Below are 110,504 nucleotides of genomic sequence, written 5' to 3'. Positions count from 1 at the left end.
GCAAGAGCCGCGCGGTGGCGTAGGTGTAGTCGGGGTCTTTTTCGATGAGCGTGCGCGCGGCCAGGATGGAGGCCTTGTAGACCTCGTCCATCGGCACGCCGTCATAGAGGTTGCGCATGGTCTCGGCCACGATGGGGTCGGGCCGGATGTCGGCGTCCAGGCCCGCGCAGGCCGACTCGATGAGCGCCTTGAGCTGGTCCAGGTCCAGCGCCACGCGCTGGCCGCCGTCAAGCACATGCAGGGCCGGCGCCTTGGGCGCGTCCTGCACGGTTTGCCGGGCGCGCTCCTGGGTGCGGCGCTCGCGGTACAGCACATAGGCGCGGGCGATTTCATGGTGGCCGCCGCGCATCAGGCCCAGTTCGACCTGGTCCTGCACGTCTTCAATGTGGAAGGTGCCGCCGCCCGGACGCGAGCGCACCATGGCGCGGATCACCTGCTGGGTCAGGCTGTCCACTGTCTCGCGCACGCTGGCCGAGGCCGCGCCCTGGGTGCCATGCACGGCCAGGAAGGCCTTCATCATCGCAATGGCGATCTTGTTGGGCTCGAACGGGACCACCGCGCCGTTGCGGCGGATGATCTGGTAATTGGCAAGCGGGTTGGCGGCAGTCGAGCCGGTCTGGCCGGACTTCTGGGCGACAGGGGCGTTGGTGCTTGTTGTGGACGGGGTACTCAAGGCAACTTGCATTGTTTCCTCTTCTTTCGCAGTTATTGTGTGGATGGTCGGGGCGGGCTCGGCGGGCGAAGCCCCGGGGGTGTCCCGGCTGAAGTGACAGCGCAACGGGACACACTATATCTAGGGTCTGATGTGAATTCAAGCCACTACGGGTAGTGTACTGCGACCGATACAGACGCTTACGTCTGCCTGTGAAAAACACTGCACGAACAGGTGCATTCCGGCGTCCCGGCGAGCCTCATGCACCGCGAAGTGGCAGGGTCTCCAAGGGAAAGTACTGAGCGGGCCAGGCCAAGGCGCGTTGCAGGCGCGGCCAGTCGAAGCCGCGCCCGGGATCGTGCTTGCGTCCGGGGGCAATGTGTTCATGGCCGGCGACATGGGCCACGGGGTAATGCTGGGCCAGCGCGGCGCACAGGCCGGCCAGGCTTTCGTATTGCGGGTCCTCGAACGGGCCGCCCTCCAGCCCTTCCAGCTCGATGCCGACCGAGTCATCGTTGCAGTTGCCGCGCCCGCGGTAGCTTGATGCACCGGCATGCCAGGCACGGTCGTCGCAACTCACAAACTGCCAGAGCTCGCCGTTGCGGCGGATGTAGAAATGCGCGGAGACCTCGGCCCCGCGGATCTGCCCGAAATACGGGTGCGCATCCCAGTTAAGCGTGTTGGTGAACAACTGCTGCACCTCGGGGCCGCCATACTGGCCCGGCGGCAGGCTGATGGAATGCAGCACGATCAGGTCCACCTGCGCCGGAGTGGGGCGCGCCCCGAAGTTCGGCGACCGCAGCTGGCGTGCATGGGCATACCAGCCGGCGCGCCACAGCGCGCTGGCGCCATGGGGTTCAGGCGGCATCTTCACCCGGCTCGTCGCCACCCGGCGTGGCAATGCTCAGCCGGGCGATGCGGTAGCGGATCTGGCGCAGGCTCAGGCCCAGCCGGTTGGCGGCGGCGGTGCGGTTGAAGCCGCTTTCATGCAGCGCGCGCACCAGGATCTCGCGCTCCTGCTGGTCCAGCCAGGCCTGCAGGTCGGCCGGCACGGCCAGTGGCGCGGGCGCGGCGGCTTCGGCGACCTTGGTGGGGGCCGCCTCGCCCGCGGGGGCCGCCATGTCGGTGGGTGCGAAGTCCACCTGCAGTTCGTCACCATCGCTCAGGGCCACCGCGCGATGCAGCAGGTTTTCGAGTTCGCGGACATTGCCCGGCAGTGGATGCGCCTGCAGCTGGGCCAGCACCGTGGCCGACAGCGCCGGCACCGGCATGCCGGACTCCTGCGCAATGCGCGCCAGCAGCGCGTCGCACAGCGCGGGCAGGTCCTCGCGGCGGTCGCGCAGCGGCGGCACCAGGATCTCGATCACATTCAGCCGGTAGTACAGGTCCTGGCGAAAGCGGCCCGCCTGCACGTCGGCGGCGAGGTCCTTGTGCGTGGCGCTGACCACGCGCACATCCACCGCGTCTTCCTGGGTCGAGCCGAGCGAGCGCACCAGCCGCTCCTGGATGGCGCGCAGCAGTTTGGACTGCATGGTCAGCGGCAGGTCGCCGATCTCGTCCAGGAACAGGGTGCCACCCCGGGCCGCCTGAAAGTAGCCGTCGCGGTCCTGGGTTGACCCGGTGTAGGAGCCCTTGCGCGCGCCGAAGAACTCGGCTTCCAGCAGGTTCTCGGGAATGGCGCTGCAGTTCACGGCCACAAAGGGCCCGTCGGCGCGGTGGCTGCAGGCATGCAACGCGCGCGCGGCCAGCTCCTTGCCGGTGCCGGACTCGCCGCGCACCAGCACCGGGGCCATGCTGCGCGCGACCCGGGCGATGCGCTCCTTGACGGTTTTCATGGCGTCGGACTCACCGACCAGCCGCTGCAGCGCGGCGGCCGCATCGGCGGGCCGCTCCACCGCGGCACGGCCGGAGGTGGCGGCGCGCGGGCCGCGCCCGGGGGCCGTGCCCTGGATGGCCGACGCCACCACGGCGCGGAACTGCTTGAGATCGACCGGCTTGGTCAGGTAGTCGAAGGCACCGGCCTTCAGGGCCTCCACGGCATTCTCGGCGGAGCCGTACGCGGTCATGACCAGGCAGCGCTCGGGGCGTTGCTGGGCCTGAAGCTCACGCAGCAACTCCAGGCCCAGGCCGTCGGGCAGTCGCATGTCGGTGATCACCGCGTCAAACCGGCGCGCCTCGAGCAGCTGGCGGGCTTCGGCCAGGTCGGCGGCGGCCTCCACGCGGTAGCCCTCGCGCAGCAGCGTGAGCTCATACAGCGTGCGCAGGTCGGGCTCGTCATCGACGACGAGCACCTTGGGCGGAGTGGGAGTGGCTGCCATCAGGCGGGTATTGTGTCAAACCTCGCGGATGAGGAAGCCGAAGGCGGCCGCTGCCGGAAGGTCACGAAGAATTCATTGCCCTCGGCGCCCGGACCGGCGGTGCCCCGCCCGGCGCGCCGGTAGCCAATCTGCGCCCCATGGCGCTCGCACAGCTCGCGGCAGATGTACAGGCCCAGCCCGCTGGAGCGGCTTTCCGACGAGAAGAAGGGTTCGAACAGGTGGCGCTGCACGGTTTGCTCCAGCGGGGCCCCATCGCTCCAGACCCGCAGGCCGGCCTGGCCGGTCGCGGTGGTCTCGGTCGAGACCCGAATTGATCCGGCTTGCGCGCTGGCGTAGCGCAGTGCGTTGTCCAGCAGGTTGACCAGAACCCGGCGCAGGTGATCGGACTCGAAGGCGACCTGCTGGCCGCCGCCTTGCAGGTCAACCTGCAGCCGCCCACCGCAGCCGGTCTGCGAGCCCCAGTCGGTGCAGGTCGCATGGACGGCGGTATCGAGATCCAGCAGCGGAGAACTGCGGACCATGCCTTCGTGCTGAACCCGCGAGAGGTTCAATATCTCCTCGACGATCTGGGCCAGGCGCTGGGCATTCTGCCGCACCATCAGCGTCAGCTGCTTGTGGCCCGGCTGGCTCAGGTCTTCATCCAGCAGTGCATTGGCCTGGGTGATGGCGGCCAGCGGGTTGCGGATCTCGTGGGCCACGGCTGCCGACATGCGGCCCATGGCCGCGAGCTTCTCGGTCCGCAGCCGGGCCTCCATCTCGCGCAGGTCCTCAAGGAACATCACGCACAGGCTCTCGGCGGCGGCATCGTGGGTGGCGGTGAGGCGGGTGCGCACATGGATGCGGCGGGCCCCCAACGCCGCCTCGCTGATGTCGACGTCGCGGATCTGGGTGGTGCGTTGCAGGAAGGTGAGCCGCGCGAGTTCCACCAGCGGATGCCAGGCAGGCTCGGCCGCCAGCACGAACGGCGTGGTGCGCCGCGTCGCGCCGGGGCCCAGCAACCCGTGCGCCGCCGGGTTGGCCGCGCGCACGATGCCGTTGTCATCCACCACCAGCACGCCGTCTGCCAGCGCCTCGATCACCAGTTCATTGACCTCGATCTGCACGCGCGCCGCCTGCTGGCTCTGGCGCGCGCGCTGTTCCTCGCGCACCAGCCGGGTCGCCAGCTGGTTGGCCAGCAAGGCCACGATGAAGAAGCCCGTGCCCGTCAGGCCGGCCTGGAAAAACCGCGAAGCGGCCTCGCCATGCAGCGAGGCCAGCCAGGCATCGACCAGCAGCAGCAGCGTGATGCCGGCCGCCGTGCCCAGCGCCAGCAGCAGCGAGCCCAGCACCGATGCCAGCAGCAGGGGCAGGGCGAACAGGGGGTTGTAGCTGATGCCGCCGGCCTGCAGGAACTGCAGGGTGGCAAACACCAGCAGGTCCACGCCGATGGTGGACACCCACTGGGCGTCGAAGGCATGACCCTGGATGCGCGGGCTGGCCAGGGCGCGCACCGCCAGCGCCGCGGCGAGGTAGCTGCCGCACATCACGATGAGCCAGCCCTCGACCGGCGCCGAGGCGATGGCATACAGGGCGCCCAGCAGGGTCAGCAGCACCAGGGCGATCATGACGCGGGCCGTCATGAAGCCGCGCCACAGGCGCACGAAGGCCGAGTCCTCGAGGGTCAGTTCCCGCAGGCCGAACCACGAGGCAAGAGGGCTGGTGTCTTCTGCCATGGAAGGCGTGGCCTCAGCCCTCGGCTTGCCGGCGGTGGTCGTCGCCGCAATACAGGCCGCGCCTGCCGGGGCTGGCTTCGGCGCGTGGCAGGTGCACGGCGCAGACCGGGCAGCTCACCATGTCCTGCGGTGGCGCCAGTGCCGAGCCGCGGCGGCCGCGCGCGGCGCCGCGCTCGCGCGCGTCGTCGCGGCGGTTGCCGCGCCAGACGAAGACCGCCACCACGATCACCAACAAGACGAGAACGAATTTCATGCGACGCGGCCCAGGATCACTTCCAGCACAAAGCGCGAACCCACATAGGCCAGCAGCAGCAGCAGGGCGCCGGCGTACAGCACCCGCACCGCCTTGCGCCCACGCCAGCCAAAACGTGCCCTGCCCAGCAGCAGCACCGCAAACGCGAACCACGACAGCAGGGAAAAGATGGTCTTGTGGTCCCATTTCCAGGCCCGGCCGGCGCCATAGAGCTGTTCACTGAACAGCAGGCCGGCCAGCAGCGTGGCCGACAGCAGCACAAAGCCGGCCTTGACGAAGCGGAAGGTCAGCCGCTCCAGCGTCAGCAGCGGCATGCCGCTGTGCGGGTCGGCGGCCTGCCGGATGTCCTTCTCGGCGCGGGTCATGAGCCAGGCATGGACCACGGCCGCCGCGAACAGGCCGTAAGAGGCAATGCCCAGGGCCCAGTGCAGCGGCAGCCAGGGCGACGCGCTCACATGCAGCGGTGCCCCGGGAAAGGCAATGGCCAGCAGCACGGCCGCCGCGCCCAGCCCGGCCAGCGCCCAGCGTGCCTGCAGCTGGGGGAACAGCCGGCTTTCAACCGCGTACACCGTGAGCACCAGCCAGGCGGTGACCGACAGGGCCGGCGCAAAGCCGAAGCGCGGTACCTCGCCCAGCAGGCCCAGCGCCAGCACCGTGCCGTGCAGCAGCCAAGCCACCCAGAGCGTGGCGCGGGCCGCGCGTTCGCTCAGGCGCGAGGCCGCGGCGGCCGGCACGGCGTAGGCGGCGGCGGCCGCGAACGCCAGCACCGTGCTGGCGGGGGACGCACTGGCTAGAATCATGCTCTGTAGTTTAGCCCCTTGCTCCGGCGTGTCGGAGCACATCCCACCCCCTCTCATGGCCTCCGCACTCTCCGACAAACTCTCCCGGCTCGTCAAGGAAATCCGCGGCCAGGCCCGCATCACCGAGGCCAATGTCCAGGACATGCTGCGCGAGGTGCGCATGGCCCTGCTGGAGGCCGACGTGGCCCTGCCCGTGGTGCGCGACTTCATCGCGCGCGTCAAGGACAAGGCGCTGGGCCAGGAGGTGCTGGGCTCGCTCTCGCCGGGACAGGCGCTGGTGGGCATTGTCAGCCGCGAGCTGGCGGCGACCATGGGCGAGGGCGTCAGCGACATCAACCTCGCGGCCCAGCCGCCCGCGGTGCTCCTCATGGCCGGCCTGCAGGGCGCCGGCAAGACCACCACCACGGCCAAGCTGGCCAGGCACCTGATTGAAAAGCGCAAGAAGAAGGTGCTGACGGTCTCGGGCGACGTCTACCGGCCCGCGGCCATCGAGCAGCTCAAGACCGTGACGGCGCAGGCCGGCGCCGAATGGTTTGCCAGCACGGCCGACCAGAAGCCGGTGGACATCGCGCGCGCCGCGCTGGACTACGCGCGCAAGCACTTTTTTGATGTGCTGCTGGTGGACACCGCCGGCCGCCTTGCGATTGACGAAGCGCTGATGCGCGAGATCAAGGACCTGCACGCCGCGCTCAATCCCGTGGAAACGCTGTTCGTGGTGGACGCCATGCAGGGCCAGGACGCGGTCAACACGGCCAAGGCCTTCAAGGAAGCATTGCCGCTGACCGGCATCATCCTGACCAAGACCGACGGCGACTCGCGCGGCGGCGCGGCGCTGTCGGTGCGGCAGATCACGGGCGCGCCGATCAAGTTTGCCGGCGTGAGCGAAAAGATCGACGGGCTGGAGGTGTTCGATGCCGAGCGCCATGCCGGGCGCATCCTGGGCATGGGCGACATCGTGGCGCTGGTCGAGCAGGTCACCGCAGGCGTGGACGTGGAGGCCGCCCAGAAGCTGGCGGCCAAGGTCAAGAGCGGCGCGGGCTTTGACCTGAATGACTTTCTCTCGCAAATCCAGCAAATGAAAAGCATGGGCGGCCTCAGCAGCCTGATGGACAAGCTGCCCGCGCAGATGGCGGCCAAGGCCGGCCAGGTGGACATGGACCGCGCCGAGCGCGACGTGCGGCGCAAGGAAGGCATCATCCAGAGCATGACCCCGCTGGAGCGGCGCAAGCCCGAGCTGATCAAGGCCACCCGCAAGCGGCGCATCGCCGCCGGCGCGGGCGTTCAGGTTCAGGAGGTCAACCGCCTGCTCAACGAGTTTGACCAGATGCAGGGGATGATGAAGAAGATGAAGGGCGGCGGCCTCATGAAGATGATGAAGCGCATGGGCGGCGGCAAGGGCATGCCCAAGCTGCCCTTCTGACTCAGGCCGCCAGGGCTTCTTCCACCGTCTTGACCTCGCCGCGCAGCGAGTGTGAATAGGCCTCGGTGATGGTCACGTCGATCATCTGGCCGACCAGCCGCTGGGGCCCCTTGAAGTTGACCATGCGGTTGCACTCGGTGCGGCCCGACAGCTCCGACGGGTCCTTGCGCGACGGGCCTTCGACCAGGATGCGCTGGACCGTGCCGACGCGCTCGCCACTGAAGCGGCGGATGTTGGCCTCGATCACCGCCTGCAGCTGCTGCAGCCGGGCCAGCTTGACTGCATGCGGCGTCTCGTCGTGCAGGTTGGCGGCCGGCGTGCCGGGGCGCGGGCTGAAGATGAAGCTGAACGAGTTGTCGAAGTCCACGTCGTCGATCAGCTTCATCATCCGGTTGAAGTCGTCGTCGGTCTCGCCCGGAAAACCCACGATGAAGTCGCTGCTCATGGCCATGCCGGGGCGGATGGCGCGCAGCTTGCGCACCGTGCTCTTGTATTCCATCGCCGTGTAGCCGCGCTTCATCGCCATCAGGATGCGGTCGCTGCCATGCTGCACCGGCAGGTGCAGGTGGCTCACCAGCTTGGGCACCCGTGCGTAGACGTCAATCAGCCGCTGCGTGAACTCGTTGGGGTGGCTGGTGGTGTAGCGGATGCGCTCGATGCCGGGGATGTCGGCCACGTATTCGATCAGCAGCGCGAAGTCCGCGATGTCGGCCGTGCCACCCATGGCGCCGCGGTAGGCGTTGACGTTCTGGCCCAGCAGCGTCACTTCCTTCACGCCCTGTTCGGCCAGGCCGGCGATCTCCACCAGCACGTCGTCGAACGGGCGCGAGACTTCCTCGCCGCGGGTGTAGGGCACCACGCAGTAGCTGCAGTACTTGCTGCAGCCTTCCATGATGCTCACGAAAGCCGTGGCGCCCTCCACGCGGGCGGGGGGCAGGTGGTCGAATTTCTCGATCTCGGGGAAACTGATGTCCACCTGCGGGCGCTGCAGTTGTGCCCGCGCGGCCAGCAGGTCGGGCAGGCGGTGCAGGGTCTGCGGGCCGAACACCACGTCCACATAGGGCGCGCGCTTGATGATCTCGGCGCCCTCCTGGCTGGCCACGCAGCCGCCCACGCCAATCAGCACGCCCTTCTTCTTGAGGTGCTGCACGCGGCCCAGGTCGCTGAAGACTTTCTCCTGTGCCTTTTCGCGCACCGAGCAGGTGTTGAACAGGATCAGGTCGGCCTCGTCCACATCCTGCGTGGGCTCGTAGCCCTGCGCGGCGTTCATCACGTCGGCCATCTTGTCCGAGTCGTACTCGTTCATCTGGCAGCCAAAGGTCTTGATGAAGACTTTCTTGCTCATGGGGTCCGCCTATTTACGTGCGCCGAAGATCAGCGCGAGCAGCTCGACCAGCCGCTTGTGGCCCTCGGCGCTGCCCGCGTCGATGCCGCCCAGGCGGCGGTACTCGTCGGGCGTGAGCACCCAGACTTCATGCACCAGCCGCGCGGCGTCGCGGCGGTAGACCACGGGGATGGTCTGGCCGGTGAGGCTCGCCGACATGACCAGCATGTTGTTCAGGTCGCGGATGCGCGCGCCGGGCGACAGGCGGTCGGGTTTGTCATCCAGCGTGATGTCGGGCGCGGCGGTCACGACCATGCGGGCCGGCACCACGTCCTTGGGCGCCTCGCGGATGATCCCCTGGGCCGCCGCTTCAGGGCCAAACAGGGCGCTGGTCCAGACCAGCAGGGCAAAGAGTGCTACCGAAAATGTAGCAATCTGGTTCCTTGTGCAGCGTTTCATGGTGTGTGTCCAGAGGCTGTGGAAGTGAAAAAAGGCACTGTGCGGGACAGTGCCTTTTCTGTCAACGCCGGGGCGCTGGGTGTCTGGTGGCGCTTCACGGATTCGAACCGCGGACCTGTGGATTATGATTCCATCGCTCTAACCGACTGAGCTAAAGCGCCAAGTTTGCCGGGCCGATATCTTGCAAGGGCCCCTGCTTCTGGCGCTTTTTTATTTTCGCCAGAGCCCTAAATTATAGCCTGCCCAGTTCGTCACCCACAAGACGCACGATCAGGCGGTCCAGCGTGTCCACCGAATAGTTGCTCACATCGTGAACCGTTTCACGCCCCCGGCCACTGGACGGGCGGTGCGCGTCGGCGTAGGTCAGGAACACGAACCGCCCGCCGGTGTACTGGGCGATCTGCCGCTGGATGTACTCGCCCTGCTTGTCCAGCCCGCTGGCGCCCACGCTGAACACCTTGATGCCCTTGCCCAGCGCGGCCAGCATGTCGTCGTCGTAGTACGGGCCGCCGTAGTCCAGGTGCGGCGGCGCGTCGGCCAGCAGCACCACCAGGCGGGTCGCGCCCTCGCCGCGCCAGCTCAGCGCGTGCACGGTCTCGTGCAGCGCCTCGTTCATGGCCTCGGGGTAGTCGCCGCCGCCACCGGCCTGCAGCGCGTTGAGCACGCCCTGGAACGCGCCCAGGTCGTTGGTGAAGTCGTGGCTGCGCAGCAGGAAGGCATCGCCCTTGTCGCGGTAGGCCACCAGGCCAAAGCACAGGTCGGGCTGGCTGGGCAGGCGGGCCACCTCGTCGGCAATGCTGCGCAGGCTGGTCTTGAGCTTGTGGATCTCGTCGGCCATGGAGCCCGTGGCGTCGATCAGAAACACCAGGTCCAGCCGCGCGCGCTGCGCCACGCCCGGCTGCTGGGGCAGCACCACTTCCACCGCGCTTTTCTGGCCGCGCCGCAGCACGCCGTGGGCCAGCCGGCCCTGCTTGCGCACGGTCACGTCATAGACGGGGGCCTGGCCCGGGTCGAAGGCCCGGGGATGCAGCCAGACGCGGCCCGCCGTGTCGGTGCGCGCCCACATCGCGGCACCGTCGGCCGATTGAACGGCCACCTCGGCATCGGCCACCGCATGGCCGCTGCGGTCCCTGACCTCGAGCAGGTAGCGCTCGCTGACGTCGCGCGGCCGGTGGACCACCGGCGTGCGGTTGCGAAAGGCCAGGTACTCGCTGAACGCGGCGTTGTCGTCCACCATGCCTGCGGTCACCACCTCGGCGCGGCGAGGGGCCGGTCGCGGTGGCGCGGACTGGGCGACGAGTGGCGCCGCGGCCGCGCTGTCGGCCGCGCTGAGGCGGCCGGCAGCCTTGGCCAGGGCTTCACTGGCCGGGGCGGGCGGGGCGGCCACCGCGCCCGCAGGGGCTGCGGGGGCGACGGAACCGGTCACGGCGGCCTCGGCTTTCTCGCGGTGCGAATGCGCGGGGGCCGGGCCGTAGGGCAGATAGGGCGGGGTGTCCTGGCCCTCGTGGCCAGGCACTTCCCGGGTCTGGATCGGCCGGGCGCAGTGGCTGGCCGACGGCGCCTGGAACTGCGGCCGCGCGGGCATGACCTGGGGCCAGGACCCTGCCTGCGGCTGCGGGTCGGGCCACTGGGCCGAGGGCGGGTGGGGGGGCTGCGCGGTGGCCGTGCAGGCCGACAGCAGCAGCTGGGCGGCCAGCAGCGCGGCCAGGGGGCGGGGAGACAGGTTGCGGTTCATCGAATCCTCCAGAAGTGGTCAGACTCACACGCCGCGCGGCGCGCAACGGGGTGAAAAAAAGCGCCCCGGTTTAACCCCATGCCGCGGGCTGGCCCGTACAACGTGGTGTGAAAATCTGCTCATGCCCTCGCTGCACACCATGCCGGACGACCAGTTGATGCTTGCCTACGCCGGGGGTGACGCCGCCGCGTTCGACGTGCTCTATGCGCGCCACGAGGGCGCGCTGTTCCGCTTTGTGCGCCGGCTGCTGGGCAGCGCGCTGGCGGCGCAGGCCGACGAGGTGTTCCAGGACACCTGGGTGCGCATCATTGGCGCGCGCGCCAGCTATCAGGCTCAAGGCGCAGACGCCGGCCGGCCCGGCGCGCGCTGGACCACCTGGGCCTTTGCCATTGCGCACAACGCGGCCATGGACCGGCTGCGCGTGAGCGGCCGCGAAGTGTCCCTGCCCGAGGCGGGCGAAGACGGCGGTGACCCCATGGAATGGCTGCAGGCCTCGCTGGACCTGGCCCATCCGTCGAGCGAAGACACGGCCTTCTGGCGCGCCGCCGGGCGCCAGCTGCTGCATTGCCTGGACGAGTTGCCACCGGCGCAGCGCGCGGCCTTCTTGCTGCACCACGAGGACGGCGCCACAGTGGAGCAGCTGGCACAGAGCCTCTCGCTGAGCTTTGAAACGGCCAAGAGCCGGCTGCGCTATGCGCTGCAGAAGCTGCGCGGCTGCATGCGCAGCTACCTGGTCGCGCTGGAGCCCGGGTCATGACGATGCTGCGCGATGCGCGCCTGGCTCGGGCCCTGGACTATGCACCCGATCAGGCGGAAGTCCCCGACGCACGGGCACGTACTGCTATCAGAAAAGTAGCACTTGAGGCCTTGGCGGTTTCACGGCCAGTGCCTGTGCCGCGGCCCTGGTGGCGCCGCCTCTGGGCGCCGGCGCCGGGCGCGGCGCGCATGCCCTGGAACGCCGCGCTCGCCACCGTCCTGCTGGCAAGCCTGGTGACACTGCTGTGGCACGACCGCGAGCCGCCGGGCGCCCGGCTTGACGGGCCGGCCGATGCGGCCACGCAGCCCGCCGGGCCAGCCCTGAAACGCGAAGACAACGCCGCGCTGGCGGGGGCGCCTGCGGGCGACAGTGCCGATGCCCCTGCGGCGCGGCGTGAAGCGGCCGCGCCACCCGCCGCGCCACCTCCCGCGCCGCCCCCCGGGCCAACGGCCCGCGCCAGCAAGCCTGGGTCTTCGTCCATGGCGAAAGCGCTGCCGGCACCGCGCCCGTCCCAACCGATCGCGCCCGAGCGCGGTGCCGTTGCATCGCGGTCAGCACCAGCATCCCCCAGCGCAGCGCCTGCACCCGCGCCAGCGCCAGAGGTGGCCAGCCCCTCCGCGCCTGCGCCCTTCGCGGAACAGGCCGGCGCGTCACAGGCTGCTGCGCCTTTGGCGCAAGCACCGGCAGCCTCTCCCCCTGCGCCGGCCGCCATGGCGCGCTCGGCGCCAGCCGCCAAAGCCTTGGGCGGTCTTGCGGCCGATCGTGCGGTGGCCGCGCCTGCCGCCATGGGCTGGGCCGACGTGCTCATCCGGGAGGGTGGCCGCGAGCTGCGGCTGCCGCGCGCGCAGGCCGCGCGGCTGGCGGCCTTGCTGCAACCGTTGTGGCCGTCAGCGCAGGCCTGGGCCGGCGCGCCGCTCGCGCCGCCACTCGCCACGGCTGACATCCAGCTGGAGCTGCAGCCGCCCGGCGAAGCCGTGGTGACGCTGGCGCTGTCCGCGCAGGAAGCCCAATGGAGCCAGCGCGACGCCGCGGGCCTGCGCCGCATCACGCAGCGGCCTGGCACCGAGGTGCTGGCGGCCCTGCGCGAGGAGATCAAGCGCCTGTTGCCGGCGCGCTGAGCGGCGCGCCGCGCGCCGCGGCCCGGCGGTGCTTCAGCTGTGGGTGAACGCCGCCTTGCGCTTGTTCACGAAGGCGTCCATGCCTTCCTTCTGGTCGCTGGTGGCAAACAGGGCGTGGAACATGCGGCGCTCGAACATCACGCCGTCGGACAGGCCCGACTCGAAGGCGCGGTTGACCGACTCCTTGGCCGCCATCACCGCGATCTGCGAGTAGTCGCAAATGATGAGCGCGGCGCCCAGGGCCTCGTCCATCATCTTGTCCAGCGGCACCACGCGGCTGACCAGGCCCGAACGCTCGGCCTCGGTGGCGTCCATCATGCGGGCGGTCAGGGCCATGTCCATGGCCTTGGACTTGCCCACAGCGCGCGGCAGGCGCTGCGTGCCGCCCGCGCCGGGGATGATGCCCAGCTTGATCTCGGGCTGGCCGAACTTCGCGTTGTCGGCCGCGATGATGAAGTCGCACATCATGGCCAGCTCGCAGCCGCCGCCCAGCGCAAAGCCGCTGACCGCCGCGATCACGGGCTTGCGGATGCCGCGGATGGTTTCCCAGTTGCGCGTGATGTAGTCGCCCTTGTAGACGTCGGCAAAGCTGTAGCTGGCCATGGCGCCAATGTCGGCGCCCGCGGCAAAGGCCTTCTCGCTGCCGGTGACGATCATGCAGCCGATGGCCGGGTCGGCATCAAAGGCCTTGAGCGCCGCGCCCAGTTCGTCCATCAGTTCGTTGTTCAGCGCATTCAGCTGCTTGGGCCGGTTCAGCGTGACCACCCCCACCTTGCCGCCTTCGGTGCGGACTTCAATCAGTTCGTAGGCCATGGTGATTTCCTCGTTTTCTGTTGCAATGGGAGTTGACTATACCCAAGGGAAAACATTAGCCGACCGATTGGTCGGCTAATGGTAGAGTCCCAACCCAGGAGACCGACATGACTGCAGAAACCACCGCCGCCGACCCCACGGTGCTGTACGCCGCGCACGGCGCCGTGGCGCTGATCACGCTGAACCGGCCACAGGCCCTCAACAGCTTCACGCGCCAGATGCACAAGGACCTGTGGGCCGCGCTGGACCGCGCCGAGACCGATGCCGCGATCCGCGCGGTGGTGCTCACCGGGGCCGGCCGCGGCTTTTGCGCGGGTGCCGACCTGTCCGAGTTCGACTTCGAGCCCGGTGCCGACCTGGTCCAGCGCGCCGACCCCGGGCCGGTGATCGAACAGGCCTTCAACCCCACGGCGCGGCGCCTGGTCAATCTGCGCATGCCCGTGGTGGCCGCGGTCAACGGCGTGGCGGCCGGCGCGGGCGCTTCAGTCGCCATGTGCTGTGACATGGCCATTGCGTCCAGCGGCGCCAGCTTCATCCAGGCCTTCAGCAAGATCGGCCTGATTCCCGACGCCGGCAGCAGCTGGCTGCTGCCGCAGCGCGTGGGCATGGCGCGTGCACTTGGGCTGGCCATCACCGGCGACAAGCTGCCCGCGGCGCAGGCGAAAGAGTGGGGCCTGATCTGGGATGTGGTGGACGGCGGCGCTGACGAATGCGTGGCCGCGGCCATGGCCCTGGCGCAAAAGCTCGCGGCCATGCCCACCCAGGCGCTGGTCGCCACCCGGCACCTGCTGCGCGAGGGCGCACTGCGCGACTTCCCGAGCCAGCTCGACATGGAGCGCGACACCCAGTCGGCCATGGGCAAGACCCACGACTACATCGAGGGCGTCACGGCCTTCCTGCAAAAGCGCCCCGCGCAATTCAGGGGCGAGTGAACATGGACGCGAACGCGCTGGCCCGCCAGGTGGGCGAAACCATGTTTGCCGTGGACACGGCCTCCAAAGACACCATGGGCATGGAACTGCTCAGCTGCACGCCGGGCCGCGCCACGCTGCGCATGACCGTGCGCGAGCTGCACCTGAACGGCCACCGGATCTGCCACGGCGGCTTCATCTTCACGCTGGCCGATTCCACCTTTGCCTTTGCCTGCAACAGCCACAACAAGGTCACGGTGGCGGCGGGCTGCAGCATCGAATTCCTGCGGCCCGGGCAACTCGGTGACGTGCTCACCTGCGAGGGCGTGGAGCAGACCCTTTCTGGCCGCCACGGCATCTACGACATGAAGGTCAGCAACCAGCGCGGCGAAGTGGTGGCGATGTTCCGCGGCAAGAGCGCGAGCATCCAGGGCACGGTGATTCCCGAAGGGGCGGCAGCATGAAGCGTTTTGCACTGGAACCGATTGAAAAGGCCAGCATCGACGAGCTGCGCGGCCTGCAGCTCAAGCGCCTGCGCGCCACGCTGCGCCATGCCTACGCGAACTCGCCCGTGTACCGGGCCAAGTTCGACGCGGCCGGCGTGCACCCCGACGACTGCCGCACGCTGGCCGATCTGGCGAAGTTCCCCTTCACGACCAAGAAGGACCTGCGCGACAGCTACCCCTTTGGCATGTTTGCGGTGCCGCGCGAGCAGTGCGCGCGCATCCACGCGTCCAGCGGCACCACGGGCAAGCCCACGGTGGTGGGCTACACCCTCAAGGACATCGACACCTGGTCGCAGGTGATGGCGCGCAGCATCCGCGCCAGCGGCGCCCGGCCGGGCGACCTGGTGCACGTGAGCTATGGCTACGGCCTGTTCACGGGCGGGCTGGGCGCGCATTACGGCGCCGAAAAGCTCGGCCTCACGGTGGTGCCCTTTGGCGGTGGCCAGACCGAACGGCAGGTGCAGCTGATCGCCGACTTCAAGCCCGACATCATCATGGTCACGCCCAGCTACATGCTGGCCATTGCCGACGAGTTCGAGCGCCAGGGCCTGAATCCGGCCGAATCCAGCCTGCGCCTGGGCATCTTCGGCGCCGAGCCCTGGACCAACGACATGCGCGTGGCCATCGAGCAGCGCATGGGCATGGACGCGGTGGACATCTACGGCCTGAGCGAGGTCATGGGCCCGGGCGTGGCCAACGAGTGCGTGGAGACCAAGGACGGCCCCACCATCTGGGAAGACCATTTCTACCCCGAGATCATCAACTCCGAGACCGGCGAGCCCGTGGCCGATGGCGAACTGGGCGAGCTGGTGTTCACCAGCCTGACCAAGGAGGCGCTGCCCATCATCCGCTACCGCACGCGCGATCTCACGCGCCTGCTGCCGGGCACGGCCCGCACCATGCGCCGCATGGAAAAAATCACCGGCCGCAGCGACGACATGATGATCGTGCGCGGCGTCAACGTGTTCCCCACGCAGATCGAGGAGCTGATCCTCAAGCGCCCCGAACTCGCGCCGCACTACCAGTGCGTGCTGACCCGCGAAGGACCGATGGACGAGCTCACCGTGGTGGTCGAAACACGCCATGGCACGCTGCCCGACTCATCGGCCGCGCGCATGGCGGCGCAGGCCCTGCAGCACGAGATCAAGACCTACATCGGCACCAGCGCAAAGATCGAGCTGCGCGCCGAGGGCGGCGTCGAGCGCAGCCTGGGCAAGGCCAAGCGCGTGGTCGACCAGCGCAAGAAGTGACCTCGCTCGCCCGGGCTACCTCTGCTCGATCTTCTCGACCAACAGGTCCAGCCAGATCTCGCTGCCCTGGTTGATGCGGATGCGCACCGGCAGGTACTGCAGGCTGGGCGCAAACCACATCTCGGCCGTGATGTTGCCGCGCGGCTGCGCCGTGGGTCGCGGCACCAGGTGCAGGGCCTCAACCGGCCCCAGCTTGGGTGTTTGCAGCGTGACGCGCTCGGTGATGTCGTAGGTCCACAGGTCCAGCCCGCCGGGGCGGGCCATCCAGAAGCTGATGGCGCGGCCAACTTCCAGCGGCTCCAGGCCGCTGGCAAAGCGGTGGCTCAAATCGACGAACTGGCTGGCCGTGTCCTGCACACCGGCCGGGCGCGGCACGCGGCGCCCGCCTTCCAGCGTCAGCTCGCGCTCGCCCAGCCGCACCACGCGCGACTTGCCGCGGCGCTGTTCCTCGTAGGCCCCGGGGCGCAGCCCGTCGGCCAGGACCACGCCCTGGCTGGTCATGGCCAGGCTGGCGAACGGGCCGATGTCGATCTCCACGCGCACCTGGTAGCGGTCGGCCTCGCGCTGCCACTGCACGCGGGCGTCGCCATACAGCTCGCCGCGGAACCAGCCGCGCAGCTGGTAGCTCAGCCGCGTGTCGGCGGGCCAGCTGGCCAGCGGATCAGCGGGCGGCGATGCCGGCATGGGCGGGGCGCCGGGGGGCTGGGCGGCGGGCCCGGCTTTTGCGGCAAGCGCCGTGGTGGCCGACACGGAGGGCGCGGCGGCCATGGGGGGCTCGGGCAATGCAAGGGGAGGGGGTGGCGGCGCGGGCGGCTCAGGCGCCGCGGGCGTTTGGGCCTGCACCTGCGCGGGAGCAGGCGCAGTGGCGGGTGGAGCCGCAGGTGCAGAGGGCGGCAAAGGCGGTGGTTCGGCCTCGGCCACCTGCGTGGGGGTGGCCTGTTTTGCTACTGAAGTCATAGCAGACAGTGGCCGCCCCGTCTGGACTCCAGGCCCTTTTGGCTTCAAAACCCGGGCGGGCACCGGTGCCGCGGGCGCGGTGGGGGTGATCAGGCGTGTGAGCAGCGGTGCGGTCATGGGCCGCAGCACCGCGCTTTGCCGCCAGTGGCGGGCCAGCCAGTCCAGCGCGATGCCGTGGCCTGCCAGCACCGCCAGCAGCAGGGCGATCAGCCTTGCGCGCCGAGCCACGGGCGAACCTGCGCGGCATCGCGCAGGGCGAGCCGCCAGGTGGTGCTGGAGGCGGGCGCGGTGAGCCGCAGGCGCAGCAGGCGTTTGTCGCGGGCGATCAGCGCGGTCACGGCCTTGTGGGCCCCTGCGTACAGCGGCAGCTCGTCGAGCCGGCCCAGGCGCCAGGCCTGGCCGCCGGCCTCCACGCCCAGCCACTCGTCGCCGGCGGCCAGGCCGGCCTGCTCAGCCGCGCCGCCGCGCAGCACGGTCTTGACCTGCACGTTGCCACTGGTTTCGGTGGCGCGCAGGCCCAGCCGCTGGGCCAGCTGCGCGGGGTCGTCATGCACCGCCACGCCACAGCCCTCGAGCAGTTCGCGCAGCGGCAGCTCGCGCGTGCCGTGCACCCACTGCGCCAGCTCGCGGGTGTAGGGGCGCCCGCCCAGTTCCTGCAGCACGGCGGCCAGGTCGGCCTCGGCCATGGGCCCGGCCTGGCAGCGCCGCCACAGCGCGCGCATCACGTCATCGAGCGTGGCCTGGCCCTCGCGGCGCAGCGTGAGGTCCAGGCACAGCGCCACCAGCGCGCCCTTGGTGTAGTAGCTCACGGTGGCGTTGGCGGTGTTTTCGTCCTGGCGGTAGTACTTGACCCAGGCGTCGAAGCTGGCCTGCGCCACCGACTGCACCTCGCGCCCCGGCGTCTGCGCCACCTGGTTGAGCGTCTTGTTGAGCAGCTTGAGGTAGGCGGCGTCGTCGATCAGGCCCGCGCGGCGCAGCAGCAGGTCGTCGTAGTAGCTGGTGAAGCCCTCGAAGAACCACAGCAGCCGGGTGTAGTTCTCCTGCGTGTAGTCGTAGCGCGCGAACTCGGCGGGGCGCAGCCGCTTGACGTTCCAGGTGTGGAAGTACTCGTGGCTGATCAGGCCCAGCAGCGTGGTGTAGCCGTCGGTCTGGCGCGGCTCGCCCACGCGGGGCAGGTCCTTGCGCGAGGCGATCAGGGCCGTGCTGTTGCGGTGTTCAAGCCCGCCGTAGTTGTCGTCCACCACGTTGAGCATGAACAGGTAGCTGCGCATGGGCGGGCGCGTTGCCAGCCGGTTGCTGCCGGGCCGCGCATGCCACAAGCGCAGCGCCGTCTCGCAGATCTTCTGCGTGTCGGCAAGCAGGCGGTCGCTGTCAAACGAGGCAGCGGCCCCGGCCACCACGAACTGGTGCAGCACGCCGCCGGCCATGAACTCGCCGCGCCAGAAGCGGCCCATCTCGACCGGGCAGTCGGCCAGCTCGTCGTAGTCGGCCGCCAGCCAGGTGCCGAAGCCGCTGGCATTGACCTTGTGCGGTGTGAGGCCCGTGGCCACCTGCCAGCCGCGCTGCGCGGTGGTGCTGGCAAGCTCCAGCGCATGGGGGCGGTCGCACTGGCCTTCCACGCGCAGGCACAGGCTGGTGCTGTTGAAAAACCCGCGCTGGCTGTCCAGCCAGGCGGTGCGCACCGAGGGGTCGAAGGCATAGACCTCGTAGCTCAGCGTCAGCGGCTCGCCGGGCGTGGCCTCGATCTGCCAGCTGCATTTGTCCAGTTGCTGCACGGGCCGGCTGCGCCCGCCCTGGTGGGCCTGCAGCTTCTGCAGGTTCTTGGAGAACTCGCGCACCAGGTAGCTGCCGGGAATCCAGACTGGCAGGGACACGCGCTGCTGCGGCGCGGGCTGCGCGATGCTCAGGGTGACGCGAAAGAGGTGGGCATGCAGGTCGGCGGCTTCCACCCGGTAGTGGACGCCAGCGGGCGGGGAGAGGGGTTTGCGGGAGGCCATGCGGGGACTATACGCAAGGCTTCCCGGCACGGCCGCCGCAGGGCCGTTTCAGCGCCCGATCACTTGGCGTCGGCGAGGAATTTTTCGACCTGCTGTGAATTGATGGCACCGGGCACGCGCGAGCCGTCGGCAAAGATCAGCGTGGGCGTGCCCGTGATCTTGTACTTCTTGCCAAACTCGATGTTGCGGGCCACGGCGCTGGCATCGCAGGCGGCGGCCGGCGTCACGGCGGCGTCGCGCACCATGTGGTCCTGCCAGGCCTTGGCGCGGTCCTTGGTGCACCAGATGTGGCGCGACTTCTCGGCCGAGTCCTGGCTCAGGATCGGGTACAGGAACATGTGGATGGTCACGTTGTTGACCTTCTGCAGGTCGCGCTCGAAGCGCTTGCAGTAGCCGCAGTTGGGGTCTTCGAACACGGCCAGCTTGCGCTTGCCGTCGCCACGCACGATGGTGAACGCGTCCTTCAGCGGCAGGCTGTCGAAACTGATGGCGGTGAGCTTCTCGACGCGCTCCTCGGTCAGGTTGCGGCGCTGCTTGGTGTCGATCAGGCTGCCCTGGATCAGGAAGTTGCCCTCCACGTCGGTGTAGAGGATCTCGGTGCCCACGCGCACTTCATAGAGGCCGGGCATGGGGCTCTTGATGACTTCGTCAATCGCCTGCAGTTGCGGCACGCGCTCGCCCAGGTTCTTGCGGATGGTGGCTTCCTGCGCGAAAGCGCCCGCACAGGTGGCCAGCACGGCGGCGCACAGCCCGGTCTTGATCATGTTCATGGTTTTTCCGTTTTGCATTGCTGCGTTCATTTCAATTCAACCCCATCGCGCGGCGCGCCACCCATTGTTTCAGGGGCCCGCTGCGTTCAAAACCCTTCATGCCCCAGTTGCGCAGCGCCTGCCGCACACCATCGTCATGGGCAAACAGCTGCTGCAGTCCGTCGGTCGTGGCGCCCATCAGCCGCACATCGGCCTGGCGCGCCCTTTCGTAGCGCCGCAGCAGCCGGGCGTCGCCCACGCCGCGCCAGTATTCGCGTTCGTGCAGCACCCCGGCCAGCGCCTGCGCATCGCCCAGCCCCAGATTCAGCCCCTGGCCGGCCAGCGGGTGCACCAGGTGCGCCGCGTCGCCCGCCAGGGCCCAGCCGGCGCCGCTCCAGCGGTCAGCCCGCGCCAGTTGCAGTGGCCAGGCGGCGCGTTCGCTGAGCAGCGAGAGCTTTCCGAGCGCACCGCCGCTGGCGGCCTCCAGTTCACGGGCAAATGCCTCGGGGTCCAGGGCGAGCAACCCGGCCGCACGATCCTCCTGCACTGACCAGACAACGGCCACGGAGTTCCCGGACGGTTGTGACAAAGGCAGGAAAGCGAGGATTTCCCCCCCCGAAAACCACTGCCGGGCGATCTGCCCGTGCGGTTTGTCACATTCCACGCGGGCCGCGATGCCGCGCTGGCCATAGGGCGTGACGCTGAAACCGACGCCAAATTCGGCCCGCGTGGCACTGGCGCGGCCCTCGCACACCACCGTGAGCGCGGCGCGGCGTGGTTCGGTGAGCACCTCCACCAGCGGCTGGTAGCGCACGGCCTCGGCCAGCCGCTCCTGCAGCGCCGGCACGTCCACCACCCAGGCCAGCGCGGGCACGGCCTGGGCCGCGGCGCTGAAGGTGACCAGGCCGCCGTCGTCGCCCTGCACCTGCATGCCCTGCACCGGGGTCGCGTGGGCCGCGTCGGGCCAGGCGCGCAGCGACTCCAGCAGGTTCCTGGAGGCGGCGTTCAGCGCATAGGCCCGGACGTCGCCGCCCGCGCTTTCGGGCGCGGGCGCCCGCACCAGGCCCACGCGCAGGCGTTCGCGGGCCAGCAGCAGCGCCAGCGTGCTGCCGACGATGCCGGCGCCGCGGATGCAGACGTCAATGGGAGGTGCCATGCAGGGGATTGTAGGAGGCGGGCACAATCGCGTCCTGCCCGTTCAAGGAAGCCCCGTGAGTGCCGAAACCGCCGATATCACCGCCCGCATTGCCCGCCTGTTTGTTTACCCGGTCAAGTCCTGCGCGGGCATTGAATTGCGTGAGGCGGTGCTGACCGAGACCGGCCTGGAATTTGACCGGACCTGGATGGTGGTGGACGAGGCCGGTGAATTCGTCACCCAGCGCGAGCTGCCGCGCATGGCCCTGGTCCAGCCCAAGTTGCGCTCGGACGACATGGTGTTGCGCGCGCCCGGCATGCTGGCCCTGCATGTGGCGCTGGACGCCGTCGAGAAGCCGGCCCGGGTGCGGGTCTGGAACGACGTGGTGGACGCCTGGGACATGGGCGATGTGGCGGCCCAATGGTTTTCGGACTTTCTGGGGCAAAAGCTGCGGCTGGTGCGGTTTGACCCCGACTTTCGCCGCGTGTCCAGCCTGGACTGGACCGCGGGCGTGCAGGCGCTCAACCAGTTCTCGGACGGCTACCCGGTGCTGGTGACCAGCGAGGCCTCGCTGGCCGGGCTGAACCAACGCCTGGAGGCGGGCGGGCATGCGCCGGTGGGCATGGAGCGGTTCCGGCCCAATGTGGTGCTGGCCGATCTCGAGGCCCACGACGAGGACCGCGTGCAGACCCTGCTCATCGAGGCCGGGGAGGGGCTGGTGGAGCTGAAGCCGGTCAAGCCCTGCGCGCGCTGCCCGATCCCCAACATCGACCCGGCCACGGCCCTGAGCAGCCCCGAGGTCAGCGACACGCTGCAGGCCTACCGGCAGGAGCCGCGCCTGAAAGGGGCCGTGACTTTTGGCATGAATGCCATCGCGTTGCAGGGGGTGGGGCAGGTGCTGCGCGTCGGGCAGACGGTGCGCGCCGACTACGCGTTCGACTGAGCCGGGTGCGGGTCGGTGCCGGGGCGCGGCAGCTGGCTGTCGTCATCGCCCTCGCCGTCGTACAGCGACGACATGGCCAGCGGCATGCGCTGCGTGGCTTCGGGTTCGAGGAAGCGGATGGGCCGCCGGGTGCGTGACGACATGCTGCCCAGCAGGTCCGACAGCGCGCTGGCCAGCGCGGGCGCATCCATCAGGCGCTCGCTCAGCAGCGCGGAGCCGATATGAAACTGCAGCGTCACTTCAGGCTTGAGGCCCTTCAGCGGCATCAGGCCGGCCGCGATCAGGCGGGCGGCCCGGTCGGTCACCGCGGCGCGTGAGTTGACGCCTTCCAGGATCAGGCCGAACCGGGCTTCGCCGACGCGGCTCACGGTGTCCACATCGCGCAGCAGCCGGCGCAGCTTGATCACGCTGCGCAGCAGGCTCTGCTCGGCCACGGCGCTGCCGTGGAAGCTCTTGATGCGCTGGTAGTTCACCAGGTCGATGAAGATCACGGCCGCGTTCTGCTGGTCGCGCCGGTAGCGGGCAACCACCTGGCGCAGCCGGTCATGGAACAGGTGGGCGGCCAGCAGCCCGGTCAGCGCATCCTGGCTGGACAGCGCAAGCTCGCGGATGTGGGCGCCATGGCGTTCGCGCGAGCGGATGCTCAGGGCCACCAGCAGCAGCGGCACCTCCAGCGCGCTGCCCAGCACCACCGCGTACTGCGTGCCGAAGGAGATCGGCAGCAGGCCAAACAGCCGCAGCACGGCCAGCAGCACCGACAGGGTCAGCGGCACATAGGCGGCCAGCACCCACAGCCCGACCACGTCGCCGCGGCGCCAGGCGAGCCAGGCGATCCAGGTGTTGGTGATGGCGGCCAGCGCCACGTAGCCGCCCACCATCATCAGGCCGACGGGCTTGCTGACGACCAGGAACAGCGCCGCCAGAACCAGGCCGGCCCAGCCGGCCCAGCGCACCGCGCGGTCCAGCCAGCGGAAGCGGGCCGAGATGCCCGTGAGGTGCCGCACAAACAGCAGGGCCGCGCCGCCGGCCAGCAGCGCCAGGAAGCCCTGCGAGGCATCGGTCCAGTAGCCGTAGCCGCTCCACAGCAGGTGCCCGCCCACCCCGGTGTAGGCCGCCACCGCCAGCGTCATGATGGCCGCGTAGGCCGAATACCAGGCATAGACCCGGTCCCGGTAGACCCGGGCCTGGGCGATGCAGGCCGCAATCAGCAGGGTCAGCGCGCCAAAGGCCATGCCCAGCCCCATGTACTCGATCTGGATGCGCTGGTCATGCGCGGACTGGGCGCTGAGCACCACCGGCAGGCTGATCGGCGTGGTATGGCGAATGCGCACAAACACGTCGCGCGGCTGGCCCGGCGGCAGGTCCAGCCGGAAGAAGGGGTAGCGCCCGGGTTCGGGCCAGGCGTCCACGGCCAGCGTGTCGCCCGCGGTCTGCGACTGCCACTGGCCGCGCGCGTCCTTCTGGTAGACCGTGGCGAGGTCCAGCACCGGAATGGGGAACTCGATCAGCCAGTTCTGGCGCTGCGTGCGCTCGCGCTCGAGCCGGTAGTACAGCCACAGGGCACCGGTCTCTCCGGGCGTGTAGATCACGTCGGCGCGCATCGGCTGGAAACGCGCCGGGGCCGTCAGGGCCACCTGGTCGATGGTGGCGCTGCCCTGGCTGTCCAGCCAGAACAGGCCCCGGGTTTCAGCGTCGATGCTGGCTGCGCCGGCGGCGTCCAGCATCACCACCGGCACCTGCTGCACCGGCGCGGCGGCGCGGGCCGGTGCCATGCACGCCACGGCGAGCGCGAACAGCAGTGCCATGGCCCGCCAAGCCGCCGCTGCGACGCATCGCATACACTTTCGGGCTTGATTTTCGGGAACTGTCATGAGCTTGAAGTGCGGCATTGTAGGCCTGCCCAATGTAGGGAAATCCACCTTGTTCAACGCCTTGACCAAGGCGGGGATTGCCGCGGAAAACTACCCCTTCTGCACCATTGAACCCAACGTGGGCATTGTGGAACTGCCCGACCCGAGGCTGGGCCAGCTGGCGCAGATCGTGCAGCCCGAGCGCATCGTGCCGGCCATCGTGGAGTTTGTCGACATCGCCGGCCTGGTGGCGGGCGCGAGCAAGGGCGAGGGCCTGGGCAACCAGTTTCTGGCGCACATCCGCGAGACCGATGCCACCGTCAACGTGGTGCGCTGCTTCGACGACGAGAACGTGATCCACGTGGCCGGCAAGGTCGATCCGATCTCCGACATCGAGGTGATCCAGACCGAACTCTGCCTGGCCGACCTGACCACGGTGGAGAAGGCGCTGCACCGCCACACCAAGACCGCGCGCTCGGGCGACAAGGAGGCGGCCAAGATCGTCGCCATCCTCGAGAAATGCCAGGCGGCGCTGAACCAGGGCACGCCGGTGCGCGCGCTGGAATTCAGCAAGGAAGACCTGCCCCTGGTCAAGCCGCTGTGCCTGATCACGGCCAAGCCCGCGATGTTTGTCGGCAACGTGGCCGAGGACGGCTTTGACAACAACCCCTACCTGGACCGCCTGCGCGAGTACGCCGCGGCGCAGAACGCGCCCGTGGTGGCGATCTGCGCCAAGATGGAAGCCGAGATGGCCGACATGAGCGACGAGGACAAGCAGATGTTCCTGGCCGAGATCGGCCAGGACGAGCCGGGCCTGAACCGCCTGATCCGCGCGGCCTTCAAGCTGCTGGGCCTGCAGACCTACTTCACGGCCGGCGTCAAGGAAGTGCGTGCCTGGACCGTGGCCATTGGCGCCACCGGCCCGCAGGCCGCGGGGGTGATCCACACCGACTTCGAGCGCGGCTACATCCGCGCCCAGACCATTGCCTTTGACGACTTCATCACCTTCAAGGGCGAGCAGGGCGCCAAGGACGCGGGCAAGATGCGCAGCGAAGGCAAGGAGTACATCGTCAAGGATGGCGATGTGATGAATTTCCTGTTCAATGTTTGACACCCCCCGAAGCGCGCTGTGCGCGCCTCCCCCACTGGGGGGCAATGCGGCGGACCGGCGTAGCCGGATCCACGCATTCCCGGTTTGAATCACTGGCTCAAACCGGCCACATGGTCAGCAGCGCCACCGTCATCACCAGGTAGCGCAGGAACTTGCCGATCAGCATGTAGCCCACGCAGGGCCAGAACGGCAGCTTGAGCCAGCCGGCCACCGCGCACAGCGGGTCGCCGACCACGGGCAGCCAGGCCAGCAGGCAGGCCCGGGGGCCGAGCCGCTCCAGCCAGCCCAGCGCGCGCACGTGGCTGGCGGAATGACCCCACCGGTCCACCGCCCGGTGCGTGCCATAGCCCAGCCACCAGTCCACCGCGCCCCCCAGGGTGTTGCCCGCCGTGGCCACGGCAATGGCCGGCCAGAACAGGTCCGGGTTCAGGCGCACCAGCCCGTACAGCGCGGGCTCGGAGCCCAGCGGCAGCAGGGTGGCGGAGACGAAGGACACCACGAACAGCGTGCTCAGCCCGTAGCGGGGAAGCGCGAGCAGCGTGAGCAGTGATTCGAGCCAGGCTTCCATGGGTGGGGCAGTATAGGCAGGTGCCTGGCGGGTGCCGCGCGCATTTCAATTGCTGAAATTTTGGGCAGCTACAATCGTGCCTCATTTTTCAGCAGCTGCATCCCGTCTCCATGAACATCGGTCCCCACACCCTCGCGAACAATCTGTTCGTGGCGCCCATGGCAGGCGTGACCGACCGGCCGTTCCGCCAGCTGTGCAAGGCGCTGGGTGCGGGCTATGCGGTCAGCGAGATGGTGACGTCGCGGCGCGAGCTGTGGAACAGCCTCAAGACCTCGCGCCGGGCCGACCACGCGGGCGAGCCCGGGCCGATCGCCGTGCAGATCGCGGGCACCGACGCGCCCATGATGGCCGAGGCGGCGCTGTACAACATCGACCGCGGCGCGCAGATCATCGACATCAACATGGGCTGCCCGGCCAAGAAGGTCTGCAACAAGTGGGCCGGCTCGGCCCTGATGCAGGACGAAACGCTGGCGCTGGGCATCGTGCAGGCCGTGGTGGACGCGTGCGCGCCGCGCGGCGTGCCGGTCACGCTCAAGATGCGCACCGGCTGGTGCCAGGCGCACCGCAACGCCGTGGCGCTGGCGCGCCTGTTCGAGGACGCGGGCGTGCAGATGCTCACGGTGCATGGCCGCACGCGCGAGCAGGGCTACAGCGGCCAGGCCGAATATGAAACGATTGCCGCGGTCAAGGCCGCGGTGCGCATCCCCGTGGTGGCCAACGGCGACATCACCACGCCGCAAAAGGCGCGCGAGGTGCTGGCGCTGACCGGCGCCGACGCCGTGATGATCGGCCGCGCGGCCCAGGGGCGGCCGTGGATTTTTCGCGAGATCGCGCACTTTCTGGCCACGGGCACCGAGCTCGCGCCGCCGCTGGTGGCCGAGGTGCGGCGCGTCCTGCTGGATCACCTGCTGGACCATTACGCGCTGTATGGCGATTTCACCGGCGTGCGCAGCGCGCGCAAGCACATTGGCTGGTACGTGCGCGAGCTGCCCGGCGGCGCCGCGTTCCGCGCCCGCATGAACCTGCTGGAAGACCGTGACGCCCAATGGCAGGCCGTGGCCGATTACCTGGACGGCCTGGGCCAGGCGATGGACCGCATGCCGGCCGGCACAGGCGGTGCCGGCCTGGGCACCGAGCAAGAGGTGGAAGCAACCGCATGAGCAAGAAACAGATCGAGGAATGCGTTCGCATCAGCCTGGAGGGCTATTTCAAGGACCTGCGCGGCACGGAGCCCGACGGCCTGTACGACATGATGGTCAAGGTGGTCGAGAAGCCGCTGCTGGAGGTGGTGATGATCAAGGCCGACAACAACCAGTCCAAAGCCGCCGAATGGCTGGGCCTGAACCGCAACACGCTGCGCAAGAAACTCGTTGAACACAAGCTTTTGAAATAACCCATGAACGCACTCATTTCCGTTTCCGACAAGACCGGCATCATTGAACTCGCCCAGGCGCTGCATGGCCTGGGGGTCAAGCTCATCTCCACCGGCGGCACGGCCAAATTGCTGGCCGAGCAGGGCCTGCCCGTGACCGAGGTGGCCGAGGTCACCGGCTTCCCCGAAATGCTGGACGGCCGCGTCAAGACGCTGCACCCCAAGGTGCATGGCGGCCTGCTGGCCCGGCGTGATGTGCCGGCCCACATGGCGGCGCTGCGCGAGCATGGCATCGACACCATCGACCTGCTGGTGGTCAACCTCTACCCGTTCGAGGCCACGGTGGCCCGGGCCGGCTGCACGCTGGAGGACGCGATCGAGAACATCGACATCGGCGGCCCGGCCATGGTGCGCAGCGCGGCCAAGAACTGGAAGGACGTGGCGGTGCTGACCGACGCCTCGCAGTACGCGGGCGTGGTCGACGAGCTCAAGGCGGGCGGCCGGATCGGCGAGAAGACGAAATTTGCGCTGGCCGTGGCCGCCTTCAACCGCATCAGCAACTACGACGGCGCCATCAGCGACTACCTCTCGCGCATCCAGGACGATGGCAGCCACTCGCTGTTCCCGGGCCAGGCCAATGGCCGCTTCATCAAGCTGCAGGACCTGCGCTACGGCGAGAACCCGCACCAGCAGGCGGCCTTCTACCGCGACCTGTACCCGGCGCCCGGTTCGCTGGTCACGGCCAAACAGCTGCAGGGCAAGGAGCTGAGCTACAACAACATCGCCGATGCCGACGCGGCCTGGGAATGCGTGAAGAGCTTCACCGACTCGGCTGCCTGCGTCATCGTCAAGCACGCCAACCCCTGCGGCGTGGCCGTGGGCGCCGATGCGCTGGAGGCCTACAGCAAGGCCTTCAAGACCGACCCGACCTCGGCGTTTGGCGGCATCATCGCGCTGAACCGCACGCTGGACGGCCCGGCCGCGCAGGCCATCAGCAAGCAGTTTGTCGAGGTGCTGATGGCGCCGGCCTTCACATCGGAGGCGCTGGAGGTGTTCAAGGCCAAGGCCAATGTGCGCATCCTGCAGATCGACCTGCCGCCGGGCGGCGCGACCGACTGGGACAACGGCCGCAACCTCATGGACGTCAAGCGCGTGGGCTCGGGCCTGCTGATGCAGACCGCCGACAACCACGAGCTCACGCTGGCCGACCTCAAGGTGGTCACGCAGAAGGCGCCGACGCCGCAGCAATTGCAGGACCTGCTGTTTGCCTGGAAGGTGGCCAAGTACGTGAAGTCCAATGCCATCGTGTTCTGCCAGGGCGGCATGACCATGGGCGTGGGCGCGGGCCAGATGAGCCGGCTCGACTCCGCGCGCATCGCCAGCATCAAGGCCGGTCACGCCGGCTTGTCATTGCAGGGCACGGTGGTGGCCAGCGACGCGTTCTTCCCGTTCCGCGACGGGCTCGATGTGGTGGTCGATGCGGGCGCGACCTGCGTGATCCAGCCCGGTGGCAGCATGCGCGATTCTGAGGTCATTGACGCGGCCAACGAGCGCGGCGTGGCCATGGTGTTTTCAGGCGTGCGCCACTTCCGGCACTGATTTTTTCCCGGGTTTCAAGCGAAAAAGGCCTGGAGTCCAGGACTGGCGGCCTTGGTGCGCTATGAAATTCAGAGCAACTTGAAAACCTCGCGGGCCGCTGCGACGGTCTGCGCAATGTCGGCGTCGCTGTGGGCGGCGCTGATAAAGCCGGCTTCGTAGAGCGCGGGCGCGATGTAGACGCCCCGCTCCAGCAGGCCATGGAACAGGGTGTTGAAGCGGGCGCCATCGCTCTTCATCACGGCCGGGTAGTTCTGCGGCAGCGCGTCCAGCAGGAAGAAGCCGAACATGCCGCCCTCGCAATCGGCGCTGAAGGCCACGCCTTCGGCCTGGGCGGCCTCGCTCAGGCCGGCCACCAGGGAGCGCGTTTGCGCCGACAGCTCTTCAAAGAAGCCCGGCTTGCGGATTTCGCGCAGCGTGGCCAGGCCGCAGGCCGTGGCCACCGGGTTGCCCGACAGCGTGCCGGCCTGGTAGACCGGCCCGAGCGGGGCCAGTTGCTCCATGACCGCGCGGGGCCCGCCAAACGCGGCCAGCGGCATGCCGCCGCCGATCACCTTGCCCATCACCGTGAGGTCGGGCCTGAAGCCCGGCAGCGCCGCGGCGTAGACCGCCTGGGCGCCGCCCAGCGCGACGCGAAAGCCGGTCATGACTTCGTCAAACACCAGCAGCGCGCCGTGCTGGGTGCACAGCTCGCGGCAGCGCTGCATGAACGGCAGGCTGGCGCGCACGAAATTCATGTTGCCCGCAATCGGCTCGATCATCAGGCAGGCCAGGTCGGCGCCGTGCACCGCAAAGGCCTCCTCGAGCTGCGCGACGTTGTTGTACTCGAGCACCAGGGTGTGCTGCACCACCTCGGGTGGCACGCCCGCGCTGGTGGGGTTGCCGAAGGTGGCCAGGCCCGAGCCGGCCTTGACCAGCAGGGCGTCGGCGTGGCCGTGGTAGCAGCCCTCGAACTTGATCAGCTTGCTGCGCCGGGTCGCGCCGCGCGCGAGCCGGATCGCGCTCATGGCCGCCTCGGTGCCCGAGCTGACCAGCCGCACCATCTCCATGGACGGCACCAGGGCGAGGATCTCCTCGGCCAGCTCGATCTCGCGCTCGGTCGGCGCGCCATAGGAAAAGCCCTCGAGCACGGCCTTTTGCACGGCGTCAACCACGGCGGGGTGGCCGTGGCCCAGGATCATCGGGCCCCAGGAGCCGATGTAGTCGATATAACGCCGGTCGTTGGCGTCCCAGAAATATGCACCCTGGGCGCGCTGCACGAAACGGGGGGTGCCGCCGACCGCGCGGAAGGCGCGCACCGGGGAATTGACGCCGCCGGGAATGTACTGGCGGGCGCGCTCAAACAGGGCCAGGTTGCGGTCAGTGCTTGGTGTCATGGGGTGGGAGGGCAAAGCCCTGCAGGGCGTCGACGGGGTCGTCCGAGGCGTCTTCGTCCCCGGTCTCGGGTTGGGCCCAGAACAGGCGGTCGGGCAGCACATTGCCCATGCCGGGCCGGAAACCGCCGTCCAGGCAGCGGTCCAGGTAGCTGAGGGCCTCGGTGGTGGCGGCCTCCAGGTCGCTGCCGCTGGCCAGCAGGGCCGCCAGCGCGGCCGACAGCGTGTCGCCAGCACCCGAGAACACCGCCTCGAAACGCTCGAATTTTTCGCTGCCCAGCACGGTCTGTGGCGTGGCCAGCACGTTGTCCACGAACTGGTCGGGCAGGGGAATGCCGGTCACCAACGTGTACGGAACACCTACTTCAGACGCAGCCTTGGCGATGTCGCGCGCACCCGGCGGGCGGTCGCTGCCCCAGTCCGGCAGCAGCCAGCGCCACAGGGTGCTGTGGTTTCCTACCAACACGGTGGTTTGCGGCAGCAACAGCTCGCGAAACGCGTCCAGGTAGCCGTCGATCTGGTCTTCGTTCCACCAGGAAAGATTGGGCATGTAGGCCACCAGTGGTACGTCGGCGTAGTCGGCGGCGATCTCGGCGATGGCCGAAATCACTTCGGGCGTGCCCACGAACCCGACCTTGATCACCTGCACCGGAACGTCTTCAAGAATGGTGCGGGCCTGCTCGGTCACGGCCTCTTCGTCAAAGGAGAAATGGTCGAATATCTCGGCCGTGTCACGGGCGTAGGCGCCGGTCACCACGGGCAGGGCGTGGGCGCCGACCGAGGCCACGGCGGACACGTCGCCGGCCAGGCCGCCCGCGCCGCTCGGGTCGCTGGCATTGAAGACCATCACACAGGCCGGATTGACCTGGTCGTCATCGTCTTCCCCGGGGGGGCTGGACGGCGGAAGCGGGGAATTGGGGTTTGTCATAGGCCTGAATCCAGCAGGGGGCGGCGGCTTGTGCGCGGCTCGGTCACAGTGCCTCGATACAATCGTTGCATTCTATGCGAAGGCCCTTTAAGCTGTGACCGAAACTAAAACTTGGATGTGTCTGATCTGCGGGTGGATTTACGATGAAGCCACCGGAGCTCCCGATCATGGACTGGCACCCGGAACCCTGTGGGCCGATGTGCCGATGAACTGGACCTGCCCTGAATGCGGCGCCCGCAAGGAAGATTTTGAAATGGTTCAGATTTAGGGGCCGCACGGCCAATAACGTGCGCCCCGGCGTCGTTGAAAGAATGAGGAGCAGCGCCAAGTGAGCACGAATGGATCAGGCTTCAAGGTCCTGGTGATTGACGACAGCAACACCATCCGCCGCAGCGCCGAGATTTTCCTCAAGCAGGGCGGCCACGAGGTCATGCTTGCCGAGGATGGCTTTGACGCGCTCGCCAAGGTCAACGATTACCTGCCCAATCTGATCTTCTGCGATATCCTCATGCCCCGTCTCGATGGCTACCAGACCTGCGCCATCATCAAGCGCAACGCGAAATTCGCCTCGGTGCCGGTTGTGATGCTCTCGTCCAAGGACGGTGTTTTTGACAAGGCGCGCGGCCGCATGGTCGGCTCGCAGGACTATTTGACCAAACCGTTCACCAAGGACCAGTTGCTGCAGACCGTTCAGCAATTTGGTGCCATTCAACAAGGAGTAGCGTGATGCCGATACACAAGGTATTGGTCGTGGATGATTCCAAGACCGAATTGATGTTCATGACCGACCTGCTGCAGAAGAACGGCTTTGCCGTCAAGACAGCAGAAAACGCCGAAGACGCCTTCCGCCGCCTGGGCGAGGAAAAGCCGGACCTGATCCTCATGGACGTGGTGATGCCCGGCCAGAACGGCTTCCAGCTGACCCGCGCGATCACCCGCGATCCGCTGTACGCCGATGTGCCCATCATCATGTGCACCAGCAAGAACCAGGAAACTGACCGGGTCTGGGGCATGCGCCAGGGCGCCCGCGACTACATCACCAAGCCGGTGGACGCCGACGAGCTGATGGCCAAGATCAAAGCCCTCAGCTGATTGACGCTCACAACGCATGGCCAACCGAGAAGCACTCCGCGAACTTCAAAGCCGCCTGGCCACCCGTTTGCAGGCGGCCCGAACCGAAGGTGTGGCCGCCTCCTGGCTGGCCGTGGAAGCGGCCGGGGCGAAGTACCTGTTTCCGTTGTCGCAGTCGGGGGAGATTTTCCCGTGGACCAGCGCCCAGCCCGTGCCCTACACCCACAACTGGTTTCTGGGCGTGGCGAATCTGCGGGGCGGGCTGTTTGGCGTGGTCGATCTGGCCAGCTTCGTGAGCGGTGGCGCTCCCGCGGCCCGCACCGAGCTGGCGCGCTCCGAGTCGCGTCTGGTCGCGCTGAACGCCCTGCTTGAGATCAACTGCGCGCTGCTGATTGACCGGCTGGCGGGCCTGCGCAACATGGAAGCCTTCACGGCATCGAATGCCCCCCCAGAAGGGGCTCCCGGCTTTTTTGGCAACGGGTACACCGACGCCCAAGGCGCGCACTGGCAGGAAATCAATCTGCAGGCGCTGTCGCAACAACCTCAATTCCTGAGCATTAGCGCCTCGTAGCGCTCCAGTTTTCCCGGAAGGCTGCATCATGTCCGTCGTTGATCAACTCAAAAAACTTTTCTCCAAGAAGCCCGCGGAATCCGAGGCCAACCTGAGTCTGGCCATGCCCGAAGGCTCGATGGACCCCCTGGCCACCGGCGCCCTGAGCGCCACGGTGTCCATGGCCTCCGCGGACGACAAGCCCGATGAATCGGGGCAGAGCCGCATCGCGGACGAGCAGCCGTTCGAGCCCACGCCGGTCGACGACACCGAGCTGGTGTCGGTCCCCATCCTGGGCCGCCGCACCATTGTCCAGCACCAGCGCATCCTGTTCATTTTGCTGGCCCTGGCGCTTGGCGTGCTGGGCGCGGTGACGGTGGTCGCGCTGAACCAGGCCGACCGCGTCGCCCAGCAGGTGGCCGGTACCGGCCAGTCGCTGATGCAGTCGCAGCGCCTTGCCAAGTCCGTGTCGCAGGCGCTGGTGGGCAGCGCGCAGGCCTTCCCCGACGTGAAGGAGAGCGCGGACGTGCTCGCCAGGACGGTGCGGGGCCTCGCTGCCGGTGACGAGCAGCTTCGCCTGCAGCCGGTGTCGGCCGAGCTGCAGGAGGACGTCACCAAGATCACCCCCCTGATGGAGCGCGCCGAGAAAAATGCCGGCACCGTGATGGGCCAGCAGAAAATTCTGACGCAGGTGGGCAACGCCCTGCGCACCATCAACCGCCAGTCGTCCGACCTGCTGGAAATTGCCGAGACGGTGTCGTCGCTGAAACTCCAGCAGAACGCGCCGCCGGCCGAGATTTCAGCCGCCGGCCAGCTGGTGATGTTGACGCAGCGTATTGGTAAATCCGCCAACGAATTCCTGACGATGGAAGGCGTGTCGCCCGAGGCCGTGTTCCTGCTGGGCAAGGACTTGAACTCCTTCAAGGAAATTGCCCAGGGCCTGCTCGACGGCAGCCCCGAGTTGCGCCTTGCCGGCTCCAAGGATGAGCAGACGCGCGAGCGTCTTGATGCGCTGATGAAGCTGTATGAACAGACCCGCAGCCAGGCTGGCGCCATTCTGGGCAACCTGCAGGGCCTGGTGTCTGCGCGCGAAGCGCAGTCGGCCATTATTGCGGACAGCGAGCCGCTGCGCCGCTCGCTGGAAGACCTGCAGGGCAAGCTGTCGGCCCAGACCGGCCTGGGTGCCGGGGCCCTGGCCGCGTTGGCTATTTCCGCCGTGTTCGCCATTCTTTGCGCGGTGGGTCTCGCTTACGTGCAGCTGCAGGACAGCCGCAAGCGCCAGGTGGTTGCCGAGCAGCAGCGGCTGGAAGCCGAGGGCCAGGAGCAGGAAGCCAAGCGCGTGAATGACGCCAACCAGGCGGCCATTTTGCGGTTGATGAACGAATTGCAGACAGTGGCCGAAGGCGACTTGACCCAGGAAGCCACGGTGACCGAGGACATCACGGGCGCCATCGCCGACTCGGTGAACTACACGGTGGAAGAGTTGCGGCAGCTGGTGGGCAACGTGCAGAACACGGTCACCAAGGTGGCGCAGACGACGGCCCAGGTGGAAAGCACGTCCACCGAGCTGCTGGCGGCCTCGACCGAGCAGCTGCGTGAAATTCGCGAAACCGGCCAGTCGGTGCTCGACATGGCAGGGCGAATCAACCAGGTGTCCGGGCAGGCGCAGGAATCAGCCCAGGTGGCCCGTCAGTCACTGGTGGCCGCAGAGTCCGGCCTGCAGGCTGTGCAGAACGCCATCGGCGGTATGAACTCCATCCGCGACCAGATTCAGGAAACTTCCAAGCGGATCAAGCGGCTGGGTGAATCGTCCCAGGAGATTGGTGAAATTACCGAGCTGATCTCGGACATTACCGAACAGACGAACGTGCTGGCCCTGAACGCCGCCATCCAGGCGGCGTCAGCCGGTGAAGCCGGGCGAGGCTTCTCGGTGGTGGCCGAAGAAGTGCAGCGGCTGGCTGAACGTTCCGCAGACGCCACGCGCCAGATTTCGGCGCTGGTGAAAGCCATTCAGACCGACACCCAGGATGCGGTGGCCGCCATGGAGCGCTCCACGCAGGGTGTGGTGGAAGGGGCCAAGCTGTCCGACAACGCGGGTACCGCGCTGACCGAGATTGACCAGGTGTCACGCAAACTGGCCGACCTGATTGAGCAGATTTCCAACTCTGCCTCCAAGGAAGCCGAGTCCGCCAACGTGGTGGCCGGCAACATCCAGCACATTTTCGCGGTGACGGAGCAGACGGGTGAAGGCACGCGGTCCACCGCACAGCAGGTGCGCGAACTGTCCCGGATGGCCGAGGAACTTCGCCAGTCGGTGTCCCGATTCAAGATCGCCTGATTTCGGGCCTGACCCACCGCTTCCAGTCAGAGTGTGTCCATGCAATCCACTGAAACCGATATTGACCTGGCGGTGAATGACCTTGGGCCACTGGCCTGGGTGCTTGATGAGTTGCGCAAGTCGCTCGACACCGCCGCCAGCGCGCTGCGCCGATTTGTGCGCGATGCCGATCAGGCGCGTGGCTCTGACCTCGCCTCGGTCGATGGTGGGCAACTGCGCATTGCGCGGCAGCAGCTGCACCAGGCCGTGGGCGCCCTGGAAATGGTGGGCCTGGGTGCGCCCGCCCACATGCTGCGCGCCATGGAGTCGGCCGCCCAGAAATTTGTGGAGCGTCCCGAGCTGTGCAGCGAAGCGTCCGCGGCCAAAATCGAACGCGCCGGGTTCGCGCTGACCGAATACCTCGAAGGTGTGCTGCATGGCAAGCCGGTGGCTGCCGTCGCGTTGTTTCCTCAATACCGCGATGTGCAGGAGCTGGCCGGCGCGGACCGCATTCATCCGGCCGATCTCTGGACCCTGGATTGGCGCTGGATCGATCCGGAAATGCATATTTCGCAGGAGCCGCTGTCCTACGACGCTGCCGTGCGCACACGGATGGATCACGGTGTGCTCAAGATCGTCAAGAGCGCGGATGCGCAGGCCGCGCATGGCCTGACCAATATCTGCCTGGGTCTTGCGGCGACGCAGACCGCCAAGCAGCCCAAGATTTTCTGGAAGATTTCAGCCGCCTATTTTGAGGCCGTCTCGCTGGGGCTGTTGCCCTCGGAGCTGTACGTCAAGCGCGCTGCCTCCCGGATCCTCCAGCAGTATGCGGCGCTGGCCAAGGGCGAGCAGGGCGTGTCCGACCGGCTGGCGCAGGACCTGCTGTTCTTCTGTGCCCAGGCCGTTCCCCTGCGCACGACCGACGCGCCTTCGCTGTCGGCCGTGCGCCTGGCCTGGGGCCTTGCCCGCTTCAAGCCGGTGGACTACCTCAAGCCGCAGTTTGGCCGCTTTGACCCCGTCCTGCTGGCGCAGGCACGCAAGCGCATCACCTCGGCCAAGGAAACCTGGTCGGCGTTGTCGGGGGGCGATGCCAACAAGCTCAAGGCCGTGGCCGACCAGTTCAACCTGGTGACGGACTCACTGGTCAAGCTGCATCCAGCCAGCAGCAGCCTGGCGCAGGCCCTGACCAACGCCATGGATGCCACCGTGCGATCCGGCAAGCCGCCTTCCACCGAATTGGCCATGGAAGTGGCCACCGCCGTCCTTTACCTGGAGGCCGCCTTCGAGGATCTCGACCCTTCCGACTCCCAGCTGGTCGTGCGCACCACCCGGCTCGCCGAAAGGCTGGAGGGGGTCCGTAGCGGGGGGCAGCCCGAGCCGCTGGAGTCCTGGATGGAGGAGCTCTACCGCCGCGTGAGTGACCGCCAGACCATGGGCAGCGTGGTGGGCGAGCTTCGCTCCACGCTGTCGGAGCTTGAAAAACTGCTTGACCAGTTTTTCCGTGATCCCAGTCAAAAAGGCCCGTTGCGCGATGCGCCCTCGCACCTGTCGCAGATGCGTGGCGTTTTGTCCGTTCTGGGGCTGGACCAGGCCGCTCAGGCCGTGCTGCGCATGCGCGAGAGCGTCGAGGAGATTCTGGTCACCGAGGTCGACGAGGAAAAGGCACGGGCCGCGGGCACCTTCGACAAGCTGGGCAACAACCTGGGCGCGCTCGGCTTCCTGATCGACATGCTCAACTACCAGCCGGCGCTGGCCAAGAAACTGTTCGTGTATGACGACGCGCTGGGGGAGCTCAAGCCCCTCATGGGCCGCGCCTCCCACACGGCGGCCGATGCGGCCGCCACGGTCAGCGTGGGCGCGGACATCCTGTCCCAGGAAGTGCGTTCCGTGGTCCAGCAGGCGGGCGCCGGGGACACTGAAAACACGCTGTCGATCAAGCTCGACACCATCGCGACCCAGGCGGTGCTCAATGAGCGGCCGGGACTGGCCCACTCGGCCAGGGAGGCCGCCGCGGCCGTGACCGCGCATGGCGCCGGTGCCGCGCTGGTCGCGCTGGACCAGCTGGCCGCCGCCGTCACGCCGGCTCCGGTGGCACAGGAATCCAGCGAATCGGACATCGAAGAAGACGATCTGCGCGACATCTTCCTCGAGGAGGCGCGCGAAGTGGTGCAAAACGGACTTCAGGCGCTGGGTGCACTGGAGTCCGATCCGGGCAACATGGCTGACATGACGACACTGCGCCGGGCGTTCCACACGCTCAAGGGCAGTTCGCGCATGGTGGGCTTGACCGAGTTTGGCGAAGCCGCCTGGTCCATGGAGCAACTGCTCAATGCCTGGCTCGCGGACCAGAAGCCGTCGAACGACGAGTTGCGGACCCTCGCGAGTGATGCCATGCACGGCTTCGGCCGCTGGGTCGAAGACATTGCCGCAGGGACCGATGCAGCCTGGAAATCAGGGATGTTCCGCACGTCGGCCGATGCGCTGCGAACCGAGCATCGTCTGCAACCCCTGGCGTTGCCCGCAGCGGTCGCTGCCGCGGCGGCGCCGCTGGTCACGCCCAGCGCTGATGTGACCGCAGAGGTCGAGTTGCCGGCCGGGCCCGCCGAGGATCTGCCAGTGGAGGTGCCGCCAACCCAGCCCGAGGCCTCGCCCGAAGATCCTTTCGGATTTGACCTGGGCCCGGTCGAGCTGGAGGTGGCCGAGGCAGCGCCGGTTCCCACCGATGATCTGGAGGCCGCCTTCGATTTTGATCTGGGCGTCACGGCGTCTGACGCCGCGCAAGGCCCGGCGGGCGAGCTGGCCGTGCCCGGCGACATCGACGGCATTGATTTCGAGAGCCTGTCCGCGCTGTCGGCGCAAGCTCCCGCGCCCGTGGTGGAGGCCCCTGAGCCCGTCGCGGTGCCCGAGGTCCCGGTCGAACCCGTGGCTTCGCAGGCTCCGGACGCCGCGCCCGACGAGCTTGTGTTGCCGGAGGCACTTGGTGACCTTGCCGCAACAGACGGGCCTCATGCCGCCGAGTTGACGGAGCCTGAGCCTGAATCACAGGCAACGCCGGTGGAGGAGCAGGTCAAGGTCATTGGCTCGTTGCGCATTGGCATCCCGTTGTACAACGTGTACCTGAATGAGGCCGATGAGTGGTCCAGGCGCCTGGGAACCGAGTTGACCGAGTGGTCACTTGAACTCAATCAACCGGTGTCGGATGCGGCCGTGGGCCTGGCCCATGCACTGGCGGGGAGTTCGGCAACCGTGGGCTTCCATGCGCTGTCCGAGATGGCGCGCGCGCTTGAATACGCCTTGATGCATGCCCAGCCGCAATCCAGGGGGCTGCCGGAACAGGCGAGCGCATTTGTGGCCGCGGCCGAAGACATCCGGCGCCTGTTGCACCAGTTCGCGGCCGGTTTCCTCAAGGAACCCGACGCCCAGGTGCTGGCCTCATTGCAGGCCCTGAAGGACCTTGAAATTCCCGCGGCATTGCTCGAAACCCCCGAGCCCGAGTCGGTCTTGCCAGCGCAGGACGATGACGCCTTTGATGTCCCCGATTTTTCGATGACGGCAGCGCTTGCAGGCGCCGCCGTCACCGACAAGCCCGCGCCGGCCGGGATTCCCGTGCCGCAGCCTGAGCCCGAAGCCGCGCCTGTGGCCATGCCGGTCGCGCCGGTGCTCGCGACGCCTGCGGTGCCCGCTCCCGCCATGATGCCGCTGTCCACGCCGCCGGTAGTGGATCGTCGGCCAGAGCCGGCACCGACCCGCGTGACGCTGGGCGGTGGCCGGGAGCAGGAAGATGACATCGATGCCGTTGACGCGGTCGATCCCGACCTTTTCCCGATCTTCGAGGAAGAGGCCAATGAGCTGATGCCACAGCTGGGTGGCGCCTTGCGGCAATGGGCTGCCGCCCCGGGCAATCGTTCCGCTCGCGATGAAGTTCTGCGGGCCCTGCATACGCTCAAGGGCAGCGCCCGTCTGGCGGGCGCCCTGCGGCTGGGTGAACTGGCCCACCGCATGGAGTCCGAAATCGAGGAGTTGGGCTCGGATGCCGCGTTGCTGCCGTCCCAGCTGGAACCCCTGCTGCACCGCTTCGACGGGGTCCAGGCGAACTTCGACGCGCTGTGCGCCACCGGCGGGTTGCCTCCGGCGCCCGTGGTGGAAGAAGCGCCGGCCCCTGTGGCCGCGGTCGCCGCCGAGCAGGCTCCGGTCAGGAAGGCTGCTGATTTGCCGCCGCTGGAGGCCGCGCCCGTCATCCAGACGCGCCCTGCCGTGGCCCTGCCCGCCACGTCGGTGCTGGCGCCGCTGCGGGCGGCCTCGAATCAGGCCGTGCGCGTTCGTTCACAGCTGCTGGATCGTCTGGTGAATCAGGCCGGCGAAGTCATGATCACCCGTTCTCGCCTGGAGGCCGAGCTCAGCCAGCTGCGCGGGTCGCTGGGCGACCTGAGCGGCAACCTGGACCGCTTGCGCGCGCAACTTCGCGACATCGAGCTGCAGGCAGAGTCGCAAATGCAGTCGCGGCTGGCGCAGGCCAAGGATTCGGCGGCCGGCTTCGACCCCCTGGAATTTGACCGGTTCACCCGGGTCCAGGAGTTGACCCGCATGATGGCGGAATCCGTCAACGACGTGGCCACGGTGCAGCGCAATCTGCAGCGCACCGTCGAGGCGACGGAAGACGACCTGATTGCCCAGGCCCGCCAGACCCGCGAACTGCAACGCGACCTGTTGCGCACGCGCATGGTCGAGTTCGAAAGCATCTCGGACCGCCTCTACCGTGTGGTGCGGCAGGCGGGCAAGGACACCGGCAAGCAGGTCAAGCTGGACTTGACCGGGGGCTCGATCGAAATGGACCGCGGCGTGCTGGACCGCATGACGCCCGCCTTCGAGCACCTGCTTCGCAATTGCGTGGCCCATGGCATCGAGGCTGCCGCCGAGCGCGTGCAGGCGGGCAAAGACGCCAACGGCACCATCCTGATCAACCTTCATCAGGAAGGCAATGACGTTTCGGTGGAGTTCCGCGATGATGGTGCCGGGCTCAACTTGCCGCGCATTCGCGAAAAAGCGCTGCAACAGGGGCTGATCACCGCCGACCAGCAGATCAGCGACGCCGATGCGGCCAACCTGATCTTCATGCCAGGCTTCTCCACGGCGGCCCAGGTGACCGAGCTCGCCGGGCGCGGCATTGGCATGGACGTGGTGCGGTCGGAGGTCAACGCCCTGGGCGGACGCATCGAAACCTCGACCGAGACCGGCAAGGGGACCAATTTCAAGCTGGTGCTGCCACTGACCACGGCGGTGACGCAGGTGGTGATGCTGCGCTCGGGCAACCTGTCGATCGGCGTGCCCGCCAACATTGTGGAACTGGTGCGCCGCGCAACGGCCGCGGAACTTGAACAGGCCTACAAGACCGGGACCTTCGAATTCGGCGGCGAGGCGCTGCCTTTCTTCTGGTCGGGGGCGCTGCTGCAGTCCTCATCGCGAAGCGTGGAGGCCCAGGCCCGGACGCTGCCCGTGATGGTGTTCCGAAGCGCCGCCCAGCGTGTCGCCGTGCACGTGGATGAAGTGCTGGGCAACCAGGAAGTGGTGGTGAAGAACCTGGGGCCGCAGCTCGCGCGTCTGCCGGGCCTGGCCGGCATGACGGTGCTGGCGTCCGGCGCGGTGGTCCTGATCTACAACCCCGTGGCGTTGAGTTCCGTTTACGGTGAGCAGGCCCGCCTGATCAGTGCGAGCCAGAACCAGCCTGAGGCCAAGGCGGAAGATGCCGGCGTCAAGCCCGCCGCCAGTTCGCCCTCTGCCGCCGTCATGCAGGCCCCGCCCCAGATTCCGCTGGTCATGGTGGTGGACGATTCCATCACCGTGCGCCGCGTGACCCAGCGCCTGCTGCAACGCGAAGGCTACCGGGTGTCGCTGGCCGCGGACGGCTTGCAGGCCTTGGAGCGGCTGGCCGAGGAACTGCCCACCGTGGTGCTGTCCGACATCGAGATGCCGCGCATGGACGGCTTCGATCTGGCCCGCAACATCCGGGGTGACGACCGCCTCAAGCACCTGCCCATCATCATGATCACCTCACGCATTGCCGAGAAGCACCGCGAGCATGCGATGGAGCTGGGGGTGAACAACTACCTGGGCAAGCCCTACTCCGAAGAGGAGCTGCTGAGCCTGGTGCGCCATTACTGCGGCCTGGAAGTCATGGCCTGATGGCCTTATGGCCCGCTGGTCCTTGACTGGCGGGCATGAGGTGCTATTTTTTTGGTAGCGGCTCGCGCACCACGGCGTACCGCTTCAAGGTCCGCTCCCGGGCTTCCTCGTGCATGACCACGGGGTGCGGGTAGGTTTTTCCAAGCTCAACACCGGCTGCCAGCAGTTCCATCGGCGAGGCTTTCCAGGGCTGGTGCAGGGCTGCGTCGGGCAGGCCCGCGAGTTGCGGCAGGTACCGGCGGATGAATTTTCCGTCGGCGTCAAAGCGCTGGCTTTGCGTGACCGGGTTGAAGATGCGGAACCAGGGCTGGGCGTCGCACCCGCTGGAACTGGCCCATTGCCAGCCCCCGTTGTTGGCCGCGAGGTCGAAGTCGTTCAGTTTCATGGCGAAGTACTGCTCGCCACGGCGCCAGTCCAGACCGAGGTCCTTGCACAGGAAGCTGGCCACCACCATGCGCAGCCGGTTGTGCATGTAGCCGGTCTGGTTGAGTTGCGTCATGGCCGCATCGACCAGCGGATACCCGGTGCGGCCTTCGCACCAGGCCTGGTACAACGTGTCGGCATTGCGCCCGTGCTCCCACTTGATGGCGTCGAATTCGGGCTTGAAGGACCGGCTCAAGCCATCGCTGGCGTTGGCCACATGCGGGAAGTTGACCAGGATCTGGAAGTAGAAGTCGCGCCAGATCAACTCACCCAGCCAGGTGGCGGCGCCCGCGCTGCCCTGCTGTGCCCGGGCGTGGGCCAGGCCAGCGAGCTCGCGGATGGACAGGGTGCCAAAGCGCAGGTGCACGCTGAGGTAACTGGGGCCCTTGAGCGCGGGGAAGTCCCGGGTGTCGCCATAGCGGTCCATGCGCTGGACAAAGTCCGTCAGCAACTGGCGGCCGCCCGTGGCACCCGTGGGGATCTTGAGTTGCGCAAGATTGGTTTGTGTGAAGCCGATGGCCTGCAACGAAGGAACCGGCGCGTCCAGCCCCACCGGGCGGGGTGCCAGCGCCGACTGGTAGTCATCCACCGGGTAGGGCTTGAGATAAAAGGCGGTGAGCTTGCGCAGCCAGGCATTCTTGTAAGGCGTGAACACCACATAGGGCTTGCCGCCTTGAGTGAGCAGTTCCTCGCGTTCGAACACCACCTGGTCCTTGGCGGTGTGCAGCCCGATGCCGGCATCGGCCAGTGCGCCGCGGACCTGGGCATCGCGCGTGATGGTCTGGGGTTCGTAGTCGTGGTTGGCGAAAACGGCCTGAACGCCCAGCTGACGGGCCAGGCGCACGACCTCCTGGGCTGCGGCGGCGTGCCGGACGATCAGGCCTCCCGTTTCATGGCCCGACCGCGCGCGCAGATCCTGGTCCAGTTCCACCAGCGATTCGCGGATGAAGTCCACCCGCCGGTCTTCGCGCGGCAGCGGATCCAGGATCGCCCGGTCAAAAATGAAGACGCAGTGAACCTGCCGGCAAGCCTTGAGGGCGTGATACAGCGCGGCATTGTCCGCCGCGCGCAAATCGCGGCGAAACCACATCAATCCGACGCCATAGGCTTTGTTCATGGGCTCACCCCGGCGCGCGGCTGCCCGGCGGGCAGGGGTAAAATTCGCGCCATGCCTGCGGATTCTGCCCCCATCAACCTGACGCATCACTTCCTGATCGCGATGCCCGGGCTGGAGGATGAGGCTTTCGCGCGCAGCGTGGTGTATCTGTGCGAGCACAGCGAACGCGGCGCGCTCGGCTTGGTCATCAACAAGCCCAGCGACATCAATCTCAAGGGCCTGTTCGACAAGGTGGAGCTTCCGCTGCGCCGCGACGACCTGTCCGACACGCCCGTGTTCCAGGGTGGGCCGGTGCAGACCGAACGTGGCTTCGTGCTGCACGAACCGATTTTTTCCGATGGCGCGCCCTCCGACGAATCGGTCTATGCCTCCACCATGACGATCCCGGGCGGGCTGGAGATGACCACCTCCAAGGACGTTCTGGAAGCGCTGTCCACCGGCGCCGGTCCCCGCAAGGTGCTGGTGTCACTGGGCTATTCGGCCTGGGGCGAGGGCCAGCTCGAATCGGAGCTTGCCGAGAACAGCTGGCTGACCGTGGGCGCGGACCTGGCGGTCATTTTCGACACGCCCGTTGACCAGCGCTATGCGCGGGCGCTCAAGCTCCTGGGCCTGGAGGCCTGGATGCTGTCGCCTGACGCGGGGCATGCGTGATGGGCGCGTGCGCCGTGGCCGACGTTTCCCTTCAACACCAGACTTTTCTCGCTTTTGACTTCGGCCTCAAACGCACCGGCGTTGCCACGGGCACGCGGCTGCTGAAGACCGCGCAGCCCCGTGGCACGCTGCGCGCCGAAGGCGATGCCCGCTGGCCCCTGGTCGAGCAGCAGATCCGGGAGTGGCAGCCCGACGCGCTGGTGGTGGGGGTCCCCTTCCACCCCGATGGCGCAAGCCACGACAATACGCTGCGCGCGCGCAAATTCGCGCGCCAGCTGCAGGGGCGTTTCCATTTGCCGGTCTACGAAGTGGACGAGCGCTACAGCACCACCGAGGCCCTGGAGGCCGGCGCCAAGGACGCTGACGCCGCGGCGGCCTGCATCATCCTGGAACAGTTTTTGAGGAGTTTGCCGTGAACCACCGCGTCTGCACGGCCGTGCGGCATGTCCGCGATGGCCGCAAGGAGTGTCACCCATGAGTACGCTGGTCCTGAATGCGGAGGCCTTGTACGGCGAGTTGTTGCGCGGCGTGCGGCGCCTGAAGACCGGCGAGGCGCAGCTGGTCGGCATCGCCTCGGGCGGCGCCTGGCTGGCCGAGCGCCTGCAGCGTGATCTGGGGCTGCCCGGCGAGGCTGGCGTGATCTCCTCCGCCATGCACCGCGACGACTTTGCCCAGCGCGGCCTGACCGCGGCGGCGCAGCAGACGCAGCTGGGGTTCGACGTCAATGGCGCCCACATCATCCTGATGGACGATGTGCTCTACACGGGGCGGACCATCCGCGCCGCCCTCAACGAACTGTTTGACTACGGCCGGCCCGCCAGCGTTGTGCTGGCCGTGCTGGTGGACCGGGGCGGCCGTGAGTTGCCGGTGCAGGCTGACTTTGCCGCGGCGCGGGTGGCGCTGCCCGACACCCAATCGCTCGAACTGGCCCGCAATGACGACGGGCAGTTCAGCTTCCGCGTCGAGGAAGGCCCGTAAAGATGCTCTACAAACGCAATCCCCAGCTGAACAAGAACGGCGAGCTGATCCATCTGCTGTCCATTGAAGGGCTGCCGAAAGACATCGTCACCCACATCCTTGACACGGCGGCCAATTTCGTCAGCGTCAGCGACCGCGAAGTCAAGAAGGTGCCCTTGCTGCGCGGCAAGAGCGTGTTCAACCTGTTCTTTGAGAACTCCACCCGGACCCGCACCACCTTCGAGATCGCCGCCACGAGGCTGAGCGCCGATGTGATCAACCTGGACATCGCGCGCTCCTCGGCCAGCAAGGGGGAGTCGCTGCTGGACACCATTGCCAACCTCAGCGCCATGGCGGCCGACCTGTTCGTGGTGCGCCACAGCGAAAGCGGCGCGCCCTACCTGATTGCGCAACACGTGGCGCCCCATGTGCACGTGATCAACGCGGGCGATGGCCGCCATGCCCACCCGACCCAGGGCCTGCTGGACATGTACACCATCCGGCACTACAAGAAGGACTTCAGCAATCTCACGGTGGCCATCGTGGGCGACGTGCTCCATTCGCGGGTCGCGCGCTCCGACATCCACGGGCTCACCACCCTGGGGTGCGCCGAAGTCCGCGTGGTCGGCCCCAAGACCCTGGTGCCAGGTGACATGGCCCAGATGGGCGTGCGTGTCTGCCATACCCTGGAAGAGGGCATCCGGGGCTGCGACGTGATCATCATGCTGCGCCTGCAGAACGAGCGCATGAGCGGCGCCCTGCTGCCCAGCAGCCAGGAGTTTTTCAAGAGTTTCGGCCTCACGCCCGAGAAGCTGCAGCTGGCCAGGCCCGACGCCATCGTGATGCATCCGGGGCCCATCAACCGCGGCGTGGAGATTGACTCCGCCGTGGTGGACGGCAAGCAGAGCGTGATCCTGCCCCAGGTGACGTTTGGCATCGCCGTGCGCATGGCGGTGATGGGGATCGTTGCGGGGAATGAAGCATGAAGATACTCATCAGGAACGGCCGGGTGATCGACCCCGCCGCCAACTTCGACGAGATCGCCGATCTGGCGCTGGCCGCAGGCCGCATCATCGCGATAGGCAAGGTCAACCCCGACTTCCAGCCCAACAAGACCATTGACGCGACCGGCTGCATCGTGGCCCCGGGCCTGGTCGATCTGGCGGCCCGCCTGCGCGAGCCCGGCCATGAACACGAAGGCATGCTGGAGAGTGAAATGGCGGCCGCGGTCGCCGGTGGCATCAGCAGCCTGGTGTGCCCCCCTGACACGGATCCGGTGCTGGACGAGCCGGGGCTGGTTGAAATGCTCAAGATGCGGGCCGAGAAGCTGCACCAGTCGCGCGTTTTCCCGCTGGGGGCGCTGACGCGGGGGCTGGGGGGCGAGGTGCTCACCGAGATGGCCGAACTGACCGAAGCCGGGTGCGTGGGTTTCAGCCAGGCCGAAGTGCCGCTGGCCAACACCCAGGTCATGCAGCGTGCCCTGCAATACGCCAGCACCTACGGCTACACCGTCTGGCTGAGGCCCCAGGAGCTTTACCTGGGCAAGGGCGTGGCGGCCAGCGGCCCCCTGGCCACCCGGCTGGGCCTGAGCGGCGTCCCCGTGGCGGCCGAGACCATCGCGCTGCACACCATCTTTGAGCTGATGCGCATCACCGGCGCGCGGGTGCACCTGTGCCGCATCAGCAGCGCCGCGGGGGTGGAACTGGTTCGCCGTGCCAAGGAGGATGGGCTGCCCGTGACCTGCGATGCAAGCATCAACTCACTGCACCTCACGGACACCGACATCGGCTACTTCGACAGCCGCATGCGGCTCAACCCGCCCCTGCGCCAGCAACGCGACCGCGATGCCCTGCGCGAGGCCCTGGCCGATGGAACGGTGGATGCGCTGGTCTCCGACCACACGCCGGTGGACGAAGACGCCAAGACCCTGCCTTTCGCGGAAGCCGAAGCGGGCGCCACCGGCCTGGAATTGCTGCTGGGCCTGGCGCTCAAATGGGGTCAGGAAAGTGGTGTCGGCCTGACCCGCGCCCTGGCCGTGGTAACCAGCGAACCGGCGCGCGTGCTCGGCGCTGCGCTGGGAACGCTGCAGGCCAGTGTCGGCCAACTGGTGGAGGGCGGCGTGGCCGATGTCTGCATTTTTGATCCGCAGGCCGAATGGACCGTGACGTCCGATGCCTTGCGCAGCCAGGGCAAGCACACCCCCTTCTCCGGTTACGAGCTGCCCTGCCGCGTGCGCTGCACGCTGGTGGGCGGGCAGGTCGCCTTCGAGGGCTGGGACCCCGCCTGAATGAAGGCCGTCGCCGCGAGCTGGAAGCTGTTGCGCGCGCTGGTTCACATGCTGGCGGGCTGGATCACGATCCGGCTGGTCTTCCCAAGGCTTGGCCAGGCCGAACGCGACCTGCGCGTGCAGGCCTGGGCGCAGCGGATGCTGCATCTGCTGGGGCTGGACATCGAGGTGACGGGCGCCGCGCCCGTGGCCGGCCCCTTGCTGCTGGTGGCCAACCATATTTCGTGGCTGGACATCGTCCTCATGCACGCCGGGCGTCACTGCCGGTTTGTCTCCAAATCCGACGTCAGGCACTGGCCGCTCATTGGCACGCTGGCGACCGGTGCGGGCACGCTGTACATCGAGCGCGAGTCACGGCGCGACGCCATGCGCGTCGTGCACCACATGGCCGGGAGCCTGAGTGCCGGCGACATCCTGGCCGTCTTCCCCGAAGGCACCACCAGCGACGGTGTCAGCCTGCTGCCGTTCCATGCCAACCTTCTCCAGGCGGCGATCTCGGCTGACGCGCCCGTGCAGCCGGTGGCGCTGAGTTTCCTGGACGCGCGCAGCCGCCTGCCCAGCCGGGCGCCCTGCTACATCGACGATGACACCTTGCTGGGTTCGATCTGGCGCACGCTTGCCACACCGGGTATCGTCGCCGTTGTGCGCTACGGCGAGCCGCAGCGTGCCCAAGGGCGCGACCGCCGGACCTGGGCCGCGGCGCTGCGTGACGAAGTCCTGCAACTGCGGGCATGAGGCACTGCTATGGTTTTAATAGCTGAAAGTGGCCGTGGAGCATGGACTCCAGCCCTGTTTGATTGAAAATGCAGGCTCAATTGACGCAAACTGACCTCATGAGCACCACTTTCTGCTGGTGGTTGACGGGCTTGCCCGGTGCCGGCAAGACCACGCTGGCGCAGGCGCTGGCGCAGGCCTTGCGGATGGAGGGGCTGCCCGCATGCGTGCTGGATGGTGACGAGGTGCGCCAGGGCCTGTGCAAGGACCTGGACTTCAGCCCCGCGGCGCGCCATGAAAACATGCGCCGCGTGGCTGAAATGGCCTGCATCCTCAACCGCAACGGCATTCATGCCATCGTGGCCATGGTGTCACCGACACTGGCAGGGCGTGCCGCGGCCCGGGCCATTGTCGGGGCCGACCGCTTTCTGGAGGTCCACGTGGCCACGCCTTTGAGTGTGTGCCAGGCGCGGGACCCCAAGGGCCTGTATGCCCGGGCAAAGGGCGGTCAGGCCTTTGGCTTGACCGGGGTTCAGTCCAGCTACGAGGCGCCCGCCAGCCCGCAGCTGGTGCTGGACACCAGCCAGATCGACATCGCGCAATCCCTGCGGTTGCTGCGTGCCCTGGAGCCGCGCGCCCATGCGTGAGCCTGACGTTCCTTTGCCGGGTCTGCCGGAACCGTTGGCCCTGCGCGCCGTCGAAGCCGCTGATCAGGACTTTCTGGACGAGCTGTACTTCCACAGCCGGCAAGACCTGCACCAGGCGGTTTCCGATCCCGCCACATTGCGCCAGTTCATCGTGATGCAGCAGCGCATCCAGGAAGCGGGTTTCCGCGAACACTATCCGCAGGCCACGCAATGGGTCTTGCTCTCGCGTGGCGAGCGGGCGGGCCGGCTGGTGGTGGATGCGTCGGGCTCAGACCTGCGCGTGGTGGATATTGCCATTGCGCCCGCAGCGCGGCGCGGCGGCGTGGCCCGGGCGGTGCTTCGGGCACTGCAGGCCCGGGCGCAAGCCGGCGGCCTCACGGTGAGCCTGGCCGTGGCCAGGACCAACGAGGCCGCACGGGCCCTGTATCAGGGGCTGGGGTTCACGGTGCGCTCGGACGACGGCGTGATGGAGCAGAGGGTGTGGAGGAGTGCTGCCGGTGAATAAGGTCACGCCTTATCTACGGCTTCCTTTCAGCTTCGATGTCTCGCGGCTGAAGGCCGATCTGGCGGTCGTGGCCGGTGCTGACTGGCTCGGCCATTTCAACACCGGGGCCTATGAGAAAGGCTGGTCCTGCCTCGCGCTGCGCTCGGTCAATGGCAGCCTGGACCACATCATGCCGCTGGAAGATGCCCGCTTCGCCGACACGCCCCTCCTGGCCCAATGCCCGTATTTTCAGGAGGTCATCAATGGCTTGGAGTGCGAAAAGACCTCGATCCGCCTGATGGCGCTCCAGGCCGGTGGCGTCATCCTGGAGCATCGCGACAGCAAGGCGTCGCTGGAAGATGGCGTGACCCGCCTGCACATTCCCGTGCAGACCGCGCCAGAGGTGCTGTTCCGCATTGAAGGGGAGACGGTCCATTTTTCCGCTGGACACGCCTGGTATCTCAACGCCAGTTGCCTGCATGGCGTTGAAAACCGCAGCCCCCAGGCCCGCGTGCACCTCATGATCGACTGCGTCACCAATCCCTGGCTGGAGCGGGTCTTCCAGGCTGCGGGCGGCGTGCTGCGCGAGGCATCGCCATATGGCGACGACGCGATTCACGACGGCAATGTGCAGGAGGTCATCGCCTCCTTGCTCTCGTCGGGCCATCACGCGGGGATGCGGCTGGCCGGGCAACTCAGGGACATTCATGCACGCCGACAAGCTGCTGGTCCGCGGCACTGAGGTCCGCCGCGAGGACCTGCCCTCGCTAGAGCAGTGGTTCCCGGTGACGATCGACGCGCAGACCCTGTCTGTCTGGTGGCGCCACGTCGGGGTGCGCCCGTTCACCGAGCCTTTTTTTCACGACACCCTGACCTCGCAGCCGTCGGCGGACCGCCGCATCTGCCAGACCCCCCTGGCTGAACTTGGCGACGGATTCGACTGCGTGGCACCCACGGCCTTCGTCTTCCATGTCTCCCGCTGCGGCTCGACCCTGCTGATGCAGATGCTGGCCGCCCGGACCGACGCCATCGTGATGTCCGAGCCTCCCGTGCTCGACGCCTTTTTCCGCTTGCATCACCACCAGCCGGAGCAAAGCGGTGGGCTCGTCACCTTGCGCAGGCTGGTCGCGGCCCTGGGGCAGCGCCGCACCGGGCGGGAGCGGCATTTGTTCGTGAAGCTGGACAGCTGGCATGCGCCCTGGATGCCCCTGCTGCGCGAAGCCTACCCCGAAACACCATTTGTCTTCCTGTACCGCGAGCCCGATGAAGTGCTGGCCTCGCATGGGCGCAGCAGGGGGCCGCAAATGGTCCCGGGGTTCGTGGACATGTCCCGTCTGAAGGTGGACGCCGGTGGCTTGGCGCCGGGGGATCTGGACGCCTACAGCGCCCGGGTGCTGTCGGCCATTTTCGCGGCCGCTCTTGAGGCGGTGCCCGTGGCTCGCCCGATTCTGCTGAACTACCGCCAGTTGCCTCAAGTCGTCTGGTCAGAACTGCTGCCCGGTTTGTCGGTGCACCTCGCGCCCGAAGAACTGGGCGCGCTGAAGGCCCGCTCAGCGTTTCACGCCAAGCATTCGACGGCAGTTTTCACGGGGGATGGTGCGCCGACCAGCGCCGGGCGCGCGGGTGCGCCCGACGTTGCGCTGGCAGTCCGTGGCTATGAAAAAGTTGAAGCCTTGCGTACAAGCACTGCAGCACGAGTCACATGACGAATCCCGTCACTGTTCAGGAAAACAGCACTTCGTAGCGCAACAGCATTCCCGTCGCGGGCGCTGTGGCCGCAATGTGAACGGGCGTCGTGGTCCACACCTGGCGCCCGAGCGCGGGGTGATCGAAGGTGTAGTTGTCCTGCACCAGCTGGGGCGTTTCGGGGCCGGAAAACAGCAGGGACAGCGGGGTCCGGAATCCTTCGGGCAGCGAGCGGCGGGGCAGTTCGCGCACGTCCACCATCTGCAGCTTGATCATGCCCGCGTGGGTATGGACGACAAAGATGCTTCCCAGATGAGGAGCCAGTTGGGCCAGAGTAAAAGTCATTGAAGATCTCCGCGGGTTGAACATCCGTTGGGTGGCGACGCGGATCGCCAGGCCATTCAGCGGCGAATTATGGCCGTTGCGGACAAAAAAAGGCCGCCAAAATGGCGGCCCCTTGCCAGGCAAGGCCTGGCGTTTGCATCAGTTGCGTGAAGGGAAGATGCCTTCCATGGCAATGATGTAGTTCAGGCCGAGGTAGGGCTGCATGATCGAGGTCAGGGCCTGGGTCTGCACCGGCGCGGCCAGGGGCTGCCCGCCACCGGTGTTGGCACCCACGGCGACTGTGCCTGTTCCGCTGAGGCTGGTGCCGCCGAGCGCCAGGGGGTTGACGGACGTGGGCGTGAAGATGTTGGCTTGGCCAGGGCCGCCGCCAGACTGTGCCAGGCTGCTGCCTGCGGCCATGGCTTGAACGCCGCCGCCCGCTGGCACGCTCACTTCGATGTTGGGGGTGACGCCGGCCAAATCCAGTGATGCAGGATGGGTATGCGCCGGCAGGTTGGCGCTGGTCAGCGAGATGGACACGGCGCCGTTGCCAATAATGGTCACGTTGTTGGTGCCGGCTTTTTCTCCTTGCGATATCGGTGCGAGGCCAGGCCCATTGCCTTGGGAACCCACCGCTACCCGACCGCGCAAATCCGGGAGCGCGAAGGTGTTCTGGCCGTCACCACCGTACATCGTGCCCAGCAGGGCGAACAGGGCCGAATTTTGCGCAATTGGAATCACTTGCCCGTTACAGAACGCCCAGCCGCGCGGCGCGAAGTTAAACCCGACCGGCATGATCGTGCCCATGAAAGCTTCCATTGCTGACTCCCCTAGAAAAGTTGTGGAACCGGCATGCTAGGTGGCAAGAACGGGCAAGTCAAACAAAATGTGACGACTTCTGGAGCCTGCATTGATGGAAATGCAATGGCGTCGGAGGGAGTTGATTTGCGCGGCCATTTTCTTGTGACATATTCACATTGCGTTGCGCCGCCAACTCTATGGCGGTCGCCTAGCGGTTTCACTTAGGTGTTCGCACATCCTTGGCGGTAGACTCAACACCTTGTTCATTGCCGTCGTGCCGTTTCCCGGCCACGCTTCATGCCGAAGTACCACTTCATCTCGGGGCTTCCACGGTCTGGTTCGACCTTGCTTGCCGCCATCTTGCGGCAAAACCCGAGCTTCCACGCGGGCATGACAAGTCCTGTGGGCACCCTCTTTGCGGGCATGCTCAAGCAATTTGCGGCGGGCACGGAATTCGGCTCCACCATCACCCATGACCAGCGGCGCCGATTGGTGCGTGGCCTGTTTGATTCTTACTATGCCGACCAGGCGGACAAGTCCGTCATCTTCGATACCAACCGCATGTGGTCGGCCAAGATGCCGGCCCTGATGGACCAGTTTCCGGGCGCCAAAGTGGTGGCTTGCGTGCGCAATGTGGCCTGGATCATGGACAGCCTGGAGCGGCGGTACCGCGCCAACCCCTATGAGCTGACGCGCCTGTTCAACGATGACGTGGAGCGCAACACCGTTTACAGCCGGGTGGATACGCTGGCCCAGCGTAACCGGCTGGTGGGCTACCCGTGGGCGGCGCTGAAAGAGGCTTTCTATGGCGAGCATGCGCAGGCGTTGCTGATTGTGGACTACGACCTGCTCGCCCAGGCGCCGCATCGTGTGCTGCCACTGATCTACCAGTTTCTGGGTGAAGAGCCGTACGCTCACAACTACAGCAACGTACAGTACGACGCCCCCGAGTTTGATGTGCCGTTGGGCGTCCATGGCCTGCACAAGGTCCGGCCCAGGGTTGGGCTGGAAGAACGTGCCACCATCCTCCCTCCCGACCTGTTCAAGCAATACGCAGAGTTGTCTTTCTGGAAAGACAACCGGGCCAGCCGCAGCAATGTGATCGCCGCGCTGCCGGCCGCGCCCACGCCCGATAGCGCTGTTTTGAAGGAAGCAACATGACCACCAGCAATGATTTCAGCCTCTTGAACGGACCCATGCCGGGTGAGGTTGCTGTGAGCAAGGTATTGTTTGTTGACAGCCGTGTGCCTGATGTTCAGGCCATCATCAACGCCGCAGAGCCTGGCGTGAAGGTGGTGGTGCTCGACGCCGGCCAGGATGGCGTTCAGCAAATGGCCCGGGCACTCGATGGCATGCAGGGGCTGGAGTCCATTGGCGTCGTGTCGCACGGTGATCAAGGCGTGCTGCTGTTGGGCAATGGGCCCTTGTTTTCCGGCAATCTTGCGCAGCATCAGGCTGATCTTGAGGCGATTGGCCGGGCGCTGGGGCCTGATGGTGACATCCTGCTGTACGGTTGCGACGTGGGCGCGGGTGCGCAGGGCGCCAGCTTTGTGCAGGCGCTGGCCGATCTGACGGGCGCCGACGTGGCGGCCTCCGACAACAGCACGGGGGCGGCCGCGCGTGGTGGCGACTGGAACCTCGAGATCTCGACCGGCACCATTGAATCGGCCCCTCTGCTGCATGTGCAGGACCTGTCGGGTTACAGCTATGTCCTGCATACCGCCAGTGTCAGCACGGTGGCCCAGCTCAAGGCCGCCATTGCCGCGGGCATCAACGACGGCGTGGCGGACACCATCACGCTGACGGGCAACATCACGTTTGCTTCCGCCGCCGACGCCATCACCATCGGCGTTCTGGATGGTCAGACCATGACCATCGTGGGCGGCGGATTTACCTTGAGCGGCAACAACCTGGCCCGGGTGTTGAATGTCACCGGAGGCAGTGTCGCCATTGACAACCTCACCATCACCAAAGGTTTTGTCACGGGGGCTGGAGGCGCATCTCCCGGCAATACTGCCGGGGCCGCCGGCGGGGACGCGTTGGGCGGCGGCATTTCCAATGCGGGGACGCTGACCATATCGAACAGCACCATCACCGCCAACAGAGCGGCCGGTGGTGGTGGTGGTGGCGGCGGCGCTGGGGGTGGCGGTGGAGCCGGCGGCGGCGGCGGCGGTGTGGCCGGTTCTTCTGCCGGCGGGTTGGGTGGCACCAATCCTCCTGCGTCTCCGGGTTCGACGTCGGTTGTCACCGGCTCAGGCGGCGATGGCGCCGGGTTTTCGGGCGGCGGCGGGTCCATGGGCGGCAAAGGAGGCTCGACGACTGGCGGAGCGGGTGGTTCGTACTCTTCCTACATGTCGGGTGGCAGTGGCGCGACGGCCAATAACGGGACCATTTCGATTGGCGGCGGCGGCGGTGGGGCTGGCTACACCTACGGCGGCGGGCGCGGCGGTAACGCCGTGGGCGGCATTTACAACACCGGCACGCTCACCATCACCGGCAGCTCCATCACCAACAACATTGGTGCCGGGGGTGGGGGTGGCGGCGGCGCCGCCCCGGGCAGCTCAAAGTCCGGCAATGGCGGGGATGGTGGTTCCGGGTCGGGAGGCATCTGGAACGTGGGCGGTACGGCCTTGCTCGATGCAAGCACCAACACCACGCTGTCAACAGGCAACGTGGGTAGCGCCGGTTCTGGGGGCACTGCCACCAAAGGAGGCAGTTCAAACGGAAGCCCAGGCACCGCCACCTCGACCATTGCAACCACCGGCGGCGGGACGACCACGGTGGCGCCCTCGGTGACCTCGGTCACGTCCAGCACGGCCAACGGCACGTACAAGGTGGGTGACGTGGTCAGCGTGCAGGTGACCTTCAGTTCGGCGGTCACCGTTACCGGTACGCCGCAGCTGACGCTGGAGACCGGCGCGGTGGACAGGGTGGTCAACTACGCCAGCGGCAGTGGCACCAGCACCCTGACCTTCACCTACACGGTGCAGGCGGGGGACACGAGTGCTGACCTGGACTACCAGAGCACCACGGCGCTGGCGCTGAACGGTGGCACCATCAAGAATGGGGGGGTGGATGCCATATTGACCCTGGCAACCCCGGGCGCGGCCAACTCGCTGGGCGCCAACAAGGCCATCGTCATCGATGGCGTGGCCCCCACCGTCACCAGCGTCAACGCCAGCACGGCCAACGGCACGTACAAGGCGGGTGACGTGGTCAGCGTGCAGGTCAACTTCAGCGAAGCCGTGACGGTGACCGGCACGCCGCAGCTGACGCTGGAGACCGGCACCACCGACCAGGTGGTCAACTACGCCAGCGGATCGGGCACCAGCACCCTGACCTTCACCTACACGGTGCAGGCGGGGGACACCAGTGCTGACCTGGACTACCAGAGCACCACGGCGCTGGCGCTGAACGGCACCCATCAAGGATGCGGCCGGCAACGCTGGCGTGCTCACGCTGGCCGCGCCCGGCGCTGCCAACTCACTAGCCAACAAGGTCATCGATGACACCGTCGCCGATTTGCGACCTCGGTCACGTCCAGCACGGCCAACGGCACGTACATGGGTGACGGTCAGCGTGCAGGTCACCAGCGAAGCCGTGACGCGACTGGCACGCCGCAGCTGACGCTGGAGACCGGCACCACCGACCAGTGGTCAACTACGCCAGCGGATCGGGCACCAGCACCTGACCTTCACCATGGTGCAGGTGTACACCATGCTGACCTCGATCACCACAGAGCACCACGGCGCTGGCGCTGAACGGCACCATCAAGGATGCGGCCGGCAACGCTGGCACCTTGACCCTGGCAACCCCGGGCGCTGCCAACTCGCTGGGCGCCAACAAGGCCATCGTCATCGATGGCGTGGCCCCCACCGTCACCAGCGTCAACGCCAGCACGGCCAACGGCACGTACAAGGCGGGTGACGTGGTCAGCGTGCAGGTCAACTTCAGTGAAGCCGTGACGGTGACCGGCACGCCGCAGCTGACGCTGGAGACCGGCACCACCGATCAGGTGGTCAACTACGCCAGCGGATCGGGCACCAGCACCCTGACCTTCACCTACACGGTGCAGGCGGGGGACACGAGTGCTGACCTGGACTACCAGAGCACCACGGCGCTGGCGCTGAACGGCGGCACCATCAAGGATGCGGCCGGCAACGCTGGCACCTTGACCCTGGCAACCCCGGGCGCTGCCAACTCGCTGGGCGCCAACAAGGCCATCGTCATCGATGGCGTGGCCCCCACCGTCACCAGCGTCAACGCCAGCACGGCCAACGGCACGTACAAGGCGGGTGACGTGGTCAGCGTGCAGGTCAACTTCAGCGAAGCCGTGACGGTGACCGGCACGCCGCAGCTGACGCTGGAGACCGGCACCACCGACCAGGTGGTCAACTACGCCAGCGGATCGGGCACCAGCACCCTGACCTTCACCTACACGGTGCAGGCGGGGGATACGTCAGCGCTGACCTGGACTACCAGAGCACCACGGCGCTGGCGCTGAACGGTGGCACCATCAAGGATGCGGCCGGCAACGCTGGCGTGCTCACGCTGGCCACGCCCGGCGCTGCCAACTCACTGGGGGCCAACAAGGCCATCGTGATTGACACCACCGCGCCGACGGTGACCTCGGTCACGTCCAGCACGGCCAACGGCACGTACAAGGTGGGTGACGTGGTCAGCGTGCAGGTCAACTTCAGCGAAGCCGTGACGGTGACCGGCACGCCGCAGCTGACGCTGGAGACCGGCACCACCGACCAGGTGGTCAACTACGCCAGCGGATCGGGCACCAGCACCCTGACCTTCACCTACACGGTGCAGGCGGGGGACACGAGTGCTGACCTGGACTACCAGAGCACCACGGCGCTGGCGCTGAACGGTGGCACCATCAAGGATGCGGCCGGCAACGCTGGCACCTTGACCCTGGCAACCCCGGGCGCGGCCAACTCGCTGGGCGCCAACAAGGCTATCGTCATCGATGCCGTGGGCCCCGTGGTGACTTCTGCCGCGGTCAATGGTGGCACCCTCGTCCTCTCGTATACGGACGCCAGCGCCCTGGATGCAGCCAACGTGGCGGCCCCAGGTGCTTTTGCCGTGGTCTCAGCGGGGGCGAGCAATGCTGTCACCGGCGTGGTGGTCGATGGAGCCGCCAAGACCGTGACGCTGACCCTTGCAACGGCGGTGACGGTCGGGCAGGCGGTCTCGGTGGCCTACACCGACCCCACGGGTGGAAACGACCTGAACGCCATCCAGGACGTCCTGGGAAATGATGCCGCCAGCTTTGGTGCCATGACGGTGGTCAACAATACACCGGCGCCCGCTCCGGTCCCCAATGTTCCCGGCGGCGGGCTGCGGATTGCCTTTGGAGGTGCTGCCGGTGAGGCGCCCATGATGGGAGACACCCTGAGCGCGGATACGCAGCAGATGACGGACCCCGATGGCCTGGGCACGTTCAGCTTCCAGTGGCTGCGCGATGGCACGCCACTCGCCGGCGCCACCGGCTCGAGTCACGTGCTGGGCGTTGATGACGTGGGCGCCCATATCTCGCTGATGGTCAGCTACACCGATGGCCGGGGGACGGTCGAACATGTCGTTTCATCCGCGTCGCCGATCATCGCTGACAACGACGGCGTGCCAGGTGCCGTGGAGTCGCGGGCGCCCGCCGTGCACCCCGGAGGTCTGGTCGGTGATGGCAATGGCGATGGCATCCTGGACGAGTACCAGTTCGGCGTGACCTCGGCGCTGGTGCCCGGAGCGGGGGGCAACGGCGCGAGCTACGTCACGCTGGTGGCTGACTCGCTCAGGGGCATGATCGACACCACGGACGCAAACCGTGCCGTGATTTCCGGTTTTCAGGTGGGCACGGTGCCAGCCAATACATCCGTCAGCCTCGCGTTGAACGGGACCCTGAAGTTCAGCGCCGATGTCGGTGGCCCCGGCACCGTGGAGACCTTCAGTGTGTTCGTGGACAGTGGCATCCAGGCCAATGGGTACTGGCTGCAGGATGCTGCGGGCAACTGGACCAATGTGGCCACGGCCGTGGAGACCGTGGGATCGAAGACAAGAATCGATTTCTCCATCACCGACGGTGGACAATTCGATACCGACGGCATTGCCAATGGCGTCATCGCGAGCACGGGACTTGTGGGACACGTTCCGGTCAGCCTTGTGGGCCATGCGCCCGACCCCGTGGGTCAGGGTGGCGGCTTCTGGTTCTGAGTGATTTGAATGATTGGAATGAAAATGAACCCCTTGGTCTCGATCCGTGCGTTGATGGTTTGGCTGGTCCTGTCGGTCCTGGCCGCGTGCGGCGGTGGCGGCGGCAGTGGCGGGACCACGCCTCCTCCGGGTTCCTCGACACCTGCGGAGGCCACCCAGGGCTTCTGGTCGGGCAAGCCTGATGCGCAGACCACCGTGTCCGCCGTCTTTCTGGCCCAGGGACCAGTCTGGACCGTGGTGCAAACCGGGACCGCCACCACCGCGCTGGTGGTGGGGACCGCGACGGTGACCACGCCCACCTTCGCGGTGACGGGCCGCAGCTTTGCCCTGGCCACCGGCGCGACCAGCAGCTACAGCATCACGGGAACCGTGGTGCCCAAGGGCACCCTGTCGGTGGCCGCGTCTGGCGCGGCGCCGGCCTACACGCTGGTCTACAACAAGGCGTACGAGACGGCGGCCAACCTGGCGGATATCAGCGGCGCCTGGCGCGCGAGCTTCAGCGGCGGCGCGGTGGTGCTGTCCCTGAATGTGGCCGCCACCGGGGCGATCACGGGCAGCACCAACACGGGTTGCACCTACACCGGCAGCGTGTTGCCGCACACGGGCGGCGTGGCCGTTTTTGACCTGACCCTGAACGAGAGCTGCACCGGTTCCTCGGCCGTGCAGTTCTCGGGTATTGCGACCCTGAACGAGGCGCGGACTGTCCTGTCGGCGGCCTTTGCGACCGGGAACCTGTCAGGCGCCAGCGCCTTTCAGGCGACCCGCTAGCGCCTGAGGCTGCGGATGCGCCCGTCTGCCATGGGCCGCGCTGCGAGCGGCGGCCGACCCCAGCCCGCCGACGGCGACTCGCGCACCGAACTGGGCCGGGTGCTGGCCACCTACCGGTCCGTGTTTGTGGTGGCGGGCGTGTTCTCGCTGGTCATCAATCTGCTGGGACTGGTGCCCTCGCTGTACATGCTGCAGATTTATGACCGGGTACTGGTGAGCCGCAACCTCGGAACGCTGTGGGCCATCAGCGGGATTGCACTGGGGTTGATCGCGCTGCTCGCGGCGCTGGAATGGGTGCGCGGGCATGTGCTGATCCGGCTGGGCAACCGGCTGGACCAAGAATCCCAGGCCCGGGTCTTCGATGCGAATTTTGGCCAGCTGCTCAGCCAGGGCCGCGGCAATCCCGTGCAGGCACTGGCGGACTTTGCCAACGTGCGCCAGTTTCTCACCGGTCCGGCCATCGGGTACTTCGACCTGCCCTGGGTGCCCATCTACCTGTTCGCCTGCTTTCTGTTGCACCCCCTGCTGGGCCTGGTGTCCGTGGCCGGTCTGGTGGTGTCGGTGGCGCTGGCGTTCATCACGTCGCGGCTCACGGAGCCGCTGCTGTCCCAGGCCCAGCTGTCCTCCATGCAGGCCAACGGTTTTGCCGGCAACCAGCTGCGCAATGCCGAGGTGATGGAGGCCATGGGCATGCTGGCGGGCATCCGCCAGCGCTGGCTGGCCCGGCACAACCGCATGCTGGCCGAGCAGTCGCGGGCCTCCGACCGCGCCACCGTGCTGTCGGCAACCAGCAAGAACTTCCGGGTGGCCATGCAGTCGGTCATTCTGGGCACCGGCGCCTATCTGGTCATTCAGGGAACGGCGACGCCGGGCACGATGATCGCGGCCTCGATTCTCATGGGCAAGGCGCTGGGTCCGGTGGACCAGGTGATTGGCTCGTGGAAGCTGGTGGTGTCGGCGCGCGGTGCCTGGGATCGCCTGGGCGACCTGCTGGCCGCCCAGCCTGTCGCCGCGCAAGCCTTGTCGCTGCCTGCGCCCAAGGGCCTGCTGCAGGCCGAAGGCGTGCTGGCGGCACCGCCGGGCCATCCGGGTCTGGTCTTGCGCGGCGTGGGCTTCGTGGCGCGGCCGGGCGAAATCCTGGGCATCGTCGGCCCGAGCGCCTCGGGCAAATCCACGCTGGCCCGGGTCATGGTGGGCGTCTGGCCTGCCGCGGGCGGGAGCATCCGGCTGGATGGCGCCGATGTTTTCACCTGGGACAAGGCTGAACTGGGCCCCCACATCGGCTACCTGCCCCAGGACGTGGCGCTGATGGAAGGCACGGTGGCCGAGAATATCGCCCGGTTCGGGCCCCCTGATGCGCAAAAGATCGTGCAAGCGGCCCAGGCGGCCGGTGTGCACGAGATGGTGCTGCGCCTGCCCTCGGGCTATGAGACCGAGCTGGGCGCGGGAGGCAGCACCCTGTCGGGCGGCCAGCGCCAGCGCATTGCCCTGGCCCGCGCGCTGTACGGCGACCCTGCACTGGTGGTGCTCGATGAACCCAATGCGAATCTGGACGATGCCGGTGAGGCCGCCTTGCTGCAGGCCGTGCAGGCGCTCAAGCAGAAGGGGCGCACGGTGGTGCTGATCACGCACCGGCTGGCCGTGCTCACCGTGGCCGACAACCTGCTGGTGCTCAACGAAGGGGTGGTCGCGGCCTATGGGCCGCGCCAGCAGATTCTCAAGCTCGGGGGCGAAGCTGCCCGCCAGCCGATCGCCACCGCGGCGCAGGAAGGGGCCGCGGCATGAGCGAAGGTCGCATCGACGCACTGGCCACCGCGCTGCCCGGCTGGAGGGAACCCGACCCCGCGCCCACGGACGTGGCGCGCGCAATCCGCGTGGGCTGGTGGATCCTGCTGCTGGGCTTTGGCGGGTTCCTGCTGTTTGCCACCCTGGTGCCGCTGGACGAAGGGGTTCCGGCGCCGGCCACCATCGTGGTGGAGAACCGCAGCACCCAGATCCAGCACCCGACCGGCGGCGTGGTGACGGAACTCACCGTTCACGAGGGCCAGAGGGTGGCCCGTGGGGACGTGCTGCTTCGGCTGGCCGATGTGGCCACGCGCGCGGGGCTGGACGAGGTCAAGGTCCACTGGGTGTCGCTCAAGGCCCTCGAGGCGCGCCTCGTGGCGGAGCAGGGCGATGCCTCGCGCGTGAAATTCCCGGCCGAACTGCTGGCCCTCAAGGACCAGCCGCTGGCGCGCCAGCAGATGGCGTTGCAGGAAGAGCTGTTTGCCACGCGGCGGCGGGCCCTGTCCAGTGAACTGGCGGCGCTGGGGCACCAGCGCGGCGCCCTGCAGGCCAGTGTCGCGGGGGTCCAGCAGTCCCTGGTCGCGCGTCGCCGCCAGCAGGCGCTGATCGAGCGCGAGCTCAACGGCGTGCGCCAGATGGTGGCAGACGGGTACAGCCCGATGACGCGGCAAAGCGAGCTGGAGCGCCAGGCGGCCGATGTGCAGTCCGGCGTGGCCGAGCTGGTGGGCAACCAGGCGCGGCTGCAGGAGTCGCTGTCGGAGGTGAGCCAGCGCCAGCAGCAGCGCCGCCAGGAATACCGCCGCGAGGTCGAGTCGCTGCTGGCCGATGCCCGGCGCGACATTGGCAGCCAGGCGGAGCGCATGAAGAGCGCCACCGAAGGCCAGGACCGCACCGTGATCCGCGCGCCCGTCGACGGCGCGGTGGTCGGGCTGGCTGGCGTCAATGTGGGCAGCGTGGTGACGCCCGGCGTGCGGCTCATGGAGATCGTGCCCGACTCGGCCCGGCTCGTGCTGGACGCCGAGATCGCCCCCCAGCTGATTGACCGCATCCGTCCCGGCAGCGAGGCCGACATCCACCTGCAGGCCTTTGTCAATCTGCCGCAGCTGGTGCTCAAGGGCCGGGTCGTGACCGTCTCGGCCAGCAGCCTGGTGGACCCGAACACCCGCATGTCCTACTACCTCGCGCGGGTCGAGGTCACGCCTGAGGGCCTGGCCAAGCTGGCCGGGCGTTCGCTGCAACCGGGCATGCCGGCCGAGGTGGTGGTCAAGACCGGCGAGCGCAGCGTGCTCAACTACCTGTTGCGGCCGTTGCTCAAGCGTTTCGCTGAATCCCTCAAGGAGGCCTGACCGATGCTGCTTCGCTGTGCGTTTGCCGTAGCCTGTTCCATGGTGTTGTGCTCGGCGCGCGCCCAGCAGGCGCCGGCCGGCGCCGGCGATGCGCTTTCACCGGCCGCGGCGCTGGAACTGGCCATGCGCCATGAGGCCCGCTTTCGTTCCGCCGAAGCCGCTTTCCGCGCCGAAAGCGAAGGGGTGGCGCTGGCGCGTTCGCGGCTGCTGCCCGAGCTGGGCCTGAACGTGGCGCGCACCCGCAATTCACTGGACTCCAGTTTCAACGGTCGAGGCCAGCCCCACCTGGACTATTACTCGGGGGGCGCCAGCGTTACCGTGCGCCAGCCGCTGTACCGGCCTGAAAGCCGGGCCCGCCTGCGCCAGGCCGACGCCGAGAACACGCGCCAGGCCGCCTTGCTGGACGGAGAGCGCGGGCGCCTGGCGATGGACCTGGCGGTGGCCTACCTGGAGGTGCTTCGGGCCCAGGCCGACGTGGTGGCCGAACGGGCCCAGCACGAGGCGCTGCTGGGCCTGGTTGCCGCCGCCCGCCGTGCCGAACCGCTGGGCCTGGGCAGCGCGGCTGACCGCGATGCCCGCCAGGCCAAGGCCGAGCTGGCCAGCCTGCGCGTGCTGCAGGCCGAGGCCCACCGCGCCGAAGCCGTGCGCCGGCTGGAGCGCATGGTGGGGCAGCCGGTGCAGCGCCTGCTGGGGCCCGCGGAACAGGACTTCGTGTGGCTGCCCGGGGGGCCGGGTCCGCTGGCGACCTGGCAGGCGCAGGCCCGTGAACGCTCGCCGGACGTGCTGGCGGCGCAGGCCGCCGTGCGTGTCGCGCGCGAGGGCATTGAACGCGCCCGGGCCGAGGCCCTGCCCACCCTGGACCTCGTGGCGGGCCGCTCCAAGAGCACCAGCGACAGCTACTCATCGGTCAACAACACCTATTTCAATACCTCGCTCGGCCTGCAGTTGTCGGTGCAGCTGTATGCGGGCGGCCGCCATGACGCCGGCATCCGTCAGGCGGTGGCCCAGCACGAACGCGCCCAGGCGCTGCTGGAGGGCGCGCAGCGCGAGCTCGACGAGGCGGTGGCGCATGAATACGAACTGGTGGCGCAGGCCGACCGGCGGCTGAAGGCCCATCAGGTGGTGGTGCGCAATGCCCGCCAGACACTGGAGGCGGCGCGCCTGGGCACGGCCCGCGGAACCCTGAGCGCGCTGGACATCGCGGACGCGCAGGCCCAGCTGGAAACCGCCCGCGCCGAGCAGACCACGGCGCGGCTGCAGATGCTGGCGGCCCAGCTGAAGCTGCACACGCTGTCGGGCGACGCCCCCTGGCTGAGCCTGGCCCCGCTGGACCGCTGGCTGGTCGAGCCGGTGGCCGTGGTTCGGGCATCGAGCCCGCCTGCTGGCGTGCTGTCTGGCGGCCTGAACCTCAGGCCCACGCCGCTGATGGCACAGCAGGCGAGCCGGGTGCAGTCAGCCGCCCGGTGAAGGCCGGCCTGGCCGGGCTTTGCTCCTGTTTCAATAGCAAGGAGTGGCCGCCCGTCCTGGACTCCAGGCCTTTTCAGTCCTGAACGCGGGGGAAAGTGACCACGTGGTCCACTTCGGCGCGGATGCCGATCCATTCGCCGATGCGGTGGTCATGGTGGCTGGGCACATGGGCCAGCACGGTCTCGCCGGTTTTCAGGCGCAGCGTGTAGAGGAACTCCGAGCCGCGAAACGCCTTGCGCAGGATCTCGGCCTTCACGGGCGCGCCGTCGTCGTGCACGATGTCGTCGGCGCGCAGCAGCACATCGCATTCGCCGCCCGCAAAAGCCCCAGGCAGCGGGCATTCGGCCACGTCGCTCAGGTCGCCCAGCGCGGTGTGCACCACCACCTGCTGGTTGGCCTCGCGCAGGGTCGCGGGCGTGAACACGCCATGGCCAATGAAGTCAGCCACGAAGCGCGTGGCCGGCCGGTGGTACAGGGTGTAGGCATCGTCCCACTGGTGCAGCAGGCCTTCATGCATGACGCCGATCACATCGCCGATGGCGAAGGCCTCGAGCTGGTCGTGGGTGACGAACAGGGCCGTGGCCTGCGCGGCCTTGAGGATGCCGCGCACCTCGTGCGCAAGCCGCTCGCGCAGGTCCACATCGAGATTGGAGAACGGCTCATCCAGCAGCAGCAGTTGCGGGCGCGGGGCCAGCGCCCGGGCCAGCGCCACGCGCTGTTGCTGGCCGCCCGAAAGCTCATGGGCAAAGTGGCGCTGGCTGCCGTCCAGCCCGACCAGGGCCAGCACCTCGGCCACGCGCGCGGCGCGCTCGGCGCGGGACAGGTGCTCAATGCCAAAGCCCACGTTGTGCCCCACATCCAGGTGCGGGAACAGGGCGTAGTCCTGGAACACCATGCCGATGCGGCGGTGCTCCGGTGGCAGGCTGCGGGCCGCGCTGCCCACCACCTCGCCGGACAGCCGGATTTCGCCGCCCACCACGGGCTCCAGTCCGGCCACCGCGCGCAGCAGCGTGGTCTTGCCGCAGCCCGAGGGACCGATCAGCACGCCGATGTCGCCCGCCTGCAGGCCGAACGAGACGCCGTCCACCGCGGGGCGGGGCCGGCCCGCGTAGTGGACGCGCAGATGGGAGAGCTCCAGGTACATTGAAGGATTGTAGATGCTTACAATTCTCATTTGCATCAACCCGGCTTCAACGCCGCCTCCCGCCCGCCATGTTTGCCAACCGGCTTCAATCCCTGCTGCTGCTGGCCCTGGCCGCCGTGCTCACCTTGCCGGTGCTCGCGGTCTTCGCCTCATGGCTGCAGTGGGACGCGCAGAGCGTGCAGATCCTGCGCGAGATGTCCCGCACCGTGCTGCCCGACTACACCTGGACCTCGCTGCGCCTGTGCCTGATGGTGGCGCTGGGCGTGGCGCTGGTGGGGGCGGGCACGGCGGCGGCCGTGACGCTGTTCGAGTTTCCGGGCCGGCGCACCTTTGAGTGGGCGCTGCTGTTGCCGCTGGCCATGCCGGCCTACGTGGTGGCCTATGGCTACACCGACTTCCTGCAGTTCAGCGGGCCGTTGCAAAGCTGGCTGCGGGCCGGCTTTGGCCTGCAGGGTCGGGTGCTGCCCGAGATCCGCAGCGTGGGCGGCGCGGCCTGGGTCTTCATCTTTGCGCTGTACCCCTATGTCTACCTGCTGACCCGCGCCGCGCTGGGCGAGCGCGCCGCCCACCTGATGGAGGCCGCTCGGCTGCTGGGTGCCCCGCTGTCGCGGCGCATCCGCCGGGTGGCGCTGCCGCTGGCGCGCCCGGCCATCGCCGCCGGCGTGGCCCTGGCCCTGATGGAAACGCTGGCCGACTTTGGCGTGGCCAGCTACTTCGGCATCCAGACCTTCACCGCCGGCATCTACAAGGCCTGGCTGTCCATGGACAACCGCATCGCGGCGGCGCAGCTGGCCACGGTGCTGCTGCTGGTGGTGGCGGCGCTGCTGCAGCTGGAGCAGCGGGCGCAGCGGCGCATGCGCTTCACCACCGGGCGCGGGGCCCGCGCGGGCTCGGCCGAAGCCCAGCCCGTGCCCCTGCGCGGGCGCGGCCTGGCACTGGCCTGGGGGGTCTGCACGCTGCCGGTGCTCATGGGCTTTGTGCTGCCGGTGCTGTTCATGCTGCGTCCGCTGGTGGCCGACTGGTCGGTGCTGCCCTGGGACCGCTTTGTGCAGTGGACCTTCAACAGCCTGCGGCTTGGCGCCATCAGCGCGGCGCTGGCCGTGGCGCTGGCGCTGGCGCTGGCCTTTGGCCTGCGCCGTTCGCCCGACGCCCTGACGCGCGGCGTGGTGCACCTGGCCGGGCTGGGCTACGCGGTGCCCGGCGCCGTGATCGTGGTGGGCCTGCTGCTGCCCGTGGGCTGGCTGCAGCAGGCCGTGCCAGGGGCCGGCGTGGGCTACTGGGTTACCGCCACCGTGCTGGGCATCGTCTGGGCCTACCTGGTTCGCTTTTGCGCGGTGGCGCTGCAGTCGGTGCAAAGCGGCTATGCGCGCATTCCCGGGAGCTTTGACGATTCGGCGCGCCTGCTGGGCGCCTCGGGCTGGGGCCTGCTGGCGCGGGTGCACTGGCCGCTGCTGCGGCGCTCCACCGCGGCGGCGGCGCTGCTGGTGTTTGTGGATGTGATGAAGGAGCTGCCCGCGACCATGGTGCTGCGGCCCTTCAACACTGACACGCTGGCGGTGGTGGCCTACCAGCTGGCGCGCGACGAGCGGCTGGGCGAGGCCGCGCTGCCGTCGCTGGCGCTGGTGCTGGTGGGACTGGTGCCCGTGATCTTCCTGAGCCGCACGCTGCGCGCCGGGAACATTGATTCGCTATCGAATTCATAGCGAACAGTGGCCGCCCGCTCTGGACTCCAGCCTCTTTTTGCTTGAAACGGGTGGCATTGAAGGGTCGGGGCCGGCCATGGCCCGCGCAGCCCGTGGTGGGGCCGCCGCACGCCCCTGTATCCTTGCCCCATGTCCGCGGCCTGCTCCCTGATGCGCATGCTGGCGTGCCTGGTGGCCACGCTGGGTCTGCTCTTCGCGGCGGGCTGTGGCAGCGCGCGCGAGGCGCCGCGCGCGGTGGGCGGCGTCATGGACTTGCGCGGCTGGGACATCGCGCGCGATGGCCGGGTGGCGCTGGACGGTGAGTGGAGCCTGCGGTGGCAGGCCTTTGACGCGCCGGGCGCGGCCGCCCAGACGCCCGACCCGCGCGCCGTGCCGGTGGACGTGCCGGGGCCGTGGAATGACACCCCCGTGGGCGATGCGCCGGCCGGCGCGACCGGGCATGGCAGCTACCGGCTGCGGGTGCTCTGCGAGCCGGCCAGCGACCTGGCGCTGTCGCTGCCGCTGCAGCACAGCGCCGCGCGCTACTTTGTGAACGGCCGCGCCGTGGCGCACCAAGGCCAGCCCGGCGCCACCGCGGCGCAGGCCCAGCCCGAGCCGCTGCAGCAGATCGCGGCGCTGGACGGTGCGGCCTGCCCGCTGGACATCGTGGTCCAGGTCTCCAACTTCGACCTGCGCCGCGGCGGGCTGATCCGCAGCATCGCGCTCGGCACCCGCCAGCAGATGCACGCGCTGCGCGAGCGGGGCCTGGCGCGCGACCTGTTTGCGCTCGGCTGCCTGGCGGTCATGAGCCTGCTGCCGCTGCTGTTCTTCCTGAAGCGGCGCAACGACAGCAGCCCGCTGTATTTCGGCCTGTTCTGCCTGTCGTTCGCGCTGTATGTCGGGATGACGGGTGAGCGCGTCCTGCAGCCGCTGATGGCGCCGCTGGGCTGGTCGCTGTATTTCAAGCTGGTGTTCCTGAGCCTGTACATGAACGTCACGCTGCTCATGCTGTTCCTGCAGACGGTGTATCCGCACCGCTTCAGCGCCATCGGGGTCCGCGCCGTGGCCCTCTGGGGACTGGGGTCGGTCGCAGTGCTGCTGCTGGTGCCGCTGCCGCTGTTCGCGCTGTCGGTACCACTGCTGCAGCTGGGCTCGGCGGTGGCCGGAACGTACATGATCTACGTGCTGGGGCGGGCCGCGTACGCGGGCGACCGCGGCGCCGTGCTGCTGCTGGGCGGGCTGCTGGCGCTGGCCGGCGCCATTGCGCACGACACGCTGAACCTCGCGCACCTGCGGTCCCAGGGCCTGGCGCCGTGGGGCATGGTGGTGTTCGTGCTGGCGCCGGGCGTGCTGCTGGCGCGGCGTTTTGCCCAGGCCCTGTCCTCCGAAGAGCTGCGCGCGATCGAGCAACGCGAGCGCGCCGACCTGCTGGTCCGGTCGACGCGTGCCGGGCTGCTCGACTGGAATGCGGTCACGGGCGTGGTGGCGTACTCAGAGCGCTTCCGGGAAATGCTGGGCTACCCGCCGCACGCGCAGCAGGAGGCGATGCCGCCGTTTGACCAGATGCTGCATGCCGAAGACCGCAAGCTGGTGCAGGACCTGTTTGCCGCGCAGCTGCGCGACCGGTCGGTGCGTGACGCGGTGCGGTCGCACCAGGCGCTGGAGTACCGCCTGCGCCGCAAGGACGGCGAGCTGGTGTGGGTTCATGCCGAGGGCATTGCGCTGTGTGGCTCCGACGGCAGGACGCTGCGCTTCATCTGCTCGTTCATCGACATTTCCGAGCGCAAGCGCCAGGAGATCGACCTGTCCAACCGGGTCAAGTTCATCAACGACCTGTTTGACTCGGTCCCGATCGGCCTGGCGCTGCGCGACGCCGAAGGGCGCCACCTGCTGGTGAACCGCACCTGGGAGAAATACGTGGGGGCCCGGCGCGAGGAGGTGGTGGGAACCTCGCTGCGCGACATGGCCGGCCGCGCCGCCGAGTCCACGCTGGCGCTGGACCAGCAGGCCCTGCTGCGCGGCCCGGGCCACGTGAGCGAGCCGCAGGAGTACGACTTCCGCGGGCGCCGCTACATGCAGACGCGAACGGTGATGGTCGATGCCGAGGGCCTGCAGATCGGGGTGCTGGTGGCCAGCCTCGACATCACCGAGAAATACGCCACCGAGCAGGCGCTGGCCGTGGAACGCGAACGCCTGCGCCTGCTGGTGCGCTCCACGCGCGCGGGCTTTGGCGACTGGGATACGGCGCGCGATGTGGTCACCTACTCGGACCGGTTCAAGACCATGCTGGGTTACCCGGCCGATGCCGACACATCGCGCTGGCCCAGCATCTTCGAAATGATGCATCCCGATGACAAGGACCGTGCGCGCGACGAGTTCCGCGCCATGATCCGGCGCAAGAACCAGCCGGGCGAACAGGAGCCGGGCCGGCCGATGTCCTACCGGTTGCGCCGCACGGATGGCAGCTACATCTGGATCCATGCCGAGGGCATCTCGCTGGTCGATGAGCAGGGGCGCACGCTGCGCTTCATCACCTCGTACTACGACGTCACGCAGTTCCGTGAACAGGAGGAAGCGCTCAAGGAGAACGTGCGGCTGCGCGAAGAGGTGGAGCGCATCAGCCGCCACGACCTCAAGACGCCGCTGAACAGCATCATCGCGGTGCCCCGCCTGCTGCGCGAGGAGCGTGAGCTGAGCGCCGACGAGGACGCCTTGCTGGGCGTGGTCGAGCGCGCCGGCTACCGCATCCTGAGCATGGTGAACCTGTCGCTGGACCTGTACAAGATGGAGAACGGCAGCTACATCTTCCGGCCCGACGCGGTGGACCTGCCGGGCCTGCTCGACAAGGTGCTGGCGGACCTGCGCAGCCACGCCGCGTCCAAGGGCGTGAGCCTGCGGGTCCAGGCCGATCCCCGGACACCACCGGCCTGGGCCGAAGAGCTGCTGTGCTATTCACTGCTGGCCAACCTCGTCAAGAACGCGCTGGAGGCCTCGCCCGAAGGCGGCGAGGTCGTCATCACGATCGCGCCGGCCGACGCGCCGGCGCAGGTGACGCTGCAGATCCACAACCAGGGGGCGGTGCCCGAGTCCGTGCGCGACAACTTCTTTGGCAAATACGCCACCGCCGGCAAGGCCAGCGGGACCGGCCTGGGCACCTACTCAGCCTGGCTCATGGCCCGGGTCCAGGAGGGAAGCATTGCCATGCAGACCTCGCAGACGGGCGGGACCACGCTCAGCATCCGGCTGCGCGCCGCGCCTTCGGGCACGGCACCCGCGGCCACGCGGCATGCCGCCGAGCGGCGCGCCGCGCCGCCGCTGTCGCTGGCCGACCTGCCGGCGCTGCGGGTCCTGCTGGTGGACGATGATGAATACAACCTGCTGATCGTCAGGCGCTTTTTGCCCACGCCGCCGTTCACGGTGGACACCGCGATCAATGGCCGCATGGCGCTGGACATGGCGCAGCGCCAGTGGCCCGACCTGATCTTCATGGACCTGGACATGCCGGTGATGGGCGGGCTTGAGGCGGTGACCCTGCTGCGAAGCCACGAACAGCGTCTTCAGCGCCCGCGCTGCATGATCGTGGCGCTGTCGTCGCACGATGACGAGGCGACACAGCAGCGCTGCCTGGCCTCGGGCTTTGACCGCTACCTGACCAAGCCGGTGTCGCGCGAGACCATCCACCAGGCCCTGCTGGCGCGGGTGGGACATGTGGCGCCCGTCAGCATGCCGCCTGATCCAGCGCAGCCACGGATTGCCGGGCCCGATGATGTGGTGCCGGTCGATGCCGGCTTGTGGCCGCTGATCGAGGGTTTCCTGGCCTCCCGCCGCGCCCTGTGCGCTGACCTGGCGCGGGCGCTGCAGCGGGGCGATCGTGAAGCGGCCCGCGGCCTGGCCCACAAGCTGGCGGGCAGTCTGGCGCTGTACGGGTTCCAGTGGGCCGCGGGCAGCAGCCGCGAGATCGAACGGCGAAGCGGCGTCGACGGGCTGGCGGAACTGGGCGTGCGCGTAGGCGTCCTGCAGGCCCATCTGGACCAGGTCCGCACGAGGATGGACGCCACCGAATCCCCCGGTGCCTGAACTTCCCTATGCTATTCTGCTTCGCAAGCTGAGCGTGCGGCGCGAGGAGCAAGCATCATGAATCGCAAGAAGAAAATCCTGCTGGTGGACGACGATGAGGCCGTGGTGTCCTACCTCGTGGTCAAGCTCGCCAAGTACTACGACCTGATCAGCACCACACGGCCACAGGAGGCCGTGGCCATGGCCGCCCGTGAGCAGCCGGACCTGATCCTGTGCGACATCGACATGCCGGAGATGAGCGGTGGCGATGTGGCCGTGGCCTTGACCGGGCACCCCGACACGGCCTTCATTCCGGTGCTTTACCTCACCTCGCTGGTGTCGCCGGAAGAGGCGCGCGACCTTGACGGCGAGGTCGGTGGCAGGCCGGGCGTGGCCAAGCGGGCCCCGCTGGCGGAATTGCTCCAGCGCATCGACGAGCTGGCGCGCGCGCCCTGACCGCCGCCGCCAGGCGTGCTTGCGCCGGGCTCAGCGCGACAGCCACAGCGTCAGCTGGTAGGTGATGTACGAGGCCGCATAGGCCAGCGCGAACAGGTAGCCCGCCATCACCAGCGGCCATTTCCAGCTGCCGGTTTCACGCTTCACCGTGGCCAGCGTGGACAGGCACTGCGGCGCAAAAACATACCAGGCCAGCAGCGAGAGCGCGGTGGCCAGGCTCCAGCTTTGGGCAATCAGCGGGCCCAGGGTCTGCGCCTCGTTGCCGGCGGAAGCCGAGAGCGCGTACACCGTGCTGAGCGCGCTCACCGCCACCTCGCGCGCGGCGAGCCCGGGCACCAGCGCGATGCTGATCTGCCAGTTGAAGCCAATCGGCTCGAACAGCACCGCGAGGGCCTTGCCCGCCATGCCGGCCAGGCTGTAGTGAATGGCCGCGCCCGATGCGCCTTCAGGTGGTGTGGGAAAGCTGGCCAGGAACCACAGCGCGATGGTGAGGACCAGGATGATCCCCCCGACCCGGCGCAGGAAGATCTGCGCCCGCTGCCACAGCCCCAGCGCAATGTTGCGCGGGCGCGGCCAGTGGTAGGCGGGCAGTTCCATCATCAGCGAGCGCACCTGCCGGCCCGACCGCGTGAAGCGCTTCAGGGCCCACGCCACGGCGAGCGACCCCACGATGCCGGCAAGGTAGAGCCCCAGCAGCACCAGCCCCTGCAGTTCCAGCCCCCAGCCCATCTCGCGCCGCGGGATGAAGGCGCCAATCAACAGGGCATAGACCGGCAGGCGCGCCGAGCAGGTCATGAGCGGCGCGATCATGATGGTCACCAGCCGGTCCCGGGTGTTGGCAATCGTGCGGGTGGCCATGATGCCCGGAATGGCGCAGGCAAAACTGGACAGCAGCGGGATGAACGAGCGCCCCGACAGGCCCACGCCGCCCATGATGCGGTCCAGCAGGAAGGCCGCGCGGGGCAGGTAGCCTGACTCCTCGAGCACAAGGATGAAGAAGAACAGGACCAGGATCTGCGGCAGGAAAATCAGCACGCCGCCCACGCCGGCAATCAGGCCATCGACGAGGAAGCTGCGCAACAGGCCTTCGGGCAGCAGCCCGGGCACAGCGTCGCCCAGCCATGCGATGGCGGCCGAGATGGCGTCCATGGGCACGGCCGACCAGGCAAACACCGCCTGGAACATCAGGAACAGCACCAGCACCAGCACCAGCGGCCCGGCCACCGGATGCAGCAGCACCTGGTCCATGCGGTCGGAGGCCAGGTGGGGTTCCACCGCATCCAGCCCCAGGCGCACCAGCATCTGCCGGACCACTTCGTGATCCGCGAGGTCCGAGGTGATGCCGCGCGCGAAAAATGCGGCGAACTTCTGAGATAAATGCCCTCCGCTCGGGTTTTCGCTGACGGAAAGTAATTTTCCACCAACGAAGTGTAGGTCTTAAGCCGGGCGGTCGGACAGCTTCACGGGGTTGAACGCCGGCTCCCAGGTGGCCAGCTCGGCGGGCTGCGGGGTCGACGGCACGATGCCGGCGTCGAGTTGAGCCAGCACCTGGCCTATGAGCCGCAGGCCCATCGGGGCCAGATCCCGCCGCCACAGATCCGCAGCCGTGTCTCCCGGCCGTACCCAGCACCAGCCCTGAGCGGCTATCGGGCCCGTGTCAGCCCCGTCGTCCAGCCAGTACGCCGTGCCCCCGGTGACCTGATCGCCCATGTGCAGGGCCCAGACGATGGCGTCTCTGCCTCGGTGGCGCGGCAACAGGCTGGGGTGGTAGCCCAAAGCGCCCCACCGCGCCCTTTTACGGGCCTCAGGCGCGATGAAAACGTGAGCGTGGGCACAGATGATCAGGTCGAGCTCGTCAGGCACCCAAGACGCATCCAATCTGCGCCCCACCTGGCACAGCGGCACTCCGCTGTCCTCAGCCAGGGCGGCCAGCCGGTCATCCGCCCTGGGCGCGCTGACGGCGGCCACGTCGTCGCCGCGCGCCAGGCAGAGCTGCAGCACCTCGGCGCCGAAGTACTTCTGGCCGACGATCATCACCCTCACGCTGCGCCCCCCAGATAGCGGAACCCCTGGACCGCCCGGAAGTGGCCGCCGTAGCCCCCGCCGCCGCTGAAGCCGAGCTTGGCGCCAGAGCGGAGGATTGACGCGGCGCACCTGGCGCGGCTTGACCCCACCAGAAAGCCGGAAACTTGCGTCCAATCCGGGTCGCGCCGCAATGCGGCGGCCAGACCAGGGTGACTGGTATGGAACAGGGAGCGCATGGGCTTGGCGTACCGGTTCCGGCCGGCCAGCCACGCGGCGCACACGGCGTTGAGAAAGCGCATGCCCACGCCGGCGCCCTGCCATTCGGGCATGACCACCAAGCGGCAGGCCCGGGCCTCGATCAGGCCGGGGCGGGTGCTGACCGCCAAATGGGCCACCGGCAGGCCGTTGACCAGGCCCACGTAGTAGCTCGCGCCGACCATCCGCGGCAGCTTCAAATAGTGATGCGGCTCGAAAAGCGGCCACCAGGCACCGTCGGTTTGCTCGATGGCAAGCTCGATCTGAGGTCGACGCCAAAGTGACCCCCATGAAAAGCGGCCGGTGGCCGTGTCAAACACCCAGTCCGGCTGCAGCCAGTCGAGCACGTCGTAGTGGCAGCTCAGCAGCACGCACTGCCCGCCGGTGCGGCGCCAGGCCTTGCCGAAGGCCAGCGCGCCGACCTGGGCGATCTGCCGGTCGACCACGCTGGTGAACTCGTCAACCACGGCCCGCTTGGGGGCCTCGCAGACCAGCCTGGCCAGGCTCGCCCGGAACTGCTCGCCCTGGCTCAGAACCCGGTAGGGGCGCAGCCATGCCGGCACGCTGCCCAGCCCAACGGCCGACAGCGCCGCCGGCACCGCGTCGAAGGGGCCAGCGGGGGCAATGGCGTCAATCACGGGGGCGCCGCTGGGCCAACGCGGGGCCCACATGGCCTTGGGGCCAAAGACGGCCCTGCCGACGGACGTTTTGCCCGACCCGGATGGGCCGACCACGATGCCAATGGCCCAGGGCCTGGCCTCGAGCGGCAGTTCTGCCTGCAGGCGGAACTCGGCGCCGCTTTCGACGTTGAAAAGGCTTTTGACGCGAGCCGCCCGGTAGCTGCCGGCGTCGGCGCAGGTGTGGTGAACGTCGATCTTCATACTGCGACTACCTTGAGCTTGAGGCCCAGCTTGCGCAAACGCTCGTAGGTTTGTGCCTGGCGCCTTTCGTCGTCGCAGATGACAACGATGCCGTACTGCTGTTTGTATTTGAACCCGTTTTTACCGGGGGCCTTGGGGTCGAGCTTCGCCGTCGTCATGGGCATCCTTGCCTTGGCGCTCGAGGCGCGCGGGGGTGGGGCTCTCGACCCTCAAAAACTCATTGAGCGCGCCGCAACGCGGGCACTTGATCTGCAGCTTCACATACTCACCGGCCGCCAGCTTCTTGCTGCAGCGGCCGCATCGAATTTCGTCCATCTCGGCATCGTCCATAATGCCCCGGCCTGTACAGGTGGCAGGGTCTTCGGCTGATGCCGTGTGCAAGCACGGCTGAGGCGGGTGTTCAAGGTGTTAGCGCACCGTGGGCACTCGCCCTGTCTTTTTTTTCTTTGGCCGGGCGATCATTCCGCATTGCCGCCCGGGCATCAACCTAAAGCGCTTTACTACCCGGCGCGCTGAGCGGCATAGTCGGCGCGCTCGCTCTCGCTCATGTCGACGACGGCGCCGTCAACGACTTTGCTGTCGGCCGGGCTTGCGTGCACGCCGGCAATCACGCTTTGCCCGCTGCCGGCCTGGTGATCAATGTCCGCTGCCTCGCAGTCGCCCCAGCGCGTGATGCGGCCCGAGACCTGGTCATAGACGGTGTACTTCATACCTTGTTCTCCATCACAAGGCCGTGGCCGTACCAGCCGACCTGCCCATACGCCCCGAACGACACAGCCGCGCCGGTCGCGTCTCTGGCCTCGATGTACACGTCGACCGCGTAGTTGTGCAGGCCGGCCGACGGCTGGTGTCGAAAAACAATGGCCGCTGGCTGGAACCCGCGGCGCGGATAGCCCCCGCCGGCAAACGCCGGCATGTAGCCGTTCGCCCATATCGTGGACTGCCGGACCCCGTCAACGACCAGGTACATGGTGTACTGCCAGTAGGCGATAGCCGCGTTTTCGGCAATGGCGTCGACCGTCCCCGTGACGTCCACCGAGACTGGCGCGCCCGTTGACGTCAGGCTTACCGCCGGCGTGAAGCCGAGAAAGCCGCTCGAGATGCCGGCAAACCCCGGATTGACGGCGCCGATGGCCTGGCCGTTGGCGGCGGCCGTTGCGGCCCCGACCACCAGCTTGTCTGTTGTGACGGTGCCGGCGAAGAGCTTGCTGGCGTGCAGATTCACAATCTGCGCGTTGTCCACCAGCAGGTTGCCCATAACCCCGGACGTCGCCAAAAGGTATTGAGTGACCGTGTAGCCGATGGCCGCCGCGCCGAACCTCACCGGGTCAGTGATCGTGCCGGTCACGGTGGGGCTCCCGAGGTCGACCGCCGCGAGCGCAAGGTTCGCCGCCAGCACGCTGAGCGGCGCCAGATTCTGCCCGCCGAGCTGGCCCGCGGTGACCTGCAGGCCGTTGGTGCCGCCGGCCGGCACCGCGCTCAGCCCGCCGTCCTGACTCACCCACTTGATCCAGAAGCGCCAAGTGTCCCCCGGGGCGACCGGGAAGATGCCCGTGTTGCCCGTGAAACGCATTACCTCGACGGCCTGGTTGAAGACCGGCAACGGCCCGCCCGGGTATTGGTAGCCGTACAGCACCGTCTCTTTGTGGCCGTGGCCTTGAGCGTAGGTGGGCGTGTCATGAGTGACCCACACGTTGTTCAGCGAAGCGACAACCCCGAATCCGGTTGGCGTGGGCGCGGGCGTGAGGTCAAGGGAAAAGATGCGGCCCGTGGCCGGCAGGGTCACCGTGCATAGCGCTGCCGCCGACAGCCCGACGGCGTCACGTGAGCGCGCCGCGAATGTGAAGGTGCCCGCGCCAGCAGGCTCACCTATGTTGACCGGCGAGACCGAGAACCAGGTGCCCGCCGCGTGCAGGGGCGTCATGGTGTCCCAGTCCGGCGAGCCGACGGTGCCGGCGACATAGCGCACCTCAGCGCCGCGCCAGTCCTTGGGAACGGGCGAGGTTGTGTACCCGAACGTCAGCACGCGCGTGCCGTCGGTGGCCGCGCTGACGTTGAAAACGTCGAAAGGCGCGGCGGTGCTGCGGCCCAGGATGTTGAAGCTGCCGCGCAGCGGCGGAGACAGCGTGCCCACGGCATTCACCGCGCGAACCGTGACCTCGACCAGGCCGGGGGCAAGCCCGTCGAGGTCCAGAGTCTGATCAGTCGTGTCCCGCGACTCCAGCGGGCCGTGCTCCCATGACCAGGTCACTCTGAACCGCTGATTGCTGCCGTTGCCGCGGGTCGGCGACCACGCGATGGTCAAGCGGCTGCGGTAGGCCCCGCGGTCATCGTAGACCGTCTCTGCGAACGTCAGGTCGGTTGGGGCCGGCGAGACGGCCCCCAGTCGTGACGTGGGCCGCCGCTCGAGCACCAGGCCCTGCTCAACAGCCAGGTACTTCTCGGGGTTGTGCGCCACGCCCACCACGTCGTAGGTCTTGCCGTTGGGGCGAATGCTGATGCAGCGCCACGTGGTCGGGTAAAGCGCGTCTGAGGCCAGCGTCCAGATCGTCTGTGCCGGCGGCGCCTCGGAAAAAGGCGGCGAGACATTGATCACCGACGCGGTGCCGGCCGCGTTGGTGACCGCCCGCTGCTCGGTCAGATAGGTCCCCTGGCCCGACGGATCGGGCACCATCAGCGTCAGCAGGTAGGTCAGGCCGGGCTCCAAGGCGACCGGCGCGTCCAATGTCACAGCCGAGGCGGTACCGGACGCCACGCGCCCGCCGATCCGCTCGCCGGACTCACTGGGGTCAGCGATCTGAAACACATCTCCAAGCCGCACGCCGCCGCCTTCCAGCCCCGTGGAAAAAGCCACGGTCTCGGACTCGCTTTGTTCGCTGTAAAGCGCCCAGCGGCCAATGCGCGCCGCCTGGCCACGCGACGTCACGCCCAGCGGGCTCAGCTCGAGCTCGCGCAGGCCAATGCGCGAGACCAATTCATCGTCAACGCTCAACTCGGGAACGCGCGAATAGAAGTCGGCCGGGTTGTTCCAGTACACCAGCGCGACGCTGTGGCGCTGCTTCAAGCTGGTGCTGCTGTAGGTGAAAACGCCGTCGACCACGTTGGCAGGGGCGAACTGCATTTGTGCGTCCGCAGGCGCATCCTGCGAGAACTGCACCGCGGACGCCGCCCAGAAGATCATCCCGCGGAACACGGCCGCCAGATCCTGCAGCGCGCGGAAGGCCTCGACCCGGTTGGCCAGCACCAGGTTGCATGTGAAGCGCGGCTCCTGCCCGCCCCGGCCGTCCGGCACCAGCTCGTCGCAATACTGGGCGATCTCGTAGAGCTTCCACTTGTCGTGGAAGGCGGGGTCGACATAGTCGCCCATGCCGTAGCGCGCGTTGGTGATCAGGTCATACAGAATCCACGCCGGGTTGTTGGTCCACGAGGTCTTGAAAGTGCCGTTCCAGGTGCCCGAGTAGTCCCGCGTGTAGGCGTTGTAGTTGACGGGCACCTGAACGCGGATGCCCAGCATGTCATAGGCGCGCTGCGGCACCCGGCTGAACTGCTGCGCGCTGATGCGCAGGCCGTGCACAACGCTGTTGGGATAGCGCAGCTTCAGGCTCTGGATCTCGGTGTAGGAGTCGAACCAGATGGCGTTTTGCTGATTGCTGCCCGATGCCGGCGGGCTCACCCGCCGCACCCGGACATCCCACGGCGGCGGGCCACTCAACGCCAGGCGCACGGCGCGCTGGTAGCGGCTCACGGTCTTGCCGGTGATCTTGGTCCTGTACTTCTCGACAAAGCCGCCGCCGTTGCTTTGCACGTCGATGGCGAATTCCACCTCGGTGCCCACGAGGTCGCCGTTCTCTGGGTTCTGGAAAGTCAGCTGGGGAATCCCGACGGTGACACGCACCGTATCCACCGCGCCATTCGTGATGCTGCGCACCACCGGCGTGTCAGGGGCGACGATCAGGCCCACGGCCACTTCGTTCTGGATGCTGGGGAAGCCGGGCAGCGCCGCCTGCCCCTGCGTGCCGTTGGTCCATGCGAACTCGACGCCCTCAAAGTTGCGCGAGCCGTCTGGGTTTTCAATGGGCACCTTGTCCAGATAGACCGACTTCAGGCCGTTGACCAGGCCCTGAACCTCGCCCTCGCTGACCAGGTCGAGAATCTCGGCGTACTGGGTGGACCGCAGGGAATCCTGTTCCTCCACTGGCGCGCGGCCGCCGCCTTTGCCTTTTGCCCCGCGGATCGTGTCCTGCGTCATGGCCCGGCCGCCGCTTCGTCGTATTGCCACCAATAGGCGGGCTGCTCAGGCGGCAGCTCCTGCTCTGTGGCCGCCTCGCCCGCCGCCGGCACAGGTTCCTCGGCCAGCAGGCCGCTGGAGATCGGCGCGCCGCCGGTGATGATGCGCCCGTACACCAGCGGCACGGGCAGGCCCTGCTGGGTCTGGTTCACCGGGCCGTCAAATGCATAGCTGGGCGCGTTCTCCACGTTCGTGGCCAGATCCGCACCGCGCCGCTGCGGGCTGAGCAGCTGCAGCACGCCGCCCAGGATCAGCGCCTTGCCAATGGACATGCCGACGGACGCCACGGCGCCGCCGAGCGAGGTGCTGCTGATCAGGCCGCCAAGCATCGGCGCTCCGAAAAACAGCAGCACCCCGGCCAGAATGAGCTGGAAGGCGCCGCTCTTTCGGCCCGCGATCACAGGCACGATCTTCACGACTTCCATGCGCCCGAAGGGCTCGTGCAGCTGCTCGAGCGTGCGGCCCGCGCGGTCAACGAACACGCGAAAGCCCGGCAGGTTGTGCTCAAACAGGTAGTCGGCGAAGCCGCGCACGGTAGCGCTGAGCGCGCGCACGGCCTCGTGCGGCGTTGAGATGGCCAGCCGGTGCACGCGCCCGAAGCGGCGGCCCAGCTCCCCATAGAGGCGCACTTCGCGCAAGACTGCGGCCGTCATGCCGCCGCCCCTGCCAGCAGGCTGTTGTGCCGCAGCACGGTGCGGGTCACGCGCTGCCAATATCCGCCGTAAACGTCCCTGCAGCTGAGACGGCCGTGCAGATGGTGCAGGATCTGGCCGCCGGCCAGAACGACGGCGGCGTGGTTCTCCACGTCCGAGCGCACCTGCATCAGGATGACGTCATGCACCTGGGGCAAGTCGTTCACTTCGGTGAAGCCCGCCGCCGCAAAGTTCTCGCGGTACAGGTTCTGGCCCCGCTCCCACCAGCCGTCTACGCGCGCGAAGTCCGGCAGCGTCAGGCCCAGCTCTGTGCGGTAGTAGTCCTGGATCAACGTGTAGCAGTCCAGCACGCCGTGGTGAAACTCGCGGCCCACCAGGGGCGCGGACCACCCGGTGGGGTCTGCGCGCTTCACCACCTGGCTCGGCCAGCCGATGATGATCCAGGGCAGGCCCGAGCGCTCGCACATCACGCGATCCGCCATGCTCGGGTTGGCCGATTCGTCGGGGTGGCTGTGACAGACGGCGAGGATTTCGCCCGAGTCCTCTGCCGCCGCCCAATCGCGCGGGTCGATCTCGAACTCCGACTGCCCGCGCTGCGCCACGTTGGCGCAAGGGCGGTAAGCCACCTGGTCACCTGAGCGAACCACCAGGCCGCAGCACTCGGCCGGGTAGCAGGCCTCGGCGTGGGCGGCCAGGTCGGCGACCCATGCATCTGAAATATCAATCATGTTTTGCCTCATACGTTGCGTGTGGTGCCCGCGCCTGGAAAGCCCCCGAACGGCAGCTCCGCCGTCGCGCCGAAGCGCAGCTTGCAAGAGGTCAGCCGGCGGCCGCAGGAATCAGCCGCCGGGTCGGAGGTCGCCGAGTCATCGGCCTTCGCCACCGGCCCGCCGGTGTAGCCGCATTCCGAGCCGCGGTACCTCCAGGCGCAGGCCGCGGCGAGAATCTGACGGCGCGGCAGCATCACCCCGGCCCAGTCAAGCGGGCTGCACAGCTCCCAGACCACCACCGACTTGTTGCGCTGGTCGACGCGGTCAATCAGCCAGAGCTCGTCGGGCCAATGCGCCGTGGGGTCGGCCGTGGGGTTGACGCCCAGCGCGAAGTTGGCCGCGTCCAGGTACTTGGCGAGCGTGCGCCGGCGGATGAAGCTGGCCCCCTCGAGGCGCTGGTAGTCGCGGATCAGGGCGCCCACCATGCCGTTGACATTGGAGACCGACAGCCTCGGTCGGGCGAGCGGGCCGTCGGAGGAGTTTTCAAAGCCGGTCACCTCAATGGGAAACGGGCTGTAGGACTGGCCTTGCCAGACCACCGCCGTGCCCAGCTCATTGGTCATGTTGGCGAAGCGGTGCACCCCGCCGCCAACGACAGCGGCGTCCAGCTCGTACAGCTCGACGGGCGCCGAGATCTCCAGCCGGCTGACGTCGCCCGCAATATTGGTCATGGCTCGAATACCTGTTGAAAACGCGCCGCAATGCGGCTGAGCCCCTCTCCGTCCGGCGAACGCGACCACTTGGGGCACCGCACCTTGATCGCCACCGTGCCCCACTTGGGCGTCCAGTCGAACGCCTCCACGCCGGCACGCGCGCGCAAGAAGGCAATGATCTCGTCGGCGATGGCGTTGTCCACCTCCTCGAAGTTCAAGTCCCAGCGCTGCACCAGCGCGTTGATGCCGTCAGCGGCCCGCTGTTCGTAGCCGTCGCCGAACTGGGTGGCATTCACCCGGGGTTCTTCCTCGAGGCTCAGGTTGCTGCTCTCGGCCCAATCAAACACGGCCATTGACTACCCCTTCGCCAGAATGCCGCCGGGGCGGCTTTGTTTGAGAGCCCAGGCGTCTACAGCGCCCTCGATCAGCCGGTTCAGGTCATTGCCGGCGCCTTGCTGCTGGGCCCGGTCGCCGCTGGCGCCGTTGACCGTGACGCTGCTGGAGATCTGCACGCCGCTGCCGCGGTAGTTGCGCACATGCCTCGGGTCATCGGCCGTGAGGACTTCTTCGCCGTCCTGCAGCACGCTCAGCCGTTCGCCGGGCTTCATGCCGGCGATCCCGCCGACGTGGTAGCGCGGGGCCAGCGCGGCCGCCAAGGGCGACACGTTGAGCGCGCGTGTGAAGCTGGCCCCGCCCGCGCTGACCACGCCGCCCTGGTGGAAACCAAAAGCGCTGGTGATGAACGACGCGGCGCCGTCGACCACGCGGCCCAGGCCGAACGACTCAAACAGCCGGTTGCCCAACCGCTGGCTGATCAGGTTGAGCATCTGCTGGGCGAAGCTGGCCAGCATGCCGCGCAGCGCCTCTCCGGCCGTTTTGGCGCCCGAAACGATGTCGGCGAACATCTGGCCCAAGCCGCTGCGCGCGTTGGCGTCCAGCGTCTTTTGCACCGAGCTGCGCAAGTCTGAAAGGCGCTTGTTCTCCAGCTCCGCGGCGGCGGCCTGCGCCTGCTCTTCCGGGCTGACGGCCAGCGCGCGCAGCTGCTGCGCAATGGCCTGCAGCACCGGCAGCTGTTCGCGGCGCGCGGCGAGCACGCGGCGCTCGGCTTCCTCGGCCGTCACGGCGCCGGCGTCTTCTGCAATACGCACGGCCTCTTCGCGCTGGCTCAGTTCGGTGCGCGCCTGGGCCAATTCGCGTTGCACCTTGGCAAGCGCCTCGCGCCTCACCGTGGTGTCAATCAGCGCCTGCGTGCCAGAGCCGTCGCCGCCAAGCTGGAACTCGCGCGCGAGCTGCGGGGCGAACTGATCCTGGACCCGGCGTTGAATGTCCGCAAGGGTCTCGGTGCCGCGAGCCTGCTTCAGCTGCGTTTCAATTGACTTTTGCTGGTCTCGCAGCTCGGCGCTCAGGCGCTGGGCTTCCTCCGTGAGCGCGCGTGCATTGTCCAGGCGGTCGCGCTCCTTCTTGGCGATCTCGGTGTCAAGCTCGAGCACACGACGCTGCCCGTCAATGACGGCGGTCTGCGCGGCGTCACGCGCGTTGGCGTCCTTGGCGCCGGCCAAAAGCTTGCGGTTCTTGGCCAGGGCTTCTTCCTCGGCGACGCGCTTTGCCGTGAGGCGGTCAATTTCAAAGTTAGCGTCCGAGTCCTGCAGCCGCTTCTTTTCGGCCAGGTAGCTTTGCAGGTCGACCAGGCCCTGATCAAAGCGCTCTTGCAACAGCTTGGCCTCGCGCTGGGCGGCATCGGCCAGCAGCTCGAAGTCCTTGTCGTAAAGGGCCTTGGCCTGCGCCAGGCGCGTGACCGCGCCGCGCTGGTCATAGGTCTTGAGCGCTTCGCTTTCCGCCCGTGCCTGCTCCTTGAGGTAGGCCGCCTTGTCGCGCGTCAGGCGCTTGGCCTCGGCCAGGTTCCCCTGGTCCTGCGCGGCCGCGATCTCGGCGTCCTTGGCCTTGACATAGGCCGTGCGCTCGTCCGCGAACTTCTTCACGATGTCGGAGCGCAGCTTGTTGGCTTCCTCGAATTTCTTGATGGACGCTGGGTCTCTTAGATTTATGCCCCCCGGGTCGCTCGTCAATTCACCTTTTCGGAAGGTTTCAAAGGACTTCTGAGCAAAGCCGTTGGCCTCGGCATCGAGGCGGCGCAGCCGGGCCCGCGCTTCGGTGATGCGCTCGTAGTAGCTGACGCCGGCCTTTCCGCTCTTAAGATCTTCGATCTCTGCCAGCACCGCCAGGCGCTCGTCACGGACTTGCTCGGCCGTCCGGGCCTGCGCCTTGTTCTTGGCGTTGCCCAGGCCGATCCAGGCCGCGGCCAGCAGCCCAAGGGTGACCACCAGGCCTACCGGGCCGCCCACCAGGGCCAGCAGCCCGCGAAAAGCCACGGACAGCAGGGCCGTAGCGGAAGTGACGCCGGCCAGCCCTCCGGCCAATCCCGCGAACACGGCCGCGGCGCCGCGGCCCAGAGCGCCGGCCGTCAGCGCAACGGCCAGCAATGTGAGCGCGGTGGCGATCTCCTTGATGTTCTCGGCGATGAGCTTGAGCAGGTCCACCAGGGAGCGCGCGTACCCCTGGGCCTCCTGCCCCACAAACTGCTGCAGGGCGTCGCGCGCCTGCTGCGCGCCGCTGCTGATGGTGGCCGGGATCTGGGCCGCCTCGGCCTTGAGCTCCGGCAGCTGATTGCGCAGCGCCTTGACGATGGCCGAGGTGGTCAGCTGCCCCTGCTCGGCCAGCGCCTTCAGCTCGCTGCGCGGCTTGCCCAGCCCGTCGGCCAGCGCCGCCAGCAGCCGCGGCGCTGCCTCGTTGATCGCGTTGAACTCCTCGCCGCGCAGCACGCCCGAGCCCAGCGCCTGGCTGAACTGCAAGATCGCGCTGGCGGACTCGGCGGCGCCGGCGCCGGTGATCTTCAGGCTGGCCAGCAAAGCCTCGGTGGCCACGCTCGCCTCACGCAGGCCGCCGCCCAGCGGCCGGACGGCCGAAAGGATGCGGGTGTACAGAGACACCGTTTCATTCAACGGCGCGTTGTATTGCGCGGCCAGCCCGCGCCCGATGCCCAGCGCCTGGTTGAATTCCGCCTGCCCCTGCGTGATGATGCGCAGGCGCGCGTTCATGGACTGGTATTCGTCGGACATGCGCGCCAGTGCGGCGACGCCTTGCGCGCCCTGCTGCAGCCCGAAGAACGCCAGCAGCTGGGCGTGCGCTGCGCGCAGCCGGCTGGAAATGCCGTCAATGCCGGCATGCGTGCCCTTGAACGTGTTGGCCCGGTCAGCCTGCTGGACGCCGCTTTCCAGCGCGCGCACTTCGCGCACCAGGCCGCGCAGCCCGGCCACGGCCGCTTCGAGCTGCGGCGTAACCCTGAGTTTTGCTTCGACGGTCATGGTGCGCGGTCAGTCCTTGAGTTTGCGCAGCGCGGCCTGCAGCGCCTTGCCGCCGCCTTGCGCGAGCGCCGGGGCGATCAGGCTCCAGCGCAGGGCATCGCGTTCCCGCCGGCCGGCCAGTTCAAGGTAGGTGTTGAACTGGCGCAGGGTGTAGCCCATGACTTCACCGTGGCGGTGGCCCGCTGCGATCAGCCGGTCGAAGGCGTCGCTCCAGGCCAGGAGCCCGCCATGATCCGCGCGGCCACCGTGGGCGCGAGCTTTGGCGCCTGGGCCTTTGCGGCCGTCAGCGCCCGGCTGAAAAAATCGGCGTTGACCTCCAGTGAGGCCAGCGCCAGCGCGACCAGGCGGTCGGGCAGCAGGTTGCCGACCCACTCGGGCGGGCGCCGCACGCAGATGGCCACCGCTTCGATGATCGCCTCGCCGTGTGAGCCCATGAGCGACACGAGGCGCTGCGCGTCCAGCGTGTCGCCCTCGATCAGCAGCGTCGACAGCAGCGGGTCAACCGCCCGGATCACGCGCGGCAGTTCCTTGACCAGCAGCGGGGTGATCAGCAGCTGCACGCCTTCAACGGTCATCGGCCGCTCGGCCGGTGACACGAACTCCAGCGGGTCCCTTTCAGCCTCGCTCATGCTGCTCACTCCGTCACGATGCTGAAGAACTGGCCGTCGGCGCTGTCGGAATCCCTGGTCGGATCGTTCAGCACCGTGCCCTCCATCTCGAAGTCGACGTAGCTGTCGGTGATGAACGGCAGCTCTTTGACCGGCTTGATGCGCGCGCGGAAGATGTCCGCAATGATGCGGGTGCCGTCATCGGTGTTCACGCCGTCGAACCGGATGTACAGGTCCTGCGAAGCCTGGTTGAGCGCCCCCACCTTGGTATAGCCCCCCGGGGTGTAGTCCATCTTGAACGGCTGCACGTAGGGCCCGCCCGCGGTGATGTCCAGCAGCTCGGCGGTGCCGGCAAATGCGTCGAGCCGGTAGTTGGTGCCGGCAGTCAGCACCAGGGGCACGCCGGTGGAGTCCTTGATGGCCACCGCGCTCAGGTTCTTGGCGGGCGCCACCAGGATGCTGCCCACCTTGGCGCCCTCGGGGAAGGCATAGCCCACCACCGCGGCGCCGGCCGCCACCGTCGTGACGCTGGCCACCAGGCCGAGCGCGAGGTTGTCATTGCTGAACTCGTCCAGCACGATGCTCAGCGTGCCCTTGCGGCTGCGCGTGAGCTTGCGGTGCGGCAGGCGGTTGCCGCTGTAGCTCTCGTTGCGCTCTTCGCTGTCTTCCTCGACTGTGAGGGAGCATTTGCTCGCGTTGCCGAGCCAGCGCAGCAGGCCCGGCGTGCCGTTGGCGTTGCGAAGACCGACCAGCACTTTGCCTTGTCCAGAAAATCCGCTCATGTTCCAGCTCCTTCAGAGGGTGAGATTGATTGAAAACGTCAGGGGATACAGCGCCACGCTGGCGCGGTAGTTCGGTTGCCGGCCGTTGGCCCGCCGAAAGGGCCGCATGGCTCCCTCGGGCGTCCAGCCGGCCAGAGCCTTGTGCAGGCGCGCCAGCAGCGGGCCGGCCGATTCATTGCGCGCGCCCTTGGCCTGGCGCGCGTTCTTCTTGGCCAGCAGCAGCGTGTAGCGCTGGGTGACCATCGTGCTGGAGCCGCCGCCGGCGTCGTCGGGGAAGCGTTCGCCGTCCCACAGAACAAACACGGTGTCGCGCGAAAGGTTGGCCTCGGTGACCTGGGCCATCTCGTCAACGGGCATGACCGGCACGTCCTGGCCCAATTGGCCGCGCACGCGCGCCTCGATCAGCTCCTGCAGGAACAGGTAGTCGGCCAGCAATGCAGCGTTGGCCATGTCAGTCGTCTCCCCGGCCAAACACTTTGGCGCCGGCGTTGAACACCACAGGACCCATGCCGGTGGGCACGGGCGCCTGCGCGGGGGGCAGCAGGGCAATCATGCCGCTGCTCACCAGCTTGAGGTAGCTGTAGGCCGAGGCCATGTCGGCCTTGGCGCGCTCGTCGGGCGCATTGGTCATGAGCAGGTAGCGCGCCAGGCCCTGGCAGTGCACGCGCAAGGCCTGCGGCGGCTCGGCCAGCGGCAGCGGGTAGCGGCCCACGAGGTAGCCGTCAATGAGCGCGCTGGCCTCTTGCAGCTTGGCGTTCAGCACGGTCATGTCGACGTCGTCCAGGCGCTGGGGCCCCACGTCCGTGAGATCGCGCATTTCGGCCTGCCCGAACGCGGTGATCATGTCTTGCGCAGAGGCGTAGGGCATGGCTCAGCTGCCCGCCTGGGGGTCAACGTCGCCGAGAACTACGGCGGGCACCGCGCGGCGCTGGGCGCGCGTGATGGGCTGAGCGGGGGCCGGGGCAATGGCGCCGCGCGCCAGCGGATAGGCAGCGGCCTCGGGCGCCAGGTCAATGGTCGAATCGACGGGGTGAAGCCTGCCGTCCAGCTCCACCTGGCTGAGCACGATGTAGGACTTCTTCATGGTCGGTTCTCCTGAAAAAAAACAAAAAGGCGGGGAAGCGCCACCCACGTGTGGCGCCTAGCGCCCCCGCCCTTCACTGAGGCTCCCGGCCGCCGAGCTGCGCTTCGCCCAGCTGGCCGATCAAAGCCTGGCCTTGCATCAGGTGTTCTGTGCAGCCGGGTCCGCCGCGGCTTCGCCGCCGTCGATCTCGACCTCGTGCACCACGAGGAGCCTGTCTGCGCGCAGCGCTTCGATCTCGGCCTTCTTCAGCTCGCTGAGCGGGATGTCCACCGGCTCGGCGCCGAAGCGGCGGCCGATGCGGCGGAAGCTGTCGCGGCGCGCGACGACGCGCAGCGCGGGGACCTTGCCCTTGGCGGGCTTGGAGGCGGTTTGTTTCGGGTCTGCCATTGGGGCTCCTGGTAGTTGCGGGAGGGTGCGGCTGCGGCTTACAGCAGGTAGCCGCTCTGGACCACCTTGAGGCGGCCTTTGAGGGTGTTGCTTTCGCCCGCGGCCAGGTAGTCCTTGGCCATCAGGTCAACGGCCGTTTCGTACAGGTTGGGCGAGCACACCAGCGTGGTGCCCATCGTGTTCAGCGGCTCGCCGTTGTTGTCCTTCTGGGACCCCATTGCGGTGAGGGCTGCGCGGACGTTGGTGGCGTCCAGCGTCTGCTTGCTGACGAACGCCAGCTGCCACAGGCCGTAGCCCACGTTGCTGCGGCCATCGACGCCGTAGATGTACTTCTTGCGGAACACGACGTTGTCGTCGTCAGCCTTGTCCTTCCGCACCATCTGAAACTTCTCACGCTCCTGGAAGATCATGGGCTTCATGACCTTGCTGGTGTCCAGGATGTACCAGGCTTCGCCCGCGCCGCCCATGTGGTTAGAGACCGACACTTCCTTGCCTGGCAGGCCCACCGGGTGGTCGGTGTCGAAGAAGTACTGGCCGTCGTAGCACTGGGACGTGGTGCCGGCCTTCAGCGCCTGGAACACCAGCTTGTCCGGGAACTGCGTCACGCTGTCGCCCATCTGCTCGAACATGCTCGAGTAGATCCCGTACTGGTCATCGGCGATGGCGTTTCGCAGCACCTCGACCGTGCCTTCAAAGTCCTTGTTGCGGATCACGTAGTTGTAATCGGCCAGGTTTTGCATGACACGGTCACCAATCCACTCGCGGATCTGGAAGTTGGCGGCCAGCCAGGCGTAGACGTTCTCCGCCGTGGTCGACGGAATGAGCATGGCGATCTGGTCCCACACCGGCTTGGTGCGGCCCAGGCCCTTCTTGAACGCGGCGTTGAATGCCTGGTTCAGCACGGCCAGATTGGCCGGGTTGATGGTCAGGCCGCCAAAGCACAGGCTGGCGAGCTGCCAGTCAGTGAGCTGGCCGGCAGAGCCGACGGCGGGCGCCAGCTGCAGCGCGCTGGGCGCGGTCAGCGCGAACGCGGGGCTGCAGGCGGCGGCGATCACGCCCGCGACCAGCACGGCCGCGAACAAGACGAGGGAGCGAGAGCTTGATTTCATGGGGGAAAAGTCCTTGAAGTTGCGGGAGGTTGGCGCGGCTCAGAACTCGACCCAGACACCGTCGGTGTCCACGCCGCGAATCTTGCCGGCGACCGAGCGGGTGCCGGTGCCGTCGGTTTTGGCCACCGTCTGGTCATCGACGATGTAGCAGTCCTTGCCGTAGTCGGCCAGCGTGATCTGGTCGGTCGAGGCCGAGTTGCCGAACTTGAACGTGCCGCGCTTGACGTCAATGGACACGTCGCCCGCGTTGCCGGCGCTGTTGTCCACCGTGGCCTCGGCCACGCCAGCGGCGCGTAGCGTGGTGGCCACGGCGCCCTTGGTGGCGTAGCCCGCTGCGCTCAGGCACACGATGGCGCCCTCATAGATCTTGCTCGCCGACATGGGCAGGCTGAGCTGGAGATTTTCGCGGCGCTGGGTGTCGCGCGCGACGGTCAATGCAGTCATGCTGGTTGCTCCTGGAGTTGATCGGGTTAGGCGGCGGCGACGGTGCCCGCGCCGGCCTTGAATTCATCGGCGGACAGGCCCATCGCGCTGAGCACGGCCGTCTCCGTGCCGGTGACCACGGCGGCGGCGCCGTTGCCGCCCTGGCCCTGGCCGCCCGATTGCGTTGCGGCCAGGCTGGCGGCCACCGCGGGCGCGTCCTTGATGAAGGCGCTGAGCTGGGCGACGTTGGACTTGCCAAGCGCAATGGCCCAGTCCTTCTGGGCGGGCAGCAGCTTGCCGTCCTTGATCGCGGCCTCGACCAGGCCGTTGACCTCGCCCTCGGTGATCTTGGCGGTCAACGCGGCCACGGTGCCCTGCAGGGACTGGATGGTCTGCAGCGTGGTCGCGTCGCCGGTGGCGCCTTGCGTCTTGAGCGCGGCGACGGCTGACAGCGCGGCGGCCTCGTCGGCCGTGGCGGCAAGGCCCAGCGCCGCGGACAGCGCCGTGGGCACGGCGGCGGCCTTGTCGGCCTTGACCTTCATGGCGGCCACTGCGGTGAGCGCTGCGGTTTCGGTGGTTTCGGCGGGCAGGCCGAGGGCGGTCAAAAGGGATGCGAGCAGAGTCAAGTCGTTCTCCTGGTGGTTGAAAGTTGCGTTCAGCGCGGCGACGGCGTCACTCACGGCCGCCATTTGCATCAGGTCGGGGAAGTTGGTGAGGCTGGCGTGAAGCACGTCGGTGACTTCGCCGGTGTCAGGGTCAAAGGAGATGACCGGCGAGATGTAGCGGTACTCCTGCGCGTCGATGCTGGCGGCAGCCGGCGCCGTCCAGCGCGTGTCGGTTGCGAACAGGCCCACGCCGTTGCGCCATTCGAACCGGCTGGCCCAGCCGCTGGCCGGCGCCTTCTGGCCCGTGGTTGGCACCAGCATGGTCTGGTGGTCGTAGTCGAAGTTGAACTCCGCGCGCCCGGCGGCGTGGCGCTGGTTAAGCACAGCCGCCAGCGCAGCGCCGCGGGCATCACTGACTTTCCAGGTCAGGCCCGGCCCGGGGCGGCCGGTGCGCCCGGCAAATTCCCCGAACGGCAGGATCTGCACGGCGGCGCCGGCCTGCAGGGCAAGGCTGGCGGAAAGGACGGCTGTGAAAGTGCGCTTCATTGAAGCCCGGACTGTGCGCGCGCGCCCGGCTTCAATACATATAAAGCGCTTTAATGTCTTTAGCCCAGCGACTCAGACAGGAAGGATTCAATCACCTGCAGGACGTCGGCCTCGTCGCCGGCGCCCATCGTGCCCTGGGTGAGGTCGGCGTTGACCGTGGCGAACAGCGGGTCCCGGCGGGGCATCCTGGTGGTGCCGGTGACATGGTAGCCCGCATACGGCGCGCTAAATCCTACCTCGACAGAGTCATTGCTCGGGTTGTGGGCCAAGCTGCCGCGCATCAGGCGCGTGCGCTCGAGCAGGGTGCCGGGCAAGGGGCTGCCGTGGATGGACTCCCAGATCAGCGGGGTGTTGGGCGACACGGGCGCCCAGGCATTGCCGGCGGCGTCGGTCTTGGTATCAAACCTGAGATTGACGTTGCCCTCGAGCTGGGCGCCAATGGCGTCCATGAGTTCGTAGGGCTCGTCCAGCAGCTGCGCGGCGGTTTTCAGCCGCGACAGCATGTCGGCGGCGCCGACCAGCTCAATTTGAAGTTTGTCAGTCATGGCGGTAAACTCCGGGTATCGAAGCGAGCCGCCGCTGCACCGGCCACCAATCCTCGTGACGATTGACCGCCGGATCTGTGCCAGAGACCGGCGGTTTCATTTGGCGCGGCGATAAACGATCTCCCCCTTGCGTGCGCCGCCCAGCAGATCGGCCGCGTCCTTGGGCGTCTCGGCCTGGAAGCCGGTCACGCCGCGCCAGCCGTCGCGGCCCAGTTCGAAGACGCCGAGCACCGGCTTTTCCTGCCCCTCAACCTGCCAGCGCGCGACGTACCGGCGGCGCGCCACATCGGCGCCGCGGGCGTGGTGCATTTCGCTGGCCATCCAGATCTCGTCGGGGTCTTTGATGGTCATGGCCAGCAAGCGCAAGAACCGCTCGCGCCCGCGCTTGGTCACCTTGAGATTGCCCCGGATGTCGCGGAACAGTTCGTCGGTGATCAGCAGCGGCTCGCCCAGCACGTCGACAAACTCGGGGCCGGCGAATTCGGCCATGAACGCGTCCAGATACTCCTGGGCCGTCTTGCCCTCGGGCAGCAAGGCGCCCGCCGGCGCCGGACGCGGCGGCGGCAAACGCCAGGTGGCCGGCGTGCCAGCCGCGCCCAGGCTGAGCACGCCGGCGCCCAGTTCGCGCATGGAGACGCCGGCGTAGGGCCGCTTGCCGGGGTTGTAGGCAAAGCCCGGGTCGATTCCGCGCGGCACCTGCAGGGTCTCGTCGGTGCTCTGGCGAAAGAAGTCCACCAGGGCGACCTCGGGCATGTCGCGCTTGATGTCAAAGCCCGCGGCGATGTAACGCGCAATGTCCTTCTCGTCGACGGCGATGGCGATGCAGCGGCAGCGCCAGCCGTTGGGGGGGTAGTGCGTCTCCCAGAAGGGGCTGTCCACCGGCAGGACGACGCCGTGCCATGCGCGGTGAGAGGCGCGCACCCGCTCGTCCTTCATGGTGAGGTACAGGATGAAGGGCTTGCGCGCCTTGTTGCGCTCGATGCGTTCCCACCGCCCGGCCGCGTAGCTCTGGCGCGTGTTCACGTCAAAGATCAGCTCCAGCCTGGCCTTGTTGAAGCGCGTGGTTCTGACCTCTCCCGTGCGGGGGTCGCTGATTTCCACGTCGCCCCAGTAACCGGCCTTTTCAAGGCGCGGCTGAATGGCCTGGCGGAAGGCCCTCAAGTCGCCGCCCGCGGCCTGGCTTGAGGCGAGCTCGTCGGCGAACACCTGCAGCACGTCGAACTTCATGACGCCGGCCACAGCGACGCCGCGGGCGTGCTCTTGCTGCCAGACGTCGTCCCACCGGAACGACGGGAGCAGCAGCTGGCGCCGCTCGAATGCGGCGACCGCGTCGCGCGGCTCGATCAGGCCGAGGCGCAGGCCCTTGGGCAGCGGCGTGGGCATTACAGGCCCACGTTGGTGTCAAGGTCCAGATCCGCGGCGCCGGCCAACGCGGCCGAGAAACCGGCACGCGCCGCCGCCTCGGCCAAGGGCCGGCCGTCCATGAGGGCAATCATGCCGGGCAGGCGGGCGCGGAACTGCGCCAGCGAGTCGCCCCGGCCGATGGCTGCATCCAGTTCCGCGAGCACGGGCTGCACCAGGCCCGCCATCACCGGCCGCCAATCCGCGGTGGCCTCCTCCACCAGCTCGTCCAGCGCATCACGCGGCGGCGCGCCCGCGGCGGACAGCGCCGCCCGTTTGCCAGGCGCGGGGGGCTTGGGCGGCATGCCGGGCGCGGCGGGCGGCTCGGCACCTGGGTCAACTGGCGCGGCGGCCGGCGCGGCGCTGCCGGCCAGGACGGCCTCTTTTTCATCGGCCATCGGGATGCGCAGCTTTTCATGGGCCCACTGAACGCCGATGCGCATGCCGGAGCCGGCCAGGCTCGGCATGCTGTCTGCGAAGGCCTTGACGTCCTCGGGCTCTTCCACCTCGATGTGAAAACGCGGCAGGCGGCGCGGATCGGCGCCGCCGATGTTCAGCAGCACCATCGGCGCCACGAGCTGGGCAGTGAGGGTCTGGCTGAGCAGCTCGGCATCGGCGGCCAGAATGTCCAGCCGCACTTCGTTGTGCACGTTGCCCAGCGCCTGGGTGCCGTGCTGCCCCTCGCCCGAGGTCAGCGTCTGCCCGACGATGATCTTGGACTCGATGGCGTCCATGCGCTCGAGCATGATCTTGAACGGCACCTCGGTACCGCTGGCCGCGTTCTCGAAGTCGATCTCGGTGCCCAGCGGGATGATGCCCGCGGCGTTGTGGCCGATCTCGACCACGGCCTGCAGCAGGCGGCGCTTTTCTTCGTCGCCGGCGCCGGTGGGGTATTTGCCCAGGCGCACGGGCAGTCCGTAGATCTCGAGGAACTCGGCAAAGTCGCGGGTGCTGAAATTCTTGTAGAGGTAGGGCAGCATGAGCACGCGGCTCAGAGACTGCCGGGCGATGTAGCCATTGCGCGCGGGGTGCAGGTGCATGATCCAGTTGTAGGGCCGCAGCGGCTCGCCGTATTGCATGGCGTTGTTGCGCAAGGTGAGCCGGTTGCGCTGCTCGTTCAACGTGAACCAGCGCTGGGGCCGGAATTCAAAGCGCGGCTGCAGGAAGCCCTGGTCCAGCTCCCACCACATTTCCACAGGCGCAAAGCCCTTGAGGATGGCGTCAGTCATGTTGTGCATCACGCGCTGCTTGAACATGGGCACAGACTTGATCCAGTCCTTGACCTGGTCGGCCTGCTTTTTCTCGGCGGCGCTGGCGTTGTCGGGCGGCAGGATGTCCACGTCCAGCTTCAGGAGGGCCAGCTTGCGCTTGTTCAGCTCGCTGAAGATCTGGCCGTCGCGCTCTTCCATGTCATCGGCGAGCTCGAGCTGGCGGATCAGGTCGCCTTCCTCGGCCGCGGCCATGATGGCGTTGATGCGCTGGGGCGTGAGGCCCTTGGCCGGATGGGCGTCGCGCTCCTGCTCGAGCGAGGCAATCATGGCCGTGTCTTGAGTCTGGGGCGCCCGGATGGCTCCGGCGTCGATCTCGCGGCCGAATTGGTCAACGATTTTGCTCATGGTGGGCTCCGATGTGATGGGCTTTGAAACTTGCGGCGCCCGGGGCCGGGCCGGCCCCAGAAGCCGCACTTGTACGGACGCAGCGGTTAAGGGGCCTTGCGGACGCTTTTGGACTGTCCAAAATGGATTCTTGAAGGGAGAGCCCGGTCGGGGTTGCAGCCCGCATGGGTCAGACCCCCGATTTGCGGTCGAAACCCCAGCCGTCGTCGTCGCGGTCGCGCCGCGAGTTGCCGTCGCCCCAGCGGTCGCCTTTTGGCGGCGCGGGCGTCCAGTCCAGCTCACCGGCTTCGCGCCTGGTTGCGTAGTCGGCCAGGAACAGGGCGACGGCCGCGTCACCGTGGCGCTTGAGCTTTTCGCCGGACTCGGCTGCCTCGGCCTTGGCCGCGGCGCTCATGTTGGTGTCGCCCCGGGGCAACTTTGGGATGCCTTTGACCAGCTTGATCGACCGCAGGTCATCGCGGGTCTGCGCGTCGCGCGGCAGGTCTTTCAGTGTGCCGTTTTCCAGCGCGCTCTTGAACTTGGGCATGTTGAGCAGGTAGAAGCCGTCGTGCAGCTTGACCTGCTCAATCATCTGCGTGCCGTAGCGCTGCGCGGCCTTCTCGGCCAGCGCGGCGCCGTTGCCCCCCGCGTCCATTGCCCCGCCGCGAAAGCGTGGCAGGCCGTCGACCAGGTAGTAGAGGATTTGCTCCTGGCAGCTGAAGGGGCAGTTGAGCAGCTCGATCTGAAGCTTGACGCGCCAGACCATCGCGGCGTCCTCTTCCAGCACTTCAAAAACTGTGAGGTTGCGGTTGCGGGCGAAGTCTTCGCCAAAGACGTGGCGGCGCTGCTTGTGCAGCGCGCCCAGGTGCGGGGAGAGGTTTTCGAGCAGCCAGCCCGAGACAGCGTGCTCGCGCACGTCCTCGGGCAAATAGGCGAAGTCGTCGTCCCACTTGCCGCGGATCAGCGCCGGGCCGTTGGGCGGCTCGGCCGGCACCATGCGCTGCTCGATGAGCGCCAGGCTGAGGTAGGCGCCAGCGGACTGGCTGGGCACGGCGTCCAGTTCCTCGGCGGCGGCATCGCCGTAATAGCGGTACGCCTTGTCTACCCACTCCTGCTCGCCCTCGGCCGTCCAGTCCAGGCCGCGGCGCATGCACACGCGCCGGTAAAGGCCGTCCGCCACGGCCTGGCGGAAGGTGATGCGGTGCACGCTGGCGTCTTTGGGGCCGCCGCGCTTGCCCGCCCGAACTTCCTGGACCAGCTCGTTGAAGGCGTTGTCGGCGCCGTCGTGGGTGCTGATGATGCGGACCTTGTCGCCCCACAGCAGCATGGCCATTGCGGCCTTGATGAGCGCTGCCAGGTCCGGGGCGAAGGCGGCCTCGTCAATCACAATCACGCCCTGCTTGCCGCGCAGGTTGGTGGGGCGGCTGCTGAGCGCCACGATGCGCTTGCCCGACTTGGGGAAAACGATCTCGTAGGTCTTGATGTAGCGCTTGGCCGGGTCGGCGACCTCGGCGCCGTCGTCATAGAGGCCCTCGGAGACTTCGGCCGCGGCGTAGTCGAAGACACGCGCCCACATGGCGCAAGCCTCGATGTACTCGCGGGCCATGTCCTGCGTGGCGCTGATGTAGAAGACGTTGCTGCCGCCCTGACTGGCGGCGATCAGCACGTTGTCGGCGGCCTCGGCCCATGTCAGGCCGACGCGCCGGCCCTTCTCTGCGATCTTGAGCTGGGCGGTATCCGCGATCCAGTTCTGCTGGTAGGCCAGCAACACGGCTGGCACTGCCTCGGTGTGGTGCGCTGGGTGGGTGAGTTGCAGCGGATCGTCCGGCTGCAGCCGAATGTCCAGCGGGCTGGCGCCGGACGAGGCGGACGCAATGGCCACACCCGCGGCGACGGCGCGCGCGGCCTTGGCAATGCGCGAGCCCTGGCCGGGTTTGCGGCGGCGCTCAGGCGGCTGCGCTGCCATTGGCGGGGGCCTTCTCTTTGATGCCCAGGATGTTGCGGCGGATTTCCTCGACCGTGCTGGCGTCCATGCCGCCCTTTTTGGCCAGCTTGGCCACCTTGTCGGCCGCGGCCTGGACCCGCGCGTCCAGCTCCAGGCGGTGGCGGGCCTGGTTGACGCGGGCGCGGCTCAGGCCCGCCATGTTCTTGGCGGCCTTGGACATGATGGCCAGGCGCTCGACCGGGTCCTCGATGGCCTCGGCCTCACGTATCGTGAGCAGGCAGTCGAATATGTCGGTTTCGATCATGGCCATGACGGCCTCGCCGCGGGTGTTGCCGTCGTCGCGGCTGGTGTCGGTCAGGAGCTTGGCCGCCTCGGTGGCGGCCTTGATGCTTTCCTGGGCCCGCTTGACCTTTTGACTCTCAGCGCCGACGGCGGACTTGCCGACGTAGATGGCGACGCCGGCTTCCTTGAGCTTGGCGTTGAGCTGTTCGGTGATCTCGATGATGTCGCCGAACGCGCGCTCGACAAACGCCTTGTGCAGCCACGCCCGGATTTCCTCGGGCATCTGCGCGATCTTGCTGGGCGGCGGCATGGCTCATGCCCCCGGCTGCGGCCGCGCCACGCCGGGCACCCGGGCGCGGCCGGCGGCCACGTCCTGGCCGCGCGCGGTGAGCGTTGCGACCGTGACGCCCTCGGGCCTTTCGACCGTGACCAGGCCCTGCTCGGCCAGCCAGGCCAGATCCTGCTCGATGCGGTCGCTGCTGACGACGTGGGCCACGGCGTCACAGTACCGGCGAATCAGGAACGCGTTGGCGCGGTACTGGGTGGCGGACTCGAGCCCGCGCAGGATCACGAGGCGGCGGTCTTCGGTCTCGAATTCTGCGAAGTTCATTTTCTGGTGAGCAGGAAGTTTTCGATGCGGTCGAGCTGGACGGTTGAGCGCTTCTGGCTCTCAACCAGCGCCTCGACACGGATCTCTGTCTTTTCGGCCGTGGTTCTGAGTTGCGCCAGGTCGGTGTTGGTGGCCACGTGCTTTTGCGCCTGCTCCAGCGCGATGAGGCGGTCCGTCACGCCCTGCAGCGCCGCGCCGGCGTCTTCGCCGGGCTTGCGCACGTACTGCACAAACGCCACCCACGCCACGCCGGCGAACTGGAGAAAGTCAACCACGATGCCCCAGATGTGAGACTGATCGCCAGGGTTCATGTTTTGCTTTCAATGGCCGCGCGGGCCTGGTCTTGGCTGATGCCGAGGGCGTAGTTGTTTGAGAGATAGGCCGCGAAGGTTTGCAGCGAACCGGGCGCGTAGCGCAGCTGCACGCTGTAGGCCTGGGCCTCGTAGTCCAGCCGCGCCTGGGCAGAGGTGAGGTAGCGCCACCAAAAGCGCAGGGTGCCGTCACGCCGCATCTGGGCGACGTGGGCCTTCTCGTGCTCGAGCAGGGCCGCATCGTTGCGCGCACGCGGGTGCAGCAGGATGAGGCCCTGGCACAGCGTGAAGCCGTCGGCCCAGAACAGCAGGCGCGTGTACCAGACTCGCATCAGGCCCCCTGCGCGATCAACTGATCAATGCGCTGCGTGATGGCCTGAAGGTTGTTGGCCAGGCGGGCCCAGTTGCGCGCCAGCGCATCGCCCACGTGAGCGCTGTCACGGTCAACAACCTGATGGGCGTCGACAGCACTGCGCGCGCTTGCGGCCGCGGCGATGGCGTCGACCCGGGCGGCCTGGTAGCGGTTGAGTTCCTCGTTCATGCCGATCTCCGTCAGGGCGCAATACCGGCGAGCGCGATGATGTAGTTCACGCCGAGGTAGGGCTGCATGACTGACACATCTGCCGTTGTGCTCACTGGCGCCTCCAAGGTCTCGCCCGCGCCCGTGTTGCCCACAGTGACAGACCCCGTGCCGCCAAGGCTGGTCCCGCTCAGAGGAATGGCCCCGCTCGGCGTCAAAGTGAAAATGTTGCCCTGGCCAGGGCCGCCCCCTGTTTGGCATAGGCTCGCACCGCTTGCCATCGCCTGTTGGCTTGTCAGGGAATCGGTGCTGACCTGAATGACTGGCGCCACCCCGCTGAGATCAAGCGTTGCATCGTGCGAGTGAGGCGGCAGGTTTGCTTCAATCAGGTTGATCTCCGCCGTGCCCTCACCGTTCACGGTCACCCCGTTCGCGCCGCCTGACGCGCCCACTGCAATGCTGGTCAGCCCAGCCCCATCGCCGGCGCCCACTGGCACACGCCCCCGCAAGTCAGGCACCTTGAAGTTCGTCATGCCGTCGCCGCCGTAGGTGTAGCCGATGACCGCGAAAAGTGCCGGCTCGTCCGCCACCTGTAAGGTCTGGCCGTCACATAGCGCCCAGCCTTCGGGCGCCGTTGCAAATGCAACAGTACGGATCTCACCCACGAAGAACGAGGGGACATAGTCACCGGCCTGCATCTCGCGAATTTCACCGGCGATATGCACGAGGGGTTTGCGCATGGGCATAGGGTCTCCTTCAGGCCAGCAGGATGGGCGGGTTGTAGGCGAAGTTGACGGCCGTGGCCGCGTGCGCCAAGCCGATGCGTTGCACGATGTGGCCCGATGTCGAGGGCGGCACGTTCGTGCCCTGACCCGGCACGGCGTTGCTCAGGTAGACCACGCCGGGGGCCTGGCCGGCGACCTGGCTGTTGGTGCTGTCGAAGTAGACCGTTGCGGGCACGCCCGAGGCGTACCCCGCGAGCACAAAGCCGTGTGCCTCGCGCCCGTTGCTGGCGTCAGCCAGGCGCACGCGGAACGAGCCCCCGCCGCCGTCGTGAATGTTGACGTAGTCGCCCGCGGCGACGGCCTCGCTCGTCTGGATCACGGCCACGTCGGCGCCGAAGGCGGCCGGGATGACCGCGTCGTCCAGCTTGCCGTCCGGCTTGAGCTTGAGCGTCTTGTTGGCGCCCGTGGTGGCCGCATTGAGAACAGTGTCGGCCAGCACGCCGGCCGCATTGAGCCCCGGGATCTTGCCGGCGTCGCCGGCGCCGGCCGACTCGACCAAGGCTTCGACTTCTTCGGCGCGGCCGTTGCCGTTTTTGAGGTACTTAGCTGCCATGAGCGTGCTCCTTTAAAAGCTGTGTTCAGACCTGCAGGATGGGCGGGTCAAAAGTGAGATGGACGGTGGTGGCGTTGACCGCAACGCCGACGATGCAGACCCAAGACCAAGCCGGGTTGTAGGCCTGGGTGAGCTGGCCGTTGAGGCCGGCAAATACCGGCTGCTGCTCTACCCAGGCCCAGCCGCTGTCGCTGATGAGGCCCGCGCGCTGGTAAGTGACAGGCTGCGCGGCGGCGCTGGCCGCCGTGAGGCTGACGCCGGCGAGTACGGAGCGGTGCGCGGGGGTATCCGCGCTGGCAACGTCTACGGCGCCGTCTGCCGCATAGCGCAGCACCTTGCTGCCGCCCACGGGCCCGGCGGCAAGCCGGGTGAAGCGGCTCAGGCTGGCGACGGCCGAGGCGATCTCGACCTGCGCGGCCTGCAGCTGCTGCAGCGCCTGCTGCGCGGCGTCGACGGTCGGCGGCGGGCTGGCCTGCAGGAGCAGGCGCATGGGCACGGGCTGATCCTCGGGCGCAGCTTCTGAGACGACGATGAGGCCGGCGAACAGTGACCGGCCTTCCGAGTTGATGCTGACCTCGTACTGGGTGCCACGGGCGCCGCGGGTGTTGGCCCACAGAGGGAGCACCACGGTGCCGTCCAGGCCGGTGATGCCCTCGACAATGGCGGGCACGATCAGGGTGCCGTCGGCCTCGTAGCCGGTCAGCCGGGCCCGCACGCGGGCCCCGGCGATCAAGGCGCCGCTGGGCGCGGTGGCGTCAAAGAGCACGTTGACGGTTTGCAACGTCATGGCGTGCCTCCTTCGGCCACGAGCCCCCGCTCGCGCAGCAGCTGGCTCAGCGCTGCGTAGCGGGCGCGGTCAGCGGCGCAGGAGGCGGCGTTGAGGGTGTGGTTTGACCAGGCATCTTCAAGCCCAATGCCTGACCCGGCGGCGCAAGCAGCACGGGCTTGGCCGGCGGGAGTAGCAAGGCCGCAGGCACCCGCGGGCACGTCTCGACCTGCGAGACCAGAGTTCCACAGCCAGACAGCGCGCAAAGACAGCTCAGCGCCAGGGCCTTGCGCAGCCGGCTGGCTGCCCGGCGCCGCGCCCCCCACAGGGCGCGCAGCAAGTTCCACAGCGGGGCCAGCAGCAGCAGGATCAGCAGGCCCGCCATCGCCAGCGCCGCGGCAATCAGCCCCGTCATGGCCACGAGACAGGAGCCCAGCTGCGCGAGCCAGATCAGTGTTGCGTGCAGCGATTTGGGCATAGCGCTCCTCCTGTTCGAAGTGGTCTGTGATGTAGGAGGCAACGGCGCTGTCGCCCTTGGCCTCGGCGGCGCGCACCCTGGCCGCGGTGGCGGCGTTGGCCTTGCCTTGAGCCGCCTCGTATCGGCTGGCCGCGTTGGACGAGCCCCACCAATAGCCCGCCGCAATGTGCAAGGCGGCGAGGACCAGGGTGACCAGGGCGCGCTCGATCAGGCTCATGCGGTGGCCTCGCCGGTGCATTGCCGGAACTCGGCCTGGCGGCGGTTCGTGAGGCCGCGCAGTTTGACCAGCGGGCATTCCATGCGGCCGGTCTTGGGGTTGAGCACCTTGGGCTTGCTGCAGTCCCTGACGTTGTCGAAATCGAGGATGGTGCGGCACGCCGCGTCGTATTGCCCGGCCTTGACCTTGCCCGGGATGGACGAGCCGCAGACGGCGCCGACGCCGACGTTGTAGGCAAGGGAGGCGTAGGCGTCAAACTCGTGCTGGTACAACGACGCGCCGGCGAAGCATGCGCGAATGCCGGCGGCGTGCGCCTCGGCGCTGCTGAGCAGCTGCACCAGGGCGCGCGCGGGCGTGGTGGTGTCGCCGGGCTTGACGCCCTTGGTCTCGCCGTACCCGTTGGTCCAGACGCCCACCGAGTCCTGGTAGGCGACGCCGCGGTAGTCTTCCTTGACGGCGATGCCGACGAGCGCGGCGCCCGACAGCACCAGGCCCGCGACAACCGCGCGCGGCTGCGCTTTGCCGAAGATGCGGCGCAGCGAAAAATGCAGGCGAAGTGACATGCGGGCAGTGTTGCCCGCGCGCGCGCGAAACTACAGGTAAAGCGCTTTAATGAAGTGCTTCAGCTCTCACCAGATTCAGGCCTAGGGCTACCGCTGTGCCACGTGGCGGCTTGAATCTGTGTGTAGGACTTTGAGTCAACGGTGGCCAGAAACCCTCGGCCGTCATGCAAGCGGCAGACGAAAGTGCATTCCTTGCCATTGCCCCCTAACAGCAGCCCGGCCAACAGACCGACCGGACCAAGCGCCAGGGCACCAGCAGCGCCCCAACCAACAGAACCGCCCAAACGCTTGACTGAATCTTCAGACGCTAGCTCAACTTCGGCAACAGACGACAGCGCAATTTTGTCGCCCCACTGGTGCCACCATTTGGTCGGCGGCATCAGCATCACGCCGAACCCGACGGAGCCTTCACCCTTACCGAAATCCCCTGCGTGGACCGTCAACTTTGCCATACGAACTCCTTTCAGGCCCCGCCGTGAATTGCGGCTACAAATTTACTGACCCGGTTCAACTGCTCGCCGTTGAGCACGCCCAAGGCCGCCATCAGTTCCGTCACGCCCGGCTGTCCTGACTGGTCAATCGGGCGTGAATGGTAGATGTGAACGTCACCGCCCACAACTAAATTTCCCGTTCCCCGCACAAGAACTCTCGCGCTCGGCGCCGGCTCAGCGGCCCCAAGAATTCCGGCCACCCTACGACTGATATCTTCGTTCTTCACTGCATCGGACTCCGTTGTTGATCAAGCTACGAGGCGAAGGTACCGATGCGAAATACGCCGCACCTGTTCAGCCCTGTCACGATCATTCACGCCGACGGTGTCTTCATAGATCAGAGCAACAAGCTCGGCAAGCTTGGGCGCCTTTAGCTGCAGCCCGCGGGCGCCCAACTCCGCTAACACCGCGCCCAAGACGCCGGCCAGCAAATTCGCGTCTACGCCTGACGGCCGATTGACACCAGCGTAAAGATCAGGGCCTTCGTCCCTAGCAACATTCTGTTGCAATGTCGCGCCACCCGCACGCTTATAGCTGTGCTCCGCCGTTGGGCTTGAGTGCATATCGCCCCCTTTTCCTGTGACTTTTTGCGCTTGACCTGATGCGTCGCCAGCCGCGCTTTTAGCTAACTCTTTAGCCATTTGGTTCAAAAAAATATGGCTCTTCTTGCCCTCCGCGAGCCATTCAAACGGTAACCCCGTAGCCGCCGAAGCGGCACGTAGCCGCTCAAGCGGAACGCTGTCCCTTTTGTGCCAATTGCGCACCGTGTTCTCTGGCGCCTCGACTTTATCCGCGAGTTCTTTCAGCGTCCGCGTGCCATAGGCGTCCATTACGCGCCGAAGCACAGGGGCAAAGGGTTTTTCTAGGTTTCTGGGCATTTTGAAAGATATCGCTTGTCATTTGGTTCATTGTTTGGCTAGAATACTTTTCAGCGTGAACCATTAGCCTAAATATTCAGTTCATCTTAGCCATGCATCACGAAGACATCAAGGCATCGATCCGCAAGTCCGGCACCAGCCCTGCCGCTATTGCACGGAGCCTAAAGGTCACTTCGGCAACCGTGTCGAACGTGATCCAGGGCAAGACCATCTCTGCCCGCATCGCGCGGCATATCGTCACCGTGACGGGCAAGCGATTCTCCGAGCTTTGGCCCGGCAAATACCCCGCTCACGAGTTCGTGGAACGGGCCGATCTGCCCAAAGCCGTAGCCCCTGGAGCAAAGAAGAAAGCGGTGGCGGCATGACAGTCAAGATGACCCGCGCTTACGTCTCTTTTTTGAAGCGCCGGGCAGCGGCGGCAACTGCTCGAGCATCTCGCGCAGCTCGTCAGCAATCTCTTCATCAGACGCGATTGCTAGCCACGCTTTCTTCGCTTCTTTCAGACCCGCTGGTGCGGACGCGTGCAGAGCAGCTTCTAGCGCGAGATTCAGCTTTGCTTCGTTCTGTGACGCGCCAAGGTTCTTACCGGCCAGAGTCAGGAAGCGATCTATGAAATGCTGCATCGCCAAGGCCGCGTCCCTGCCGTCTACCCCGGCTGCATTGATCTGTAGCGCGGTCAGGTTTTCGAGAAGCTCAGCTCTCTTTGTTGCGCTGAGCGTCAGCGCAATTGCCATCGATATGCGCTCCTGCGCGGCAACTTGTAGCCCAAGCCATTCAATGCTCGCGGCTGCTTCTTCAGGTTTCATGCACGCCCCCGTGGTGATGGTTGATCAGGTGAGAGCGATCAGTCTAGCCGCGTGGGGGGTGCGCCTTTTCCCCACCCACCACCACACCCCCTACAGGAGTTTCTGAACCGATGAGCGCCGAGCAATACACCAACGACGGCCAGCAGCGCATCTTGCGCCTGATCAACGTGCTGGCCGGGCACGAAGTCACGGGCCTTGCGCCCAGCCAGATCGCCCAGCAGCAGTCGTGCAGCGCAAGCCTGGTGACGCGCGACCTTGCAAACCTGCAGATGGCTGGCTTCGCCGAACAGGTGCCCGAGTCCAACTGCTGGCGCCTCGCGCCCCAGGTGGTGCAGATCTCAATCCGCCACGCCACAGCGCTGCAACGCGCCGAGGCGCGGCTGGCCGAAGTAACCCAACGATTTTCCCGGAGTTGAAGAAGATGGCACGCAAGACCCCCGTACAGCCGACCGAAGTGCTGGCCCTTGACACCGACGCGGTGAACGCCGCGAACGCGGCGCTCACGCTGCAGGGCCAGCAGGCCACAAGGCTGATGAGCGCCTACAACGTGACGCACGCGAACCCGGACGCGCTGGAGGCCGAGATTCGCGGCTATCAGACGACGGCCGTGGAGGCGATGTTTGCCATAGGCGCGCGCCTTCTGGTGATGCGCACGGTGGTAGAGCACGGCGACTGGATCAAGCGCCTGGAGCGCCTGAACATGGCCCCGCGCGCCGCGCAGCGCGTGATGCAGGCCACCCTTAAGTTTGCCGACCCGAGCAAGCCGCGGGACAAGCTGCTGGGCCTGGGCAAGGGCAAGCTGATCGAGCTGCTGACGCTGGATGACGAAGAGCTTGATGTGCTGTCGGGCGGCGGCGACGTGCTCGAGCTGGATCTGGACGACGTGGCCGGCATGAGCACCACCGAGCTGCGCAAGCATCTGCGCGAAGCCCGCGCAGATGCCGAGGCCAAGGACCGGCTGATCGAGAAGCGCGGCAAAGAGATCGACAAGCTGCATACGCAGCTCGAGCGCAAGTTTGTGCCCGAGCCGGGCAGCGTGGCCGAGACAGAGACCGAGCAGGCGCAGTACCTGGCCCTGCAAGAGGCCCACACCGAGGCGCTGGCCGTGCTGGCGCGGCTGACGGTGGTGGTGCGCGATATCAAGGCGGCGCCGAGCGTGAGCGAGGCAATGGAGATGGCCGCAGACAACGCGATCCGCCATGCCTGCCAGCGGCTTGTGGACATCGTCAATGACAACGGCCTGGCCATTGACCTCGAAGAGCTTGTCACCCCGGCTTGGCTGCAGGCGCCGGACGACGCGGCGACGCAGTCAAAGGCGCGCGGCAAGCGCAGCTGATCCCCACCCGCCACCACGCACAAGACCTCGTACCAATCAACAAGGCGACGGCGCAAATGAATCAACTGGAGTGGGAAGTTTTGATCCAAACGCGAGACCAGCTCATTGCGGCCCGGCACGGCGCCAAAGGCGAAGTGATCGCGCGGGCCTGTGCCCGGCTGCAGTGTGACGAGCAGACCGTGTACCGCAAGCTGAAAGAGGCCGGTCTGGACACCGGGCGCAAGCAGCGCGCCGACAAGGGGCAAGCCATGTATACACGCGAACACCTGATGCTGATCAGCGGCATGCTGATCGAGAGCACGCGGCAGAACGAGAAGCGGCTGCTGACGGTTGAAGATGTGGTCGAGATCCTGCACGCCGGCGGCAAGCTGCCCGAGCGCATGAGCGCCGGGCGCGTGAGCCAGCTGCTGCGGGACAACACGCTGCACCCGGACCAGCTGAGCCACCAGGCGCCCGCTGTTGCCCTGCGCAGCCTGCACCCTAACCACTGCTGGCAGATCGACGCCAGCGTGTGCGTGCTGTACTACATCAAGGGTTCGCACCTGCAGAGCATGCCGCGCGATGAGTTCTACAAGAACAAGCCGCACAACCTGGTGAAGGTGGTCAACGACCTGTGCATCCGCATGAGTTGCACGGACCACTACAGCGGAACGATCTGGGCGCGCTACTACACCGGCGGCGAGACGACAGAGAACCTGATCGAGTTCTTCTTCTGGTGCATCAGCCAGCGCGATGGGTGCCCGGCGCACGGCGTGCCCTTCCTGGTGATGCTGGACCCGGGCGCGGCCAACAAGAGCCACATGTTCAAGCAACTGTGCGACCGGCTGCAGGTGCGCCTGAACATCAACAAGCCGGGCAATGCACGCGCCAAAGGCCAGGTCGAGAACTCGCACAACATCATCGAGCGGCACTTCGAGGGCCGCCTGGCGTTCATGCCGGGCTTGGACCTCGACGCACTGAACGCCTACTGCATGCGCTGGCAAGCCGCTTACAACAGCACGCGGCGCCACAGCAGGCACGGCCAGGCGCGCTACTCGATGTGGATGCGGATCACGGCTGAACAGCTGCGGATCGCCCCCGCGATGGAGTTGCTGCGCGAGCTGGTAACCACGGTTGAGCAGACGCGCCGCGTGAGCAACACCATGACGGTGAGCTACACCGTGAAGGGCTACGGCCAGCAGGACTACGACGTGCGCTATGTGCCTGGCGTGATGCCGGGGCAGACGCTGACAGTGTGCGTGAATCCGTACCGCGCGCCTGCCATCGATGTGCAGCTCACCGACAAAGCGACGGGCGAGTTGACATGGCTGTGCATCGAGCCGGTGGCGAAGGACGCCGCCAACTTCACCTTGGCGGCACCAGTGATCGGCGAGGCCTACCACGCCATGCCCAACACGGTGGCCGACGACGCCCGCAACGAGCTGGCGAAGGCAGCGCACAACGTGACGACGCTGGCGGCAGCGGAGCAGGCCAAGAAAGCCCGCGCGCGGCCCTATGCCGAGGTTGACGTGATGGCCGACGTGAACGCCACGCCGGTGCCCGCCTACCTGCCCCGCAAGGGCACGGCGCTGGAGGTGGATAAGCGCGCGGTGGCCGCGGCGCGGATCACCTGCGTTGAAGCGGCCAAGCGGATCAAGGCGATTGCCGGGCCGGCCTATGACCCGGCCACCTATGGCTGGCTGGTGCAGCGGTTCAGCGATGAGGGCGTGCCAGAAGACCAGGTGGAAGGCCTGGCGGCCCAGCTGGCCGGCCGGTCGGCATCGCAGGGCCCCGAAGCGGCGCCCGCGGGCCTGCGCGTAGTAGGAGGCGGCGCATGAGGGCCCCGCATCAGCTGCCGCCGTTTCCGATCAAGCTGGCGGCCGTGGCCTCCGAGCTGCGCCTTGGCGTTCGCGTGCTTGCGCGCGCGGCCGGGGTGAGCAAGACGTCGGTGGCCTCGATCCTGCGCCACAACGCGTGGCCCAAGCGCGGCGACCGCAAGGCCATCGAGGCGGCCTTTCTGGAGGCCTGCTACACGGCAGGCGCCACCCCCGCGCAACTGCGCGACCTTTTCCGGCCGCAGGCGCGTTTTGACGCGTCGGCCAAAGGAAAAGCGGCCAAGGCTCGCGCCAAGGCCGCTTCACATTCCCCCACCCACCACCATAGCGAACAGGAGAACGACGACATGTTACTACCGAAACAATCCCTCTCTCAAGATGCCCGCAAGGCATTCGGCCTCTTCATCAACCCGTTTGACGGCGAAGTCGAGGCGGCCGACCAGATGTTCCAGAACCCTGATTTCAGGTATTGCCGCGAGGCGTGCTGGCAGGCCGCAGCTCATGGCCGCTTCGTGGCCATCGTTGGCGAAAGCGGCGCGGGCAAGACAACGCTGCTCGGCGATCTGGAAGACCGCATCGAGCAGGAGCACAAGCAAGTGGTGCTGATCAGGCCCTCCGTGCTCGGCATGGAAGACAACGACAAGGCCGGCAAGACGCTGAAGGCGACCGGCATCATGGACGCGATCATCTTCACCTTGGACCCCACGGCCCGCCCGCGGCTGACGATGGAGGCCAAGACGCGGCAGCTGCAGGCGATGCTGGAGGCCAGCGCGAAGGCGGGTAATGCCCACCTGCTGGTGATCGAGGAAGCGCATTGCCTGCCGGTGAACACGCTCAAGCACCTGAAGCGCCTGCACGAGCTGCGCATGGGCCGCCGCCCGCTGCTGGGCATCTTGCTGATGGGCCAGCCCGAGATCCGCAAGAAGCTCAACCCGAACAGGCAGGACCTGCGCGAAGTGGTCCAGCGCTGCGAGGTTGTGGAGCTGCTGCCCCTGGACAGCGACCTGAAGGGGTACATCACGACGCGGCTGGCCCGCGCGAACAAGCGGCCCGAAGAGTTGATGGATGACCAGGCGATTGACGCCGTGAGGCACCGCCTCACGGTGCAGACGCAGTCAAGGCCGGGCGACCGTCAGGCGCCGCTGGTCAGCCAGGTGTACCCGCTGGCGGTCAACAACTTCATGACCCGCGTGCTCAACAGCGCGGCCGAGCTGGGCGTGCCGCGCGTGACGCGCGATGTGGTTCTGGCGGTCTGACCATGAGCGGCCCCGTTACCTACCAGCGCCCGACGCTGACATGGATCAAGCGGCGCGCACGCCGGCTGATGCGCTTCTACAGGATCGAGCGGCGCCTGGCCGTGTTCGACGCGGCGATGGACTACGCCGCATTCGTTGGCCCCACGGGAGGCAGATGATGATCTACGAGACCCCCGAGCTTCAGCGCGCCTTTGAAGATGGCGTGGCAGCGGCCGCCGCGCGGCGCAGCTACCTGACCAACCCGTATCCGCGCGATTCACTGCGCGCGGTGACCTGGTCCCACGGCTACAACAATGCGCCGCGTTCCCACAGCGCGCCGCTGAACTTTGCGCCTGGCGCCATCGAGCACCACGCCCGCGGGCGTCGTCAAGAGTTTTGGCTGGCCCTGTCCGCGGCCGTGGTGCTCTTGTGCGCGGTGGCCGGCTTCACCGTGGGCTATTTCAACCCGTGGGGGCTGTTTCGATGACAAGCAGGGAGATTTTCTGCTGCTGGTCATGCGGCGCCGAGTTGACGCCCGAGCAGCTGTTCGCGCATGAGCAGGACCGCCAGGCCTTCGGCCAGCTCGCGGCGCTGAGCGTGCCGCTGGGCGCGCGGGTGATTGGCTACGTTGCCCTGCACGCGCCCGCGAAGAACCGCATGACGATTGCGCGCAAGGCCAAGTTGATCATGGAGCTGCTGCCGGACCTGCAGCGCGAACAGATCACGCGCAACGGCCGGGACTGGCCGGCCCCGCGCGCGGCCTGGTCGCTGGCGATTGACGGCATGCTGAGCCTGCGCGACCAGGGCAAGCTGACGCTGCCCCTTTCCGGCCACGGCTATCTCTACGCGGTGCTGCAGGGCATGGCCGAGAAGGTCGAGCGGGCCGACGAGAGCCAGCGCGAGCTCGACCGCCGGGCGCGCAGCACATCCGCGCGCGCGACCGGCAGCCTGGATATCGGCGCCGTGCTCGACGAGCTGGGCCCGGAACTGGCGGCCACGCAGCGCGCGGTGGCAGCCCGGCAGCCGGCCCCCGCGGCCGCGCCCGGCAGCAGCTACCTGGTGCGCCAGATGAAGGCCGCCATCAAGCCCCATCAACCACCACAGGAGCAACCATGAACGTAAATGCGCCCAAGGGCTACACGCCCGAAGATTTGCAGGCCACAGCCAAGCTGACCGACCAGCTGATGGAGCTGACGGCGCCGCATCACCCGAAAGTGGGCATGTCGGCGCTGCTCTCGGCCTACATGCGCCAGGCCGTCCAGACCGGCACCGTCGTCGGGGCGGCCGAGCACCTCGTCTCGGTCGGCGGCGGGGTGCTGATGACCAACATGCTGGCGGCAGCCTCGGCTGAAAAAGAGCACCGCGCCCACGTCCTGCCCGCCGCCGGGCGGATTCAGTAACCGAGGGGCGCCCGCCATGATGCAGATCACCGCCGCCGCTGTCTTGTGCGAGTTGCAGCACCACATCGGCCAGGACAAAGGCATTCACGTCCGCGACCTCGTGCAGCGCATCACCGGCCAGATCACGGCGGCCGAGCACCTGGAGCGCAAGGTGCGCGAGGCGGTCACCGAGCTGCGGATGCAGGGTGAGCACGTGTGCGGGCACCCGGCCACGGGCTACTTCATGGCGGCTGACGCCGCCGAGCTCCAGGCGACCTGCAACTTTCTTTACTCGCGCTCCATGACAGGCCTGCAGCAGGTCGCGGCCATGAAGCGCGTTTCCCTGCCCGACTTGCGCGGGCAGCTCCATCTCCCGACCTGATGAAAGGCTCCCATGACCACCATTGAAACAATCACCAAGCGCGCGGAGGTCTACGCGGCCCTGCGCTCGCACCTGGCCGACAAGGTCAACGCCCTTGAAGACGCGATTGCCGCGCTGCGCAAGGACCATCTGCCGGACATTCGCCGCGCCGTGGCCCGCGCTGCAGATGCAGAGGCCCAGCTGCGCGCGCTGGTCGAGCAGAATCCCTACCTCTTCGAGAAGCCGCGCACCCACACCGTGGCCGGCGTCAAAGTCGGGTACGCCAAAGGCAAGGGCTCCATCAGCTTTGACGACGGGGCGGCCGTGGTCGCCCGCATCAAGCGCGTGATGCCGGAGCAGGCGGAGCTTCTCATCAACACCACCGAGGCGCCGAACAAGGCGGCGCTGGCGGGCTTGTCCGTGGCCGACCTGAAGCGCCTGGGCTGCAGCGTCGTCGAGGCCGGCGACCAGGTCATTGTCAAGCCCGTTGACAGTGAGGTGGACAAGCTGGTCACGGCGCTGCTCAAGGGCGCCAGCGAGGAGGCCGCATGAGCGCGCCGGCCCCCGAGCAAGTCCAGGCCGAGATTGAAGAGCTGCGCCGGCTCGTGGACAAAGTCCGGCCCCGCAGCTTCTTCGGCGACGACAACCGCGCGTGCATCGAGGCGCAGATCGTGGTGCTCTCCCAGCCGATCCGCACCGCCGAAGGCTGCGAAGAACTGTATGAGGGCTACGTGCTGGACTGCGCGCTCTCAGCACGTGACTGGATGACTGGCGATCTCGCGGACGACGAAGAAACGCCCGCCCAAAGCTGGCAGTGCCTGGTGCAGTGATGGGAACCATCGCATCCATGAAGGCCTCGATGGGCTTTCACTTCGCAGGCGGCGCCAGCTGCTGCAGCACCTGCGGCCTGCGCGAGCAGGTCAGCACCGGCCTGCGCTGCACGCGCGGCGGCTTCTGGGTCAATCCGGCGAACGGGTGCAAGGAGTACTCCGCTCCTGAGTCCGCGCATGAGGCCGCCCAGGCGCCCGACACACGCATTCAGATCGGCCCGCCCGATGTCTAGCTTCTCCCTAATCAAGTTGAGCCGGTCGCCGGCCTCTTGATCTTTCGCACCCGGCCGGGTTTCGGCCTGGCCGGGCTTTTTTCTGACCACCACCTTGGAGCTATCCATGTCAGACCCAACCACCGTCGATGTCGCTGTGAGGCAGCGTATCGGCACCTATCAGACAGTTTCGATCAACGGCGTCAATGCCTCTTGCACCGCCGGGGAGCAACAGGCCGCCGAGCGCTTCGGCCGGAAGTACTTCGGACCAGCCTACACGGGCGTGCAGCTCGTGGAGGCGAGCGCCGCTTTCAAGCCGGCAGTCTGGCGCGTCAACGCCGACCCGAAGGCATATGCCTGGTGCTGGGCATCGGGGCTGATCGAGATCCACGACACCATGCCCGAGAAGAATCCAGACGGCAGCGGGCCGGTCGCGTTCGCGTCGGGGCCACGCCGCGCGCTCGAAGCGAGCCTGAGCGTGCTAGCGCGTCACGGCCAGGGCGCTTCAAAGGGCAAGCTGCTCGCGCCGGGCGTGCCCGAAGCCAAGGGTCAGGAAGACGGCATGACCTCGCTGATTCTCTGGGTCAACTGGTGCGCCGTGCGCAACGGCCAGGCGAAGCAGCATGGCGTTGTGTATGGCCGTGAAGGAGACGTGCTGTGAACGACGTCAATGCACCACGCCGCTACGTCATCCGCTACACCGATGACAACGAGGTCACCCTCGAGATTGACCCCGCCGTACTCACGCTCGAGATAGCGGCAGAGATCAACAACTTCCACGGCCCGCTCATGGCCGAGGTTCGCCTGGCCGATCAGAACGGTGATCTGCTGGCCACCGTGGCCCGCATGTTCGGTGCCTGCGCGCTGTTCTGCATGGCCGCCGATGGAGGCGCCCAAATTGAGGAGGGAGAAGCCGAGGCCGCAGCGCTGTATGTCAATATCACCCTGGTGCAGGAACACGAGGGCTGGCCCACATACGAAGAGCTTGGCATTCGGATCGTGTCCGCTTACGTCGCAGCGCCGAACTATCACGACGTGACTTTGGAGGCCGTATGAATAGCGGCTTGGACAGCACCAACGGCGACGGCCACCCTGGCACGTTCCAACATCGCGTGGTGAGTGCCGCCACAGCCGCGCGCCCGCGGGGCAACCTCACGTCGGGCAACCCTTTCGCGCTGGGCGCTGCAGCCGCCGCCGGCGCAGGCGGCCCGCCGGCCGCAAAGCGCGCCAACCGAAAGCCGATCAAGGCCTCAAAAGCCGTTCACACCAAGCGCAGGACGCGCGCGGGGAGCATGGCGGCGCGCGCCATTGCTGTCTTAGCGGCCTGCGGTCCGCTCACCGCCGCACAGCTGGCCGAAGGGCTGGGCGCCACGAACAAGCAGGCTGGTGATCTGGCGGTACACGGCGTGAAGCTGGAGCGCATCGTGCGCATCAAACGGGACGATCAGACGCTCTATGGGCTTACGCCAACGGCTGCAGAGGAGTTCAACGCCCTAGTCCAGACTGAGGAAGGGCGCCGGCTTTACGGTCTAGAAAAGGCGGCCGGGCGTGAAAGTGGTTTCAAACACTGGCTCGGTAAGAAGGGCGCCGAGCGGGCCAAAAGCGGGGGTGGGAAGGCCGCGAAAGCCTCGGCCGCGGCCCAGGTGCCGACTTCCCCGGTTCGAGGCGCTGCTGCGGTCATGCCACGCGCTGGAACGTCTTTGCGGTGCGGCCTGTTCAACGACGGTACCTTTTCCATCAGCACAGATATCGAAACCGTCACCCTGACCCGCGAGCAGGCACGCGAACTGATCGCGTATCTCGAACTAATTGGCGCAGCCCTGGAGGCCGCATGAACGCCCCAAAGCTCAAGACCCGCCGCGAGCTGTTGCGCCAATGGCTCGACGATGTGACCGGCTCCAACAGCCCCCATGACACCGTGGTCCTGCCACGCCACCAGGCCCGCATGTGGGCCGAGGACGCCCTTGCGGCCCACGAGTTGGTCGCTGCATGCACGGCCCCCGCGAATGCCCATCCGACGCAGCCGACCGTCCTTGTTAGGGGTGTTCGGCGTTTCAAGTCAAACGCCATCGTGGCGCATCTTCTCGACCACGGTGGAATCAACATGGATGACATCGCCAGGCTTCCATTCAGCGACGAAGACCGCCGCCAATTCGCCCAGCTGATCGGCTTCAGCGTGAGCGGGTATCAAAACCTGGACTACGCCCAGCGTGACAGTGATTCGCCTGTTGCCGGCAAGTGGGAGGGGACATGAGACGAAAAATCTGCGGCGTCTGCAAGAAGCCCGTGCTACCGGGTCAGGCCTACAACGGCGCCACCAAAAACCACTGGGACTGTGACCCGGCTCGGTCGCCGCGCGCCGCGATGGAGGATTTTGGCAAGGCCCTCGAGCGCACTCAGCAAGCCATGAACGGGCTGGCA

General features: G+C 67.6%; 117 protein-coding genes and 1 tRNA gene (2 of these 118 cut by a window edge). 56 read left to right on the top strand and 62 right to left on the bottom strand.

Annotated features, from left to right (window positions below; genetic code table 11):
• The 6 genes from KF796_21205 to ccsA all read right to left on the bottom strand — a co-directional run.
• On the bottom strand, nt 1–685 hold the 5' end (the start) of the coding sequence (locus KF796_21205) for a ribonucleoside-diphosphate reductase subunit alpha (protein ID MBX3589157.1). The gene continues 2,222 nt to the left of window position 1, outside the view; only the first 685 of its 2,907 coding nucleotides appear in the window; its start codon is at nt 683–685; the stop codon falls past the left edge of the window.
• A 226-nt stretch (nt 686–911) separates the two neighbouring features.
• A complete protein-coding gene (ampD, locus tag KF796_21200; GenBank protein ID MBX3589156.1) occupies nt 912–1,520 on the bottom strand; it encodes a 1,6-anhydro-N-acetylmuramyl-L-alanine amidase AmpD in 609 nt (202 codons plus the stop codon).
• Nucleotides 1,510–2,970: a sigma-54-dependent Fis family transcriptional regulator gene (locus KF796_21195; protein MBX3589155.1), complete on the bottom strand. Its 1,461-nt coding sequence runs from the start codon at nt 2,968–2,970 to the stop codon at nt 1,510–1,512. The genes ampD and KF796_21195 overlap by 11 nt, the downstream gene beginning before the upstream one ends.
• Entirely contained in the window at nt 2,970–4,682 is a 1,713-nt protein-coding gene (locus KF796_21190; protein MBX3589154.1) for a PAS domain-containing sensor histidine kinase, read from the bottom strand. The genes KF796_21195 and KF796_21190 overlap by 1 nt, the downstream gene beginning before the upstream one ends.
• Nucleotides 4,683–4,695: 13 nt before the next feature.
• Nucleotides 4,696–4,935, bottom strand: coding sequence for a hypothetical protein (locus tag KF796_21185; protein ID MBX3589153.1), 240 nt, complete (start codon nt 4,933–4,935; stop codon nt 4,696–4,698).
• Nucleotides 4,932–5,735 carry a cytochrome c biogenesis protein CcsA gene (gene ccsA / locus KF796_21180; GenBank protein ID MBX3589152.1) on the bottom strand — a complete coding sequence of 268 codons (804 nt, stop codon included), beginning with the start codon at nt 5,733–5,735 and terminating at the stop codon, nt 4,932–4,934. The genes KF796_21185 and ccsA overlap by 4 nt, the downstream gene beginning before the upstream one ends.
• Nucleotides 5,736–5,790: 55 nt before the next feature.
• On the opposite strand from ccsA, the gene ffh reads away from it, so the two are divergent.
• The gene (gene ffh, locus KF796_21175; protein ID MBX3589151.1) at nt 5,791–7,155 is read left to right on the top strand and encodes a signal recognition particle protein; all 1,365 of its coding nucleotides are present in this window, start codon (nt 5,791–5,793) and stop codon (nt 7,153–7,155) included.
• A 1-nt stretch (nt 7,156) separates the two neighbouring features.
• On the opposite strand, the gene miaB is transcribed toward ffh, so the two are convergent.
• The 4 genes from miaB to KF796_21155 all read right to left on the bottom strand — a co-directional run bounded on the left by miaB (nt 7,157) and on the right by KF796_21155 (nt 10,673).
• Nucleotides 7,157–8,500: a tRNA (N6-isopentenyl adenosine(37)-C2)-methylthiotransferase MiaB gene (gene miaB, locus KF796_21170; protein ID MBX3589150.1), complete on the bottom strand. Its 1,344-nt coding sequence runs from the start codon at nt 8,498–8,500 to the stop codon at nt 7,157–7,159.
• 9 nt (nt 8,501–8,509) lie between these two features.
• Nucleotides 8,510–8,938 carry a hypothetical protein gene (locus tag KF796_21165; GenBank protein MBX3589149.1) on the bottom strand — a complete coding sequence of 143 codons (429 nt, stop codon included), beginning with the start codon at nt 8,936–8,938 and terminating at the stop codon, nt 8,510–8,512.
• A gap of 84 nt (nt 8,939–9,022) precedes the next feature.
• Nucleotides 9,023–9,099 (bottom strand) — tRNA-Met (locus tag KF796_21160).
• A 71-nt stretch (nt 9,100–9,170) separates the two neighbouring features.
• A complete protein-coding gene (locus KF796_21155; protein ID MBX3589148.1) occupies nt 9,171–10,673 on the bottom strand; it encodes a VWA domain-containing protein in 1,503 nt (500 codons plus the stop codon).
• Nucleotides 10,674–10,812: 139 nt separating this feature from the next.
• Here KF796_21155 and KF796_21150 point away from each other — a divergent pair, with 139 nt between their 5' ends.
• Nucleotides 10,813–11,430: a sigma-70 family RNA polymerase sigma factor gene (locus KF796_21150; protein ID MBX3589147.1), complete on the top strand. Its 618-nt coding sequence runs from the start codon at nt 10,813–10,815 to the stop codon at nt 11,428–11,430.
• Entirely contained in the window at nt 11,427–12,548 is a 1,122-nt protein-coding gene (locus tag KF796_21145) for a hypothetical protein (protein MBX3589146.1), read from the top strand. The genes KF796_21150 and KF796_21145 overlap by 4 nt, the downstream gene beginning before the upstream one ends.
• 33 nt (nt 12,549–12,581) lie before the next feature.
• Here KF796_21145 and KF796_21140 read toward each other — a convergent pair whose 3' ends face one another.
• Complete coding sequence (locus tag KF796_21140) at nt 12,582–13,361, bottom strand: enoyl-CoA hydratase (GenBank protein MBX3589145.1); 780 nt, start codon at nt 13,359–13,361, stop codon at nt 12,582–12,584.
• A 107-nt stretch (nt 13,362–13,468) separates the two neighbouring features.
• Here KF796_21140 and paaG point away from each other — a divergent pair, with 107 nt between their 5' ends.
• From paaG to paaF, 3 genes are read left to right on the top strand one after another with little or no spacing between them, the layout of a single operon-like run.
• A complete protein-coding gene (gene paaG / locus KF796_21135; GenBank protein MBX3589144.1) occupies nt 13,469–14,293 on the top strand; it encodes a 2-(1,2-epoxy-1,2-dihydrophenyl)acetyl-CoA isomerase PaaG in 825 nt (274 codons plus the stop codon).
• A 2-nt stretch (nt 14,294–14,295) separates the two neighbouring features.
• Nucleotides 14,296–14,736 carry a hydroxyphenylacetyl-CoA thioesterase PaaI gene (paaI, locus tag KF796_21130; protein MBX3589143.1) on the top strand — a complete coding sequence of 147 codons (441 nt, stop codon included), beginning with the start codon at nt 14,296–14,298 and terminating at the stop codon, nt 14,734–14,736.
• The gene (gene paaF / locus KF796_21125; GenBank protein ID MBX3589142.1) at nt 14,733–16,028 is read left to right on the top strand and encodes a phenylacetate--CoA ligase; all 1,296 of its coding nucleotides are present in this window, start codon (nt 14,733–14,735) and stop codon (nt 16,026–16,028) included. The genes paaI and paaF overlap by 4 nt, the downstream gene beginning before the upstream one ends.
• A gap of 15 nt (nt 16,029–16,043) precedes the next feature.
• Here paaF and KF796_21120 read toward each other — a convergent pair whose 3' ends face one another.
• Genes KF796_21120 through KF796_21105 form a run of 4 tightly spaced genes read right to left on the bottom strand, consistent with a single transcriptional unit; the run spans nt 16,044 to nt 20,887 of the window.
• Complete coding sequence (locus tag KF796_21120) at nt 16,044–17,213, bottom strand: DUF3108 domain-containing protein (protein ID MBX3589141.1); 1,170 nt, start codon at nt 17,211–17,213, stop codon at nt 16,044–16,046.
• A complete protein-coding gene (locus KF796_21115; GenBank protein MBX3589140.1) occupies nt 17,192–18,982 on the bottom strand; it encodes a M61 family metallopeptidase in 1,791 nt (596 codons plus the stop codon). Before KF796_21115 ends, KF796_21120 begins: the two co-directional genes overlap by 22 nt.
• A gap of 59 nt (nt 18,983–19,041) precedes the next feature.
• The gene (locus KF796_21110; protein ID MBX3589139.1) at nt 19,042–19,752 is read right to left on the bottom strand and encodes a DsbC family protein; all 711 of its coding nucleotides are present in this window, start codon (nt 19,750–19,752) and stop codon (nt 19,042–19,044) included.
• Nucleotides 19,753–19,783: 31 nt separating this feature from the next.
• Entirely contained in the window at nt 19,784–20,887 is a 1,104-nt protein-coding gene (locus KF796_21105) for an FAD-dependent monooxygenase (GenBank protein ID MBX3589138.1), read from the bottom strand.
• Between KF796_21105 and KF796_21100 the strand changes: the two genes are divergently transcribed.
• Nucleotides 20,886–21,809, top strand: coding sequence for an MOSC N-terminal beta barrel domain-containing protein (locus KF796_21100; GenBank protein ID MBX3589137.1), 924 nt, complete (start codon nt 20,886–20,888; stop codon nt 21,807–21,809). The two genes, KF796_21105 and KF796_21100, sit on opposite strands and share 2 nt — an antisense overlap.
• On the opposite strand, the gene KF796_21095 is transcribed toward KF796_21100, so the two are convergent.
• Nucleotides 21,794–23,614: a diguanylate cyclase gene (locus KF796_21095; GenBank protein MBX3589136.1), complete on the bottom strand. Its 1,821-nt coding sequence runs from the start codon at nt 23,612–23,614 to the stop codon at nt 21,794–21,796. The genes KF796_21100 and KF796_21095 overlap by 16 nt on opposite strands.
• A gap of 64 nt (nt 23,615–23,678) precedes the next feature.
• On the opposite strand from KF796_21095, the gene ychF reads away from it, so the two are divergent.
• Nucleotides 23,679–24,770 (top strand): redox-regulated ATPase YchF, encoded by a 1,092-nt coding sequence (ychF, locus tag KF796_21090; protein MBX3589135.1) that lies wholly within the window; start codon nt 23,679–23,681, stop codon nt 24,768–24,770.
• Between the two features lie 97 nt (nt 24,771–24,867).
• On the opposite strand, the gene KF796_21085 is transcribed toward ychF, so the two are convergent.
• Entirely contained in the window at nt 24,868–25,338 is a 471-nt protein-coding gene (locus KF796_21085; protein ID MBX3589134.1) for a DedA family protein, read from the bottom strand.
• A 110-nt stretch (nt 25,339–25,448) separates the two neighbouring features.
• Between KF796_21085 and dusB the strand changes: the two genes are divergently transcribed.
• Genes dusB through purH form a run of 3 tightly spaced genes read left to right on the top strand, consistent with a single transcriptional unit; the run spans nt 25,449 to nt 28,309 of the window.
• Entirely contained in the window at nt 25,449–26,498 is a 1,050-nt protein-coding gene (dusB, locus tag KF796_21080; GenBank protein MBX3589133.1) for a tRNA dihydrouridine synthase DusB, read from the top strand.
• Nucleotides 26,495–26,731: a Fis family transcriptional regulator gene (locus KF796_21075; protein ID MBX3589132.1), complete on the top strand. Its 237-nt coding sequence runs from the start codon at nt 26,495–26,497 to the stop codon at nt 26,729–26,731. The genes dusB and KF796_21075 overlap by 4 nt, the downstream gene beginning before the upstream one ends.
• A 3-nt stretch (nt 26,732–26,734) precedes the next feature.
• Entirely contained in the window at nt 26,735–28,309 is a 1,575-nt protein-coding gene (gene purH, locus KF796_21070) for a bifunctional phosphoribosylaminoimidazolecarboxamide formyltransferase/IMP cyclohydrolase (GenBank protein MBX3589131.1), read from the top strand.
• A 68-nt stretch (nt 28,310–28,377) separates the two neighbouring features.
• On the opposite strand, the gene hemL is transcribed toward purH, so the two are convergent.
• Both hemL and KF796_21060 read right to left on the bottom strand, forming a co-directional pair.
• On the bottom strand, nt 28,378–29,682 hold the full coding sequence (hemL, locus tag KF796_21065; protein ID MBX3589130.1) for a glutamate-1-semialdehyde 2,1-aminomutase: 1,305 nt from the start codon (nt 29,680–29,682) through the stop codon (nt 28,378–28,380).
• Nucleotides 29,666–30,607 carry a bifunctional hydroxymethylpyrimidine kinase/phosphomethylpyrimidine kinase gene (locus tag KF796_21060; protein MBX3589129.1) on the bottom strand — a complete coding sequence of 314 codons (942 nt, stop codon included), beginning with the start codon at nt 30,605–30,607 and terminating at the stop codon, nt 29,666–29,668. The genes hemL and KF796_21060 overlap by 17 nt, the downstream gene beginning before the upstream one ends.
• Nucleotides 30,608–30,722: 115 nt before the next feature.
• On the opposite strand from KF796_21060, the gene KF796_21055 reads away from it, so the two are divergent.
• From KF796_21055 to KF796_21030, 6 genes are read left to right on the top strand one after another with little or no spacing between them, the layout of a single operon-like run.
• Entirely contained in the window at nt 30,723–30,875 is a 153-nt protein-coding gene (locus KF796_21055; protein MBX3589128.1) for a rubredoxin, read from the top strand.
• A 60-nt stretch (nt 30,876–30,935) separates the two neighbouring features.
• Nucleotides 30,936–31,334 (top strand): response regulator, encoded by a 399-nt coding sequence (locus KF796_21050; GenBank protein ID MBX3589127.1) that lies wholly within the window; start codon nt 30,936–30,938, stop codon nt 31,332–31,334.
• Nucleotides 31,334–31,699: a response regulator gene (locus tag KF796_21045; GenBank protein ID MBX3589126.1), complete on the top strand. Its 366-nt coding sequence runs from the start codon at nt 31,334–31,336 to the stop codon at nt 31,697–31,699. The genes KF796_21050 and KF796_21045 overlap by 1 nt, the downstream gene beginning before the upstream one ends.
• 16 nt (nt 31,700–31,715) lie before the next feature.
• Nucleotides 31,716–32,249 carry a chemotaxis protein CheW gene (locus KF796_21040; protein ID MBX3589125.1) on the top strand — a complete coding sequence of 178 codons (534 nt, stop codon included), beginning with the start codon at nt 31,716–31,718 and terminating at the stop codon, nt 32,247–32,249.
• 28 nt (nt 32,250–32,277) lie between these two features.
• Complete coding sequence (locus KF796_21035; protein ID MBX3589124.1) at nt 32,278–34,566, top strand: type IV pili methyl-accepting chemotaxis transducer N-terminal domain-containing protein; 2,289 nt, start codon at nt 32,278–32,280, stop codon at nt 34,564–34,566.
• Between the two features lie 39 nt (nt 34,567–34,605).
• Nucleotides 34,606–40,725 (top strand): Hpt domain-containing protein, encoded by a 6,120-nt coding sequence (locus KF796_21030; protein MBX3589123.1) that lies wholly within the window; start codon nt 34,606–34,608, stop codon nt 40,723–40,725.
• A gap of 43 nt (nt 40,726–40,768) precedes the next feature.
• Here KF796_21030 and KF796_21025 read toward each other — a convergent pair whose 3' ends face one another.
• The gene (locus KF796_21025; GenBank protein ID MBX3589122.1) at nt 40,769–42,265 is read right to left on the bottom strand and encodes a deoxyribodipyrimidine photo-lyase; all 1,497 of its coding nucleotides are present in this window, start codon (nt 42,263–42,265) and stop codon (nt 40,769–40,771) included.
• A gap of 51 nt (nt 42,266–42,316) precedes the next feature.
• On the opposite strand from KF796_21025, the gene KF796_21020 reads away from it, so the two are divergent.
• The 10 genes from KF796_21020 (at nt 42,317) to KF796_20975 (ending at nt 49,711) form a co-directional block, all read left to right on the top strand.
• Nucleotides 42,317–42,916 (top strand): YqgE/AlgH family protein, encoded by a 600-nt coding sequence (locus tag KF796_21020; GenBank protein MBX3589121.1) that lies wholly within the window; start codon nt 42,317–42,319, stop codon nt 42,914–42,916.
• Complete coding sequence (gene ruvX, locus KF796_21015; protein ID MBX3589120.1) at nt 42,916–43,332, top strand: Holliday junction resolvase RuvX; 417 nt, start codon at nt 42,916–42,918, stop codon at nt 43,330–43,332. Before KF796_21020 ends, ruvX begins: the two co-directional genes overlap by 1 nt.
• A 58-nt stretch (nt 43,333–43,390) precedes the next feature.
• The gene (gene pyrR / locus KF796_21010; GenBank protein ID MBX3589119.1) at nt 43,391–43,894 is read left to right on the top strand and encodes a bifunctional pyr operon transcriptional regulator/uracil phosphoribosyltransferase PyrR; all 504 of its coding nucleotides are present in this window, start codon (nt 43,391–43,393) and stop codon (nt 43,892–43,894) included.
• Between the two features lie 2 nt (nt 43,895–43,896).
• Entirely contained in the window at nt 43,897–44,859 is a 963-nt protein-coding gene (locus KF796_21005) for an aspartate carbamoyltransferase catalytic subunit (GenBank protein ID MBX3589118.1), read from the top strand.
• A complete protein-coding gene (locus KF796_21000; GenBank protein MBX3589117.1) occupies nt 44,856–46,160 on the top strand; it encodes a dihydroorotase in 1,305 nt (434 codons plus the stop codon). Before KF796_21005 ends, KF796_21000 begins: the two co-directional genes overlap by 4 nt.
• Nucleotides 46,161–46,895, top strand: a complete 735-nt coding sequence (locus KF796_20995) for a 1-acyl-sn-glycerol-3-phosphate acyltransferase (protein MBX3589116.1) — start codon at nt 46,161–46,163, stop codon at nt 46,893–46,895.
• A gap of 98 nt (nt 46,896–46,993) precedes the next feature.
• Nucleotides 46,994–47,521: an adenylyl-sulfate kinase gene (cysC, locus tag KF796_20990; GenBank protein ID MBX3589115.1), complete on the top strand. Its 528-nt coding sequence runs from the start codon at nt 46,994–46,996 to the stop codon at nt 47,519–47,521.
• The gene (locus KF796_20985) at nt 47,514–48,026 is read left to right on the top strand and encodes a GNAT family N-acetyltransferase (protein ID MBX3589114.1); all 513 of its coding nucleotides are present in this window, start codon (nt 47,514–47,516) and stop codon (nt 48,024–48,026) included. The genes cysC and KF796_20985 overlap by 8 nt, the downstream gene beginning before the upstream one ends.
• The gene (locus tag KF796_20980) at nt 48,010–48,747 is read left to right on the top strand and encodes an aspartyl/asparaginyl beta-hydroxylase domain-containing protein (protein MBX3589113.1); all 738 of its coding nucleotides are present in this window, start codon (nt 48,010–48,012) and stop codon (nt 48,745–48,747) included. The genes KF796_20985 and KF796_20980 overlap by 17 nt, the downstream gene beginning before the upstream one ends.
• On the top strand, nt 48,713–49,711 hold the full coding sequence (locus KF796_20975; protein MBX3589112.1) for a hypothetical protein: 999 nt from the start codon (nt 48,713–48,715) through the stop codon (nt 49,709–49,711). The genes KF796_20980 and KF796_20975 overlap by 35 nt, the downstream gene beginning before the upstream one ends.
• Before the next feature lie 16 nt (nt 49,712–49,727).
• On the opposite strand, the gene KF796_20970 is transcribed toward KF796_20975, so the two are convergent.
• On the bottom strand, nt 49,728–50,036 hold the full coding sequence (locus KF796_20970) for a hypothetical protein (GenBank protein ID MBX3589111.1): 309 nt from the start codon (nt 50,034–50,036) through the stop codon (nt 49,728–49,730).
• Nucleotides 50,037–50,174: 138 nt separating this feature from the next.
• The gene (locus KF796_20965; GenBank protein MBX3589110.1) at nt 50,175–50,834 is read right to left on the bottom strand and encodes a tail fiber protein; all 660 of its coding nucleotides are present in this window, start codon (nt 50,832–50,834) and stop codon (nt 50,175–50,177) included.
• A gap of 279 nt (nt 50,835–51,113) precedes the next feature.
• On the opposite strand from KF796_20965, the gene KF796_20960 reads away from it, so the two are divergent.
• The 8 genes from KF796_20960 to KF796_20925 all read left to right on the top strand — a co-directional run bounded on the left by KF796_20960 (nt 51,114) and on the right by KF796_20925 (nt 62,401).
• Nucleotides 51,114–51,977, top strand: a complete 864-nt coding sequence (locus tag KF796_20960) for a sulfotransferase (protein MBX3589109.1) — start codon at nt 51,114–51,116, stop codon at nt 51,975–51,977.
• A complete protein-coding gene (locus KF796_20955) occupies nt 51,974–54,325 on the top strand; it encodes a DUF4347 domain-containing protein (protein ID MBX3589108.1) in 2,352 nt (783 codons plus the stop codon). Before KF796_20960 ends, KF796_20955 begins: the two co-directional genes overlap by 4 nt.
• Nucleotides 54,326–54,615: 290 nt before the next feature.
• Entirely contained in the window at nt 54,616–55,320 is a 705-nt protein-coding gene (locus tag KF796_20950) for a hypothetical protein (GenBank protein ID MBX3589107.1), read from the top strand.
• A gap of 38 nt (nt 55,321–55,358) precedes the next feature.
• Nucleotides 55,359–57,035 carry a hypothetical protein gene (locus KF796_20945; protein MBX3589106.1) on the top strand — a complete coding sequence of 559 codons (1,677 nt, stop codon included), beginning with the start codon at nt 55,359–55,361 and terminating at the stop codon, nt 57,033–57,035.
• A 24-nt stretch (nt 57,036–57,059) separates the two neighbouring features.
• Nucleotides 57,060–57,803: a hypothetical protein gene (locus KF796_20940; GenBank protein ID MBX3589105.1), complete on the top strand. Its 744-nt coding sequence runs from the start codon at nt 57,060–57,062 to the stop codon at nt 57,801–57,803.
• Nucleotides 57,804–57,818: 15 nt separating this feature from the next.
• Complete coding sequence (locus KF796_20935) at nt 57,819–59,588, top strand: type I secretion system permease/ATPase (GenBank protein MBX3589104.1); 1,770 nt, start codon at nt 57,819–57,821, stop codon at nt 59,586–59,588.
• Nucleotides 59,585–60,934, top strand: a complete 1,350-nt coding sequence (locus KF796_20930; protein ID MBX3589103.1) for an HlyD family type I secretion periplasmic adaptor subunit — start codon at nt 59,585–59,587, stop codon at nt 60,932–60,934. Before KF796_20935 ends, KF796_20930 begins: the two co-directional genes overlap by 4 nt.
• Before the next feature lie 3 nt (nt 60,935–60,937).
• Nucleotides 60,938–62,401: a TolC family protein gene (locus tag KF796_20925; protein MBX3589102.1), complete on the top strand. Its 1,464-nt coding sequence runs from the start codon at nt 60,938–60,940 to the stop codon at nt 62,399–62,401.
• 73 nt (nt 62,402–62,474) lie between these two features.
• Here KF796_20925 and KF796_20920 read toward each other — a convergent pair whose 3' ends face one another.
• Nucleotides 62,475–63,545, bottom strand: a complete 1,071-nt coding sequence (locus KF796_20920; GenBank protein ID MBX3589101.1) for an ABC transporter ATP-binding protein — start codon at nt 63,543–63,545, stop codon at nt 62,475–62,477.
• Between the two features lie 68 nt (nt 63,546–63,613).
• On the opposite strand from KF796_20920, the gene KF796_20915 reads away from it, so the two are divergent.
• From KF796_20915 to KF796_20905, 3 genes are all read left to right on the top strand, one after another.
• A complete protein-coding gene (locus KF796_20915; protein ID MBX3589100.1) occupies nt 63,614–65,248 on the top strand; it encodes an iron ABC transporter permease in 1,635 nt (544 codons plus the stop codon).
• 129 nt (nt 65,249–65,377) lie between these two features.
• Nucleotides 65,378–69,304 (top strand): PAS domain-containing protein, encoded by a 3,927-nt coding sequence (locus KF796_20910; GenBank protein ID MBX3589099.1) that lies wholly within the window; start codon nt 65,378–65,380, stop codon nt 69,302–69,304.
• Nucleotides 69,305–69,361: 57 nt separating this feature from the next.
• Nucleotides 69,362–69,739, top strand: coding sequence for a response regulator (locus KF796_20905; protein ID MBX3589098.1), 378 nt, complete (start codon nt 69,362–69,364; stop codon nt 69,737–69,739).
• A 30-nt stretch (nt 69,740–69,769) separates the two neighbouring features.
• Here KF796_20905 and KF796_20900 read toward each other — a convergent pair whose 3' ends face one another.
• The 38 genes from KF796_20900 to KF796_20715 form a co-directional block, all read right to left on the bottom strand.
• Entirely contained in the window at nt 69,770–71,041 is a 1,272-nt protein-coding gene (locus KF796_20900) for a ferrous iron transporter B (GenBank protein MBX3589097.1), read from the bottom strand.
• 135 nt (nt 71,042–71,176) lie between these two features.
• Nucleotides 71,177–71,782, bottom strand: a complete 606-nt coding sequence (locus tag KF796_20895; protein MBX3589096.1) for a methionyl-tRNA formyltransferase — start codon at nt 71,780–71,782, stop codon at nt 71,177–71,179.
• The gene (locus tag KF796_20890; GenBank protein ID MBX3589095.1) at nt 71,779–72,900 is read right to left on the bottom strand and encodes an ABC transporter ATP-binding protein; all 1,122 of its coding nucleotides are present in this window, start codon (nt 72,898–72,900) and stop codon (nt 71,779–71,781) included. The genes KF796_20895 and KF796_20890 overlap by 4 nt, the downstream gene beginning before the upstream one ends.
• Nucleotides 72,897–73,058 carry a hypothetical protein gene (locus tag KF796_20885; GenBank protein ID MBX3589094.1) on the bottom strand — a complete coding sequence of 54 codons (162 nt, stop codon included), beginning with the start codon at nt 73,056–73,058 and terminating at the stop codon, nt 72,897–72,899. Before KF796_20885 ends, KF796_20890 begins: the two co-directional genes overlap by 4 nt.
• Nucleotides 73,021–73,215: a Com family DNA-binding transcriptional regulator gene (locus tag KF796_20880; protein ID MBX3589093.1), complete on the bottom strand. Its 195-nt coding sequence runs from the start codon at nt 73,213–73,215 to the stop codon at nt 73,021–73,023. Before KF796_20880 ends, KF796_20885 begins: the two co-directional genes overlap by 38 nt.
• Before the next feature lie 185 nt (nt 73,216–73,400).
• Nucleotides 73,401–73,610 (bottom strand): hypothetical protein, encoded by a 210-nt coding sequence (locus tag KF796_20875; GenBank protein ID MBX3589092.1) that lies wholly within the window; start codon nt 73,608–73,610, stop codon nt 73,401–73,403.
• Nucleotides 73,607–77,149 carry a host specificity protein J gene (locus KF796_20870; protein MBX3589091.1) on the bottom strand — a complete coding sequence of 1,181 codons (3,543 nt, stop codon included), beginning with the start codon at nt 77,147–77,149 and terminating at the stop codon, nt 73,607–73,609. Before KF796_20870 ends, KF796_20875 begins: the two co-directional genes overlap by 4 nt.
• Nucleotides 77,146–77,841, bottom strand: coding sequence for a tail assembly protein (locus tag KF796_20865; protein MBX3589090.1), 696 nt, complete (start codon nt 77,839–77,841; stop codon nt 77,146–77,148). Before KF796_20865 ends, KF796_20870 begins: the two co-directional genes overlap by 4 nt.
• Nucleotides 77,838–78,569, bottom strand: a complete 732-nt coding sequence (locus tag KF796_20860; GenBank protein ID MBX3589089.1) for a C40 family peptidase — start codon at nt 78,567–78,569, stop codon at nt 77,838–77,840. Before KF796_20860 ends, KF796_20865 begins: the two co-directional genes overlap by 4 nt.
• A gap of 8 nt (nt 78,570–78,577) precedes the next feature.
• Nucleotides 78,578–79,282 (bottom strand): phage minor tail protein L, encoded by a 705-nt coding sequence (locus KF796_20855; protein ID MBX3589088.1) that lies wholly within the window; start codon nt 79,280–79,282, stop codon nt 78,578–78,580.
• Nucleotides 79,279–79,617, bottom strand: a complete 339-nt coding sequence (locus tag KF796_20850; GenBank protein ID MBX3589087.1) for a phage tail protein — start codon at nt 79,615–79,617, stop codon at nt 79,279–79,281. Before KF796_20850 ends, KF796_20855 begins: the two co-directional genes overlap by 4 nt.
• A 3-nt stretch (nt 79,618–79,620) precedes the next feature.
• A complete protein-coding gene (locus tag KF796_20845; GenBank protein ID MBX3589086.1) occupies nt 79,621–82,626 on the bottom strand; it encodes a phage tail tape measure protein in 3,006 nt (1,001 codons plus the stop codon).
• 9 nt (nt 82,627–82,635) lie between these two features.
• Entirely contained in the window at nt 82,636–82,785 is a 150-nt protein-coding gene (locus tag KF796_20840) for a hypothetical protein (protein MBX3589085.1), read from the bottom strand.
• A 29-nt stretch (nt 82,786–82,814) separates the two neighbouring features.
• Nucleotides 82,815–83,255, bottom strand: coding sequence for a hypothetical protein (locus tag KF796_20835; GenBank protein MBX3589084.1), 441 nt, complete (start codon nt 83,253–83,255; stop codon nt 82,815–82,817).
• A 5-nt stretch (nt 83,256–83,260) separates the two neighbouring features.
• Nucleotides 83,261–84,016, bottom strand: coding sequence for a hypothetical protein (locus KF796_20830; protein MBX3589083.1), 756 nt, complete (start codon nt 84,014–84,016; stop codon nt 83,261–83,263).
• Nucleotides 84,017–84,028: 12 nt separating this feature from the next.
• A complete protein-coding gene (locus tag KF796_20825; GenBank protein ID MBX3589082.1) occupies nt 84,029–84,466 on the bottom strand; it encodes a hypothetical protein in 438 nt (145 codons plus the stop codon).
• Nucleotide 84,467: 1 nt separating this feature from the next.
• Nucleotides 84,468–84,884: a DUF1320 family protein gene (locus KF796_20820; protein MBX3589081.1), complete on the bottom strand. Its 417-nt coding sequence runs from the start codon at nt 84,882–84,884 to the stop codon at nt 84,468–84,470.
• A 3-nt stretch (nt 84,885–84,887) separates the two neighbouring features.
• Complete coding sequence (locus KF796_20815; protein MBX3589080.1) at nt 84,888–85,100, bottom strand: hypothetical protein; 213 nt, start codon at nt 85,098–85,100, stop codon at nt 84,888–84,890.
• Nucleotides 85,101–85,238: 138 nt separating this feature from the next.
• On the bottom strand, nt 85,239–85,487 hold the full coding sequence (locus tag KF796_20810) for a hypothetical protein (GenBank protein MBX3589079.1): 249 nt from the start codon (nt 85,485–85,487) through the stop codon (nt 85,239–85,241).
• 38 nt (nt 85,488–85,525) lie between these two features.
• On the bottom strand, nt 85,526–86,596 hold the full coding sequence (locus KF796_20805; protein ID MBX3589078.1) for a Mu-like prophage major head subunit gpT family protein: 1,071 nt from the start codon (nt 86,594–86,596) through the stop codon (nt 85,526–85,528).
• 39 nt (nt 86,597–86,635) lie between these two features.
• A complete protein-coding gene (locus tag KF796_20800; protein ID MBX3589077.1) occupies nt 86,636–87,040 on the bottom strand; it encodes a hypothetical protein in 405 nt (134 codons plus the stop codon).
• 26 nt (nt 87,041–87,066) lie between these two features.
• Nucleotides 87,067–88,170: a hypothetical protein gene (locus tag KF796_20795; GenBank protein MBX3589076.1), complete on the bottom strand. Its 1,104-nt coding sequence runs from the start codon at nt 88,168–88,170 to the stop codon at nt 87,067–87,069.
• Between the two features lie 59 nt (nt 88,171–88,229).
• Complete coding sequence (locus tag KF796_20790; protein ID MBX3589075.1) at nt 88,230–88,715, bottom strand: phage virion morphogenesis protein; 486 nt, start codon at nt 88,713–88,715, stop codon at nt 88,230–88,232.
• Nucleotides 88,716–88,811: 96 nt separating this feature from the next.
• Nucleotides 88,812–90,098: a minor capsid protein gene (locus KF796_20785; GenBank protein MBX3589074.1), complete on the bottom strand. Its 1,287-nt coding sequence runs from the start codon at nt 90,096–90,098 to the stop codon at nt 88,812–88,814.
• The gene (locus KF796_20780; GenBank protein MBX3589073.1) at nt 90,098–91,732 is read right to left on the bottom strand and encodes a DUF935 domain-containing protein; all 1,635 of its coding nucleotides are present in this window, start codon (nt 91,730–91,732) and stop codon (nt 90,098–90,100) included. Before KF796_20780 ends, KF796_20785 begins: the two co-directional genes overlap by 1 nt.
• A gap of 169 nt (nt 91,733–91,901) precedes the next feature.
• A complete protein-coding gene (locus tag KF796_20775; GenBank protein ID MBX3589072.1) occupies nt 91,902–93,677 on the bottom strand; it encodes a terminase family protein in 1,776 nt (591 codons plus the stop codon).
• A complete protein-coding gene (locus tag KF796_20770) occupies nt 93,658–94,248 on the bottom strand; it encodes a DUF3486 family protein (protein ID MBX3589071.1) in 591 nt (196 codons plus the stop codon). Before KF796_20770 ends, KF796_20775 begins: the two co-directional genes overlap by 20 nt.
• Nucleotides 94,249–94,251: 3 nt before the next feature.
• Nucleotides 94,252–94,548: an ArsR family transcriptional regulator gene (locus tag KF796_20765; protein MBX3589070.1), complete on the bottom strand. Its 297-nt coding sequence runs from the start codon at nt 94,546–94,548 to the stop codon at nt 94,252–94,254.
• Nucleotides 94,545–94,859, bottom strand: a complete 315-nt coding sequence (locus KF796_20760) for a hypothetical protein (GenBank protein ID MBX3589069.1) — start codon at nt 94,857–94,859, stop codon at nt 94,545–94,547. Before KF796_20760 ends, KF796_20765 begins: the two co-directional genes overlap by 4 nt.
• Entirely contained in the window at nt 94,856–95,191 is a 336-nt protein-coding gene (locus tag KF796_20755) for a hypothetical protein (GenBank protein MBX3589068.1), read from the bottom strand. The genes KF796_20760 and KF796_20755 overlap by 4 nt, the downstream gene beginning before the upstream one ends.
• On the bottom strand, nt 95,191–95,400 hold the full coding sequence (locus KF796_20750; GenBank protein MBX3589067.1) for a hypothetical protein: 210 nt from the start codon (nt 95,398–95,400) through the stop codon (nt 95,191–95,193). The genes KF796_20755 and KF796_20750 overlap by 1 nt, the downstream gene beginning before the upstream one ends.
• An 11-nt stretch (nt 95,401–95,411) precedes the next feature.
• The gene (locus tag KF796_20745) at nt 95,412–96,077 is read right to left on the bottom strand and encodes a tail fiber protein (protein MBX3589066.1); all 666 of its coding nucleotides are present in this window, start codon (nt 96,075–96,077) and stop codon (nt 95,412–95,414) included.
• A gap of 58 nt (nt 96,078–96,135) precedes the next feature.
• Nucleotides 96,136–96,717, bottom strand: a complete 582-nt coding sequence (locus tag KF796_20740) for a hypothetical protein (protein MBX3589065.1) — start codon at nt 96,715–96,717, stop codon at nt 96,136–96,138.
• 25 nt (nt 96,718–96,742) lie between these two features.
• Nucleotides 96,743–97,504: a hypothetical protein gene (locus KF796_20735; protein MBX3589064.1), complete on the bottom strand. Its 762-nt coding sequence runs from the start codon at nt 97,502–97,504 to the stop codon at nt 96,743–96,745.
• 46 nt (nt 97,505–97,550) lie between these two features.
• Nucleotides 97,551–97,961 (bottom strand): hypothetical protein, encoded by a 411-nt coding sequence (locus KF796_20730; protein MBX3589063.1) that lies wholly within the window; start codon nt 97,959–97,961, stop codon nt 97,551–97,553.
• Nucleotides 97,962–98,174: 213 nt separating this feature from the next.
• On the bottom strand, nt 98,175–98,741 hold the full coding sequence (locus KF796_20725; protein MBX3589062.1) for a glycoside hydrolase family protein: 567 nt from the start codon (nt 98,739–98,741) through the stop codon (nt 98,175–98,177).
• Nucleotides 98,742–98,800: 59 nt separating this feature from the next.
• Nucleotides 98,801–99,193, bottom strand: coding sequence for a hypothetical protein (locus KF796_20720; GenBank protein MBX3589061.1), 393 nt, complete (start codon nt 99,191–99,193; stop codon nt 98,801–98,803).
• A 287-nt stretch (nt 99,194–99,480) separates the two neighbouring features.
• Nucleotides 99,481–100,062, bottom strand: a complete 582-nt coding sequence (locus KF796_20715; protein MBX3589060.1) for a helix-turn-helix domain-containing protein — start codon at nt 100,060–100,062, stop codon at nt 99,481–99,483.
• 140 nt (nt 100,063–100,202) lie between these two features.
• Between KF796_20715 and KF796_20710 the strand changes: the two genes are divergently transcribed.
• On the top strand, nt 100,203–100,475 hold the full coding sequence (locus tag KF796_20710) for a helix-turn-helix domain-containing protein (GenBank protein MBX3589059.1): 273 nt from the start codon (nt 100,203–100,205) through the stop codon (nt 100,473–100,475).
• Between the two features lie 3 nt (nt 100,476–100,478).
• On the opposite strand, the gene KF796_20705 is transcribed toward KF796_20710, so the two are convergent.
• A complete protein-coding gene (locus KF796_20705) occupies nt 100,479–100,916 on the bottom strand; it encodes a hypothetical protein (GenBank protein MBX3589058.1) in 438 nt (145 codons plus the stop codon).
• Between the two features lie 110 nt (nt 100,917–101,026).
• Here KF796_20705 and KF796_20700 point away from each other — a divergent pair, with 110 nt between their 5' ends.
• The 17 genes from KF796_20700 to KF796_20620 all read left to right on the top strand — a co-directional run.
• A complete protein-coding gene (locus KF796_20700; protein ID MBX3589057.1) occupies nt 101,027–101,332 on the top strand; it encodes an IclR family transcriptional regulator in 306 nt (101 codons plus the stop codon).
• A gap of 5 nt (nt 101,333–101,337) precedes the next feature.
• Nucleotides 101,338–102,252 carry a hypothetical protein gene (locus KF796_20695; protein MBX3589056.1) on the top strand — a complete coding sequence of 305 codons (915 nt, stop codon included), beginning with the start codon at nt 101,338–101,340 and terminating at the stop codon, nt 102,250–102,252.
• Nucleotides 102,253–102,332: 80 nt separating this feature from the next.
• Nucleotides 102,333–104,069, top strand: a complete 1,737-nt coding sequence (locus tag KF796_20690) for a DDE-type integrase/transposase/recombinase (protein ID MBX3589055.1) — start codon at nt 102,333–102,335, stop codon at nt 104,067–104,069.
• A 344-nt stretch (nt 104,070–104,413) separates the two neighbouring features.
• Nucleotides 104,414–105,322: an AAA family ATPase gene (locus KF796_20685; GenBank protein ID MBX3589054.1), complete on the top strand. Its 909-nt coding sequence runs from the start codon at nt 104,414–104,416 to the stop codon at nt 105,320–105,322.
• 2 nt (nt 105,323–105,324) lie between these two features.
• A complete protein-coding gene (locus KF796_20680) occupies nt 105,325–105,480 on the top strand; it encodes a hypothetical protein (GenBank protein ID MBX3589053.1) in 156 nt (51 codons plus the stop codon).
• Nucleotides 105,480–105,788, top strand: coding sequence for a hypothetical protein (locus tag KF796_20675; GenBank protein MBX3589052.1), 309 nt, complete (start codon nt 105,480–105,482; stop codon nt 105,786–105,788). The genes KF796_20680 and KF796_20675 overlap by 1 nt, the downstream gene beginning before the upstream one ends.
• Nucleotides 105,785–106,417 carry a hypothetical protein gene (locus KF796_20670; protein ID MBX3589051.1) on the top strand — a complete coding sequence of 211 codons (633 nt, stop codon included), beginning with the start codon at nt 105,785–105,787 and terminating at the stop codon, nt 106,415–106,417. Before KF796_20675 ends, KF796_20670 begins: the two co-directional genes overlap by 4 nt.
• Nucleotides 106,414–106,701: a hypothetical protein gene (locus tag KF796_20665; GenBank protein MBX3589050.1), complete on the top strand. Its 288-nt coding sequence runs from the start codon at nt 106,414–106,416 to the stop codon at nt 106,699–106,701. The genes KF796_20670 and KF796_20665 overlap by 4 nt, the downstream gene beginning before the upstream one ends.
• 16 nt (nt 106,702–106,717) lie before the next feature.
• Complete coding sequence (locus KF796_20660; GenBank protein MBX3589049.1) at nt 106,718–107,062, top strand: hypothetical protein; 345 nt, start codon at nt 106,718–106,720, stop codon at nt 107,060–107,062.
• Between the two features lie 12 nt (nt 107,063–107,074).
• On the top strand, nt 107,075–107,593 hold the full coding sequence (locus KF796_20655; protein MBX3589048.1) for a host-nuclease inhibitor Gam family protein: 519 nt from the start codon (nt 107,075–107,077) through the stop codon (nt 107,591–107,593).
• Nucleotides 107,590–107,871: a hypothetical protein gene (locus tag KF796_20650; GenBank protein ID MBX3589047.1), complete on the top strand. Its 282-nt coding sequence runs from the start codon at nt 107,590–107,592 to the stop codon at nt 107,869–107,871. Before KF796_20655 ends, KF796_20650 begins: the two co-directional genes overlap by 4 nt.
• Nucleotides 107,871–108,104, top strand: coding sequence for a hypothetical protein (locus tag KF796_20645; protein MBX3589046.1), 234 nt, complete (start codon nt 107,871–107,873; stop codon nt 108,102–108,104). Before KF796_20650 ends, KF796_20645 begins: the two co-directional genes overlap by 1 nt.
• A 106-nt stretch (nt 108,105–108,210) precedes the next feature.
• The gene (locus KF796_20640; GenBank protein MBX3589045.1) at nt 108,211–108,744 is read left to right on the top strand and encodes a hypothetical protein; all 534 of its coding nucleotides are present in this window, start codon (nt 108,211–108,213) and stop codon (nt 108,742–108,744) included.
• Nucleotides 108,741–109,139 carry a DUF2528 family protein gene (locus tag KF796_20635; GenBank protein ID MBX3589044.1) on the top strand — a complete coding sequence of 133 codons (399 nt, stop codon included), beginning with the start codon at nt 108,741–108,743 and terminating at the stop codon, nt 109,137–109,139. Before KF796_20640 ends, KF796_20635 begins: the two co-directional genes overlap by 4 nt.
• A complete protein-coding gene (locus KF796_20630; GenBank protein ID MBX3589043.1) occupies nt 109,136–109,918 on the top strand; it encodes a hypothetical protein in 783 nt (260 codons plus the stop codon). The genes KF796_20635 and KF796_20630 overlap by 4 nt, the downstream gene beginning before the upstream one ends.
• Nucleotides 109,915–110,337: a hypothetical protein gene (locus KF796_20625; protein ID MBX3589042.1), complete on the top strand. Its 423-nt coding sequence runs from the start codon at nt 109,915–109,917 to the stop codon at nt 110,335–110,337. Before KF796_20630 ends, KF796_20625 begins: the two co-directional genes overlap by 4 nt.
• Nucleotides 110,334–110,504: the 5' portion of a hypothetical protein gene (locus KF796_20620; GenBank protein MBX3589041.1), read on the top strand. It continues 33 nt past the right edge of the window; only the first 171 of its 204 coding nucleotides appear in the window; it begins with the start codon at nt 110,334–110,336; the stop codon falls past the right edge of the window. The genes KF796_20625 and KF796_20620 overlap by 4 nt, the downstream gene beginning before the upstream one ends.

Source organism: Ramlibacter sp. (assembly GCA_019635435.1).
Classification (GTDB): domain Bacteria; phylum Pseudomonadota; class Gammaproteobacteria; order Burkholderiales; family Burkholderiaceae_C; genus JAHBZM01.
The sequence above is the reverse complement of the archived record's forward strand: the minus strand, read 5'-3'. Positions and strand labels throughout refer to the sequence as shown.

Excerpts from the sequence above, each read along its gene's own strand:
- ampD (MBX3589156.1), bottom strand. The coding sequence starts at position 1,520 with ATGCCGCCTGAACCCCATGGCGCCAGCGCGCTGTGGCGCGCCGGCTGG.
- KF796_21195 (MBX3589155.1), bottom strand. The coding sequence starts at position 2,970 with ATGGCAGCCACTCCCACTCCGCCCAAGGTGCTCGTCGTCGATGACGAG.
- KF796_21190 (MBX3589154.1), bottom strand. The coding sequence starts at position 4,682 with ATGGCAGAAGACACCAGCCCTCTTGCCTCGTGGTTCGGCCTGCGGGAA.
- KF796_21185 (MBX3589153.1), bottom strand. The coding sequence starts at position 4,935 with ATGAAATTCGTTCTCGTCTTGTTGGTGATCGTGGTGGCGGTCTTCGTC.
- ccsA (MBX3589152.1), bottom strand. The coding sequence starts at position 5,735 with ATGATTCTAGCCAGTGCGTCCCCCGCCAGCACGGTGCTGGCGTTCGCG.
- ffh (MBX3589151.1), top strand. The coding sequence starts at position 5,791 with ATGGCCTCCGCACTCTCCGACAAACTCTCCCGGCTCGTCAAGGAAATC.
- miaB (MBX3589150.1), bottom strand. The coding sequence starts at position 8,500 with ATGAGCAAGAAAGTCTTCATCAAGACCTTTGGCTGCCAGATGAACGAG.
- KF796_21165 (MBX3589149.1), bottom strand. The coding sequence starts at position 8,938 with ATGAAACGCTGCACAAGGAACCAGATTGCTACATTTTCGGTAGCACTC.
- KF796_21155 (MBX3589148.1), bottom strand. The coding sequence starts at position 10,673 with ATGAACCGCAACCTGTCTCCCCGCCCCCTGGCCGCGCTGCTGGCCGCC.
- KF796_21150 (MBX3589147.1), top strand. The coding sequence starts at position 10,813 with ATGCCGGACGACCAGTTGATGCTTGCCTACGCCGGGGGTGACGCCGCC.
- KF796_21145 (MBX3589146.1), top strand. The coding sequence starts at position 11,427 with ATGACGATGCTGCGCGATGCGCGCCTGGCTCGGGCCCTGGACTATGCA.
- KF796_21140 (MBX3589145.1), bottom strand. The coding sequence starts at position 13,361 with ATGGCCTACGAACTGATTGAAGTCCGCACCGAAGGCGGCAAGGTGGGG.
- paaG (MBX3589144.1), top strand. The coding sequence starts at position 13,469 with ATGACTGCAGAAACCACCGCCGCCGACCCCACGGTGCTGTACGCCGCG.
- paaI (MBX3589143.1), top strand. The coding sequence starts at position 14,296 with ATGGACGCGAACGCGCTGGCCCGCCAGGTGGGCGAAACCATGTTTGCC.
- paaF (MBX3589142.1), top strand. The coding sequence starts at position 14,733 with ATGAAGCGTTTTGCACTGGAACCGATTGAAAAGGCCAGCATCGACGAG.
- KF796_21115 (MBX3589140.1), bottom strand. The coding sequence starts at position 18,982 with ATGGCCTCCCGCAAACCCCTCTCCCCGCCCGCTGGCGTCCACTACCGG.
- KF796_21110 (MBX3589139.1), bottom strand. The coding sequence starts at position 19,752 with ATGAACATGATCAAGACCGGGCTGTGCGCCGCCGTGCTGGCCACCTGT.
- KF796_21100 (MBX3589137.1), top strand. The coding sequence starts at position 20,886 with ATGCAGGGGATTGTAGGAGGCGGGCACAATCGCGTCCTGCCCGTTCAA.
- KF796_21105 (MBX3589138.1), bottom strand. The coding sequence starts at position 20,887 with ATGGCACCTCCCATTGACGTCTGCATCCGCGGCGCCGGCATCGTCGGC.
- KF796_21095 (MBX3589136.1), bottom strand. The coding sequence starts at position 23,614 with ATGGCACTGCTGTTCGCGCTCGCCGTGGCGTGCATGGCACCGGCCCGC.
- ychF (MBX3589135.1), top strand. The coding sequence starts at position 23,679 with ATGAGCTTGAAGTGCGGCATTGTAGGCCTGCCCAATGTAGGGAAATCC.
- KF796_21085 (MBX3589134.1), bottom strand. The coding sequence starts at position 25,338 with ATGGAAGCCTGGCTCGAATCACTGCTCACGCTGCTCGCGCTTCCCCGC.
- dusB (MBX3589133.1), top strand. The coding sequence starts at position 25,449 with ATGAACATCGGTCCCCACACCCTCGCGAACAATCTGTTCGTGGCGCCC.
- KF796_21075 (MBX3589132.1), top strand. The coding sequence starts at position 26,495 with ATGAGCAAGAAACAGATCGAGGAATGCGTTCGCATCAGCCTGGAGGGC.
- purH (MBX3589131.1), top strand. The coding sequence starts at position 26,735 with ATGAACGCACTCATTTCCGTTTCCGACAAGACCGGCATCATTGAACTC.
- hemL (MBX3589130.1), bottom strand. The coding sequence starts at position 29,682 with ATGACACCAAGCACTGACCGCAACCTGGCCCTGTTTGAGCGCGCCCGC.
- KF796_21060 (MBX3589129.1), bottom strand. The coding sequence starts at position 30,607 with ATGACAAACCCCAATTCCCCGCTTCCGCCGTCCAGCCCCCCCGGGGAA.
- KF796_21055 (MBX3589128.1), top strand. The coding sequence starts at position 30,723 with ATGTGTCTGATCTGCGGGTGGATTTACGATGAAGCCACCGGAGCTCCC.
- KF796_21045 (MBX3589126.1), top strand. The coding sequence starts at position 31,334 with ATGCCGATACACAAGGTATTGGTCGTGGATGATTCCAAGACCGAATTG.
- KF796_21040 (MBX3589125.1), top strand. The coding sequence starts at position 31,716 with ATGGCCAACCGAGAAGCACTCCGCGAACTTCAAAGCCGCCTGGCCACC.
- KF796_21035 (MBX3589124.1), top strand. The coding sequence starts at position 32,278 with ATGTCCGTCGTTGATCAACTCAAAAAACTTTTCTCCAAGAAGCCCGCG.
- KF796_21030 (MBX3589123.1), top strand. The coding sequence starts at position 34,606 with ATGCAATCCACTGAAACCGATATTGACCTGGCGGTGAATGACCTTGGG.
- KF796_21025 (MBX3589122.1), bottom strand. The coding sequence starts at position 42,265 with ATGAACAAAGCCTATGGCGTCGGATTGATGTGGTTTCGCCGCGATTTG.
- KF796_21020 (MBX3589121.1), top strand. The coding sequence starts at position 42,317 with ATGCCTGCGGATTCTGCCCCCATCAACCTGACGCATCACTTCCTGATC.
- ruvX (MBX3589120.1), top strand. The coding sequence starts at position 42,916 with ATGGGCGCGTGCGCCGTGGCCGACGTTTCCCTTCAACACCAGACTTTT.
- pyrR (MBX3589119.1), top strand. The coding sequence starts at position 43,391 with ATGAGTACGCTGGTCCTGAATGCGGAGGCCTTGTACGGCGAGTTGTTG.
- KF796_21005 (MBX3589118.1), top strand. The coding sequence starts at position 43,897 with ATGCTCTACAAACGCAATCCCCAGCTGAACAAGAACGGCGAGCTGATC.
- KF796_21000 (MBX3589117.1), top strand. The coding sequence starts at position 44,856 with ATGAAGATACTCATCAGGAACGGCCGGGTGATCGACCCCGCCGCCAAC.
- KF796_20995 (MBX3589116.1), top strand. The coding sequence starts at position 46,161 with ATGAAGGCCGTCGCCGCGAGCTGGAAGCTGTTGCGCGCGCTGGTTCAC.
- cysC (MBX3589115.1), top strand. The coding sequence starts at position 46,994 with ATGAGCACCACTTTCTGCTGGTGGTTGACGGGCTTGCCCGGTGCCGGC.
- KF796_20985 (MBX3589114.1), top strand. The coding sequence starts at position 47,514 with ATGCGTGAGCCTGACGTTCCTTTGCCGGGTCTGCCGGAACCGTTGGCC.
- KF796_20975 (MBX3589112.1), top strand. The coding sequence starts at position 48,713 with ATGCACGCCGACAAGCTGCTGGTCCGCGGCACTGAGGTCCGCCGCGAG.
- KF796_20970 (MBX3589111.1), bottom strand. The coding sequence starts at position 50,036 with ATGACTTTTACTCTGGCCCAACTGGCTCCTCATCTGGGAAGCATCTTT.
- KF796_20965 (MBX3589110.1), bottom strand. The coding sequence starts at position 50,834 with ATGGAAGCTTTCATGGGCACGATCATGCCGGTCGGGTTTAACTTCGCG.
- KF796_20960 (MBX3589109.1), top strand. The coding sequence starts at position 51,114 with ATGCCGAAGTACCACTTCATCTCGGGGCTTCCACGGTCTGGTTCGACC.
- KF796_20955 (MBX3589108.1), top strand. The coding sequence starts at position 51,974 with ATGACCACCAGCAATGATTTCAGCCTCTTGAACGGACCCATGCCGGGT.
- KF796_20940 (MBX3589105.1), top strand. The coding sequence starts at position 57,060 with ATGAACCCCTTGGTCTCGATCCGTGCGTTGATGGTTTGGCTGGTCCTG.
- KF796_20935 (MBX3589104.1), top strand. The coding sequence starts at position 57,819 with ATGCGCCCGTCTGCCATGGGCCGCGCTGCGAGCGGCGGCCGACCCCAG.
- KF796_20930 (MBX3589103.1), top strand. The coding sequence starts at position 59,585 with ATGAGCGAAGGTCGCATCGACGCACTGGCCACCGCGCTGCCCGGCTGG.
- KF796_20925 (MBX3589102.1), top strand. The coding sequence starts at position 60,938 with ATGCTGCTTCGCTGTGCGTTTGCCGTAGCCTGTTCCATGGTGTTGTGC.
- KF796_20920 (MBX3589101.1), bottom strand. The coding sequence starts at position 63,545 with ATGTACCTGGAGCTCTCCCATCTGCGCGTCCACTACGCGGGCCGGCCC.
- KF796_20915 (MBX3589100.1), top strand. The coding sequence starts at position 63,614 with ATGTTTGCCAACCGGCTTCAATCCCTGCTGCTGCTGGCCCTGGCCGCC.
- KF796_20910 (MBX3589099.1), top strand. The coding sequence starts at position 65,378 with ATGTCCGCGGCCTGCTCCCTGATGCGCATGCTGGCGTGCCTGGTGGCC.
- KF796_20905 (MBX3589098.1), top strand. The coding sequence starts at position 69,362 with ATGAATCGCAAGAAGAAAATCCTGCTGGTGGACGACGATGAGGCCGTG.
- KF796_20900 (MBX3589097.1), bottom strand. The coding sequence starts at position 71,041 with ATGCTGGTGCGCCTGGGGCTGGATGCGGTGGAACCCCACCTGGCCTCC.
- KF796_20890 (MBX3589095.1), bottom strand. The coding sequence starts at position 72,900 with ATGAAGATCGACGTTCACCACACCTGCGCCGACGCCGGCAGCTACCGG.
- KF796_20885 (MBX3589094.1), bottom strand. The coding sequence starts at position 73,058 with ATGACGACGGCGAAGCTCGACCCCAAGGCCCCCGGTAAAAACGGGTTC.
- KF796_20880 (MBX3589093.1), bottom strand. The coding sequence starts at position 73,215 with ATGGACGAAATTCGATGCGGCCGCTGCAGCAAGAAGCTGGCGGCCGGT.
- KF796_20875 (MBX3589092.1), bottom strand. The coding sequence starts at position 73,610 with ATGAAGTACACCGTCTATGACCAGGTCTCGGGCCGCATCACGCGCTGG.
- KF796_20870 (MBX3589091.1), bottom strand. The coding sequence starts at position 77,149 with ATGACGCAGGACACGATCCGCGGGGCAAAAGGCAAAGGCGGCGGCCGC.
- KF796_20865 (MBX3589090.1), bottom strand. The coding sequence starts at position 77,841 with ATGACGGCCGCAGTCTTGCGCGAAGTGCGCCTCTATGGGGAGCTGGGC.
- KF796_20860 (MBX3589089.1), bottom strand. The coding sequence starts at position 78,569 with ATGATTGATATTTCAGATGCATGGGTCGCCGACCTGGCCGCCCACGCC.
- KF796_20855 (MBX3589088.1), bottom strand. The coding sequence starts at position 79,282 with ATGACCAATATTGCGGGCGACGTCAGCCGGCTGGAGATCTCGGCGCCC.
- KF796_20850 (MBX3589087.1), bottom strand. The coding sequence starts at position 79,617 with ATGGCCGTGTTTGATTGGGCCGAGAGCAGCAACCTGAGCCTCGAGGAA.
- KF796_20845 (MBX3589086.1), bottom strand. The coding sequence starts at position 82,626 with ATGACCGTCGAAGCAAAACTCAGGGTTACGCCGCAGCTCGAAGCGGCC.
- KF796_20840 (MBX3589085.1), bottom strand. The coding sequence starts at position 82,785 with ATGGGCTACACCCTGCGCCAGTTCAACACCTACCTTGAACTGGCCGGC.
- KF796_20835 (MBX3589084.1), bottom strand. The coding sequence starts at position 83,255 with ATGAGCGAGGCTGAAAGGGACCCGCTGGAGTTCGTGTCACCGGCCGAG.
- KF796_20830 (MBX3589083.1), bottom strand. The coding sequence starts at position 84,016 with ATGAGCGGATTTTCTGGACAAGGCAAAGTGCTGGTCGGTCTTCGCAAC.
- KF796_20825 (MBX3589082.1), bottom strand. The coding sequence starts at position 84,466 with ATGGCCAACGCTGCATTGCTGGCCGACTACCTGTTCCTGCAGGAGCTG.
- KF796_20820 (MBX3589081.1), bottom strand. The coding sequence starts at position 84,884 with ATGCCCTACGCCTCTGCGCAAGACATGATCACCGCGTTCGGGCAGGCC.
- KF796_20815 (MBX3589080.1), bottom strand. The coding sequence starts at position 85,100 with ATGAAGAAGTCCTACATCGTGCTCAGCCAGGTGGAGCTGGACGGCAGG.
- KF796_20810 (MBX3589079.1), bottom strand. The coding sequence starts at position 85,487 with ATGGCAGACCCGAAACAAACCGCCTCCAAGCCCGCCAAGGGCAAGGTC.
- KF796_20805 (MBX3589078.1), bottom strand. The coding sequence starts at position 86,596 with ATGAAATCAAGCTCTCGCTCCCTCGTCTTGTTCGCGGCCGTGCTGGTC.
- KF796_20800 (MBX3589077.1), bottom strand. The coding sequence starts at position 87,040 with ATGACTGCATTGACCGTCGCGCGCGACACCCAGCGCCGCGAAAATCTC.
- KF796_20795 (MBX3589076.1), bottom strand. The coding sequence starts at position 88,170 with ATGAAGCGCACTTTCACAGCCGTCCTTTCCGCCAGCCTTGCCCTGCAG.
- KF796_20790 (MBX3589075.1), bottom strand. The coding sequence starts at position 88,715 with ATGACTGACAAACTTCAAATTGAGCTGGTCGGCGCCGCCGACATGCTG.
- KF796_20785 (MBX3589074.1), bottom strand. The coding sequence starts at position 90,098 with ATGCCCACGCCGCTGCCCAAGGGCCTGCGCCTCGGCCTGATCGAGCCG.
- KF796_20780 (MBX3589073.1), bottom strand. The coding sequence starts at position 91,732 with ATGAGCAAAATCGTTGACCAATTCGGCCGCGAGATCGACGCCGGAGCC.
- KF796_20775 (MBX3589072.1), bottom strand. The coding sequence starts at position 93,677 with ATGGCAGCGCAGCCGCCTGAGCGCCGCCGCAAACCCGGCCAGGGCTCG.
- KF796_20770 (MBX3589071.1), bottom strand. The coding sequence starts at position 94,248 with ATGCCGCCGCCCAGCAAGATCGCGCAGATGCCCGAGGAAATCCGGGCG.
- KF796_20765 (MBX3589070.1), bottom strand. The coding sequence starts at position 94,548 with ATGAACTTCGCAGAATTCGAGACCGAAGACCGCCGCCTCGTGATCCTG.
- KF796_20760 (MBX3589069.1), bottom strand. The coding sequence starts at position 94,859 with ATGAACCCTGGCGATCAGTCTCACATCTGGGGCATCGTGGTTGACTTT.
- KF796_20755 (MBX3589068.1), bottom strand. The coding sequence starts at position 95,191 with ATGCGAGTCTGGTACACGCGCCTGCTGTTCTGGGCCGACGGCTTCACG.
- KF796_20750 (MBX3589067.1), bottom strand. The coding sequence starts at position 95,400 with ATGAACGAGGAACTCAACCGCTACCAGGCCGCCCGGGTCGACGCCATC.
- KF796_20745 (MBX3589066.1), bottom strand. The coding sequence starts at position 96,077 with ATGCAGGCCGGTGACTATGTCCCCTCGTTCTTCGTGGGTGAGATCCGT.
- KF796_20740 (MBX3589065.1), bottom strand. The coding sequence starts at position 96,717 with ATGGCAGCTAAGTACCTCAAAAACGGCAACGGCCGCGCCGAAGAAGTC.
- KF796_20735 (MBX3589064.1), bottom strand. The coding sequence starts at position 97,504 with ATGACGTTGCAAACCGTCAACGTGCTCTTTGACGCCACCGCGCCCAGC.
- KF796_20730 (MBX3589063.1), bottom strand. The coding sequence starts at position 97,961 with ATGCCCAAATCGCTGCACGCAACACTGATCTGGCTCGCGCAGCTGGGC.
- KF796_20725 (MBX3589062.1), bottom strand. The coding sequence starts at position 98,741 with ATGTCACTTCGCCTGCATTTTTCGCTGCGCCGCATCTTCGGCAAAGCG.
- KF796_20720 (MBX3589061.1), bottom strand. The coding sequence starts at position 99,193 with ATGGCAAAGTTGACGGTCCACGCAGGGGATTTCGGTAAGGGTGAAGGC.
- KF796_20715 (MBX3589060.1), bottom strand. The coding sequence starts at position 100,062 with ATGGACGCCTATGGCACGCGGACGCTGAAAGAACTCGCGGATAAAGTC.
- KF796_20710 (MBX3589059.1), top strand. The coding sequence starts at position 100,203 with ATGCATCACGAAGACATCAAGGCATCGATCCGCAAGTCCGGCACCAGC.
- KF796_20705 (MBX3589058.1), bottom strand. The coding sequence starts at position 100,916 with ATGAAACCTGAAGAAGCAGCCGCGAGCATTGAATGGCTTGGGCTACAA.
- KF796_20700 (MBX3589057.1), top strand. The coding sequence starts at position 101,027 with ATGAGCGCCGAGCAATACACCAACGACGGCCAGCAGCGCATCTTGCGC.
- KF796_20695 (MBX3589056.1), top strand. The coding sequence starts at position 101,338 with ATGGCACGCAAGACCCCCGTACAGCCGACCGAAGTGCTGGCCCTTGAC.
- KF796_20685 (MBX3589054.1), top strand. The coding sequence starts at position 104,414 with ATGTTACTACCGAAACAATCCCTCTCTCAAGATGCCCGCAAGGCATTC.
- KF796_20680 (MBX3589053.1), top strand. The coding sequence starts at position 105,325 with ATGAGCGGCCCCGTTACCTACCAGCGCCCGACGCTGACATGGATCAAG.
- KF796_20675 (MBX3589052.1), top strand. The coding sequence starts at position 105,480 with ATGATCTACGAGACCCCCGAGCTTCAGCGCGCCTTTGAAGATGGCGTG.
- KF796_20670 (MBX3589051.1), top strand. The coding sequence starts at position 105,785 with ATGACAAGCAGGGAGATTTTCTGCTGCTGGTCATGCGGCGCCGAGTTG.
- KF796_20665 (MBX3589050.1), top strand. The coding sequence starts at position 106,414 with ATGAACGTAAATGCGCCCAAGGGCTACACGCCCGAAGATTTGCAGGCC.
- KF796_20660 (MBX3589049.1), top strand. The coding sequence starts at position 106,718 with ATGATGCAGATCACCGCCGCCGCTGTCTTGTGCGAGTTGCAGCACCAC.
- KF796_20655 (MBX3589048.1), top strand. The coding sequence starts at position 107,075 with ATGACCACCATTGAAACAATCACCAAGCGCGCGGAGGTCTACGCGGCC.
- KF796_20650 (MBX3589047.1), top strand. The coding sequence starts at position 107,590 with ATGAGCGCGCCGGCCCCCGAGCAAGTCCAGGCCGAGATTGAAGAGCTG.
- KF796_20645 (MBX3589046.1), top strand. The coding sequence starts at position 107,871 with ATGGGAACCATCGCATCCATGAAGGCCTCGATGGGCTTTCACTTCGCA.
- KF796_20640 (MBX3589045.1), top strand. The coding sequence starts at position 108,211 with ATGTCAGACCCAACCACCGTCGATGTCGCTGTGAGGCAGCGTATCGGC.
- KF796_20630 (MBX3589043.1), top strand. The coding sequence starts at position 109,136 with ATGAATAGCGGCTTGGACAGCACCAACGGCGACGGCCACCCTGGCACG.
- KF796_20625 (MBX3589042.1), top strand. The coding sequence starts at position 109,915 with ATGAACGCCCCAAAGCTCAAGACCCGCCGCGAGCTGTTGCGCCAATGG.